Consider the following 114,205-nt stretch of genomic DNA (forward strand, 5'->3'; position numbering starts at 1 on the left):
CTACAGCCTCGACGCGGCCACGAGCCTGCTGCTCGCCCTGATGTCGGCGCCCTCGCGCGCCGGATCCTGGTGCGCCGCCATCGGCATGCCGGAGCTCGCCGCCGAGGCGGCCGAGGGATACGGCGTGGACCTCGAGCGGTTCGCCCTCGTCCCCGACCCCGGTGACCGCTGGCTCGCCGTCACATCGGCCGTCGCCGAGGTCTTCCCCGTGGTCGCGATGCGTCCGCCGCGCGCCGCGCGCGACGGCGACACCGCCCGCATCGGGGCGAAGCTGCGCGACCGCGGCGGCGTGCTGCTCGTGCAGGGCCCCTGGCCGCAGGCGGAGGCGGCGCTCCGGCTGCACGACCCCGAATGGACGGGGCTCGGGCAGGGACACGGCCTCCTCGCCGCGCGCGAGGTCACGATCAGCGCGACGGGCCGTCGCTTCCCCGTGCCGCGCTCGGTGCGCGTGCAGCTGCCCGGCCCGCTCGGGGCGCCGGCGGCCGCGGCGGGCACCGCGCGGCGCCCGTCCTGGCGCACGGTCCACCGGATCGAGGCGGGCCACGGGAGCGACGCCGGGTCCGCCCGCCTCGAGGCGGTGGGGTGATGGGCTCCGCCGGTCCGGCTCCGACCCGCGCGCCCGCGCCGACCCGGGTCATCGTCCTGTGGCTGCCCGACTGGCCGGTCACGGCCCTGCTGCGCAGCGAGGCGCGGGCGGCCGCCCGTGCGGGCGGCGACACGGCGCCCCCGACCGAGGACGAGCCGATCGCGATCATGCACGCCAACCGGGTCGTGGCGTGCTCGGCCGCCGCTCGCCGCCACGGCGTGCGACGGGGTCAGCGCCGTCGCGACGCGCAGGGCGCGTGCCCGCGGCTGCGCCTCGTGCCCGCCGATCCCGCGCGCGACGAGCGGGCGTTCCTGCCCGTCCTGTCGCGCATCGAGGAGCTGACCCCCGGCGTGCAGCCCCTGCGGCCCGGGCTGTGCGCCGTGCGCGCGCGCGGCCCCGCCCGCTTCTACGGCGGCGAGGAGCAGGCGGCGAGCGCGCTGCTCGACGAGCTCGCGGCGTGCGGCATCCCCGACGCCCGCGCGGGCGTCGCCGACGGCCTGTTCACTGCGGAGCAGGCCGCGCGCCTGATGAGCCCGGCCTCCATCCGCGTCGTGCCGCGCGGGGCGTCCGCCGCGTTCCTCTCCCCGCTCACGATCGCCGCCCTCTCCCCCGCGGGCGGCGAGGACGAGCTCGTGGCGCTGCTCGCCCGCCTGGGCGTGCAGACCCTCGGCGACTTCGCCGCACTCGACATCTCGCCCGTGCGCGACCGGCTCGGCGAGCACGGCGCCCGCCTGCACGCCCTGGCCGGCGGGTCCGACTCGCGCCCCGTCGCGCCGCGCGTCCCCCCGCCCGAGCTGGCGCGGGAGGTCGAGTTCGAGCCGCCGCTCGCGCTGGCCGACCAGGTCGCGTTCGCCGTGCGCACCACGGCCGACGCGGTCGTCACCGGGCTCGACGAGGCGAACCTGGTCTGCACCGAGGTGCGCATCACGCTGCTCGACGACCGGGGAGGGCGCAGCGAGCGCGTGTGGCTGCACCCCACGTGCTTCGATGCCCCCGCCCTCGTGGACCGGGTGCGCTGGCAGCTGCAGACGAGCCTCGGCGGCGAGAACGGGGCGCCGACCCTGGGCGGCGAGAACGGCGGCGTCACGCTCGTGCGCATCGAGCCCGAGGCGGTCGACGACGCCTCGCACCACCAGCCGGCGCTGCTCGGCCAGGGTCCCGACGAGCGCCTGCACCATGCGATGTCGCGCGTGCAGGCCCTGCTCGGCCACCGCGGCGTCGTCACGCCGATGCTGGCGGGCGGGCGCTGGCTCAGCGAGCGGGAGCGGCGCGTGCCATGGGGCGACGCCGAGCGCCCCGCGCATCCGCGCGACCTGCCGTGGCCGGGAAGCCTTCCCGCGCCGCTGCCCAGCGAGGTGTACCGCAGCCGGCGCCCGGTCGCGGTCGCCGCGGCCGACGGCGCCCCCGTCGCGGTCGACGAGCGGGGCGCGGTGTCGGCTCCTCCGGCGCTGCTCGACGGGCGCCGCATCGCGGCGTGGGCGGGGCCGTGGCCGGTGATCGAACGGCAGTGGGATGCCGACCGCGCCCGGCGGGCCCACCGCTTCCAGGTGGTCGACGCGGATCAGATCGCATGGCTCCTGGTGCTCGAGGACGGCCGCTGGTGGGCCGAGGGGCGGTACACATGAGCGCCGGGGGCCGCTGATGGGCTGGCAGAACCCGCCGATCTCGTGGTCGGAGCTGGAGCGGGCCCTGAGCGGCCGCCGCCCCGACGCGCGCCCGGCCGGCGCCGACGGCGGCGACAGCCCCGCGTGGAGCCGCAAGCGCGGCGCATACGAGGCGCCGCCCATCCGGCGCCCCGAGGACACCGTGCCGTACGCCGAGCTGCACGCGCACTCCTCCTTCTCGTTCCTCGACGGCGCGTCCTCGCCCGAGGAGATGGTCGAGGAGGCCGAGCGGCTCGGCCTGCACGCCCTCGCCCTCACCGACCACGACGGCTTCTACGGCCTGGTGCGCTTCGCCGAGGCGGCCGAGGAGACCGCGGTGAAGACCGTGTTCGGCGCCGAGCTGTCGCTGGGCCTGCCCACCCCGCAGAACGGCGTCCCCGACCCCGCGGGCGACCACCTGCTCGTGCTGGCCCGCGGCGAGGAGGGCTACCACCGCCTCGCCGGCGCGATCACGCACGGCCAACTGCGCGGCGCCGAGAAGGGCCGCCCCTTCTACGTGCTCGACGAGCTGGCCCAGCAGGCCGACGGGCACTGGGTGATCCTGACCGGGTGCCGCAAGGGGCTCGTGCGCCGCGCCCTGGCCGAGGCCGCAGGGGCGGAGGCGGCGAGCGCGCCCGTGGCCGCCGCCGCGGCCCTCGACCGGCTCGTCGACCTGTTCGGGCCCGGCAGCGTGCAGGTCGAGCTGACCGATCACGGCGATCCGCTCGACACGCGCCGCAACGACGTCCTGGCGGCGCTGGCCGCCGAGCGCGGCCTGCCTGTGGTCGCCACCAACAACGCGCACTACGCGTCGCCCGAGAACGCGCGCCTGGCCGCCGCGGTCGCCGCCGTGCGCGCCAACCGCAGCATGGCCGACCTCGACGGCTGGCTCCCGTCGCACGCCGCCGCCCACCTGCGCTCGGGCGCCGAGATGGCCGCGCGCTTCGCGCGCTACCCGGGCGCCGTCGCCCGCACCGTGACGCTGGCCGACGAACTGGCCTTCCCGCTGCGGCGGATGCGCCCCGCGCTGCCGAAGCAGGAGGTGCCCGAGGGCCACACCCCCATGTCGTACCTGCGGCAGCTGGTGTGGGACGCCGTGCCCCGCCTCTACCCCGACCTGTCTTCCAAGGACCGCGACCGCATCGAGCGCGAGCTCGCGGTCATCGAGCAGAAGGACTTCCCGGGCTACTTCCTGATCGTGCACGACATCGTGGCCGAGGCGCGGCGCCGGGGCATCCTGTGCCAGGGGCGAGGATCCGCGGCCAACAGCGCGGTCTGCTACCTGCTCGGGATCACGGCGGTCGACGCGATCGCCTACGACCTGCCGTTCGAGCGCTTCCTGTCCACCCTGCGCGACGAGGAGCCCGACATCGACGTCGACTTCGACTCCGATCGCCGCGAGGAGATCATCCAGTGGGTCTACGAGCGCTACGGCCGAGAGCGCGCGGCGCAGGTGGCGAACGTCATCCAGTACCGCCCCAAGAACGCCGTGCGCGACATGGCCCGCGCCCTGGGCTTCTCGCCCGGCCAGCAGGACGCCTGGTCGAAGCAGGTCGAGGGCTGGGGCGCGGGGCTCGAGACCGGGCCCGATCACGACATCCCGGATCAGGTGATCGAGTACGCGACCGAGCTGCTGAAGGCGCCGCGCCACCTGGGCATCCACTCGGGCGGCATGGTGCTCACCGAGCGCCCCGTGGGCGAGGTCGTGCCGATCGAGCACGCCCGCATGCCCGGGCGCACCGTGATCCAGTGGGACAAGGACGACGCCGCCTGGATGGGCCTGGTCAAGTTCGACCTGCTGGGCCTGGGCATGCTCGCCGCGCTGCAGCACTGCTTCGACCTGATCCGCGAGTCCACGGGCGAGGAGTGGACGCTCGCGACGCTGCCGAAGGAGGAGGCCGCGGTCTACGACATGCTGTGCCGGGCCGACTCCATCGGGGTGTTCCAGGTCGAGTCGCGCGCGCAGATGGGGCTGCTGCCGCGCCTGCAGCCGCGCCGCTTCTACGACCTGGTGATCCAGATCGCGCTCATCCGCCCCGGCCCCATCCAGGGCGGCGCCGTGCATCCGTTCGTGCGCCGCAAGATGGGCGTCGAGAAGGTGACGTACGACCATCCGAAGCTCGAGCCGGTGCTGAAGCGCACGCTGGGCATCCCGGTGTTCCAGGAGCAGCTCATGCAGATGGCGATGGCCGTCGGCGAGTGCTCGGGCGAGGACGCGGACCTGCTGCGGCGGGCGATGGGATCCAAGCGCGGCAAGGAGAAGATCGAGAAGCTGCGCGACAAGCTGTACGCCGGGATGGCGTCGAACGGGATCACCGGGGAGTTGGCCGACGGCATCTACGCGCGCATCCAGGCGTTCGCGAACTTCGGTTTCGCCGAGTCGCACTCGCTGTCGTTCGCCCTGCTGGTCTACGCGTCGTCGTGGATCAAGCTGCACTACCCGGCCGCGTTCCTCGCCGGTCTGCTGCGCGCGCAGCCCATGGGCTTCTACTCCCCCGCATCGCTCACGGGCGACGCCCGCCGCCACGGCGTCGAGGTGCGCCGCCCCGACCTGAACCGCTCGGGGGCGACCGAGGTGCTCGAGCCGCTGCGCGAGGGATCCGGCGGGACGACCGGCCTCGAGTCGTGCCTGACCCGCGTGCATCCCGCGCCGGGCGCCTTCGACCGGGACGCGCCGGACGAGTCGGCAGCCCATCGCCGGGACGGCGCGTTCGCGGTGCGGCTCGGGCTCGCGGGCGTGACCGGCATGGGGCTCGACACCGCCAAGCGGATCGTCGCGGAGCGCGAGCGCGGCGGCCCGTACCGCGAGCTGCCCGAGCTGGTGCGCCGCACCGGCATCACGCAGACCCACCTCGAGGCCCTCGCCACCGCCGGCGCGTTCGAGTGCCTGGGCCTGTCGCGCCGCGAGGCGATCTGGCTCGCGGGCTCCGCCGCGCAGGATCGCCCCGAGTACCTGCCGCACACCGTGACGGCCGTGCAGCCGCCGCTGTTCGCCGATCCGACCAGCTACGAGCAGCTCGCGGCCGACCTGTGGGCGACCGGCGTCTCGACCACGGATCATCCGCTCGCCCACTACCGCGAGGCATTGGACGCGCGCGGCGTGCTGCCGTCCGCCCGCCTGCGCACCCACGAGACGGGCCGCCGCATCGAGGTCGCGGGGCTCGTCACCCACCGCCAGCGCCCGGCCACCGCGTCGGGCGTGACGTTCCTCAACCTCGAGGACGAGCACGGCCTGGTCAACGTGATCTGCTCGATCGGCGTCTGGAACCGCTACCGCCGCATCGTGCGCGACAGCCCCGCGCTCATCGCGCGCGGCATCCTGGAGCGCTCACCCGAGGGAGTCGCGAACCTGCTCGCCGACGCGTTCGAGGACCTGCGCGTCGGCGTCCGCCACGCCTCGCGCGACTTCCACTGAGCCGCCCGTGCCGCCGTCGTCTGGAACACTGAACCCGTGACCTCGCGCCTGATGCTGCTCGACACCGCCTCGCTCTACTTCCGCGCCTTCTACGGCGTGCCCGACACGGTGCGCTCGCCCGACGGCACGCCGGTCAACGCCGTGCGCGGGCTGCTCGACATGATCGCGAAGCTCGTCACGACCTACCGCCCCACCCACCTCGTCGCGTGCTGGGACGACGACTGGCGCCCGCAGTGGCGGGTCGACCTGATCCCGTCGTACAAGGCTCACCGCGTGGTCGAGGTGGTGGCGTCCGGTCCGGATGTCGAGGAGGTGCCGGATCCGCTCGAGGTGCAGGTCCCGGTGATCCGCGAGGCGCTCGCGACGCTCGGCATCACGGTCGTCGGCGCCGCGCAGCACGAGGCCGACGACGTGATCGGCACGCTCGCCACGCGGTCGGCGGTGCCGGTCGACATCGTGACCGGCGACCGGGACCTGTTCCAGCTGGTCGACGACGCCCGCGACGTGCGCGTGATCTATACGGCGCGCGGCATGAGCAACCTCGAGATCGTGACCGACGCGGTCGTGGTCGCCAAGTACGGCGTGCACGCCGCCCAGTACGCGGACTACGCGACCATGCGCGGCGACGCGTCGGACGGCCTACCCGGCGTCAAGGGCGTCGGCGAGAAGACCGCCGCGACCCTCCTGGCCGCCCACGGCGACCTCGCGGGCATCCGCGCCGCGGCCGCCGCGGGCGAGGGGATGTCGGCCGGCGTGCGCGCCAAGTTCGCCGCCGCGTCCGACTACCTCGACGTCGCGCCGCGCGTGGTCGCGGTCGCGACCGACCTCGACCTCGGCGACGTGCCGGCGATCCTCCCCGTGCCGGATGAGGCCGCGGCGCAGCGGGCGCGCGAGTTCGCGGGCCGCTGGAACCTCGGCTCGTCGATGGACCGGGTGCTCACGGCCCTGGCCTGACCGGTACGGGGCCGTCGACCCTCAGGAGCGCCGCACGCGGGCGACCGCGGTCAGGATGCAGGCCGAGAAGCCGCTCACGAGCGCCAGCGTGAGAAGAAGCGGCAGCGTCCAGCCGCTCGTCAGGTCGTGCACACCGCCGAGGAGGGGTCCGCCCGCCGCGCCTGCCACGTACGCGAGCCCCTGCACGAGCGCCGACATCGCCGCCGCCTCGCGGCTGCTGCGGGCGATGCCGACGAGCACCGTGAACACCACCACGAAGCCGCCCGCGTGCGCGACCCCGCCGAGGGACACCCAGAGCGGGTAGAGCTCAGGGACGACCAGCAGCCCTCCCACCATGGCGACCCAGCACGCCGCGACGAGGGCGGCCGGCACCGCGAGCGGCAGGTAGCGCGCGAGCGTCGGCACGACGAACGCCCCCGCGATCGCGACGCCCTGGAACAGGGACGCGAGCGCCCCCGCGACGGCGGCTCCCGTGCCCGTCATGTCGGAGAGCATCGCCGGCAGCCAGGTCGACAGGCCGTAGTAGGCGGAGGACTGGCAGCCGAGAGCTGCGACCAGCAGCCAGACGACCGGGTTCCGCAGGACGTCGCCGCGCCCGGGCACCGGGACCGGTCCGGTCATCGACACCGCGTCCGCCGGCGTCCCTCCTCCTCCGGAGCGCTCGTCCCACGGCACGCCCGGCATCCGGTCGCGCCACAGGTGCAGGCCCCACAGCACGAGCCCCAGGGCGGTCAGCACGATCCACAGCAGCAGCGCGAGCGGCCATCCGGTGAGCTCCGCGATCGACGCGGTGGTGAGCGTCGTCAGCAGCGACCCCGCGTTCAGCGCGGCCGTGTAGGCGGCGGTCACCGTCGCGACTCGCTCGGGCGGCACCTCGCGGCGGATGATCACCGGGATCACGATGTTGCCCACCGTGATCCCCGCACCGATCACGACCATGCCGACGAGCATCCATCCGAATCCGGGGAGGGTCCGGATGAGCGTGCCCACCGCGACCGCGGCCAGGCAGGCGAGCAGCGCCAGGTCGGCTCCCGCGCGCCGGATGACGACCGCGGCGACCGGGGTCAGCGCGGCGAACATCAGCACCGGGAAGGTGGTCAGCAGCGACGCGGTCGCGGCATCGAGCGCGTAGTCGTGCTCGATGTCCCGCAGCACGGGCGTGACCGACAGGATGGGCCCGCGCAGGCTGAACGCGGCGACGAGCACCCCCGCGATCACGAGCCACGGGAACGCCCGCCGCGCCGCCTGCGCCCCGCCCGCCCGGCTCACGCGCCCCAGGCCCAGGCCCGCAGCCTGCCGAGCGGCCAGGTCGTGATGATGCGCTCCGCCGGCACGCCGAGCCGCTCGGCGCGCTCTGCGCCGTGGTCGAGCAGAGACAGCTGCCCCGGGGCGTGCGCGTCGGAGTCGATCGAGAACAGGCAGCCGATCTCGAGCGCGAGGGAGATCAGGTCGTCCGGCGGGTCCTCCCGCTCGGGCCGCGAGTTGATCTCGACGGCCACGCCGTGCTCGGCGCACGCCTCGAACACCGCTCGCGGATCGAACGTGGACGGCGGGCGCGTTCCGCGCGATCCGGTCACGAGCCGGCCGGTGACGTGGCCGAGGACCGTGACGCGCGGGTTGGACACGGCCGCGACCAGCCGTCGGGTCATGGCCGTGGACTCCATGCGCAGCTCGGAATGCGCCGACGCGACGACGACGTCCAGCTCGTCGAGCAGCTCGGGCTCCTGGTCCAGCGCGCCGTCGCTCAGGATGTCCACCTCGATGCCGCTCAGCAGCGTGAAGTCGTCGTACTGGAACCCGGCGACCACCTCGAGCTGGCGTCGCAGCCGCTCGGGCGACAGTCCGCGCGCGACCTTGAGCCGCGGCGAGTGGTCGGTGAGCGCGAGGTACTCATGCCCCAGCCCGCGCGCGGCGGCGACCATGTCCTCGATCGGCGTCGTGCCGTCCGACCAGTCGCTGTGCGAGTGCAGGTCGCCGCGGAGCAGACCCCGCAGCTCGGACGGCTTCACGTCCCCCAGCCGCTCGCGCAGGTCGGTCAGGTAGTCCGGCACACGTCCGACGAGCGCCTGCTCGATCACCGCGAAGGTCGACGCGCCGATGCCCTTGGTCCGGCGCAGCCGCTCGGGGTCCCGGCGCGCCGCCTCGTCCAGGCCGGCGACCGCCGCGGCGGCGGCGCGGAACGCCTTCGCCTTGAACTTCGACGCGCGCTCGCGCTCCAGGAGGTACGCGATCTCGTTCAGCGCCTCGATCGGATCCATCCGTCGCCTCCCCCGGCCTGCGGCGGGCTCACGCCGGCGCCGACCCGCCCAGCTCCTGCGAGGCCGAGATCCACTGCTCCAGCTTCGCCGTGGCGCGACCGTCGTCGATCGCCGCGGCCGCCTCCTCGAGCGCCTCGACGAGACGCTCGACCATGCCCCGCTGCATCTGGGCGGGGTCCTGGGAGAGCCGGAACGCCACGATGCCCGCCGCCGCGTTGAGCAGCACGATGTCGCGCACCGCGCCCTTCTCGCCCGCCAGCGTGCGCCGCAGCACCTCGGCGTTGTGCTCGGGGGTGCCGCCGAGGAGGTCGTCGATGGTCGCGGTCGCCAGGCCCACGTCGCGCGGGTGGATGTCGAACTCGTGCACGTCGCCGCGCGAGACCTCCCAGATGCGGGAGTACCCCGTGGTCGTCAGCTCGTCGAGGCCGTCCTCGCCCCGGAAGACGAGCGCGGTGGCGCCGCGCGTGCGGAACACGCCGGTGATCAGCGGGACCACGTCGAGGTTGGCCACGCCGACGGCGTTCGCCTCCGCGCGGGCGGGGTTCACGAGCGGGCCGAGGAAGTTGAACACGGTCGGCACGCCGAGCTCCGCGCGCACCTGACCCGCGTGGCGGAAGCCCGGGTGGAACGCCGCCGCCCACGCGAACGTGATGCCGGCGCGGTCGAGGACCCCGGCCACGGCCTCCGGGGGCAGGCGCAGGTCGATGCCGAGCGCGCTGAGCACATCCGAGGAGCCCGACTTCGAGCTCGCAGCCTTGTTCCCGTGCTTGACCACGGGCACGCCCGTCGCAGCGATCACGATCGAGGCCGTCGACGAGATGTTGACGGTGCCGAAGCGGTCGCCGCCCGTGCCGACGATGTCGAGCACGTTGGGGTCGACATCCAGCGGGACGGCGGCCTCGAGGATCGCGTCGCGGAAGCCGATGATCTCCTCGACCGTCTCGCCCTTCGCCCGCAGCGCGAGCAGGAATCCGGCGAGCTGGGCGGGGGTCGCCGCGCCCTGCATCACCTGCCGCATGGCCCAAGTGGCCTCCGACACGCTGAGGTCGGTGCGCGAGAGCACGGTGGTCAGGACGTCGGGCCAGGTGGGTTCCGCCATGCTCCGATCCTAGCCAGGGCGTATAGACAGGGATCTCGCGCCGGACTCCCAGACGGCATTCGGGTCCCACATACTTCGACGCGATGTCGAAGTTGCCCAAACCAGGCCGGAGGATCGGCAATAATGGTTCCGTGACGACCTCAGCGACGTATGCCCCGGCACCGAGAACCGTGAAGCGACCCGATCCCGTCGCCGTCGGCACGATTGTCTGGCTCGGCAGCGAAGTCATGTTCTTCGCCGGCCTCTTTGCGATCTACTTCACCCTCCGCAGCACCTCGCCGGAGCTGTGGGCTGAGCGCACCGAGCTTCTCAACGTGCCGTTCGCGCTCGTGAACACGATCATCCTGGTGCTCTCCAGTGTGACCTGCCAGCTCGGCGTGTTCTCGGCCGAGGGCCTGACGTTCAAGAACCCGCTCCTGCAGCGGCTCGTGGGCTGGGGCGTCGTCCCGTGGTTCTGGGTGTCGTTCGCGCTGGGCGCGGTCTTCGTCTCGGGCCAGGTGTGGGAGTACGCCACGCTCGTGCTCGAGGGCATGCCGATCAGCGCCGACTCGTACGCGTCGGCCTTCTACCTCACGACGGGCTTCCACGCCCTGCACGTGACCGGCGGCCTCGTCGCGTTCCTGCTCACCATCGGCCGCTTCTACGCGGTCAAGCGCCCCCGTCACAAGGAGGCCGTCACCGCGATCGTCGTGTCCTACTACTGGCACTTCGTCGACGTCGTGTGGATCGCGCTCTTCCTGGTCATCTACTTCCTCAAGTAAGAGCGGAGCTACATCAGACTTATGGCACGAGAGAAGAAGCGCCGCTCGAACGGCCGTCGCAGCCCGCTGGCCGCCGCCGCCCTCATCGGCATCGGCCTGCTCATCACGGGAGGCGCCTACGCCGGCGCGTCCGCCGCGGTCGCCGCATCGACCGAGACCACCGCCGCCAGCACGACGCTCACGGTCGAGGACGGCGAGAAGCTGTTCCAGGCCAACTGCGCCACCTGCCACGGCCTCGACCTGCAGGGCACCGACAACGGCCCGTCGCTGTACGGCGTCGGCGCGCTCGCCGTCGAGTTCCAGGTGTCCACCGGCCGCATGCCGATGCAGCGCCAGGACGTCCAGGCCCCGCAGAAGGAGGCCCAGTTCACCGAGGAGCAGATCCTCGCGATGGCCGAGTTCGTGCAGTCGGTCGCCCCGGGCCCCGACTTCCCGGACGAGCGCTACCTCGACGGCGAGGGCGACGTCGCGCGCGGCGCCGAGCTGTTCCGCATCAACTGCGCGATGTGCCACAACGTGGCCGCCGCCGGCGGTGCGCTGACGGAGGGCAAGTACGCCCCGGACATCATGGACACCAGCGCGCAGCACATCTACGCCGCGATGGTGACCGGCCCCCAGAACATGCCCGTGTTCAACGACATGAACCTCACGCCCGAGGACAAGCGCGACATCATCTCCGCGCTCCTCTACCAGCAGGAGCAGCCCGCTCCCGGCGGCTTCACGATCGGCTCGCTCGGCCCCGTGTCCGAGGGTCTGTTCGTGTGGATCTTCGGCATCGGTGGGCTCATCGCGATCACCGTGTGGATCACCGCGAAGTCCAACTGAGCATGGCGAACGAAGAAGACGTGACGAGGAGCACCATGGCGCACGACAGCGAACCGCAGGCGGTGGAGGTCTACCGCCCCTCCCCCGGCCTCGCCGTTTCGATTGCCGACCCCGTGCAGAACCCCGGCCTGCCGCCGCACCGTGCGCGCATGACCGACAAGGATCCGAAGGCGGAGCGCGCGGCTGACCGCACGGTCTACACGCTGTTCTACGTGTCGGTCGCGGCCAGCATCTGGGCGGTCGCCGCCTACATGCTGTTCCCGATCGAGGACGGGTCGATGCTCTCGATCCGCAACAACAACCTCTGGATCGGCCTGGGCATCGCGTTCGCGCTGCTCGCGATCGGCGTGGGCGCCATCCACTGGTCCAAGGCGCTCATGAGCGACAAGGAATACGTCGAGGAGCGCCACTCGACCCGCGGCAGCGAGGCCACCCGCGCCGCGGCCGTCGAGGCGTTCGCGATCGCCAACGAGGAGTCGGGCTTCGGTCGTCGCAAGATGATCCGCAACTCGCTGATCGCCGCCGTCGCCGCCTCGATCCTCCCGGGTCTCGCGCTGTTCCGCGGCCTGGCCCCGCACTCGACGGCCGAGAACCCCACCGCGGGCGACCCGGTCGCGCTGCTCAACCACACCATGTGGAAGGAGGGCGAGCGCCTGGCGCTCGACCCCGAGGGCACCCCGATCAAGGCGTCGTCGGTCACGCTCGGCTCGGCGTTCCACGTCATCCCCGAGTCGCTCGCGAGCCTCAGCCACGACGACGGCTACCTCGAGGAGAAGGCGAAGGCCATCGTCCTGCTCATGCGTCTGCTCCCCGAGCAGCTCAAGGAGAACGAGGACCGCAAGTCCTGGTCGTACGACGGCATCGTGGCCTACTCGAAGGTCTGCACCCACGTCGGCTGCCCCGTGGCGCTGTACGAGCAGCAGACCCACCACCTGCTGTGCCCCTGCCACCAGTCGCAGTTCGACGTCACCGAGCACGCCAAGGTCATCTTCGGCCCGGCCGCGCGCCCGCTGCCGCAGCTGCCCATCGCCGTCGACGATGAGGGCTACCTCATCGCGCAGAGCGACTTCACCGAGCCCGTCGGCCCGAGCTTCTGGGAGCGTCACTGATGAGCACCACCACCGCACCTGAGAAGCCCCAGGCGCCGCTCGGCGGCAGGTTCGTCGCCGCGGCCGCGAACTACATCGACGAGCGCACCAGCATGTCGGGCCTCGTCAAGGCCCTCGGCCGCAAGGTCTTCCCCGACCACTGGTCTTTCATGCTCGGCGAGATCGCGCTGTGGTCGTTCGTCGTCGTGCTGCTGTCGGGCACGTTCCTGACGTTCTTCTTCCAGGCCTCCATGGTCGAGACGCACTACACCGGCGCGTACGAGCCCATGCGCGGCATCGCGATGTCGTCGGCGCTCGAGTCGACCCTGCGGATCTCGTTCGACCTGCGCGGCGGCCTGCTGGTCCGCCAGATCCACCACTGGGCCGCGCTGGTCTTCGTGGCCGGCATCGGCGTGCACATGCTGCGCGTGTTCTTCACGGGCGCGTTCCGCAAGCCGCGCGAGCTGAACTGGGTGATCGGCTTCGTGCTGTTCATCCTGGTGATGGCCGAGGGCTTCACCGGCTACTCGCTCCCCGACGACCTGCTCTCGGGCAACGGTCTCCGCATCATCGACGGCATGATCAAGGGCCTGCCGATCATCGGCACCTGGACGTCGTTCCTGCTGTTCGGCGGCGAGTTCCCCGGCACCGACATCGTCGGCCGCCTCTACACGCTGCACATCCTGATCCTGCCGCTGCTGGTGATCGCGCTCGTCGCGCTCCACCTGCTGCTCATGATCGTGAACAAGCACACGCAGTTCGCGGCCCCGGGTCGCACGAACGGCAACGTCGTCGGCTACCCGATGATGCCGGTCTACATGGCCAAGATGGGCGGGTTCTTCTTCATCGTCTTCGGCACCATCGTGCTGATCGCGTCGCTGGTGCAGATCAACCCCATCTGGAACTACGGCCCGTACGACCCGTCCCCCGTGTCGGCCGGCACGCAGCCCGACTGGTACATCGGCTTCGCGGACGGCGCCCTGCGTCTCGCCCCGTCGAACTGGGACATCGTCATCGGCAACTTCACGCTGTCGCTCGGCATCCTGGTGCCCGTCGCGGTGCTCGGCATCTTCATCGTGCTCGTCGCGATCTACCCCTTCCTCGAGGCGTGGATCACGGGCGACAAGCGCGAGCACCACATCGCTCAGCGTCCGCGCAACGCCGCGACGCGCACCGCGATCGGCGCCGCCGGCGTGGTCTTCTACGCGATCCTCTGGGCCGCCGCGTCGTCGGACATCATCGCGACGCACTTCTGGCTCACCATGGAGGGCGTGATCCGCTTCCTGCAGATCTCGCTGATCCTGGCCCCGATCGTCGTGTACTTCATCACCAAGCGCGTCTGCCTCGCGCTGCAGAAGAAGGACCGCGAGATCGCGCTGCACGGCTACGAGTCGGGCCGCATCGTCCGGATGCCCGGCGGCGAGTACCGCGAGGTGCACCGCCCGGTCGACGAGTACGAGCGCTGGAAGCTCGTGGACGTCGAGACCTACGCTCCCCTCGTGCTGCGCCCGAACGATCAGGGCCGGATCCCGTTCAGCGAGAAGCTGCGCGCCGGTCTGTCGCGCTGGTTCTTCGAGGACCGTCTCGCCCCGCTCACGCAGAGCGAGCTGGATGCCGCGGTCGCGCACCAGAAGCACGCGCTGCACGAGTACGGCCCCAGCCCGCGCGAGCTCGAGGCCGGTCACGACCAGCACTGAGCACCGCTCTCCCGAAGCCCCCGGTCCTCCTGGACCGGGGGCTTCGTCGTGTCGGCGCCGGGCCGCCGGCGGCCGTTGCCGCTCCTCTGCCGTTCCGAAAACCGGATCGATGGGACGTGCGTGACCGGAGTGATCGCATCCGTCACGCGCGCACCATCCGGCCGGTCTTCGGCACGCGCGGCGTAAGCTCGCGCAGGCCGCGCAGCGCATCTTCGACCGTCTCGGGATGGAACAGGATGTCCTCCGCGATCGGTCGGTAGCGCACGTAACCCCGCGCGGCCGCGACCTGGTCCCGGCGGTGGTCGCGGCGCTGCGCCTCCCAGTCCTCATGGAACGCCTTGCTGTCGCACTCCACGATGATCCAGCCGTCGAGCAGCAGATCCACCCGCCCTACCCCGGGGATGAGGACCTGCGACTCGACGCAGAACCCGAGTGCCACTGCCATCAGCCGCACGAGTGTCTCCGGCCCCGCCTCCGCCCTCGCGTCGACCAGGCGCCGTGCACGCTTGAGTCGGGCCGGCAGCACGCGGAACAACTCGTCGACGTCCGTGTGGCTCACGAGGCGCCCCTGCAGCGCCGAATCCAGCGAGGCGACCGCATCGGGCAGGTCCTGGCACAGCATCGCGTGGTGCAGCGCATCGAGGATGCTGACCTCGCTCGCCCGCGGGTGGACCGGCCGAAGCAGCCGCTGGCGATGCACGGCATCCTCCGGATCGACGGCGGGCTGCGTCGCGGTCCGCGCGAGATGGGTGTGCAGTCCGCCCGCACGGGCGACGAAGACGCCCTTCAGCCGCAGCAGCGAGACGCAGGTCAGGCGTCCCCCGCGCGCGACCGCTCGCACGTGCTCATCCGGCGCACCGCGCGCCAGATAAGCACCCTGGCAGGCCTTCTGGATCAGGCCCCCGTCGACCGCGGACCTGATCTCCCGCGTCGACATCCCCGATGCGCGCAGATCCCGCGTCCGCCACACGCGATGATCCCCACCCTCATCGTCCCGGACATGCACGTCTCCCATCCGGCCAGCGTGGGCCCCCGCACCGGGTCTCCGGCGGCCCGATCCACCCAGATGGGGGCGGCCAGCGGCTCCCGTTCGCTGTGGACGAGCCTCCGCGGGCCAGCCGGTTCCGAAAACCGGACCGATGTGGCGAGTGGGATGGATGGGGTCACGCTCGCCTCAGATACACCGTCCGTCCGGTTTTCGGCACCGCCGGCGGCCCCACGCCCCGGCCCAACGCGAAACGGCCCCGGTCGGACCGAAGTCCGCCGGGGCCGCCTCAGAGCTGGATCAGCGGGCGAAGTAGCCGCGGTAGTACTCGTACACCCAGCCGACGATCGCGACCGCGAAGAGGCCGAGGGCCAGCGGCAGCAGGAACTGCGCCACCGCGAGCGAGATGATCGCGATCGCCGCGGAGCCCGCGAGCACGAGCGGCCACCAGGACCACGGGCTGAACTCGCCGAGCTCGGCGTCGCCGTCGTCGATGTCCGCGTCGTCACGGTCCTCGGGGAGCGCCACGCCGTGCTGTCCCTTGTGCACCAGCTGGATGTAGAACGCCACCATCGCCGACATGAAGATGCCGAACGCGAGGGCCGTCGAGCCCGCCCACTCGACCGCCTGGTACCAGGGCAGGTCGGGCTGGGCGATGATGCTCCACGCGGTGTACACGACCGCCATGAGGCCGAAGAAGCCGGCGAGCAGCCACCAGAGGCCGATGTTGGACCGCATTACTTGACCTTTCCGTCCGCCGCGTCGATCACCGGCGCGTCAGGGGCGTCCTTGGCCGGACCGATGCCGACGGGGATGCCGGCCTCGGGGTGGTTCAGGTCGAACGCCGGACGCTCGCTGCGGATGCGCGGGATCGACGTGAAGTTGTGGCGCGGCGGCGGGCACGACGTCGCCCACTCGAGCGAGCCGCCGTAGCCCCACGGGTCGTTGACCGTGATCTTCGGCGCGGTGCGCGCGGTCACCCACACGTTCAGGAAGAAGGGCAGCAGCGAGGCGCCGAGGATGATGGCGCCCACCGTCGAGAGCTGGTTCTCCCACGTCCAGCCGTCCGCCGCCGAGTAGTCGGCGTAGCGGCGCACCATGCCGTCCACGCCCAGCCAGTGCTGGATGAGGAAGGTCATGTGGAAGCCGATGAACAGCATCCAGAAGTGCACGTAGCCGAGGCGCTCGTTGAGCATGCGGCCCGTCCACTTCGGCCACCAGAAGTAGAAGCCGGCGAACATGGCGAACACGACCGTTCCGAACACCACGTAGTGGAAGTGCGCGACGACGAAGTACGAGTCCGACAGGTGGAAGTCGAGCGGGGGCGACGACAGGATGATGCCCGTCAGACCGCCGAACACGAACGACACGAGGAAGCCGAGGGCGAACACCATCGGGGTCTCGTACGTGATCGAGCCGCGCCACATGGTGCCGATCCAGTTGAAGATCTTCACGCCGGTGGGAACCGCGATGAGCATCGTCATCAGGGCGAAGAACGGCAGCAGCACGGCGCCCGTGACGTACATGTGGTGGGCCCACACGGCCACCGACAGGGCGGCGATCGCGATGGTCGCGTACACGAGCGTCTTGTAGCCGAAGATCGGCTTGCGGCTGAAGACCGGGAAGATCTCCGACACGATGCCGAAGAACGGCAGCGCGATGATGTACACCTCGGGGTGGCCGAAGAACCAGAACAGGTGCTGCCACAGCAGGACGCCGCCGTTGGCGGGGTCGTAGATGTGCGCGCCGAGCACGCGGTCGGCACCGGCGGCGAAGATCGCGGCGGCGAGCACCGGGAAGGCGATCAGCACGAGGAGGCTCGTGATGAGCGTGTTCCAGGTGAAGATCGGCATGCGCCACATGGTCAGGCCGGGGGCGCGCATCGTGATGATCGTGGTGATGAAGTTCACCGCGCCGAGGATGGTGCCGAAGCCCGAGAGGCCGAGGCCCAGCATCCAGAGGTTTCCGCCGACGCCCGGCGAGAACGTCGCGTTGGCGAGCGGCTGATACGCGAACCAGCCGAACGACGCCGCACCCGACGGGGTCAGGAAGCCGGCGACCGCGATGGTCGAGCCGAACAAAAACAGCCAGAAGGCGAATGCGTTCAGACGCGGGAAGGCCACATCCGGCGCGCCCAGCTGCAGCGGCAGGATCGCGTTCGCGAAGCCCGCGAACAGCGGCGTCGCGAACATCAGCAGCATGATCGTGCCGTGCATCGTGAACAGCTGGTTGTACTGCTCCTTGGTGGGCAGGATCTGCATTCCGGGAGCGAACAGCTCGGCGCGGATGATCAGCGCCATGACGCCGCCGATCGCGAAGAACATGACCGAGGCGATCAGGTACATGTAGCCGATGGTCTTGTGGTCGGTGGAGGTCATCCACTTGACCACGATGTTGCCCTTCTGCTCCATGCGCGATGCGCTGAGCAGGGCTGCCTGGCGGGGCGGGAGCGTAGTGCGGTGCTCCTGCAGGGTCGTCGCCATGATCAGTGCCCCTCTTCCTCGGTGGCTTCGGCGTTGCCGGTCGTGCCGGGGAAGTTCCCCAGACGGTCGTACGCGTCGTTGATGTCGCCGGTGTTGCCCTGGGCCTCGAGCTCGGCGAGGTAGTCCTCGTACTCGGCCTGGCTCACGACCTCGACGTTGAAGAGCATCATCGAGTGGTACTCGCCGCACAGCTCGGCGCACTTGCCGGCGTACGTGCCCTCACGCGTCGGGATGAACGACCACGAGTTGTCGCGGCCGATGTACATGTCCTTCTTGTAGAGGAAGTCGATGATCCAGAACGAGTGGATCACGTCGCGCGACTCAAGGTGGATGGTCACCTTCTGGTCGACCGGCAGCACCAGCGTCGGCAGCTGCGACTGGTCGATGTTCCCCTCGGCGTCCGGCTGCGCCTGGATGCCCATGGTCCACACGGCGTCCGAGTTGTCCTCGGCCTCGCCGTCGTACTGGAAGTCCCACGCCCACTGCTTGGCGATCGCGGTGATCTCGACGTCGACCTCGTCCTCGGTCCACTGCGTCTCGATCGCCGACTGGTCGCGCGCCGTGAAGGCGAACAGGCCCAGCACCAGGATGAGCGGCACCGTCGTGAAGAAGATCTCGATCGGCATGTTGTAGCGCAGCTGGACCGGAAGGCCGGTCTGGCCCTTGCGGCGGCGGTACACGACCATCGCCCAGAGCATGAGGCCCCACGTGATCACGCCGACGGCCAGCAGCACGATCCACGAGCTGGTCCACAGCGTGGCGACGCGCTCGGCCTGGTTGGTCGTCGCCGTGCCGTCCTCCTGGAAACCGGGGAGGTATCCGTGCAGCTCCGTGGGAGTGCATCCGGCAAGGGCCACGGCTGCGGCAGCTGCGACGGGAATCGCGGCCCAGCGGAGACGGCGTTTCGACGGCACGAATTCACCTTTCGAACGTGGATGGGGCTCCTGTCAGTCTAGGGCAACCTCTCACCCGGTTCAGGACAACCGCCCAGCCTGGGGCGTGTCCATCCGGGCCCGTCCGGACACGCCGAAGAGCCCCGCACCGACGGGGTGCGAGGCTCTTCGGACGAGGCGGATCAGTGGAAGCTGTCGCCGCAGGCGCAGCTGCCCGAGGCGTTGGGGTTGTCGATCGTGAACCCCTGCTCCGAGATGGTGTCCTTGAAGTCGATCGTCGCGCCGTCCAGGTACGGGACGGACATGTTGTCGACGATGACCTCGACGCCGTCGAAGTCGACGGTCTCGTCGCCCTCGAGGTAGCGCTCGTCGAAGTAGAGCTGGTAGATCAGGCCCGAGCAGCCGCCGGGCTGGACGGCCACGCGCAGACGCAGGTCGTCGCGGCCCTCCTGCTCGAGGAGGCTCTTCACCTTGGCGGCGGCGGCGTCCGTGAGGCTCACGCCGTGCGCGCGCGTGTCGGCGGGGGTGCCGGCGAGGGTCGTGTCGGTCATGACGCTCCTTACGGGGTGGGCCGCATGCGCGGCGACTCGTTCGATTCTACCGCCGCGCGCGGCGTGCGGATCCGGGGCTCACAGGGAGCGGGAGTTCATCCGCCCCAGGAGCAGCGTCTCGGCCCGCACGGCGTTGCGGAACGTCTGCAGGTGCAGCGACTCGTTGGGGCTGTGCGCGCGCGAGTGCGGGTCCTCCACGCCGGTGACGAGGATCTGCGCGCCCGGGAACTCGCGCACCAGGTCGGCGATGAACGGGATCGAGCCGCCGACGCCGAGGTCGACGGGGTCCTTGCCGTAGCCGTCGCGCATCGCGTCGCGCGCCTCGGCCACCGCCCATCCGGTCGTGTCGACGAGGAACCCGTCGCCGAGGTCGACGTCGCTGAACGTCAGCTCCGCGCCGAACGGCGCGTGCGCGCGCAGGTGCGCCTCGATCGCCGCGTAGGCCTCGCGGGCGTCCTGGCCCGGCGCCACGCGGGCGCTGACCACGACGGTGACCTCGGGCGAGAGCGTGTTCGACGCGGCGGCGACGCTCGTGAAGTCGATGCCCGTGACGGTGATCGACGGCTTGTTCCAGATGCGCGACAGGATGGTGCCGTCGCCGATCGGCTGCACGCCGTCGGGCAGTCCGGCCTCGTCGCGCAGCGTCTCCTCGCTGTAGTCGGGCGTCTCGGCGTCCCGCGCGCGGAGCCCCTCGACCGCGACCGACCCGCGGTCGTCCCACAGGGTCGACAGCAGCTTGATGGTCGCGAGCATCGCGTCGGGCACCGCTCCCCCGAACATGCCGGAGTGCGAGGCGTGCTCGAGCGTGCGCACGGTGAGGTGGAACTTCGCGTTGCCGCGCAGGGAGACCGTGACGGCGGGCGTCTCGGAATCCCAGTTACCCGAGTCCGCGACCACGATCACATCGCTGCGCATCGCGTCGGCGTTGTCCGACAGGAACCGCGCGAACGAGCGGGAGCCGTACTCCTCCTCGCCCTCGATGAACAGCACGATGCCGAGATCGAGGTCGTCGCCCACCACCTCGCGCAGCGCGCGCAGCGAGGCGATGTGCGCCATCACGCCGGCCTTGTCGTCGGCGGCTCCGCGGCCGTACAGGCGGCCGTCGCGGACCGTCGGCTCGAACGGCGGCGTCTCCCACAGGGCCTCGTCGCCCGGCGGCTGCACGTCGTGGTGCGCGTAGAGCATGACCGTGGGGCGGCCGTTCCGCGCGGCCCGGGTGGCGAGCACCGCGGGCTGACCGTGCTCGGACATGCCGGGGATCTCGGCGGTGAGCACGCGCACCTCGTCGAAGACCCCGGTGTCGCGCGCGAGCTCGGCGATCGTCGCGGCGCTGCGCTGCAGCTGCTCCTGATCGAACGCAGGCCACGCGATGCCCGGGATGCGCACCAGCCGGCCCAGGTCGCCCAGAGCGGCGGAGATCCCTCCCTCTGCGGTCTCGAGCAGCGCTGCGTCGATCGTTCCAGCTTCCACAGAAGGCTCCGAAGTCATGCGGGTAATCTTAGGTCGATCCCCTCTCCACCGATCCGAGGTGCACACCCGTGAGCAAGACCCCCGCCGTGAACGACGGCGCTTCGAACGGCACGACCCTGAACGGCCAGCCGGTCGGCGACGACGCCGCGGCCGGCAAGGGCCGCCCCACCCCCACGCGCGCCGAGCGCGAGGCCGCCCGCAAGCGCCCGCTCGTCGCGAACACCAAGGAGGCCAAGGCCCGCGCCCGCGCCGAGCTGCGCGAGCGCCAGGACCGGGCGCGGATCGGCATGGCGAACGGCGATGAGCGCTACCTCCCGCTGCGCGACAAGGGCCCGCAGAAGCGCTTCGCCCGCGACTACACCGACGCCGGCTGGCACCTGGGTGAGCTGCTGATGCCCGCCATGATCGTCGTGATCATCGCGACGTTCATCCCGCTCGACTTCTTCCAGTACTGGTCGTTCGTGGCGCTGTGGATCTTCATCTTCTTCGTGATCGGCGACATGATCATCCTGTCCGCCACGGTCAAGAAGAAGGCGGCCGCGAAGTTCGGCAAGGAGAAGCTCGAGAAGGGCCTCGGCTGGTACTCGGCCATGCGCTCGGTCCAGATGCGCTTCATGCGTCTGCCGAAGCCGCAGGTCAAGCGCGGCGAGTTCCCCGTCTGATCCCCACGCGACACGACGACGCCCCCGGCCTTCACGGCCGGGGGCGTCGTTCTCGGTCGGTCAGCGTGCCGCGCGGATCGCGGACAGGCCCGCGTTGATCTCGCAGGCCCACAGCGGGCCGCGGTAGAGGAACGCCGTGTAGCCCTGCACGAGGGTCGCGCCGGCGTCCAGGCGCTCCTGGACCTCCTCGGCGGTCTCGACCCCGCCCACGGAGACGACGCAGAAGTCGTCGGGCACGGCGGCACGCACCGTGCGCAGAACCTCGAGCGAACGGGCCTTGAGGGGCGCGCCCGACAGGCCGCCCGCTCCGGCCGCCTCGACCGTCGCGGCGTCGGTGGCGAGGCCCTCGCGGGAGATCGTGGTGTTGGTGGCGATGATGCCGGCGAGGCCCTCGTCGACGGCGAGGCGCGCGATCGCCTGGATCTCGTCGTCCGGCAGATCCGGCGCGATCTTCACCAGCAGCGGCGTGGCGCCCGCCGCCTCGCGCACCGCGCGCAGCAGCGGGGCGAGGGTCTCGACCGCCTGCAGGCCGCGCAGTCCCGGGGTGTTCGGCGACGACACGTTGACCGCGAGGTAGTCGGCGAGCGGGGCGAGCATCCGGGCGCTCTTGACGTAGTCGGCCGTCGCGTCGGCGACGTCGACCACGCGGCTCTTGCCGATGTTCGCCCCCACGACCGCACCGGTGCGGCGCAGCCGCGCGAGCCGCCGGGCGGCGGCCTCGGCGCCGCGGTTGTTGAACCCCATGCGGTTGACGACCGCGCGGTCCTGGATCAGGCGGAACAGGCGCGGCTTGGGGTTGCCGTCCTGCGGGACGGCCGTGACCGTGCCGATCTCGACGTGCCCGAAGCCGAGCGCCTCGAGCCCGCGGACGCCGACCGCGTTCTTGTCGAAGCCGGCCGCGACGCCGAACGGCGACGGGAAGACCTGGCCGAGCGCCTCGACGGCGAGCTCGGGCGCCGGACGCGTGAAGCGGTGGACCAGCGGCCGGACCGGCCAGGTGCCCGCCACGCGGATCACGGCCATGCCGAGGTGGTGCGCGAACTCGGGGTCGAGGCGCGCGAGGACATGGCGGAAGACGAGGGGATACATCCCTGTCAGGCTATCGCGAGCCGGTGCCTCACTCGGACTCGTCGTCGACGTCCGCCGGGGCGTCGGCGCGGGAGGCGCGCGCGTGGTCGGCGCGGAGCTCCGCGATCGACGCCTCGAAGTCCTCGAGCGACTCGAACGCCTGGTAGACGCTCGCGAAGCGCAGGTACGCGACCTCGTCGAGCTCGCGCAGCGGACCCAGGATGGCCAGCCCGATCTCGTTCGCGTCGATCTGGCTGAGGCCGGTCTGGCGCACGGCCTCCTCGACCCGCTGGGCGAGGATCGCGAGGTCCGCGTCCGTCACCGGACGCCCCTGGCACGCCTTGCGCACGCCCGAGATCACCTTGTCGCGGCTGAACGGCTCGACCGCGCCGGAGCGCTTGATGACGTTGAGGCTCGCGGTCTCGATCGTCGAGAAGCGGCCGCCGCACTTGGGGCACTGCCGGCGCCGCCGGATGGACAGCCCGTCGTCGCTCGTGCGGGAGTCGATCACTCGGGAGTCGCCGTGACGGCAGAAGGGGCAGTGCATGACCCGAAAGCCTACGCCGTGACGCCTGGGAGTTCCGGAGCCCGGCTCAGCCGCGCACGTCGCCGAAGCGCGCCGCGACCGCCTCGCCGTGCGCGGGCAGCGCCTCGGCCTCGGCGAGCGCCAGGATCGCGTCGCGGACGTCGGCCAGCGCGTCGCGGTCGTACTCGATCACCTGCTGCGGACGCAGGAACGTGTGCGATCCCAGACCCGCCGCGTAGCGCGCCTGGCCGCCCGTGGGCAGCACGTGGTTCGATCCGGCGAGGTAGTCCCCGAGGCTCACGGGCGTGTACGACCCGACGAACACGGCCCCCGCGCTGGTATAGCGCGGCGCGGCGCCCGCCGCATCCGCGATGTGCAGCTCGAGGTGCTCGGGCGCGTAGGCGTTGCTGAACGCCTCGGCCGCGGCGGCGTCGTCGACGAGCACGATGGCGGACTGCTCCCCCGCCAGTGCCGTCGCCACGCGCTTGCTGTGGCGCGTGGCGGCCGCGACGCTCTCGACCTCGGCGGCGACGGCCTCCGCCAGCGCGGCGGACGGCGTGACGAGCACGGCCGACGCCTGCTCGTCGTGCTCGGCCTGGCTCACGAGGTCGTAGGCGATCAGGCGCGCGTCGGCCGTGTCGTCCGCGACGATCAGGATCTCCGTGGCGCCCGCCTCCGAGTCCGTCCCCACCACGCCGGCGACCGCGCGCTTCGCGGCCGCGACGAAGTTGTTGCCGGGGCCGGTGACGACGTCGACGGGCTCCAGCCCGATGGCGTCCACGCCGTGGGCGAGCGCTCCGATCGCGCCCGCGCCGCCCATCGCGTAGACCTCGTCGACGCCGAGCAGGCCGGCGGCGGCGAGGATCGTGGGGTGCACGCGGCCGTCCTGGTCGCGCTGCGCGGGCGAGGCGAGCGCGACGCTCTGCACGCCGGCGACCTGCGCGGGCACGACGTTCATGACGACGCTCGACGGGTACACGGCCTTGCCGCCCGGCACGTAGACGCCGACGCGCGCGACCGGCTGCCAGCGCTGCGTGACGCGCGCGCCGGCGCCGAGATCGGTCGTGCGCGGTGCGGGGACCTGAGCGGCCGACGCCTCGCGGACACGCCGGATGGCCTCCTCGAGCGCGGCGCGCACCTGCGGGTCGAGGGCGTCGACGGCCTCCGCGATGTGCTGTGCGGGAACGCGCACCGAGTGCCCGGTCACGCCGTCGAACCGCTCGGCCTGCTCGCGCAGCGCGACCTCGCCGCGCACGCGGACGTCCTCGACGATCTCGGCCGCGACATGCAGCGCGGTCGCCCTGGCCTCTGCGGCCCGAGGGACGATCGCGAGCAGTTCCGCGGTGGTCAGCGTGCGGCCGCGGAGATCGATGGTGCGCATCCCCCTATTCTGTCAGCCGCCGAGAGGGGGGGATCCGCCGTCGTCAGCCGCGCGTGATGCCCGAGGTGTCGTGCAGGTAGCCGATCCGGCCGTCGTCGTGGCGCACGACGTACGTGTCGCCGCGGTCCTCGACCACGAGCGCCCATGCGGTGGGCCCGATGCGGAACAGCGGAGCACCGTAGGCGTCCACGACGTCGCGCTCCTCCGGCACGAGCGCCCAGAACGCCTGCTGCACGGGCGCCTGCTGCGCCGCCGCGGGCTCGGGCTCCGGCTCGGGCGCGGGCTCCGGCTCGGGGGCGGGCGCCGGCTCAGGCGCGGACTCCGGCTCGGGGGCGGGCTCGGCGGCCGGGTAGGCCTCGGTCGGGCCGGTGGGCTCGTCCTGGGCAGGAAGCACCGACGTCGCGTCGTCATCCGTCGCGGGCGCGCCCACCGGCTCCGGCTGAGCCTGAGGCGCCTCGGCGGGCTCCGGCGAGGCGGGACGCTGGTGCGTCGCGTCGGCGTCTGCCGCGGCGGCCGGGGCGGGCGCCTGCAGCGGATACTGCTGGCCGTACGCGGGCGCGCCGACCGGGAACCGGCCCGCCGACGGAGCGTAGGCCGGCTGCCCGTACGGCTGGCTGGGCTGACCGTAGGGCTGCTGGCCGTAGGGCTGACCGTACGGAGCCTGGCCGTACGGCTGCGGGGCATACGGGGGCTGACCGGGCTGCGGCGCACCGTAGGCCGGCTGTCCGTAGCCGGGCGCACCGTACGGCTGGCCCTGCTGGGGCGCGCCGTACGGCGGCGCGGGCTGCGCCCACTGCTGCGGGGCGACCGGCTGGGGCTTGGGTCGCACGATCACGCCGCGGGGGTCGCGGGCGGTCGGATGCGCCGGCGTCTCGGCACGGCGCTCGAAGTCCTCCTTGAACGGCGCGACGTGCGGCGCGACGACCGTGAGGAACACGCCGCCGAGCGTCGCTAGCAGCTGCAGCCACACGACCCACGTGGTGATCACTCCGGGGCCGTCCACCGCGAGGCCGTACCCGAGGGTGCTGAGCCACATCACGGCGGCGACGGAGAAGGACACCGACGCGAACTGGTCCACGGACAGGGAGCCGACGCGCGCGATCCGGCCGGGCTGGGTGCGACGCAGCACCAGGAGCACGCCCGCGGCCACCGGGAGGCCCACGGCGAGCACCCAGTCGAGTGAGGCGCCCCAGATGGGCATGTAGCCGAAGTCGTAGATCGAGAAGAAGGAGAGCAGCAGGATGAGGCCCGACAGGCCGACCAGGATCGCCTCACGGCGCGTGAACGGACCGACGCCCGGCAGCGCGTCGGGGTCCTGCGGCGCGGCCGGCTCGGACGCCGCCGGCTCCGGCTGCGGCGCGGCCGGCTCCGGGGCTCCGGACGGCGGCTGCGCCGCCTGCGGTGCCGCGGCGGCCTGGCCGTCGGGCTGCTCGGGGGCGGGAGAACCGGGGTTCTGGTCGGTCACGCTGATCCTCTCCGGTGCCGTCGTCGTCACGGCCCTCGATCCACCCGGTCACCCGGGCGCGGTTGCGGTCGATCCTACCGGCGGGACCTGTGGCGTCTCGCGGGGCACCTCTCCCCCCGCGGCCGTCACGCCGGGCGCGTCATCGCCGGCCGGTCACCCCAGGCACTGGGGCCCGAGCAGCGACTTGAGGTCGCCGAACAGGTCGGCGGTGATCCGGACCGGCATCGGCACCTCGAACACCTTCGCGGTGCGGCCGCGGTGCATCCGGAGGCGCACCTCGGTGTCGCCCGCGTGGCGTCGCAGCACGTCAGCGAGCTCCTGCACCACCTGCTCGGTGGCGCGCTGCTCCGGCAGCACCAGGGTGAGCGGGCCCGCCTCGTCGAACGAGCCGACATCCGGGGTGAACGCCGACTGGGCGTGGAGGTTCATCCCGTCGTCGCGGCGCGAGACGCGGCCGCGCACGACCAGGATGGCGTCCTGCTGCAGGATCGGCTGGAACTCGGTGTAGGTCTTGCCCATGAACATGACCGTGACCTCGCCCTCGAAGTCCTCGACCGTGATCATGCCGTAGGGGTTTCCGCTCGACTTGGCCACGCGGTGCTGGGCGCTCGTCACCAGCCCCGCCACCGTGACCTGGTCGCCGTCCTGCAGATCCTCCGACGCCAGCAGCGCGCTGATCGTGATCGTGCGGTGCTTCGCGAGCGGCACCTCCAGGCCCGCCAGCGGATGATCCGACACGTACAGCCCGAGCATCTCGCGCTCGAAGCCGAGCTTGTCCTTCTTGGTCCACTCGGGGCGGTCCGGCACCTTCTGCACCGACTGGGGCTCGTCCCACAGGCTGTCGAAGTCGAAGCCGATCGCGCCGCCCGCGGCGTTGCGCTTGTCGGTCACGGCGACCTCGACCGCGCTCTCGTGGATCTCCACGAGAGCGCGTCGCGTCGCCCCCATGGAATCGAACGCGCCGGCCTTGATCAGCGACTCGACCGTGCGCTTGTTGGCCACGTGGAGCGGCACACGGGCGAGGAAGTCGTGGAACGACGTGTACGGCCCGCCCTCGCGCGCGGCGATGATGCCGTCGACGACGTTCGAGCCGACGTTGCGGATCGCGCCGAGGCCGAAGCGGATGTCCTCGCCGACGGCAGCGAAGAAGCCGATCGACTCCGAGACGTCCGGCGGGAGCACCCGGATGCCCATCCGGCGGCACTCGTTGAGGTACAGCGCCAGCTTGTCCTTCGCGTCGCCGACGCTGGTCAGCAGCGCGGCCATGTACTCGGCCGGATAGTGCGCCTTCAGGTACGCGGTCCAGTACGACACGAGCCCGTACGCGGCCGAGTGCGCCTTGTTGAACGCGTAGTCCGAGAACGGCAGCAGGATGTCCCACAGCGCCTTGATGGCGCCGTCGCCGAAGCCGCGCTCCTTCATGCCGGCCTCGAAGCCCTCGTACTGCTTGTCGAGCTCGGACTTCTTCTTCTTGCCCATCGCGCGGCGCAGGATGTCGGCCTGGCCGAGACTGAAGCCGGCCACCTTCTGCGCGATCGCCATGACCTGCTCCTGATAGATGATCAGGCCGTAGGTCGTGTCGAGGATGTCGCGCAGCGGCTCCTCGAGCTCCGGATGGATCGGGGTGATGGGCTGCAGCCCGTTCTTGCGCAGCGCGTAGTTGGTGTGCGAGTTCGCGCCCATGGGACCCGGGCGGTACAGCGCGATGACGGCCGAGATGTCCTCGAAGTTGTCGGGCTTCATCAGTCGCAGCAGCGACCGCATGGGCCCGCCGTCGAGCTGGAACACGCCCAGCGTGTCGCCGCGGGACAGCAGGTCGTACGCCGCGCGGTCGTCGAGCTGGAGGTGCTCGAGGTCGAGCTCCTCGCCCCGGTTCATCCGGATGTTGTCCAGCGCGTCCGAGATGATCGTGAGGTTGCGCAGGCCCAGGAAGTCCATCTTGATGAGGCCCAGGGACTCGCACGCCGGATAGTCGAACTGCGTGACGATCTGGCCGTCCTGCTCGCGGCGCATGATCGGGATGATGTCGAGCAGCGGCTCGCTCGACATGATGACGCCGGCCGCGTGCACGCCCCACTGGCGCTTCAGGCCCTCGAGGCCCACCGCGCGGTCGTAGACGGTCTTGGCCTCGGGGTCGGTGTCGATCAGCGAGCGGAACTCGCCGGCCTCCTTGTACCGCGGGTGCTCGGGGTCGAACATGCCGTCGAGCGGCATGTCCTTGCCCATGACCGCGGGCGGCATGGCCTTCGTGAGCTTCTCGCCCATGCTGAACGGGAAGCCCAGCACGCGGCCCGCGTCCTTGAGCGCCTGCTTCGACTTGATGGTGCCGTACGTGACGATCTGCGCGACGCGCTCCGAGCCGTACTTCTGCGTGACGTACTCGATGACCTCGCCACGGCGACGGTCGTCGAAGTCGACGTCGAAGTCGGGCATCGAGACGCGGTCGGGGTTCAGGAAGCGCTCGAAGATGAGGCCGTGCTCGAGCGGGTCGAGGTCGGTGATGCGCATGGCGTACGCGACCATGGAGCCTGCTCCCGAGCCGCGGCCGGGGCCCACGCGGATCCCGTTGTCCTTGGCCCAGTTGATGAAGTCGGCGACGACCAGGAAGTAGCCCGGGAAGCCCATCTGCAGGATGATCCCGGTCTCGTACTCGGCCTGCTTGCGGACCTTGTCGGGGATGCCCTCGGGGTACCGGTAATGGAGGCCCTTCTCGACCTCCTTGATGAGCCAGCTGTCCTCGGTCTCGCCGTCCGGCACCGGGAAGCGGGGCATGTAGTTGGCCGAGGTGTTGAACTCGACCTCGCAGCGCTCGGCGATCAGCAGCGTGTTGTCGCACGCCTCCGGGTGGTCGCGGAACAGGTGGCGCATCTCCTGCGCGGTCTTGACGTAGTACCCGTCGCCGTCGAACTTGAAGCGGTTCGGGTCGTCCAGCGTCGATCCGGACTGCACGCACAGGAGGGCCGCGTGCGCATCGGCCTCGTGCTGGTGCGTGTAGTGCGAGTCGTTGGTGGCGACCAGCGGGATCCCGAGGTCCTTCGAGATCCGGAGCAGGTCGGTCATGACGCGGCGCTCGATCGAGAGGCCGTGGTCCATGATCTCGGCGAAGTAGTTCTCCTTGCCGAAGATGTCCTGGAACTCCGCGGCTGCCGCGCGCGCGGCCTCGTACTGCCCGAGGCGCAGCCTGGTCTGGATCTCGCCCGACGGGCATCCCGTCGTGGCGATGAGGCCCTTGCTGTAGGTCTGCAGCAGCTCGCGGTCCATGCGCGGTTTGAAGTAATACCCCTCCATGCTCGACAGGGAGCTCAGCCGGAAGAGGTTGTGCATGCCCTCCGTGGTCTGGCTCCACATCGTCATGTGGGTGTACGCGCCGCCACCGGACACGTCGTCGCTCTTCTGGTCCGGCGACCCCCACGCGACGCGCGACTTGTCGCTGCGATGCGTGCCGGGCGTGACATAGGCCTCGAGACCGATGATCGGCTTGACGCCGGAGGCCTGCGCGGCCTTGTAGAACTCGAACGCCGCGAACGTGTTGCCGTGGTCCGTGACCGCGATCGCCGGCATGCCGTACTCGGCCGCGGCCTGGGTCATCGCCCCGATCTTGGCCGCCCCGTCCAGCATCGAGTACTCGCTGTGCACATGCAGGTGGACGAAGGAGTCGGAGGCCATGGATCGAGTCTAGGTCGGGCCCCCGACACGTCCGCCCGGCCGCACCGGGTGTCGGGACGCCGGGCGGGGCGGACCCGGCCGACGGCCGCTCAGTCCGCGCCGGCGGCGCGCGTGTCGATGCGGCGGGTGAGGTCGTCGAGGCGGGCGATCACGTCGTCGCACGCGCTCGCGGCCGTCCAGAGATCCGGGTGCGTCCGCCGCAGCGCGCCGGACCCGCCGTGGCGCGACAGCGCGCCGAGGTCGCTGCGGAGGTTCGCCCGCGCGCAGGACAGTGCCGCGCGCAGGGCCGCGGCGGCCGACACGACGTCGGCGAGCAGGGTCGGCTCGACGCGGCGGGCGATGCGCTCCAGGTCGCCGATCGCGTCGCGCGCGAGCGCGGCCAGGGCCGCGGACGAGCGCGCGGCGGCCAGCGCCGCCTCGTCCCGTGCCCGGTCGTCGCCCGCCCGGAGCGCCGTTCCGAACGCCGCCGAGGCCGCCGCGTCGGCGTCCGCGCGGTCCAGCGCGGCCTGCGCGAGCGCGCGGGCCCGCCGCTCCACGCCGGACTCCTCCGCGTACGAGGCCACCATCGCGACGAGCGCGGCGGCCGACGCCAGCATCACGCCCGCGGCGGCGCCTCCCCGGGGTCCCCGCCGCGCTGCGACAGCCGGTCGATCCACTCGCCGATCGTGGTCTCGCGCGCCGGACGCCGGCCGCTCGGGGCGTCCGTCCGATCCGTCGCGGTGCCGAGCTTCGCACGGAGATCCATCGTCATCACGCCATCGTCCTCGCCCGGCCGGATCCTCGCCACGGGCTTGCCGAACGATGCTGAGGCCGCTAAGGAGCACGGATCCTCGGGCCTCAGCCCCGGAGGTCGAGGCGCATCAGCACCCGCGGAAAGCCGCCCGAGACCGAGTCGGTGTCCGCGACCTTCGTGAACCCCTCGCGCTCGAACAGTGAGCGGAAGCCGACGAACGCCATCGTCTGGTCGACCTTCTCGCCCCGGTTGTCCACCGGATATCCCTCGACGGCGGGCGCGCCGCGCTCTCGCGCGAACTCGACCGCGCCGTGGAGCAGCCGCGGCAGGACGCCCCTGCCCCTGTGCCCGGGCCGCACCCGCAGGCACCACACGCTCCACACCGGCAGGTCGTCGACGTGCGGGATCTTGGTGCTGCGCGCGAACTGGGTCTCCGAGCGCGGCGCGACGCCCGCCCATCCGACCGGTTCGCCGTCGTCGTACGCGAGCACGCCCGGCGGCAGGTCGGACTCGCACATCCGGCGCACGTACTCGGCCCGCTCGGGCCCGCGCAGCGACGAGTTGAGCTTCGACGGGATCCGATGGCTCAGGCACCAGCACACGTTCGCATCGGGGTTCTTGGGCCCCACGAGCGCGCGCACGCCCTCGAAGCGGTCGCCGGACGCACCTCGATCGCCATGCGGCCAGCGTGGCACCGGCCTCCGACATCCGCGAGACCTACTCCCCGCGAAGCACCGCCAGCGCGTGCGCCAGGTCGGCGGGATAGTCCGACGTGAACGTCACCCAGTCGCCCGTGGCGGGATGCGCGAACGACAGCTCGTGCGCGTGCAGCCACTGGCGCGTCAGGCCGAGGCGCGCCGACAGCGTCGGGTCGGCGCCGTAGAGCGGATCGCCGACGCACGGGTGGCGGTGGGCGGCCATGTGCACGCGGATCTGGTGCGTGCGCCCGGTCTCGAGGTGGATCTCGAGCAGCGACGCGCCGGGGAACGCCTCGATCGTCTCGTAGTGCGTGATCGAGTCCTTGCCGTCGGGCGTGACGGCGAACTTCCACGAGTGGCTGGGGTGCCTCCCGATGGGCGCGTCGATCGTGCCGACCAGCGGATCCGGATGCCCCTGCACCACCGCGTGGTAGATCTTGTCGACCGTGCGCTCCTTGAACGCGCGCTTCAGCACGGTGTAGGCGTGCTCGGTCTTGGCCACGACCATGAGGCCGCTCGTGCCGACGTCGAGGCGGTGCACCACGCCCTGCCGCTCGGACGCGCCGCTCGTCGCGACGCGCACGCCTGCGGCAGCGAGGGCCCCGAGCACGGTCGGCCCCTCCCACCCGATCGAGGGGTGGGCGGCGACGCCGGCCGGCTTGTCGACCACGACCATGTGGTCGTCCTGGTACGCGATGCCGAGGTCCGGCACCGCCACGGGCACGACGCGGGGCTCCTCCTTGGGGCGCCACTCGACGTCGAGCCAGGCCCCGCCGTGCACGCGGTCGGACTTGCCGACCGCGACGCCGTCGAGCTGCACGCCGCCGGCCTCGGCCACCTCGGCCGCGAACGTGCGCGAGAAGCCGAGCATCTTGGCCAGGGCCGCGTCGACGCGCGAGCCGTCGAGCCCGTCGGGGACGGGAAGGCGACGCGACTCCATCAGTCCTCCCGCGGCGCGTCGGCGGCCGGGGCGCCGGGCGACGGATCGGCGGTCGCGGCGTCGGCCTTGGGCGCGCGGCGACCGTCGAGCCCGACGCCGAACAGGGTGAGCGCCGCCACCGCGATCATGCTGCCCACGATGAACACGTCGGCCACGTTGTAGATGGCGGGCATCATCCACGGCGTCGAGATGAAGTCGACCACGTGCCCCACGGCGAACCCGGGGTCGCGGAACAGGCGATCGGTGAGGTTGCCGAGCACGCCGCCGAGCAGCAGGCCCAGGACGACGGCCCAGACGCGCGAGTGCACGCGCGTGAACGCGAGCCACACGATGCCGCACGCGACGACCGCGAGCGCGATCGTGAAGATCCAGGTGACGCCCTCGCCGATCGAGAAGGCGGCGCCCGGGTTGAGCACGAGGTACCACTGGAGCACCTCGCCCAGGACGGGCACGGGCGTCTGCCACTCGAGCGACGTCAGGGCGAGATGCTTGGCGAACTGGTCGGCGGCCAGCACCAGGACCGCGAGGATCGCGATCGTGATGCTGGCCGCCGCCGTACGCAGGGGTGCGCGGTCCGTCAAGACCGGCTCAGAGGCCGATCGCCGAGACCGGCGTCTCGTCCGAGGCCGAGCCCGAGGCGTCGAGGTCCTTCAGCTTCGCCTCGAAGTAGCTGCGCAGCTGCTGGCGGTAGTCGCGCTCGAACTGACGCAGCTCGCTGATGCGGCCCTCGAAGGTCGTGCGGTCCTTCTCGTACTTCTCGTTGAGCTCGCGCTGGCGGCTCTCGGCCTCGCTGACGAGGCGCTCGGCCTCCGCCTTGGCGTCGGCGATGAGCTGCTCGGCGGTCTGCTTGCCCTCCGCGACGTGCTCGTCGTGGAGGCGCTGCGCGCGCTCGATGATGCTCGCGGCGCTCGACGCCGTGGTCGACACGGGCTCGGCGGAGGGAGCGGCCTCGGCGGCCGGCTCCTCGGCGGCGGGCTCCTCGGCCGGCTGCTCCTCGACGGGAGCGGCGGCGGCGACCGGAGCGGCGGAGGGAGCGAGCTCGCCCGACTCGTACTTGGCGAGCTTGGCCTTCAGCTCGTTGTTCTCCTCGATCGTCTTGCGCCACTCGACGACGATCTCGTCCAGGAAGTCGTCGACCTCGTCCGGGTCGAAGCCCTCCTTGAACCGGACGTGCTGGAACTGCTTGGTGACGACGTCATCCGGCGTCAATGCCATGGGTGGCTCCTCTTCCGTGGGGTGTCTGTGGCCGTGGGCCGAGCCCGGGCACTTCTCCGTGAGCAAGCATAGCCGCCGCACCGGATGCCGCCGAGGGACGATCGTGCGCGGCTCAGAGCATGGTGAGCGACCGCGTGACCGACAGCAGCACGAAGCAGAGCAGCATGGTCAGCGCGAACGCGAAGTCGATCGCGATGCCGCCGATCCGCAGGGGCGGGATGAACCGCCGGAAGAAGCGGATGGGCGGATCCGTGAGGGTGTACACCACCTCGGCGACCACGAGCAGCGCCCCCTTGGGGCGCCACTCGCGATTGAACATCGGGATGTACTCGAAGATCAGCCTCGCGAACAGCACGAGGATGTAGATGAGCAGCAGGAAGTTGACGATCGAGGCGATCAGCCCGATGACGGTCACCATCGCAGACGAGACGACGAGCAGACGCGGCGGGGCCGCGGATCAGGCCTGCGCGAAGGGCGCGGACTCGGGGTCAGCGTGCGCGATGCCGCCGTCGCCCGAGACCGCGATGTTCTCGGGCGAGAGCAGGAAGACCTTGCTGGTGACGCGCTCGATGCGGCCGTACAGGCCGAGCGACAGGCCGCTCGCGAAGTCGATGAGTCGGCGCGCGTCGGCGTCGCTCATCTGCGAGAGGTTGATGATGACCGGGATGCCGTCGCGGAAGTGCTCGGCGATCATCTGCGCGTCGCGGTACTGCTTGGGGTGCACCGTCACGATCTCGTTCACGGCAGCCGCCGCGGGCTGACGGACGACAGCGGGGCGGCGCAGCGGCGTGACAGGGGCCGGCTTGGCCTCGTCGTGCTGCGGCTGCTCGTGCGTGCGCTGGGGCTGCTCGGCAACGTCCTCGTATCCTTCCTCGTCGGCAAGTCCGAGGTAGACCATCGTCTTCTTGAGCGGGTTCGCCATGGCGTCCTCCGTAGTCTGCTCTGCTTTTTCGAGGCTACGCCCGGGCGGGGCGAGGGCCGGTGATTGCGGACCCGATCCGCAGGTGTGTCGCGCCGCAGGCGATCGCCTCGGCGAAGTCGGCGGTCATGCCCGCCGAGATCCAGGTGGCCTCGGGGACCACCGCGCGCACGCGCTCGGCGTATCCCGCGAGGCGCTCGAAGGCGGCCGCGGGGGCTTCGTCCAGCGGAGCCACGGCCATGACGCCCCGCAGTCGCAGCGTCTCGGCGGCGGCGACCCGCTCGGCGAGCGCCTCGAGGTCGTCGGGCGCGACGCCGCCGCGCCCCGGATCGTCCGTGAGGTTGATCTGGACGAGCACGTCGAGCGCACCCTCCCCCGGCTCGGCCGCCGCATCGAGCGCCGTGACGAGGCGCTCGCGATCCACGGAGTGGACGACGCGGGCGGCGCGGCGGATCTGCCGCGCCTTGTTGGTCTGCGCCTGGCCGATGAAGTGCCAGGTCAGCCCGGCGAGGTCCGCCGTCTCCGCGGACTTGGAGCTGAGCTCCTGCTGCCGGTTCTCGCCGACGTCCCGCGCGCCGAGGGCGTGGAGCTCGCGCACCAGCGACGCCGGATGGAACTTCGTCACCACGATCCGGGTCAGCTCGCCCGGGTCGCGGCCCGCCGCGCGCGCGGCCTCGCCGATGCGGAGATCCACATCGGCGAGGCGCGACGCGAGGTCGGTCATGAGTTACTTCAGGAAGTCCGGGATGTCGAGGTCGTCGTCGCCGAACGCCGAGTCGAAGCCCGCGTCGGGCAGCACGGGAGCCGCGGCGGCGACCGAGACGGTCTCGCGAGCGGGCTCCTCCTTCTTCTCGACCGGAGCCGGCGCGGGCGCCGACGAGCCGAACGTGGCGCCCGGCAGGGTCGGCATGGGGGCGCGCCCCGCCATCGACGGCACCTCGATGCGCGCCTGCGGCTCGCCGCCGTCGAAGCCCGCCGCGATCACCGTGACGCGCACCTCGTCGCCGAGCGTGTCGTCGATCACGGTGCCGAAGATGATGTTGGCCTCGGGGTGCGCGGCCTCCTTGACCAGCTGAGCCGCGTCGTTGATCTCGAAGATGCCGAGGTTCGAGCCGCCCTGGATCGACAGGAGCACGCCGTGCGCGCCCTCGATCGAGGCCTCGAGCAGCGGCGATTCGACCGCGAGCTCGGCCGCCTTGATGGCCCGGTCGGCGCCGCGCGCCGAGCCGATGCCCATGAGCGCCGAGCCGGCGCCCTGCATGACGGACTTGACGTCGGCGAAGTCGAGGTTGATGAGACCGGGGGTCGTGATCAGGTCGGTGATGCCCTGCACACCGGCGAGGAGCACCTGGTCGGCGGTCGCGAACGCCTCGACCATCGAGATGCCGCGGTCGCTGATCTCGAGCAGGCGGTCGTTCGGCACGACGATGAGCGTGTCGACCTCTTCCTTCAGGGTCGCGACGCCCGCCTCGGCCTGGCTCTGGCGGCGGCGGCCCTCGAACGAGAACGGCTTGGTCACGACGCCGATGGTCAGGGCGCCGATCGACTTGGCGATGCGCGCGACCACGGGCGCGCCGCCGGTGCCGGTGCCGCCGCCCTCGCCCGCCGTGACGAACACCATGTCGGCGCCCGCGAGCGCCTGCTCGATCTCCTCCGCGTGGTCCTCGGCCGCGCGACGGCCGACCTCGGGGTCGGCTCCGGCGCCCAGGCCGCGCGTGAGCTCGCGGCCCACGTCGAGCTTGACGTCGGCGTCGCTCATCAGCAGCGCCTGCGCGTCGGTGTTGACCGCGATGAACTCGACTCCACGGAGACCGAGCTCGATCATGCGGTTGACGGCGTTGACGCCACCGCCGCCGACGCCGACGACCTTGATCACGGCGAGGTAGTTCTGGTTCTGGCTCATGCCGGCCTCCGATTGCTGTCGAACCCTGGTCTCATCCCGGAACCTTCACCCTCTACATGAGAGTTAAAGTATTGCCCGGTATGCAATTCCTTCCATGAAGGTATGCGCGCCGCGCGCTCGAATCCGGATTGGCCGTGGGCGTGTCGCGAGTCGTGTCGCGAAATGGCGTGACGAGCCGTCTGCGCGGTTCGCGAGAGGTCAGCCGACGCTTATCGAACCGGGCGACGAGACGTCGTAGTAGGAGTAGCCGTCGGGCGCGGCGAGCAGCGCGATGGCCTTCTTGACGGAGTCGTCGGCGCTCCCCCACAGCACCTCGGTGCCGTCGTGAAGCACGAGCGTGACGTCGTCGGGCGTCGTGGCGCGGGCTTCGGCGACGAGCCCGTGCACGTCGTCGGGGAGCGTGCGCAGCACCTGGCCGATCGCCTCGAAGGCGGGCGACGCGAGCCCGCCGCGGGCGTCGATGAGCGGCTGATCCTCGGGCCGCGCGCCGCCCGAGGCGAGCACCACCCCGGCCGCGTCGACGGTCGTGAAGCCGGCGTCCGAGCGCACGACGCCGATCGGCGTGCGCTCCCGGATCCGCACGATCAGATCGTGCGGCGGACGCGCCTCGAGCGTGTAGGTCTCGATCAGGGGGAACGTCACGAGCGCCGCCTTGACCTCGGCGTGGTCCACGAGCGGGAGCGGCCGGCCGACCTGATCGGCCAGCGCCTCCTGCAGAGCGGCCTGGTCGATCGCGACGGCGCCCTCGACCGTGATCCGCTGCACCGCGAACAGTGGGCTGTAGGCGGCGCCGACGCTCCCGATCACGAGCAGCAGCAGCGCCGACAGCGACGCGATCCAGATCATCCGGCGGCGGCGCGAGCGCGCCGTGAAGCGCCGGATCTCGGAGCGCAGCGCACGGCGGCGCGCGCGGGTCGCGCGCCAGACGTCGCGCCATCCGGTCGGCTGCGCCCCGGCCTCCTCGGCCCGCGGCTCGGGGGCGTCCGGCTCGTCCGGCACATCCTGCGGCGGCGGCGCGTCGCCCTCCTCGGCCCGGCGCCGGCGGAACGGCAGCACGGGCGCGCGACGACGCGGCTCGTCGTCGAGGGCGACGAGGCCCTCGGGATCGGCGCGCGGATCCCGCGCGTCCCGCCGCTCGGGCGGGGGCAGCGGGCCGGGGCGCCTCATGCTCCCGCGTTCTCGCTTCCGCGCAGCGACTCCAGCACCTGCGGGATGATCTGGTAGACGTTGCCGCAGCCGAGCGTGATCACGTAGTCGCCCTCGCGCGCGACCGACGCGGTGTAGTCGGCGGCCTCCTGCCAGTCGGCGACGAAGTGCACGCGCTCGGGGTCCCGGAACCTCGAGCTGACGAGCTCGCCGGTGACGCCCGGGATGGGATCCTCGCGCGCGCCGTACACGTCGAGCACGACCGTGTGGTCGGCCAGCTCCTCGAGCACATGCGCGAACTCACCCGCCATGAGCTGGGTGCGCGAGTAGGTGTGCGGCTGGTGCACCGCGATGATGCGCCCGTCGCCGACCACGGTCCGCGCGGCGCTCAGGGCGGCGGCGACCTCGGTCGGATGGTGCGCGTAGTCGTCGTAGACGCGCACGCCGCGCTCGGCGCCGTGCAGCTCGAAGCGGCGCACCGTGCCGGCGAACCCGGCGGTGACCGCCTCGAGGGCGGCGTCGAGCTCGTGGCCGAGCGCGATCAGCACGGCGACGGCTCCGGCGGCGTTGATCGCGTTGTGTGCGCCGGGCACCGCGAGGCGCCCCGTGGCGCTGCGTCCGCCGTGCGTGAGGGTGAACGCGACGGGCCCCTCGGTGACGATGTCGGTGATCCGGACGTCGGCGTCCTGGGCCTGCCCGAACGTGATGACGTTGCGGTGGCTCAGCCCCGAGCGCACGCGCTGGGCGCCCGCGTCGTCCGACGAGATCACGACGGCCTCGCGCGCCGCGTCGGCGAAGCGCACGAACGCCGCGTCGAACGCGTCGTGCGAGCCGTAGTGGTCGAGGTGGTCGGCGTCGACGTTCGTGATCAGCACGATCGACGTGTCGTACAGCAGGAACGAGCCGTCGGACTCGTCGGCCTCGATCACGAACAGCTCATCCGATCCGGAGTCGCTCGAGACGCCGAGCCCCGCGATCACGCCGCCGTTGACGAAGCTCGGATCAGCGCCGAGGCCGCGCAGGCCCGTCACGATCATGCCGGTCGACGTGGTCTTGCCGTGAGCGCCCGCGACGGCGACCAGGCGGCGCCCGCCGATCAGCCAGTGCAGCGCCTGCGAGCGGTGGATGATCGGCAGCCCGCGCTCCTTGGCGAGCAGGTACTCGGGGTTCTCGGGCCAGATCGCGCCCGTGAAGATCACGGTGTCGGCGTCGCCGAGGTTCGCCGCGTCGTGGCCGACGTGCACGGTGGCGCCCAGCGCCTCGAGGTCGCGCAGGTTCTGGCTGTCGGAGCGGTCGGAGCCGGAGACCTTCACGCCGCGCGCGAGGAACATGCGGGCCAGGCCCGACATGCCGGAACCGCCGATCCCGATGAAGTGGGCGGCGCCGACGTGCTCGGGGATCGGGGTGCTGAGGTCGGGTCTGATCATGGCCCCTCGAGTCTAAGTCGGCGCGGCCCTGCCCCGGTCCCGGCGCGCGGCGCTCCGTCTCTCCAAGGGTGCAGCTTGCAGCCTGGGCGCGGGATCGGAGCAACCGATGTGCGAGCGTAGCGAGCGTGCCGCGGATGCGGCCAAACGCAGCGCGAAGCGCTGCCGAACGGAGCGAAGCGACGTTCTCGCTCGCAAGGGTGCCGCTTGCGGCCCCGCAGCGTGCGATCGCTTCTAAAAGGAAAGAACTCTGTCGATCATCGCGATGACGTTCTCGGTGCCGTGACGCGTGCCGGCGGTCTCGGCCGCGGCGGCCATGGCGGCCAGCCGCTCCTCGTCGCCGAGGAGCGGCACGATCTCGGAGCGCACCCGGTCGGCGGTGAACTGGGCGTCCTCGATCAGGATGGCGGCCCCGGCCGCGAGCGACGCGCTCGCGTTGAGCCGCTGCTCGCCGTTGCCGACCGCGTACGGCACGTACACCGCGGGGATGCCGAGCGCGGCGATCTCGCTCACGGTCGACGCGCCGGAGCGCGACACAACGAGGTCCGCCAGGGCGAACGCCAGGTCCATCCGGTCCACGTAGCGGCGCAGCGCGTAGCCCTCGGCCTGCGGGTCGGGCAGGTCCGACCGCTCCCCCGTGATGTGCAGCAGCTGCCATCCGGTGTTGAGGATGTCGCGCCACGACTCGGCGAGGGCCGTGTTGATCCGCAGCGCCCCGAGTGAGCCGCCGAACGCCAGGAGGGTCTTCTTGTCGGGGTCGAGCCCGAAGTGCTCCGCGGCCTCCGCGCGGAGCGCCGCGCGGTCGAGCCCGACGATCTCCGGGCGCAGCGGCATCCCGACGACCTCGGCGCGGCGCAGGGGCGTGCCCGCGAACGCGACGCCCACTCCGGCGGCACGGCGCGCGCCGAGCACGTTGGCCAGCCCGGGCCGCGCGTTCGCCTCATGCAGCACGAAGGGCACGCGCTCGCGGCGCGCGGCGACGTAGGCGGGTGCCGCCGCGTAGCCTCCGAAGCCGACGACCACGTCGACGCCCCGATCCCGGATGTACCCGCGCACCCGACCGACGGCCCGCTGGAAGCGCACCGGGAAGGCCGCCGCGTCCGCGTTCGGGCGGCGCGGGAACGGCACCTTCTCGACGATCAGCAGCTCGTATCCGCGCTCGGGCACCAGGCGCGCCTCGAGCCCCTCGCGCGTGCCGAGCACGAGCACCTCCGCCTCGGGATCGCGGCGGCGCAGACCGTCCGCGACGGCGAGCAGGGGGTTCACGTGGCCGGCGGTGCCGCCGCCGGCGAGCAGGTAGGTCGTCACCTCTTCAGTCTCGCAGGCCGCGCGGAGCGCCCCGTTCCGGCCACCTGCTCGGAGCCCGCTCCCCGGCCCGTGCCCGCGCCCCGCGCCGCGGCCCGCGCGGTGCCGCCCGGCGCGGCGACGTGCGGCGCCGGAAGGGTGCGCGCGAACGCGAGGAGCACGCCGCACGCCGCGAGCACCGCGACGAGCGAGCTGCCGCCCGCCGACATGAACGGCAGCGGGACGCCGAGCACGGGGAACACGCGCAGCACGACGCCGATGTTGATGAGCGCCTGCCCCAGGATCCACACCGTGATGCCGCCCGCCGCGATCTTGACGAACGGGTCGTCGCTGTTGCGGATGATCCGGAAGGCGCCGACCGCGAAGGTCGCGAACAGAGCCAGCACCACCACGCAGCCGATCAGGCCGAGCTCCTCGCCCACGATCGCGAAGATGTAGTCGTCGCCGATCGCCGGCAGCCAGCTGTACTTCTCGACCGAGTTGCCGAGGCCGACGCCGAAGACGCCGCCGCTCGCGAGGCCCCAGATGCCGTGCAGCGGCTGGTAGCAGTCGTCGAGGTAGTCGCAGTTCGGGTCGAGGAAGCTCATGATCCGGGCCATGCGGTTGGGGCTCGTCACGGCGAGCGCCGTCACCGCGACCACGCCGAGCAGCACGGGGAGCGCGAAGATGCGCAGCCGCACGCCGGAGAAGAACAGGCACGCCAGCACGATCAGGACGAGCACCATCGACGTGCCGAGGTCGCGCCCCGCGAGCACCGTCCCGATCGCCAGCAGTGCGACCGGCACGAGCGGGATGAAGACGTGCTGCCACTTCGTGAGCAGCGTCCGCTTGCGGTAGAGGATCATGGCGGCCCACAGCGCCAGCGCGAGCTTGAGGAGCTCGGACGGCTGGACCGAGAACCCCGCGATGTCGAGCCAGTTGCGGTTGCCGTAGACCTCGACGCCGAGCGGCGTGAAGACCAGCAGCTGCACCGCGATCGCCACGCCGAGCGCGATCCACGCGATCCGGCGGAAGAACAGCACGGGCAGCCGGCTGACCACGAACATCGCCGCGATCCCGAGCATCGCGAATGCCCCCTGCTGCAGGCCGTCGTTGTAGGGGCTCTGGCCCGCACTCAGGGACGTTGCCGTCGTGGCCGACGTGACCATCACGACTCCGAAGCCGGTCAGCAGCAGCGCGGTCGACACCACCAGCAGGAACTCCAGCGGCACCGGCGCGAAGACGCGGCCCAGCGTGACGCGCGCGGTCAGCGCGCCCGAGCGGTCGGGGTCAGGCGTCGCCGGGGGTCGCGTCGTCGTCGTGCTGCTCACGCTGCGCTCCCCCTTCGATCCAATCCCTCACCGCGGCCGCGAAACGGGCCCCGCGGTCGTCGTAGCCGGTGAACTGGTCGAACGACGCGGCGGCCGGTGCCAGCAGCACCACGTCGCCCTCGCCCGCCACCCGCGCCGCCAGCTCGACGGCCCGCGCCATGACGTTCTCAGTCTCGGTGTGGTCGACCTCGAACACGGGCACCGCGGGCGCGTGTCGCGCGAACGCCGCGAGCACCTCCGAGCGCTCGACGCCGATCACGATCGCGGCCCGGGCTCCGGCGCCCCGCTGGGCCACGAGCTCGCCGATGTCGACGCCCTTGAGCTGCCCGCCGACGATCCACACGGCGCCGGGATACGCGGCGAGCGACGAGGCGGCCGCGTGCGGGTTGGTGGCCTTGGAGTCGTCGACCCAGGTCACGCCGCCGTCGCGTCCGACCACCTCGATGCGGTGCGGATCCAGGCGGAAGCCCTCGAGCGCCGACCGGATGGCCGCGGGCTCGACGTCGAGCGAGCGCGCGAGCGCCGACGCGGCCAGGATGTTCGCCACGATGTGCGGCGCCGACAGGCCCCGCTCGGCGAGCGCCTCGACCGTGGTGAGCTCGAGGGCCGACGTGCGCCGCTCCTCGAGGAACGCGCGGTCGACCAGGATGCCCTCGATCACGCCGAGCTCGCTCGGGCCGGGCACGCCGAGGTCGAAGCCGATCGCTCGAGCGCCCTCGACGACGTCGGCGTCCTCCACCATCCGCAGCGTGGCGTCGTCGGCCTTGTTGTACACGGCCGCGATCTGCGCGTGCCGGTAGACGACGGCCTTGGCGTCGCGGTAGGCGTCGAACGAGCCGTGCCAGAGCAGGTGGTCGTCGGCCAGGTTCAGGCACACGGCCGCGTGCGGCGACGGCGAACCGGCGTCGTCGTTCAGCCCGAGGTACCAGAGCTGGTGGCTGGAGAGCTCGACGACGAGCACGTCGAAACCGGCCGGGTCGCGCACGGCGTCGAGGATCGGGACGCCGATGTTGCCGCAGGGCGCGGCGCGCAGCCCGCCCTCGACCAGCATCGTGGCGGTCAGACGCGTCGTGGTGGTCTTGCCGTTCGTTCCGGTGATGAACACCCAGTCGGCGGGCGTGCCGTCGGCGCGCACGACCTTGTCGCGCACGCGCCACGCGAGCTCGATGTCGCCCCAGAGCGGCACCCCGGTCTCGCGCGCCCAAGCCACGACCGGGTGCGACGGCGGGAAGCCGGGCGAGGCGACGACGACCTCGGGGGCGAAGTCGACCAGCTCCGCAGGCACCTCGGACAGGTCCCCCTGCCACAGCCGTGCGCCGACGACGGGCACCAGTCGCGCGTACTCATCCGCGGCGGTCTCCGTCACGACGAGCACGTCCGCGCCGAGCTCGGCGAGCGTGTCCGCGACCGAGAAGCCCGTCGACGCGAGGCCCAGCACGGCGACGCGCAGGCCCTTCCAGTCCGCGTTCCAGCTGGTGAGCGACGCGAGGCGATCCGAAGAGGTCATGTGCGAGAGAGCCATTCGACGTAGAACAGGCCGATGCCGCTCACGGCGAGCAGGCCCGCGATGATCCAGAACCGGGCGACGATCGTGACCTCAGGCCAGCCGCGCATCTCGAAGTGGTGGTGGATCGGGCTCATCAGGAACAGGCGCTTGCCGCGCGTGGCCTTGAAGTACAGGCGCTGCAGGATGACGGAGCCCGACGAGATCACGAACAGGCCGGCGATCAGCAGGCCCAGCAGCTCGGTGCGGGTCAGGACCGCCATCGCGGTCACGACGCCGCCGATCGCCATCGAGCCCACGTCGCCCATGAACACCTGCGCCTTGGGCGCGTTCCACCACAGGAAGCCGACCAGGCCGCCCACGAGCGCGGCGGACACGATCGCGAGGTCCAGCGGATCGCGCGTGCTGTAGCAGGCGGGCATCAGGTCCGGCTCGAGGATCAGGCGCGTGCACGCCTGGTTGAACTGCCAGAAGGCGATGAGGCTGTACGCGCCGACCACGAAGACGCCCGCCCCCGCCGCGAGGCCGTCCAGGCCGTCGGTCAGGTTGACGCTGTTGGAGAAGCCCGTGCCGAGCAGCGACAGCCACGCCAGGTACAGCAGCCAGCCCAGGATGGGTCCGAGCGCCATGAACGACAGGACGGGGATGTCGCGGAAGAACGAGATGAACCCGGAGCCGGGCGTCTGGCCGAACGAGTTCGGGAAGTTGAGCGCGGCGATCGCGAACGGGACGATCGCGAGGACCTGGCCCGCGATCTTGCGCCAGCCGCTGAGCCCGTCGTAGTGGTTCTGCTTGACCTTCAGGTAGTCGTCGATGAACCCGACGGCGCCGAACGACACCATGAGCCAGATCACGAGCCAGCCGGAGGGCGTCGGCGGGTTGCCGCCCGCGAAACAACCGATCAGATAGCCGAGCACGGTGCCGACGATGAAGATCGTGCCGCCCATGGTCGGGGTGCCGCGCTTGACCTCGTGGTCGGGGGCGAGCATCTTCGCGCTCGCGACGCGGATCGGCTGGGCCCAGCCCCACTGGCGGAACAGCCGCAGGAAGACCGGGGTGAGGAAGAGCGAGAACGCCAGGGAGATCGCCGCCGCCGTCAGGAGTGATCTCACGAGAACGATTCTCCCAGACGATCGCCGAGGAGCCGGAGCCCCGCGGAGTTGGACGACTTCACGAGCACGCGGTCGCCGTCGCGCAGCTCGCCGCGGAGGTACTCGTACGCGGCGTCCGCGTCCTCGAAGAACACCGCCTCATCGCTCCACGAGCCCTCGGCGACGGCCGCGAGGTAGAGGCTGCGCGCCTCCTGCCCGACCACGACGATGCGCGGGATGCGCAGCCGCACGGCGAGCAGGCCGATCTTGGCGTGCTCCTCGTGGGCGTACTCGCCGAGTTCGCTCATGGCGCCCAGGACGGCGACCATCCGCTCGTCCGGGCCGGTGATCTGCGCGAGCGTGCGCAGGGCGGCCGCCATGGAGTCCGGGCTGGCGTTGTAGGCGTCGTTGATGATGCGCACACGGTCGCCGCCCATGACCTGCATGCGCCAGCGCTCCGCGAGCTCGACCGTGCCGATCCGCTCGACGGCCGCCTCAGGCGCCACGCCCATCGCGACGGCCGCCGTGATGGCCGCCAGCGCGTTCTTGACGTGGTGCGCGCCGAGCACGCGGAGGTGGAGCGGGAACGAGCGGCCGTCGACCGTGATCGTCGCGTGCGTGCCGTCGGCCGTCACCTTCAGGTCGGACGCGCGCACGTCGGCGGTCTCGGCCTCGCCGAACCACCGGATCCCGAGCCCGCGCTCCTCGGCGATGGAGGACATGCCGGCCACGCGGGGGTCGTCGGCGTTCAGGACGGCGGTGCCGCCGTCGCGGACGGCCGAGACGAGCTCGGACTTCGCGCGCACGGTCGCCTCGATGCCGCCGAAGCCGCCGGCATGCGCCATGCCGACCATGAGCACGACGCCCACGTCGGGCGTGACGAGGCCCGCGAGCCGCGCGATCTGGCCCTTGTCGTCCGCGCCGAACTCGCCCACCAGGTACCGGGTGTCCTCGGTGACGCGGAGCATCGTGAGCGGCGCGCCCACCGCGTTGTTGTACGACCCGACCGGCGCGACGGTCTCGCCCTCGGGGCGCAGCACGGTCGCGAGCATGTTCTTGGTGGTCGTCTTGCCGTTGGATCCGGTGATGCCGACGATCCGCAGGTCCCCGCGGGCGCGCACGCGCCCGACGACCTCGCGCGCGAGCGCGGCGATGGCCGCGACGACGTCGGGCACGACGATCTGGGTCACGGGCTCGTCGACGACGCGCTCCACGAGCGCCAGCACGGCGCCCTTCTCGATGGCCGCGCCGACGAACAGGTGGCCGTCGGTCGTCTCGCCGGGCTTGGCGACGAAGACGCCCCCGGGCGCCATGGCGCGCGAGTCGGTGTCGACCGCGCCGGAGACGACCGTCTCGGCGGTGTCGGCGCCGTGCAGGCGCAGCTCTCCGTCGACCGCGGCGGCGATCTCCGACAGGGACAGGGCGATCATGCGGTCACTACCTCCGTGAGGCGCTCATGCCCTGCGGGGAGCGGGGCGCGCATCACTTGAACTTGGGGAGCTTGGTCTCGGGCTCGGAGGCCCCCGGCAGGACGCGCTGGTCCTTCAGGACGTACTCCATGGCCTTCTGCAGGGCGGGCGCCGTGGCCGCAGAAGAGGTTACCCGCTTCGGTTCGTCGAGCGTAATCATGACCACGTACTGGGGGTCTTCGGCGGGCGCGAAGCCCACGATGCTCGTGAAGTAGATGCCCGACTTGTAGCGCCCGTTGCCGTCGGTCTTCTGGGCCGTTCCGGTCTTGGCGGCGATGCTGTAGCCCGGCACCTTGATCTGCTCGGCCACGGGGCCCTGGAAGCCGACGTTCTCGAGCATCAGGCGCACGTCCTCGGCCGTGTCCTCGCTCAGGATGCGCTCCGGCTCGCCGGGGTCCATCGTGGTCACCTCGCCGTCGGGCGAGGTGCACGACTCGATGAGGCTGAGCGGCACGCGGACGCCGCCGTTCGCGATGGTCTGGTACGCGCTGACGACCTGCGGGATGGTCGCCGTGAAGGCCTGTCCGAACGTCGTGGCGTAGTGCGTCTGGTTGTCCCACTCGGACGCCGGGCGGATCCAGCCGTTCTCCTCGCCGGGGAAGCCCACGACGGCGCCCCCGCCGATGCCGAACCGCTTGAGCCACTCGTAGCGCTTCTCGTCGGGAAGCAGCTCGCCGAACTTCGACAGGGCGACGTTCGACGAGTCGATCAGCGCGCCGGCGAGCGTGTAGGTGTAGGTCGGGTGCTGGAACGAGTCCCCGACGCGCGCGCCGTTGGGGAACTGCTCCCAGCCGGCGGCCGTGGTGGTGCTCAGGGGCGTCGCGACGCCCTCCTCGAGCAGCATCGCGGCAGTGATCGGCTTGAAGGTCGATCCCGGCTCGAAGACGGTGCCGAAGATCAGCGAGCCGCGGTACGTGGGGTCGGACGCCAGCACGTCGTTGGGGTCCATGGAGGGGTATTGCGCGGCCGCGCGGATCTGGCCGGTCTGCACGTCGACGACCGTCACGGTGCCCGCGACGGCGCGCTGGTTCTGCGTCTCCTCGGCGATCATCTGCTCCATGTACCACTGCAGATCCGAGTCGAGCGTGAGCTGCACCTGCCCGCCGTCGACCGCGGGCGTCACCTGCTCGGAGCCCGGGATGCGGATGCCGTCGGCCCCGCCCTTCGCGAACGTGACCTCGCCGTCCTTGGCCTCGAGGCACGAGTCCTGCGCGAGCTCGATGCCGGCGAGCGGGTCGCCGTCGTTGGACTCGAAGCCGATGAGGTTCCCCGCCACCGCGCCGTTGGGGTAGGTCCGCGATGGCTTGGGGTCGTACACCAGGTACGGCAGCTCGAGCTCGCGGAGCGCCTGGTACTGCGCGGTCGACAGGTTCTTCGCGAGCTGCGCCCAGCGTGCGTCCGGATCTGCCTCGAGCGTGTCGGCGACGATCCGCTTGATCTCGTCGGCCGACGTGCCGGAGACCTGCGCGATGAGGTCCGCCTGCTCGTCCCACGTCTGCGTGTACTCCGTGCCGTCCTCGCGCGTGCGCTCGATGTCGCCCACGAGGGCGGGGTCGATCGCGAGGTCGTACCGCATGGTGCTGCTGGCCAGCACGACGCCGTCCGCGTCGACGATCGTGCCGCGGGTGCCCCACAGCTTCTCGCTGCCGGTCATGTTGCCGGTGCGCTGCGAGTCCGCGATGTGGTCGTCGGCGTGCACGACCTGGATGTCGATCAGCCGCACGACGAAGCCCGCCAGCACGATCAGGACCAGAGCCGCGGCGACCATCGTGCGACGGCGGGCCGAGCGCTTCGCGATCGGATTCATCGGGCTCCCCTGCTGTGCGGCGCGGTGGGTCTGGGTGGATCGTATGGTCAGCGGGTGGTCGGGCTCGGGAGACCCTCCGTGAGGGGAGGCGGAAGCTCCGCTGCGGCCTTCTCGGCTGCGGCCTTCTCGGTCTCGGCCTTCTGAGCGCCCTGGTCGGCGGCCGCCGCCTTCTTCCCGGCCTCCGCCGAGCCCCCGGCGACGGGCGTCGCGACCGGCTTGCGCTCGAGCAGGGCGTTGCCGACCGCGGCGCGCTTGCCGGCATCCACGGTCGAGACGGTGCCCGCGGCCTCGCCCTCGCCCACGACCGCGCCGTCGCTCAGCCGCAGGTAGCTGGGCGAGGCGTCGATCACCATGCCGAGCGACGCGGCCTTGGACGCGAGGTGCTGCGGCGAGCTCAGGCCCGCGACCTCGTCGCGCAGCTCCTGGGCCTGCAGCGTCGCCGTGCGGCGCTCCTGGTTCAGCGCCGCGAGCTCGTACGTCGACTGGGTCGTGAGCACGGACAGTCCCATCTGGGCGACCGCGATCGCCACGGCGCCGCCGAACGCGACGACCGCGTACCCCAGCTTGGGGCGGCGGCGCGGCGCGGGCGCCGGAACGGCGTGGAGCCGGCGGCCGGGCGTGCGCTCGGGGGCCGGACGGGGCTGCGGTGCCGCCGCGCGCAGCACGGCGGCCGTGTTCGCGGCGCTCATGCCGCCTCCCTCACTCGTTCGATGGCGCGCAGCCGCACGGGCTTGGCGCGCGGGTTGCGGGCCGCCTCCTCGTCGCCGGCGAGCTCGGCGCCCTTGACGATCAGACGGAACTGCGGCGCGTGCTCCGGCAGCTCCATGGGCAGGCCCTTCGGCGCGGTCGACGCGGTCGCCTCCGCGAACAGCCGCTTCACGAAGCGGTCCTCGAGCGACTGGTACGACAGCACCACGAGACGCCCGCCGACCGACAGCGTCCGCAGCGCCGCCGGGATGGCGCGCTCGAGCGCGGCGAGCTCGCCGTTCACCTCGATGCGCAGCGCCTGGAACACGCGCTTGGCCGGGTGCCCGGCGTTCTTCAGAGCCGCCGGAGTGGCGGCCTGCAGGATGTCCACCAGCCGGCCCGAGCGCACGATGGGCGCCTCCTGTCGCGCGGAGATGATCGCGCGCGCGTAGCGCCCGGCGAGCTTCTCCTCGCCGTAGCGCTCGAAGATCCGCCGCAGGTCGCCCTCGCCGTACGTCGCGAGCACATCGGCGGCGGTGATGCCCTGGGTCGGGTCCATCCGCATGTCGAGCGGGGCGTCCTGGGCGTACGCGAAGCCGCGGTCCGCCTCGTCCAGCTGCAGGGAGGACACGCCCAGGTCGTACAGGATGCCGTCGGCGTGGTCGTACCCGGCCGACGCGAGAGCCTCGGCGATGCCGTCGTACACGGTGTGGACGAGCGTGATCCGGTCGGCGAAGGGCGCGAGCCGCTCGCCCGCGATGCGCAGCGCGGCCGGGTCGCGGTCGAGGCCGACCTGCCGGATGTGCGGGAAGCGCTCCAGGAACGCCTCCGAGTGCCCGCCCATGCCGAGCGTGCCGTCGACGTAGACCGCGCCGTCGCGCTGGAGCGCGGGGCCGAGCAGCTCGACGCAGCGCTCGAGCATGACGGGGATGTGGATGTCGCGGAGGTTCATGATGCGTCGGGGCTGGTGTCGATCCGAGGGGCTCCCCCGGCTCTGATCCCCATCCGCTCGACCTGGCGCCGGGGAAGTGCGTCAGGGCTGCGGGTGGGAGTCACAACCGGGGGTGCGTCTCAGAACAGTCCCGGGATCACCTCCTGCTCCATCTCCGAATAGCTCTCTTCGTTGCTCTCGAGGTACGCGTTCCATGCGGCCGCGTCCCAGATCTCCGCGTGCGCGCCGACGCCCGTCACGACGAGCTCCTTCTCGAGCCCGGCGTACGTGCGCAGGTGCTGCGGGATCGTGATCCGGTTCTGGCCGTCGGGGGTCTCGGCGCTCGCTCCGGACAGGAACATGCGCAGGAAGTCGCGCGCCTGCTTGTTGCTCAGGGGGGCCTGACGCACGCGCTCGTGGACCTGCTCGAACTCGGCCGTGCTGAACACGTACAGGCAGCGCTCCTGTCCGCGCGTCACGACGACGCCTCCGGCCAGCTCCTCGCGGAACTTCGCGGGGAGGATGACGCGGCCTTTGTCGTCGAGCTTGGGGGTGTGGGTACCCAACAGCATCGGCCTTCACCCCCCTTCGTCCGGCCGGTCCCGAGGATGCCCCCACTTTACTCCACTTCCCCCCACTGTCTAGAGAGGACGGCGATATTCTTCCCGGCGCGCCGCCGCATCTCCCTTGGAATTCCGCAGTGGAGCGCCGGTGGAGCACGGTGGAGGGAATTCGGCGGGTCCAGTCGCTCGACCAGCGTGGGCGGGCAGCGCCTGGCGCCGACTTCGACTCGCTTCGCTCGCTCAGTCCGTTTCGACTCCGGCGCTGGCGCGCCTCCGCTCAACGACCGGGGGGGAATGCCCGTTTCGACTGCGGCGCTGGCGCGCCTCAACAACGACCGAACCTGAAGTCCGAGATCTACCGTCGTGCGAGCGAAGCGAGCGTGCCGCGGATGCGGCCCCCGCAGCGCGAAGCGCTGCCGAACGGAGCGTCAGCGACGTTCTCGCTCGCGAAGGGCCCCCGAAGGGGCGCCCGCACGCGTGCGACCGCTTCTCAAAAAGAAAGAGCGCCGACCCGGAGGTCGGCGCTCAGGTGGAGCGAGAGGGAGGGTCAGCCGTCGCCGTTGTGACGGCGGTCCCACCGCTCGTTCATGCGGTCCATGAACGATCCGCCGCGGTTGCCGCGCGCGGCGGTGGTGCGGCCGGCGCGCGTGGTCGGGGTGCTGCCGCGGACCGGGGTGACGCCGAAGATCACGCCGCCGAGCATGGCGGCGAATCCCGCGACGCCGAGCACGAGTCCCACGGCGAGGCTCGTGCCCCACAGGGCGATACCGGCGACGATCGCGCCGAGGCCGACGAGCACGAGGATCGCGCCGACGACCAGGTTGCGGTAGCTCAGGACCGGCGCGCCCACGGGCGCGCTGACGACATCTGCATCGTTCTGCATGAGATGGCGCTCCATCTCATCCAGCAGACGCTGCTCCTGCTCGGAGAGTGGCATCGGGTCCCCCTCGGGTGGGTGTGGCTGACCATCATTCTAGTCGCCGGGCGGAGAACTAGGCTAGACCCGTGGCCGCCCCTCTCCCCCTTGTCGAAGCGATCTCCCAGCGGCTCGATAGCTTCGCGTCCGGACGCCGCGACGAGGCCCGCGAACTGGGCCCGGAAGCGGTCGATTTCACCGAGCACGCGATCGCCGCGCTGGGCGGCGGGAAGCGCCTTCGCGGGCGGTTCTGCTGGTGGGGCTGGCGCGGCGTAGCGGCTTCCGACGCGGGGTCCGGCCCCGACGGCGACGCCGTCGTGGGCGTGTGCGCGGCGCTCGAGGTGTTCCAGGCGGCCGCGCTCGTGCACGACGACCTGATCGACAACTCCGACACCCGCCGAGGCCGCCCGTCGGCGCACCGCGCGCTGGAGTCGGGTCATCGCGACGCGGGCTGGAGCGGCGACGCGGCCGCGTACGGTCGCGCGGGTTCGGTGCTGCTGGGGGACCTGCTGGTCGCGTGGAGCGACGACCTGCTCGAGGAGTCTCTCGCGCGGCTGTCGGATCCGGCCGCGGCGGCCGTGGCGCGCGGCGAGTACGCGCGCATGCGGCGGGATGTCACCGTCGGGCAGTTCCTCGACATCGCGGAGGAGTCCGCGTGGAGCACGGCCCCGGATGACGCGCACGCGGAGCGCGCGCTGCGCGTGGCGTCCTACAAGTCGGCGCGCTACAGCGTGCAGCAGCCGCTCGTGATCGGCGCCGCCCTGGCGGGCGCCGATGCCGCGCAGCGCGAGGCGCTCCGCGCGTTCGGCCATCCCCTGGGCATGGCGTTCCAACTGCGGGACGACGTGCTGGGCGTCTTCGGCGAGCCGGCCGAGACCGGCAAGCCCGCCGGCGACGATCTCCGCGAGGGGAAGCGCACGGCGCTCGTCGCCTTCGCACGCGCCGCCGCTTCGGCGGCGGACCGGGCCCGGATCGACGCGCTCCTGGGGGACCCGGCGCTGTCGGACGACGACGTCGCGGCCGTGCGCGGCGCGATCCAGAGCTCGGGCGCGCTGGACCGGGTCGAGCAGCTGATCGCCGACTTCGCCGCCGAGGCCGACGCGGCCCTCGCGGCAGCGCCGCTGGATCCCGAGGCGGCCGGCGAGCTCCGCCGGCTCGCCCGCGCGGCGACGCACCGCCGCGCCTGACGCGCGGCTCTCGCTCAGGCCAGGGTCTGGGCGACGCGGCGCACCTCGGCCTTGCGGCCGGCGCGCAGCGCCTCGATCGGCGCGACGCCGATGGAGTCCTCGGGGGTCAGCAGCCAGTCGATCGACTCGTCGTCGCTGAAGCCGACGTCGTGCAGCACGATCAGCGTGCCACGCAGCGACGAGAGGAGCCCGCCGTCGAGGAAGAACACGGCCGGGACCTTGAGCGGGCCCTCGCGTCGGGAGCCGACGATGGCCTTCTCGTCGAGCAGGCGGCGCACGCGCCCCGGCGTCTCGCCCAGGAGCTCGGCGACGTCGGGCAGCGTCAGCCACTCGGTGGCGACCCGCCCGTCCGGGTCGGGCGTGGGGCCGTTCTGATCGTGGGAGGTGTTGTCCGCGGTCACGGAGCAACTATCTCACCCCTCCGCACCAGCGGGCGCGGGTCGCCGACGAGCCAGTCACATCAGTCACATCCGTCACACGGATCCCGTACATAACACAGACCACGGCAGTTATCACAGGTTGACACGCCATCACTTCCGTGTCACGGTGTTCGGAGTCGATCCGAGGGGGACCCATCGTGCACCGTCGTCTGCCCGCGCGCGCCAGCCACGCTCGCGCCAGCCAGCCCATGCGCTCGCTCTTCACCACCGTCCCGGTGGCCATTGCGGGCTCCATCGCGCTCTCGCTGGGCGGGACGCCCGCATCCGCGGTCGAGATCAAGATGCGCGACGGCGTGCGCGAGGGCCAGTCCCCGACGGGCGCCTTCGGCCAGATCTCCGGCGCGAATGCGATCGCCGCGGCCCCGGCTCCCCGCATCGAGACGTCCGTGCGCACGGCGGCCCGCCCGGCCACCCACGTCGTGCAGCCCGGGGACACGGTCACGCGCATCGCCATCCGCGCCGGCCTCCGCACGATCGACGTGCTCACCTGGAACGGCCTGAGCTGGTCCAGCACGATCTACCCCGGCCAGGTCCTGCGCCTCACGCCGGGCGGCTCCGCCGCTCCGGCCGCCAAGCCCGCCGCGGCGAAGCCCGCCGCCGCCCCCGCCTCGTCCGGCGCGACGTACACGGTGAAGGCCGGCGACACCGTCTGGGGCATCGCGTACAACCACAAGACCACGGTCGCGGCGATCCTGCGGGCGAACGGCCTGAGCGAGTCGGCCGTGATCTACCCGGGCCAGAAGCTGAAGGTCTCGGGTTCCGCGCCCGCCGCGGCGAAGCCCGCCGCCGCCCCCGCCTCCGCCTCGAGCGGGGTGGCGACCTCGAAGCCGGTGGCCGCCTCGGGCGCCACCTACACGGTCAAGGCCGGCGACACGGTGTGGGGCATCGCCCACAACCACGGCACCACGGTCGCCGCCCTCATCAAGCTGAACGGCCTGGGCTCCTCGGCGACGATCTTCCCCGGCCAGAAGCTCAAGGTCTCGGGCTCGTCCGCGGCCCCCGCGGCCGTCCCCGTGGCCGCGACCTCCCCCGCCCCCGCCGCCGCGCCCGCGGGCGCCAAGACGCACGAGGTCAAGGCCGGCGACACGCTCTGGGCGATCGCCGCCAAGCACGGCGTGAGCGTCGCGACGATCCTCAAGGCCAACGGCCTGTCCGAGGGCGCGATCATCTACCCCGGCCAGAAGCTCAAGCTCTCGGCGCCCACGCCGAAGCCCGCCGCGGCGACCGCGGCCGCGCAGGAGGACCCGCGCATCCAGCGCTCGGCCGTCCTCGACGCCGAGCAGGCCGAGAACGCCCGCCTCATCATCGCGGTCGGCCGTCAGCTCGGCGTGCCGGACCGCGGCATCGCGATCGCGCTGGCGACCGCGATGGTCGAGTCGAACATCCGCAACCTCGACTACGGCGACCGCGACTCGCTGGGCCTGTTCCAGCAGCGCCCCAGCGCCGGATGGGGCACGCCCGCGCAGATCCTCGACCGCGAGCGCTCGACGCGCGTCTTCTACGGCGGCCCGAGCAACCCGAACAAGGGGAACACGCGCGGTCTGCTCGACATCCGCGGCTGGCAGAGCATGGAGTTCACGGACGCGGCGCAGGCCGTGCAGATCTCGGCGTTCCCGAACCGCTACGGCCAGTGGGAGACCGCCGCGTACGGCTGGCTCGCCCAGCTCGGCTGATCCGCTCTCGAGAGGCCCGTGGGGTGCGCCGTTCCCGGCTCCCCACGGGCCTCGAACGTAGAATCCAACCGTGAGCACGAGTCAGCAGGTCGATCCCCTCATCGGGCGACTTGTCGACGGCCGGTACCGGGTCCGGGCGCGCATCGCGCGCGGCGGGATGGCCACCGTGTACGTCGCGACCGACCTGCGCCTCGAGCGTCGTGTCGCGCTCAAGGTGATGCACGGGCACCTGAGCGACGACAGCGTTTTCCAGAGCCGCTTCATCCAGGAGGCGCGCTCGGCCGCGAGGCTGTCGGACCCGCACGTCGTGAACGTGTACGACCAGGGCCAGGACGGCGAGCTCGCCTACCTGGTCATGGAGTACCTCCCGGGCATCACGCTGCGCGAGCTGCTCAAGGAGCAGCGCCGGCTCACCGTGACGCAGACCATCACGATCATGGACGCCGTGCTGTCGGGCCTGGCGGCCGCGCACCGCGCGGGTCTGATCCACCGCGACGTGAAGCCCGAGAACGTGCTGCTGGCCGAGGACGGCCGCATCAAGATCGGCGACTTCGGCCTCGCGCGCGCCACGTCCGCCAACACCGCGACGGGCCAGCAGCTGCTCGGCACGATCGCGTACCTGGCCCCGGAGCTCGTCACGCGCGGCACTGCCGACGCCCGCAGCGACATCTACGCGCTGGGCATCCTGCTCTACGAGATGCTCGCGGGCGAGCAGCCGTACAAGGGCGAGCAGCCCATGCAGATCGCCTTCCAGCACGCGACCGACTCCGTGCCCCGCCCGAGCGTGAAGAACCCGGGCGTCCCGGAGCAGCTCGACGAGCTGGTGCTGTGGGCGACCGAGAAGGACCCGGATGAGCGCCCGTCCGACGCGCAGGAGATGCTCGAGCGGCTCCGCGAGATCGAGCGCGAGCTCGGCATCGCCCCGCTGACGACCCGCAGCTCCTCCCCCGCCGCGTTCGAGACGCGTGTGCTCCCCGCCGAGGGCCTGACCTCCGGGGCCACCCGGATTCTGCCCGGCGGCCTGTCCGGCACGGGCGAGGTCACGGGAGAGCTGCCCGGCACGGGCGCGGTCGACGACCACGACAACGCCGCCCGGCTGCGCCACCGCACGGAGCGGCGCCGCCGCCACGGGGGTCTGCTGGTCGCGCTCGTGCTCCTGCTCGCGGCCGCCGCGGGCGGCGCTGGCTGGTGGTTCGGCTCGGGCCCCGGTTCCCAGGTCGCGGTGCCATCGGTCGCCGGTCTCTCGTTCGCCGAGGCGGTCGCCGCCCTCGAGGAGCTCGAGCTGGAGGGCGTCGAGCGGGCCGAGCCCGCACTCGACGTGCCGGTCGGCGAGGCGATGTACACCGAGCCCGGTGCGGGCGAGCGGGTGGACAAGGGCGAGACGATCACGGTCGTGACCTCCTCCGGTCCCGCGCCCGTCGAGCTCGGCTCGTTCGAGGGCATGTCGCTCGCCGACGCGCAGCGGGTGCTGGGCGAGCAGCACATCTCGTACGACGACGCCGAGAACCTCGAGCTCTACTCCGACGCCCCGGACGACCAGGTCATCGACCTGGAGATCATCCCGGCCGGCACGGAGGAGCGCGTGCCGTGCTTCGAGGGCTGCGCGGCGCACCAGGGCGACGCCGCCGACTTCGTCGTGTCGCTCGGGCCGCTGCCCGACGTGACCGGACGCCCGATCGGCGAGGCGCAGAAGACCCTCGAGGACGCCGGGCTCACCGTGACCGTGGCCGAGGAGTACAGCGAGACCGTCGCCGCCGACACCGTCATCCGCGTCGAGCCGCGCGCGGAGGAGGGCAACTGGCGCCCCGGGGATGCGATCACGATCGTGAACTCGCTCGGGCCGCAGCTGTTCCAGATCCCGGACGTGACGGGCATGACGCGGGATGAGGCTGTGAACACGCTCGAGTCCGCCGGCTTCGACGCCGAGTACGGCGCCATCTGGAGCATCGCCCCCATGGCGACCGCGACGGGCACGGACCCGGCGGCGGGCGAATGGGTCCGCTCCGGCACCCGGGTGTACGTCCAGCTCACTCTCACCGGCTGACGACCGGAAAGCGGAACGCCCCGGATCTCGCGAGGAGATCCGGGGCGTTCCGCGTACGCGCTCAGCGCTTCTCGAGCTCCTCCGCCACGAGGAAGGCCAGCTCGAGCGACTGCATGTGGTTCAGGCGCGGGTCGCACAGCGACTCGTAGCGGGTCGCGAGCGTTGCCTCGTCGATCTGCTCGGATCCGCCCAGGCACTCCGTGACGTCGTCGCCCGTGAGCTCGACGTGGATGCCGCCCGGGTACGTCCCGACGGCGCGGTGCGCCTCGAAGAAGCCGCGGACCTCGTCCACGACGTCGTCGAAGCGGCGCGTCTTGTAGCCGGTCGGCGTCGTGATGCCGTTGCCGTGCATGGGGTCGGTGACCCACAGCGGCAGGGCGCCCGAGTCCTTGACGGCCTCGAGCAGCGGCGGCAGCGCGTCGCGGATCTTCCCGGCGCCCATGCGCGTGATGAACGTCAGGCGCCCCGGCTCGCGCTCGGGGTCGAGCTTGTCGATCAGCGCCAGCGCCGTCTCCGGCGTGGTGGTCGGGCCGAGCTTGACGCCGATGGGGTTGCGGATGCGCGAGAAGTAGTCGACGTGCGCGCCGTCGAGGTCGCGCGTGCGCTCGCCGATCCACAGGAAGTGCGCCGACGTGTTGTACGGCGTGCCGGTGCGCGAGTCGATACGCGTCAGCGGGCGCTCGTAGTCCATCAGCAGGCCCTCGTGGCCCGTGTAGAACTCGACGCGGCGCAGCTCGTCGAAGTCCGCCCCGGCGGCCTCCATGAACTTGACGGCGCGGTCGATCTCGCGCGCCAGGCCCTCGTAACGCTGGTTCGCCGGGTTCTCGGCGAAGCCCTTGTTCCACGAGTGCACCTCGCGCAGGTCGGCGAAGCCGCCCTGCGTGAACGCACGGATGAGGTTCAGCGTCGAGGCCGAGGTGTGGTACGCCTTCAGCAGCCGCTGGGGGTCAGGTGTGCGCGAGACGGCCGTGAAGTCGTACCCGTTCGCGATGTCGCCGCGGTAGGCCGGCAGGGTCACGTCGCCGCGCGTCTCGAGGTCGCTCGAGCGCGGCTTGGCGAACTGGCCCGCCATGCGGCCCATCTTGATGACCGGCATGGATGCGCCGTACGTCAGCACCACGGCCATCTGCAGCAGCGTCTTGACGCGGTTGCGGATCTTGTCGGCCGTCGCGCCCGCGAAGGTCTCGGCGCAGTCGCCGCCCTGCAGCAGGAACGACCGGCCCGCCGCGGCCTCGCCGAGGCGGTGCTTCAGGCTGTCGACCTCGCCCGCGAAGACGAGCGGCGGCTGCTGGGCGAGCTCGGCCGAGACGCGCTCGACCTCCGAATAGTCCGGCCACTCCGGCTGCTGCTTGATCGGAAGGGATCGCCAGATGTCCAGAGGGTCGGTGTTTCGCACCCCACGATGCTACCGGCGTCTCGAGGCCTCCGAGCACCGCGTGTCAGTCGGCGGGCGACGCGGCTCCGGCGGTCGGAGCCTCGGCCAGCGCCTCACCCGCGGGCGCGGCCGACCGGGCCTGCGCGGCGAGCTGGTTCTTGACCGACGACGCGTAGACGTCGCGGTACCGCTGCTGCCCCAGCCGCTGGATCGCCACCATGATCTCGTCGGTCACCGAGCGGAGGATGTAGCGGTCGTTCTCCATGCCCTCGTAGCGGCTGAAGTCGAGCGGCTCGCCGATCACGACGCCCACCCGCACGACGCGCGGGATGGTCGTGCCGATCGGCATCATCGTGTCGGTGTCGACCATGACGACCGGGACGACCGGCACCTTCGCCTCGAGGGCCATGCGGGCGATGCCCGTCCGGCCGCGGTACAGGATGCCGTCGGGGCTGCGGGTGCCCTCCGGGTAGATGCCGAGCAGGTCGCCGCGGCCGAGCACCTGCAGCGCCGTGTTGAGCGCGGCCTCCGACGCGGATCCGCCCGAGCGGTCGATCGGGATCTGGCCGGTGCCCTTCATGAACCACTTCGTCGCCCAGCCCTTGAGGCCGCGGCCCGTGAAGTACTCCGCCTTGGCCAGGAACGTCATGGGCCGCTCGATCATGAGCGGCAGGAAGATCGAGTCCGACACCGACAGGTGGTTGCTGGCGAGGATCGCCGCTCCGGTCGGCGGGATGTGCTCGGCGCCGATGATCCACGGCCGGAAGATCGCCTTCACGATCGGCCCGACGACGATGTACTTCATCAGCCAGTAGAACACCGCGAGCACATCCCTTCGAGCCGCCGCGGCCGCCCTCGCGGCGGCGCGCACTGAAGTCTAGCGGGCGGGCGCGCGGCCCCTTCGGATCGCGTCGCGCATGGGCGCGATGCTCACGCGTGAGTAGACTCGAGCCAGCCTGCCCATCCGGTACCGAAGGAGCTGCCGTGAGCGAGTTCTCGACCCCCGCGATCGTCCCCGCCGACCCCGAGGCGAACGTCGCCGACCTGCTCGTCGAGCGGGCCCGCACCACGCCCGACAAGGTGATCTTCGGGATCCCCGAGGGCGACGGCTGGCGCGACGTCACCGCGGCCGAGTTCGAGCGCCAGGTCATCGCTCTCGCGAAGGGCTTCGTCGCGGCCGGCGTGCAGCCGGGAGACAAGATCGGCTTCCTCGCCAAGACCACGTACGACTGGACGCTCGTCGACTTCGCGCTGTTCTACGCGGGCGCCGTCATGGTCCCGGTCTACGAGACCAGCTCGCCCGCGCAGGTGCAGTGGATCCTGTCCGACTCGGGCGCGGTGGGCCTGATCGTCGAGACGGCCGCGCACCACGACACGTTCCAGCAGGTCAAGGCGGAGCTGCCGCTCGTCGGGTCGGTATGGCGCATGGACGAGGGCATGATCGCCGACCTGAGCGCGCGCGGTGCCGACGTGCCCGACGCGGAGATCGAGCGCCGCCGCAGCCTGGCGAAGGGCTCCGACATCGCGACGCTGATCTACACGTCCGGTTCGACCGGCCGCCCGAAGGGGTGCGTGCTCACGCACAGCAACTTCGTCGAGACGGCCCGCAACGCGGCCGAGGCGCTGAGCGAGGTCGTCCACCAGCCGGGCGCCTCCACCGTCCTGTTCATCACGACCGCGCACGTGTTCGCCCGGTTCATGTCGGTCCTCTACATCCACGCCGGCGTCAAGACCGGCCACGAGCCCAACACCAAGAACCTCGTCAAGACGCTCGGATCCTTCCAGCCGACGCTCCTGCTCGCGGTCCCCCGCGTGTTCGAGAAGGTCTACAACTCGGCCGAGCAGAAGTCCGAGGCCGGCGGCAAGGGGAAGATCTTCCGTGCGGCTGCCGCGACCGCCGTGGAGCACTCGCGTCGCCTGCAGGACGGCGAGCGGATCGGCCTGGGCCTGAAGGTCAAGTTCGCGCTGTTCGACAAGCTCGTCTACTCCAAGCTGCGCGCGCTCATGGGCGGCCGGGTCACGTACGCCGTCTCGGGCTCCGCTCCCCTGGGCCCGCGCCTGGGCCACTTCTACCACAGCCTCGGGATCACGATCCTGGAGGGCTACGGCCTCACCGAGACCACGGCTCCCGCGACGGTCAACCTGCCGGGCCTCAGCAAGGTCGGCACGGTCGGCCCCGCGCTTCCCGGCGTGGCGGTGCGCGCGGCCGAGGACGGCGAGATCCAGGTCAAGGGCGTCAACGTGTTCAAGGAGTACTGGAAGAACCCCGAGGCCACCGCCGAGGCGTTCGACGGCGAGTGGTTCCGCACGGGCGACATCGGGTCGTTCGACGCCGACGGGTACCTCACGATCACGGGCCGCAAGAAGGAGATCATCGTCACGGCCGGCGGCAAGAACGTCGCCCCCGCCGCGCTCGAGGACCCCATCCGCGCGAACCCGATCGTCGCCCAGGTGGTCGTGGTCGGCGACCAGAAGCCCTTCATCTCGGCGCTCGTGACGCTCGACCCCGAGATGCTTCCGGCCTGGCTGGCCACGCACGGCGAGAGCTCCGACCTGACGCTGGAGCAGGCCGCGCAGAACCCGACCGTCCGGGCCGAGGTGCAGCGGGCGATCGACGAGGCCAACACGAAGGTGTCGCGCGCCGAGTCGATCCGCAAGTTCGCCATCCTCGGGACCGAGTGGACCGAGGCCACCGGCCACCTGACGCCCAAGATGTCGATCAAGCGCGCCGAGATCATGAAGGACTTCGCCCGCGAGATCGAGGACCTCTACACGACCCCGACGTCGACCAGCAACGTCTCCCTCGGTTGAGATTCTTTATTTCCCGCTTCGCGGGGTAGTGCATGGTGCGTGCGCGATCGCTCGCCCGGCGCTGGCGCGCCGGGACTCTCGATCGCGGGCTGTCGCTGGCGCTCCATCCCGGGCGGGAAGATCGCGTTCTCGAGGTGGTCGGCAGTCGCTTCGCTCCACGCTCGCTTCGCTCGCACAGGGGAACAGGTGATCCCCCTCCCGAACTGAGCGGGGGATCACCGAACAGAGAAAATCAAAACCAGTCGGACTCGCGGACGGCTTTCATGGCCTTGGCGCGCTCCTCCTTGGTGAGGCGCTGCAGGTAGACGACGCCGTCGAGGTGGTCGGTCTCGTGCTGGAGCATCTGGGCCATCAGCCCCTCGCCCTCGAGAACGACGGGGCGGCCGTCGAGGTCGATGCCCTCGGCGCGCGCGTAGGGATGGCGCAGCGCGTCGTGCCACAGGCCGGGCACCGACAGGCACCCCTCCCCCGTGGGCTCCGGCTCGCCGCGGACCTCGACCAGGCGCGGGTTCAGGATGTAGCCGATGTCGCCGTCGATGTTGTAGCTGAAGGCGCGCAGGGCGACGCCGATCTGGGGTGCCGCGACGCCGGCGCGGCCGGGCAGCGCCACCGAGTCCAGCAGGTCCTGGACGAGCGCGCGCACGCCCTCGTCGATCGTCTCGATCTCGGCGCACGGCGTGCGCAGCACGGGGTCGCCGTACAGGCGGATCTCGCGCGCGGTCACGCCGTGCGACCCTCGGCGCGCAGGCCGTCGATCACGCGGGCGGCGAGCTCGCGCGCGGCCTGCCGGGTCTCCGGCTGGAGCTCGCGGTAGACGATCGCGCTACCGGTGGCCAGCGCGGGGTCGTACGGCAGGTGCACGACCGTGCGCACGCGGCTGCCGAAGTGCACCTCGAGCTCGCTCAGGCGCACCATCGGCGCACCGGCGGACTGCTGGTTGAGCACCACGATGCTGTTGCGCGCGAGGTCCTCGTAGCCGTTCGACTCGAGCCAGGTCAGGGTCTCGGATGCCAGGCGCACCTCGTCGAGGCTCAGGCCCGTCACGATCACCAGCTGATCCGCGTGCTTCAGCGTGGCGCCCATGACGGAGTGGATGATACCGGTGCCGGTGTCGGTCAGCACGAGCGAGTAGAAGTGCTCGGCCACGTCGGCGACCGTGCGGTAGTCCTCCTCGCCGAAGGCCTGCGAGATGCGCGGGTCGGTGTCCGACGCCAGCACGTCGAGGCGCGTCTCGTCGCGCGCGACGAAGCGGGACATGTCGCTGAAGCCCCGGATGTCGCCGGCCGTGTGGACCAGGTCGCGCACGGTCTTGTCGACGCGCTTGCCGATGCGGTCGGCGAGGGTGCCGCGGTCGGGGTTGGCGTCGATCGCGATCACGCGGTCCTCGCGCCCGTCGGCCAGCGCCATGCCGAGCAGCGTCGTGACGGTGGTCTTGCCCACGCCGCCCTTGCGGCTGAGCACCGGCACGAACCGCGTCTCCCCGGCCAGCGGGGCCGCGACACGCGCCTCCAGCGCCTTGCGCGCACGCGCCTTGCGGCTGTCGCCGAGGTTCACGCGGCCGCCGGTGAGGCCGTACACGAGCTCGCTCCACACGCCCTCCGGCGCCGCCTTCGGAGCGCGCTGCGGGTTGAGCACGCGGTCGGGCGTGAGCAGATCGCTGGACTCGCGATCCGCGTTCCTGCCGAGATCCTCCAGGCGTCGCGCGGTCATCTCGAGTGCTCCTGTCGTCTGCGTCTTCGTGAGGGGCGCCGGCTCGAGGCTCGTGGACGCGGCGCGCGCTGCGGCCGTCTCCTCCGCCCATAGCCGGGCGAACGTCTGGGGGCGCTGCGCGGGCGTCGCCGCCGGCGCGGGTTCCTCGGCGAGCGGCGCCTCGGGCGTCACGTCGTCTGCGTCCTCCGCGCCGTGCGCGTCCTCCGCGTGGTCCGAGTCCTCCGCCTCGTCCGCGTCCTCGGCGTCGTCGGGCTCGTCCTCGTCGTCGAACAGGTGCGCGAACGCGTCCTCCCCCTCTTCCGGGGATTCGTCGTCGTCGGAGCCCTCGGCCTCGGCGGGATCGGGCACCGCGTGCGCGGCGGCGTGCTCCGCCGCGAGCGCGGCCGCGGCGGCACGCCAGGCGTCGACCTGGGCCGCGACGGCGTCCGGCTCCTCCGGGATCTCGTCGGCGTCTGCGGCCGCCTCGATCCCCTCGGCGTCTTCGGGCTCGCTCTCCTCGAGCTCGTCCTGGGCCCCGTTCTCGGGCTCTTCGGACTCCGGCTCGTCGAAGCCCGAGGCCTCGGCCTCGAGCTCCTCGGCCTCGAACTCCTCGGCGTCGGACTCCTCGGACTCGGACTCCTCCGACTCGGGCTGCTCGGATTCGGACGCGCCGGACTCGGCGTCCTCGGTCCGATCGACGCCGTCCTCGGGCTCATCTGCGGCATCCGCGGCATCCGACACGACGACCACGTCGATCACCTCGTCCTCGGCGTCGCCGGGCTCCTCGATGATCTCGCCCGTGAGGGTCGTCTCGTCCCCCGCGGTCTCCGCGGCCTCGGCAGCGGCCTCGATCTCGTCGACCTCGTCGGCGGGCAGCTCGATCACGATGCCCCCGCTGCGCAGATCGCCGGGCTCGATCTCGTCGTCGACGATCTCGTCGTCGGGCTCCTCGAGCACCTGAGGCAGCACGACGCGCACCTGGGCCGTCTGCGGGCTCAGGATGCCGATCGCGGTGGTGTCGAGGCCGGCGGCGGCGAGGACGCCGTGGTCCTCGCCGTCCGCCTCGAGGTCATCGGGATCGGTCGTGATCTTCTTCACCACTGCGGCTTCACTCCAACGGGGTGCTGTCCCCACACGGGCGAGCCCCTCCCGCCCCGGCGCCCGGGCGAGGCCGGGCGCCCCCCAGATTACTGTCCGGTGGCGATGACGACCAAAAGGTCGCCGCCGTCCACCTGCTGGGTGGGGCCGACCGCGAGCCGCTCGACGATTCCGCCGTGCGTGGTGGTGATCGCCGCCTCCATCTTCATGGCCTCGATCGACGCGACCGCCTGGCCGGCCTCGACGCGGTCGCCGACCGCCACCTTGAGGGTGACCACGCCGGAGAACGGCGCGGCGACCTGGCCGGGCTTGGACGTGTCCGCCTTCTCGGCGGCGTGCGTCTCGACCTCGATGCTTCGGTCGCGCGCGGCGACGGGTCGCAGCTGGCCGTTGAGCGTCGTCATGACCGAGCGGTAGCCCTTGTCGTCCGGCTCGCCGATCGCCTCGAGGCCGACGAACAGCTGCACGCCGCGCTCGATCTCGACGACGTGCTCGCCGCCCTGCTCGAGCCCGTACAGGTAGTCAGCGGTGTCGAGCACCGAGAGGTCGCCGTACGTCTCGCGCGCGGTCTCGAACGCCTTGGTCGGCTGCGGGAACAGCAGACGGTTCAGCGTCGAGCGGCGCTGCGCCGACTCGCCCTCGAGGGCCTCGGCGTCGGCCGGCTCCAGCGGCGTGATGCTCGGCTTGATGTCGCGGCCCGCAAGCACCTTCGAGCGGAAGGGCTCGGGCCATCCGCCGGGCAGGTCGCCCAGCTCGCCCGCCATGAACGCCACGACGGAGTCCGGCACGTCGTACTTGTGCGGGTTCTGCTCGAAGTCGGCGGGGTCGGCCTTGACGGCGGCGAGGTGCAGCGCGAGGTCGCCCACGACCTTCGACGAGGGCGTGACCTTCGGCACGCGCCCGAGGATGTCGTTGGCGGCCGCGTACATGTCCTCGATCAGCTCGAAGTCGTCGGCGAGGCCCAGTGCGATCGCCTGCTGGCGCAGGTTCGAGAGCTGGCCGCCCGGGATCTCGTGCTTGTACACGCGGCCCGTGGGCCCGGCCAGGCCCGACTCGAACGGCTTGTACAGGTGGCGCACGGCCTCCCAGTACGGCTCGAGGTCGGAGACCGCCTGCAGGTCGATGCCCGTGTCGCGCTCGGTGTGCGCGAGCGCGGCGACCAGGGCCGACAGCGACGGCTGGCTCGTGGTGCCGGCCATGGGGGCGGCGGCCGCGTCGACCGCGTCGGCGCCCGCGGCGCTGGCCGCGAGCAGGGTGGCGAGCTGGCCGCCCGGGGTGTCGTGCGTGTGCACGTGGACGGGCAGATCGAAGCGCTCGCGGAACGCCGAGACGAGCTTGGCGGCCGCGGCCGGGCGCAGCAGGCCGGCCATGTCCTTGATGGCCAGGATGTGCGCGCCGGCGTCGACGATCTGCTCCGCGAGGCGCAGGTAGTAGTCGAGCGTGTACAGGGTCTCGCCGGGGTTCAGCAGGTCGCCGGTGTAGCAGACCGCGACCTCCGCGACCGAGGTGCCGGTCGCGCGCACCGCGTCGATCGCCGGGCGCATCTGCGAGACGTCGTTGAGCGCGTCGAAGATGCGGAAGATGTCGATGCCGCTCGCCGCCGCCTCGCGCACGAACGCGTCCGTCACCTCCGTCGGGTACGGCGTGTAGCCGACCGTGTTGCGGCCGCGCAGGAGCATCTGGATCGCGACGTTCGGCAGGGCCTCGCGCAGCTTGTCGAGGCGCTCCCACGGGTCCTCGGCGAGGAAGCGCAGCGCGACGTCGTACGTGGCGCCACCCCAGGCCTCGACCGACAGCAGCTGCGGCGTGAGGCGGGCGACGTGGGGCGCGACCGCCACGAGGTCCCTGGTGCGCACGCGGGTCGCGAGGAGCGACTGGTGCGCGTCGCGGAACGTCGTCTCGGTGACGGCCAGGGCGGTCTGCTCGCGCAGCGCGCGGGCGAAGCCCTCGGGGCCGAGCTCCTGCAGGCGCTGGCGCGATCCGGCGGGCGCCGGGGTCGCCAGGTCGATCGCGGGCAGCTTGACCGCGGGCGCGATGCCGAGCGGGTTCTCACCGTTGGGCTTGTTGACGGTGACGTCGACGAGCCAGTTCAGGACCTTCGATCCGCGGTCCTTCGACACGCGGCCCGCGAGCAGCTCGGGACGCTCGTCGATGAACGACGTCGAGACGTCGCCCTTCACGAACTGCGGGTCGTCGAGGACGGCCTGCAGGAACGGGATGTTGGTCGCGACGCCGCGGATGCGGAACTCGGCCAGGGCGCGACGGGCGCGCGCGACGGCAGCGCCGAAGTCGCGGCCGCGGCACGTGAGCTTGGCGAGCATCGAGTCGAAGTGCGGGCTCACCTGCGCGCCGGCGGCCGTGGTGCCGCCGTCGAGGCGGATGCCCGCGCCGCCCGGCGAGCGGTAGGTCGTGATCTTGCCCGTGTCGGGGCGGAAGCCCTGCGCCGGGTCCTCGGTCGTGATGCGGCACTGCAGGGCCGCGCCGCGCAGGTGGATCGACTCCTGCTCGAGCCCGAGGTCGGCGAGCGTCTCGCCCGCGGCGATCCGCATCTGCGACTGCACGAGGTCGACGTCCGTGACCTCCTCGGTCACGGTGTGCTCGACCTGGATGCGCGGGTTCATCTCGATGAACACGACCTCGCCGGCGCGCTCGCCCGCGGTCTCGAGGAGGAACTCGACGGTGCCGGCGTTCTCGTAGCCGATCGACTTCGCGAAGGCCACGGCGTAGCGGTGCAGGTCGGCGCGGATGGAGTCGTCGAGGTTCGGCGCCGGGGCGATCTCGATGACCTTCTGGTGGCGGCGCTGCAGCGAGCAGTCGCGCTCGAACAGGTGCACCGTGGCGCCCGACTTGTCGGCGAGGATCTGCACCTCGATGTGGCGCGGGCGCACGACGGCCTGCTCCAGGAACATCCGCGGGTCGCCGAACGCGCTGTTCGCCTCGCGCATGGCCTCGGCCAGCGCGGGCGCCAGCTCGGCCTTGGTCTCGACGCGGCGCATGCCGCGGCCGCCGCCGCCGGCGACCGCCTTCGCGAACAGCGGGAAGCCGATCTCGTCCGACTGCGCCACGAGCGTGTCGACGTCGTCCGACGCCTCGGTGGAGCGCAGCACGGGAACGCCGGCCTTGATGGCGTGCTCCTTGGCCGTGACCTTGTTGCCGGCCATCTCGAGCACCGTCGAGGACGGGCCGATGAACGTGATGCCGGCCGCGGCGGCCTTGGCGGCGAGGTCGGGGTTCTCCGAGAGGAAGCCGTATCCGGGGTAGATGGCGTCGGCGCCCGACTCGACGGCGACGCGCACGATCTCGTCGACATCCAGGTAGGCGCGGACCGGGTGGCCCTCCTCGCCGATCCGGTACGCCTCGTCGGCCTTCAGGCGGTGCAGGGAGTTGCGGTCTTCGTACGGGTAGACCGCGACGGTCCGCGCTCCCAGCTCATAGGCGGCCCGGAAAGCCCGGATCGCGATCTCACCACGGTTCGCCACGAGGATCTTGCTGAACATGCGGGCCCTTCTGCTGTCCCGGCGGGTGGGGATGCGCCGGGGCGGACAAGAGTCATCTGACGGGGAGGGCCGTACGCCGTCCCCGCGCGGTCCGCGACCCTGGGTCGCAGACGTGGTTCTCAGCATAGGGCGTTGTAACGTTGGGGATTGTGCACGTACTCAGCGTCAGTTCCCTCAAGGGAGGCGTGGGCAAGACGACCGTGACTCTCGGTCTCGCGTCCGCCGCCTTCGCACGCTCGCTGCGCACGCTGGTGGTCGATCTCGATCCCCAGGCGGACGTCTCGACGGGCCTGGATGTGCAGATCGCGGGACGCCTGAACGTCTCGGACGTGCTCACCAGCCCCAAGGAGAAGATCGTCCGTCAGGCGATCACGTCGAGCGGCTGGACGCGCGTGCACGACGGCACGATCGACGTCATGCTCGGCAGCCCGTCGGCCATCAACTTCGACGGCCCCCACCCCACGGTGGCGGACGTCTGGAAGCTCGAGGAGGCCCTCGCCTCGATCGAGTCGGAGTACGACCTCGTCCTGATCGACTGCCCGCCGTCGCTCAACGCCCTCACGCGCACGGCGTGGGCGGCCAGCGACCGCGTCATGGTCGTCACGGAGCCCGGCCTGTTCTCGGTCGCGGCCGCGGACCGCGCGCTGCGCGCGATCGAGGAGATCCGCCGCGGCCTCTCCCCCCGCCTGCAGCCGCTCGGCATCGTCGTGAACCGGGTCCGCCCGCAGTCGGTCGAGCACCAGTTCCGCATCAAGGAGCTGCGCGACATGTTCGGCCCGCTCGTGCTCGAGCCGCAGCTGCCGGAGCGCACGTCGCTGCAGCAGGCGCAGGGCGCCGCGAAGCCCCTGCACGTGTGGCCCGGCGAGTCCGCCCAAGAGCTGGCCGCCGACTTCGACGCGCTCCTCGACCGCATCATGCGCGCGGGCCGCATCGAGGACCCCCAGGACAGCACTTCTTAAACCAGAGGAAGCTCCCACTCGTCGGGCCCCCGCTTCGCGGATGCCGCTCCTCGAGGGATGGACGTCGCTCCGCTCCACGCTCGCTTCGCTCGCACGATGCTCGCTGATCGCGTGGTCGTCGAGCCGAGGCGAGGAACGAGCCGGAGTCAGAACGTGGCCGGACCAACCCGGCCGGCCGGGTCGCTTCGACCCGTTTCGACTCCTCGCTAGCGCTCGTCGCTCAACGACCACAGGGGTGGCGCCGACCTCGACTCGCTTCGCTCCGCTCAACGACCGACAGCAACCCCGGACATCTAAAGGCGTGCGAGCGAAGCGAGCGTGCCGCGGAGCGGCCAATCGCAGCGCGAAGCGCTGCCGAACGGAGCGTCAGCGACGTTCTCGCTCGCGAGTGTCCGGCGCGGAGCGTCGGCGCGAGCGTGCGGGACGCTCCTGGAAATCAAGCCGTTCGCTTCGCGCGGCGCGCGGCGAGCTCGTCGACCGGGTCGGGGGTCGTGGCCTCGAAGTCGACGAGCGTGGCCTCGACCTCATGCAGCACCTTGCCGACCGCGATGCCGAACACGCCCTGGCCGCGGCTGACGAGGTCGATGACCTCGTCGTTCGAGGTGCACAGGTAGACCGAGGCGCCGTCGCTCATCAGCGTGGTTCCCGCGAGGTCGCGGATGCCGGCGGCGCGGAGCTGCTCGACCGCGGTGCGGATCTGCTGGAGGGAGATGCCCGTGTCGAGCAGGCGCTTGACGAGCTTGAGGACCAGGATGTCGCGGAAGCCGTAGAGGCGCTGCGAGCCCGAGCCGGTGGCGTTGCGCACCGTGGGCTCGACGAGCTCCGTGCGCGCCCAGTAGTCGAGCTGGCGGTAGGTGATGCCGGCGGCGCGGGCGGCGACCGCGCCGCGGTAGCCCTGCTCGGGGTCGAGGTCGGGAAGACCGTCCGTGAAGAGGAGATCGGTCATGCCGCGATCCGGGTGATCGTCAGCGCTCATCAGGTCCTCCTCGTTTCGATGACAGTTCCACGGTATGGGAGGCCCGGGGCACCGGCAATGACATCCGTGCGATGCCGGGGGCGTGTCGCGCGGCCGTTACACAAGGGTGACCTTCAACCTGAGCTTCAACCGCTCGCCGCTAGCCCAGCAGGCGGCCCAGGGCGTCCTTGACCAACAGCGAGCGCACCTCGTCGAGGCGCGCGGCGAGCTCGGGGGCGAGCTCGCTGGCCTTGGCGCGGGATGCCGCGTCGGTGCGCCGCAGGAGGGCCGACAGCGCCGACTCGACCAGCGCGACCTCGCGCTCCGCGCTCTGGCGCATGCCGCGCACGTGCCGCGGCTCGATGCCGTGGCGGTCGAGCGCCACCAGCGCGCGCAGCAGCGCGAGCGCCTGGTCGTCGTAGCTGTCGGCGGCCTTCAGCAGCCCGGTGCTGACCGCGTCGTTGAGCAGCTGCGGCGAGGCGCCCGCTGCCGAGAGCAGCTCCTGGCGGGTGCGCCGGCGGACCGCGGGGTGGATCGACGGCGGCGGCACCTGAGGCGTGGCGGGCGAGCGCCCCGCGTCGACGTCGTCCAGGTACTCGCGGATCACCATCAGCGGCAGGTAGTGGTCGCGCTGCAGGGTGAGCGCGAGCCGCAGCCGGTCGAGGTCCGCGGGCGAGAACTTGCGGTAGCCCGAGGCGGTGCGCTGCGGCGTGACGATGCCCTGCACCTCGAGGAAGCGCAGCTTGCTGGAGGTGAGGGCGGGGAACTCGGGCGTCAGCTTGGCCAGCACCTGGCCGATGCTCAGAAGGCCCGCGGGCGCCTTCCGTGCGGAAGCCGGCTCGCGGGCGGCGGCAGCCGCCATCAGGCGCCCTGCCCCGTTCCGTCCTCGCCGACGAGGTCCAGGGGCGAGGCGAAGAAGTTGAGGCGGAACTTGCCGATGCGCACCTCGGCGCCGTTGCGCAGCTCCGCACGGTCGACGCGCTCGCCGTTGACGTACGTGCCGTTCAGCGAACGCTGGTCGACGATCTCGAACGACGTGCGGTGGCGCGTGATCTCGGCGTGACGGCGCGACACCGTGACGTCGTCGAGGAAGATGTCGGCCTCGGGGTGGCGGCCCGCCGTCGTGACGTCCGTGTCGAGCAGGTAGCGCGCGCCCGCCGTGGGGCCCGAGCGCACCAGCAGCAGGGCCGAGCCCGAGGGCAGCGCCGCGATCGCGTCGCGCTCCGTGGCGTTCAGCTCCCCGTGGAAAGGCACGAAGGACAGGTCGGAGTCGTGCCCGAACGTCTGCGTGGAGTCGCCCGAGCCGTCGTAGCCGTACCGCGAGCTGTCGCTGTCGCGATGGATCGGCGAGCCGGCGTCCTCGTTGAATGACACGTCATCCCCTCCTTTCGGATCAGCCTAACGGATCGACAGGGCCCGTTCGAATGACCAGATCTCCCAAGTCTCCCGGATGTCTCTCGCGAGCCGGCGCTCAGGATGACGCGGGTACCGTGACGGCATGCCCTCCGCATCGCATCACGTCCGTCGTCTCTCCTGCACCGCGACTGCGATCGCGGTCGCTCTTCTCAGCTCCCTCTCCTTCGCGTCCCCCGCGGCCGCGCACGGTGGGCTCATCGCCACGAATCCTGCCGATGGGTCGACGATCGCGGAGCTGCCCGACGTGGTGAGCCTCGAGTTCTCGGAGGCCATGCAGGTGGGCACGGCCCAGATCGATGTCGTCGCTCCTTCCGGCACGATCCTCTCCGAAGGTGACGCGGTGGTCGAGGGGGCGATCATCCGGCAGGAGGTGTCCGAGCCCGCCGAGCCCGGCCTGTACACGGTGAACTGGCGAGCGGCAGGCGTCGACGGACACGTACCGGACGGCACCTTCACGTTCACGGTCGAGAGCGCATCGGCGACCGAGCCGAGCGACCCGGCCGCCGTGCCGCCGGCGGACGGCGAGGGCGAGACGGCCCAGCCCTCCAAGAAGCCCGTCACGACCCCCGCTCCGACCGACCTCGAGCAGGAGGAGACGCCCGTCCCCGCCGACGAGGACCGCGGCTTCGGCGACGTCCTGCCGTGGATCCTGCTCGGCGCGAGCGCGGCCGCGATCGGCGGCGCGCTGATCGCTCTGCTCGTGTCCCGCACGCGGCGCGATCCCGGCGGTCCGGGGGCCGGCGACGGCGGCTCGGGCACCCCCTCCGGGCGATAGGCTGAAGCCATGGCTCATTACGACGTCGTCATCCTCGGCGCGGGTCCCGGCGGTTACGTCGCGGCCGTGCGCAGCGCGCAGCTCGGACTCAATGTCGCGATCATCGAAGAGAAGTACTGGGGCGGCGTCTGCCTCAACGTCGGGTGCATCCCGTCGAAGGCGCTGCTGAAGAACGCGGAGATCGCCCACACCTTCACCCACAAGGCCGACCTGTTCGGCATCTCGGGTGACGTGCACTTCGACTTCGGCGCGGCGTTCGACCGCAGCCGCAAGGTGGCGGAGACGCACGTCAAGGGCATCCACTTCCTGATGAAGAAGAACAAGGTCACCGAGTACGAGGGCCGCGGCACGTTCACGGGCCCGAAGGCCATCTCGGTCGCCAAGTCGGACGGGACGACCGAGGAGATCACGTTCGACAACGTGATCATCGCGACCGGCTCGAAGGTGCGCCTGCTGCCGGGCGTGCAGCTGAGCGACAACGTCGTGACCTACGAGGAGCAGATCCTCACGCGCGAGCTGCCCGAGTCGATCGTCATCGTCGGCGCCGGCGCCATCGGCATGGAGTTCGCCTACGTGCTGTCGAACTACGGCGTCAAGGTCACCATCATCGAGTTCCTCGACCGCGCCCTCCCCAACGAGGACGCCGAGGTCTCGAAGGAGATCCAGAAGCAGTACAAGAAGTACGGCATCGACATCCTCACGTCGACCGCGGTCAAGACCGTCACCGACAACGGCTCGTCGGTGCACGTCGCGTACGAGTCGCGCGACGGCGTCGCGGGCGAGATCACCGCGGGCAAGGTCCTCATGTCGGTCGGCTTCGCGCCGAACATCGAGGGCTTCGGCCTCGAGAACACGGGCGTGAAGCTCACCGACCGCGGCGCGATCGAGATCGACGACTTCATGCGCACCAACGTCGAGGGCATCTACGCGATCGGCGACGTCACCGCCAAGCTGCAGCTCGCCCACGTGGCCGAGGCGCAGGCCGTGGTCGCCGCCGAGACGATCGGCAAGGCCGAGACCATGCCGCTGGGCGACTACCGGATGATGCCGCGCGCGACGTTCTGCTCGCCGCAGGTCGCGAGCTTCGGCCTCACCGAGGAGCAGGCGCGCGCCGAGGGTCGCGAGATCAAGGTCGCCAAGTTCCCGTTCAGCGCCAACGGCAAGGCCAACGGCCTGGGCGAGCCGGTCGGCTTCGTGAAGCTGATCGCCGACGCCGAGCACCTCGAGCTCATCGGCGCCCACCTCATCGGCCCGGATGTGTCGGAGCTGCTGCCCGAGCTCACGCTCGCGCAGAAGTGGGACCTCACGGCGCTGGAGGCGGCCCGCAACGTCCACACGCACCCGACCCTGTCGGAGACGCTGCAGGAGGGCTTCCACGGCCTCCTGGGTCACTTCATCAACATGTGAGTCGACGCGGATCAATGCGCGAAGCGCGTTGTGCGCGGCGACTCAGGTTGAGCGAGCGAAGCGAGCCGAAACCTCACCAGCCCGTTCACGACCGACGGCCCCCGGATCATCCGGGGGCCGTCGTCGTCTGGGGCGATGCGTCAGTGGCCGAGGGCGCGGGCGAGCTTGGACGCCGAGGTGGCCGTGCGCGCCCCCGCGGCGAAGGCGACCTCGGTCACGGCCGCGAAGAACGCCTCGCGCGCGGCCCGCTCGGCGGGCGCGGCGGGGCCGAGCTCGACCTCCCACTCGTGCCAGGCGCGGTTCTCGCCCGTGCGCAGGTCGATCGTGCGCACCGCGTCGTCCACGAACTCCGCCAGCACGCCGCCGTCCGCGTCCAGGAGCTGGTAGGCGGTGCGGTCGTTCACGATGCGCGCGAGCGGATACAGCGGCGAGGGGGTGTACTCGGCCACCTCGGTCGCGACCGCTGCGGGCAGCGTGTCGCCATCGCCGAGGGGCCACTGCAGCTCCGTGCGCCCGCCGTCCACGAGGGGTCCCTTCAGGTGCCACCCCTCGTCGGGGCCGCCCGTCCGGCGACGCAGCGCGACGCCGGCACGCGCGAGGGCGAGGTCGTCGGTGTCGAGGTAGAGGGCGTCGAGGTGGCTCGGCTCGCCCTCGGTCACGGACGCGACGCCGGGCACCGCGGTCCAGTCCGGCACGGGCGTGCCGGCGTCGACGTCGAACTTGCGCTCGACCTCGACCGAGCGCGACGGCCCGGACTCCTCGGAGCGGTCGACGCTCACGCGCCCGGGTGGTGGTCGTCGCCGGGGGTGATCTCCTGCTCCTCCTCGCCGAAGCGGAACGGGATCTCGGTGGGGCCGTCGCCGTCTCCCGTGTGCGCCGGCTCGCCGGCGCGCTTGTAGACCACCTGCCCCTCCGAGTACGGCAGGATCAGCTGGTCGAGCTCGGGCGATTCGAGGGGCAGGACCTGACCGTCGAGGGGTCCGCCGTGCAGTCGTGCGATGGCCATGCCCTCACCCTAGTCCCGGTGCTCCCGCAGACGTCGGAGATCCTGCTCGTGCTCCGTGCGCTCCGCCGCGCGCGCCGCCTCCAGCTCGCCGACCGCGGCCTGCACCGAGCGCTCGGCGCGCCGCACCCGCCGCTGCGCGAACGTGGTCGCGGCGAACCGCTCCCCCACGCGGTCGCGCTGCTCATCGACGCCGACAAGGATGTACGCCGACGCGATCAGCAGCACCTGCGCGGACAGGTTGACCCACAGCAGCAGTGCGATCAGCGACGCGAACGCTCCGAGCAGCGGATTGGACGTCGCGCCGCCGACGAAGAGGCCGGACAGCTGCTGGAGAACAAGCAGGCCCGCACCGCCGATCAGGGCGCCGCTCCACACGGCGCGCGGCGACGCCCGCACGCCCGAGAGCATCCAGAACATCAGCGCGACGAGCACCGTGTCCAGCGCGAGCGTCACCAGCGCCGCGACCGCGCGGGTCATCCCTTCGGCGAGCCCGGACTGCCCGAGGCCCAGCCAGTCGAGCACGAGCGACACGAAAGCGGAGCCGAGGAACGTCGTGAGTGCCGCAGCCACCAGCAGCGCGCCGAACACGACCGCGAACAGCAGGTCCCGCAGCATCAGGATGACGCCGGGAACCTCGCTGCGGCTGGTCCCGGCCAGCATCCGGATCGCCTCGCGCAGCGCGCCGACCGCGCCGATCGACGCGACGAGCAGGCCGATCAGCGAGATCACACCCGTCACGCTGAAGCTGGCCGGCTCCTCCAACAGCGACGGCTTGATCAGGGCGTCCTCCCCGACGAGTCCCGGGATCACGCTGTTCACGGCGGAGATCAGCGCCTGCCACAGGTCGGGGCGACCCGCGAGCCAGATGGCCGCGATCGAGAAGCCCAGCAGGACCCCGGCGAAGATCGAGAACAGCGCGCGGTATGTGACCGCCGACGCGAGCAGCGCGCCCTTCCCCTCGGAATAGAGCAGGAACGCCCGGACCGGCTTGCGGGCGAGCGCCCATGCGATCAGCAGCTTCAGCCGTTCCATGATCCCCGCCATGCCGTCGACCCTACCGACGTCCCGGGCGCCCCGCAGGCGGTTGACACCGCCGCGTCAGGCGACCAGCGGGCCGGTCCATGCCCCGATCAGCATCCACGGCCCGAACGCGATGTGCGTGTCGCGGCTCGCGCGCCCGGTGGCGAGGAGGGCCAGCGCGGCGACCGCGCCGAGCACGAATCCCGCCGCCGCGCCGACCGCGAGCGGAAGCCAGCCGTGCCAGCCGAGGAACACGCCCACGGCCGCGGCGAGCTTGACGTCGCCGCCGCCGAGCCCGCCCGGCGCCGCGGCCCGCAGCGCGACGTACAGCCCGAGCAGCACCAGGCCGCCCGCCGCCGCGCGCCCCGCGGGCGCGAGGTCGCCGTCGAGCGCTGCAGCGAGCGCCAGCAGCGCGGCCAGTCCCGCGGTCGTGGGAAGCACGATGACATCCGGCAGCCGATGCTCGAACACGTCGATCCGGATGAGCATCAGGCTCACGGCCAGGAACGCGACGTGCGCGGAGGCGGTCAGCGCCTGCGACGCATCGGCTGCGGCCATCCGGTCCCTCCTTGAGACGAGGCTAGGGACCGCGCGGGCGCGACGGGCGCGCCCTGTGGATAACCGCTACTCGCCCATGCGGTTGCGGGTGCGCATCGCGCGCTCCGCCTCGCGCTTGTCCTGGCGCTCGCGCAGCGTCTGGCGCTTGTCGTACTCCTTCTTGCCCTTCGCGACGCCGATCTCGACCTTCGCGCGGCCGTTCAGGAAGTAGAGCTTCAAGGGCACAAGCGTGTACCCGCCCGCCGACACGGCGTGGCTGAGCTTGATGATCTCGTCCTTGTTCAGCAGCAGCTTGCGGATGCGCTTGGACGAGTGGTTCGTCCAGCTGCCTTGCGAGTACTCGGGGATGTGCACCGCATCGAGGAAGGCCTCGCCGCCGTTGATGTATGCGTAGCCGTCGCTGAGGTTCGCGCGCCCCTGGCGGAGCGACTTCACCTCGGTGCCGGTGAGCACGAGTCCCGCCTCGTACGTCTTCTCGATCGTGTACTCGTGGCGCGCGCGACGGTTGGTCGCGACGATCTTCTCGCCCTGTTCCTTCGCCATGTGCTCACCTCCCCGGTGCCGCCTGCCCGGCCGATCCGGGCACAGCCTTACATCCTATCCCCCGCCTGGACCGGGGCGTCGTAGGCTCGGGGCGTGACCGGCTTCGAGCACCACGACGCGGATGTCGATGTCCAGCGCTGGCCGCGTTCGCGGCGGTCGAGGGCGGCGGCAACCCGGCGGGCGTCGTGCTGGACGCGGCGGGCCTGGACGACGCCGGGATGCTGCGCATCGCGGCGGAGGTGGCATACTCCGAGACCGCGTTCGTGACGCACGCCGACGCCGCGGGGCGCCGCGCGCGGATCCGGTACTTCTCCCCCGGCGCCGAGGTGCCGTTCTGCGGCCATGCGACGATCGCGACCGCGGTGTCGCTCGCGGGCCGGTGGGGCGAAGGGCCGCTGCTGTTCGACACGCCGGTCGGGCCGGTGGAGATCGCGACGAGCGCGACCGCCGGCGCTGTCGAAGCGGCCTTCACGAGCGTCGAGCCGACGGTCGAGCCGCTCGAGCCGGATGTGCTCGCCGAGCTGCTCGGTCTGCTGGGGCTCGAGACCCGCGACCTCGACCCGGCGCTGCCGCCGCGCGTCGCGTTCGCGGGCAACCGGCATCCGGTCCTCGTGCTCGCCGACCGCGCCCGATTCGACGGGTTCCGGTTCGATCCTGCAGCGGTCCGGAGTCTCATGGACCGCGAGGGCTGGGCCGGGACCGTCACCGTGCTGTGGCGCCAGAGCGCGGAGCGCCTGACCGCGCGGAACCTCTTCCCGGTCGGCGACATCCGGGAGGACCCAGCCACCGGATCCGCGGCGGCCTCGACCGGCACCTACCTGCGCTCGATCGGCGGCGTGGAGCCGCCCGCCACAGTCACGATCGACCAGGGCGCCCACGTCGGACGGCCGAGTGTGCTGACGGTCGACATCCCGACTTCGGGCGGGATCACCGTCCGAGGATCGGCCGCGCCGATCTCCGTCGGCTCCTAGGCGCGCAGCCAGCGGCGGATCGCGAAGCCCGCCGAGAGGGCGGCCAGCACCACGCCGATCAGGATGACCACGGGCACCACCAGCATCGCGTCGCCCATGCCGACCCACGGGATCGTGCCCATGCGCGAGGTCAGGTATCCCTCGACGCCGAACTTCACTCCCGCCAGCACGGCGCCGCTCGCGAGCAGCGAGCCGATCAGCGCGGCGACGACGCCCTCGAGCACGAACGGCGTCTGGATGAACCGGTTGGAGGCGCCGACGAGGCGCATGATGCCCACCTCGCGGCGGCGGGCGTAGGCCGACAGACGGATTGTCGTGGCGATCAGCAGCACGGCCGAGATCAGCATCAGGGCCGCGATGCCGACCGCGATGTAGGTGGCGATGGTGAGGGCGGCGAAGAGCGGCTCGAGGTACTCGAGCTGATCCGAGATCTGCTCGACGCCCTCCACGCCCGTGAACGCCTCGACGATGACATCGGAGCGCGTCGGATCCAGCAGGTTGATGTGGAACACGGCGCTGGTCTGCTCGGGCGTCAGCAGGTTGGCGTAGTCCTCGCCCAGGTTCTCGAGCAGGGACTGGTACGCCTCCTCGGGGTTCTGGTACGTGAACTCCTGGATGAGCGGCGACAGCGTCTGTCCCTCCAGCTCGGCCTGGACGGCCGCGATCTGCTCCTCGCTCGCGACGCCGCCGGTGCAGGTCTCGGTGGTCGAGATCGCCGAGCACATATACACGTCGACCTGCGCCCGATCCTGGAAGTAGTCGCGCATCGTGCCGATCTGCGCCTGCATCAGGATCGCCGCGCCCACGAACGTGAGCGACACGAAGGTCACGAGGACGACCGACACGACCATCGACGCGTTGCGCCGCAGGCCGGTGAGCACCTCGGAGAGGATCAGTCCCAGCCTCATGTCGTCGGTCCCACCTCGTCGTCGTCGCTCGGCCGCAGGCCGAGGCGGTCGGCCATGCCGAGCTCCTCCACGTCGATGTCCGGGATCGGGACGATGCCCGTGCGCGGCGCCGGCGCCTCCGGCTCCGGCTCCTGCGGCGTCTCGGCCGGCTCCTCTGCCGCCTCGGCGGGTGCGGCGACCGGCGGCGCGGCCGGGGCCTCGTCCGCGGGCGGCTCCTCCGTGAGCAGGTCGGCGAACATCTCCTCGCGCGCCTCGGCGACGGCATCGGTCATGGGCGCCTCGGGCTCCGCCGGCGCGACCGGGACGGTGCCCGTCGGGTCGCCCGCGACCTCGCGCTGGAGCTCGAGCACCGCGGTCAGCGCCGCGACCGCGGCCGCGCCGCGCTCGACCTGAGGCTCGAGCTTCTTGATGCCGGACCGGTCGCCGTAGCCGCCGTGACGCTCGTCGCGGACCAGGGCGCCGTCCTTCAGCTCGATCACGCGGCGCTGCATCTGGTCGACGAAGGTGGCCTCGTGCGTGGCGCACAGGATGGTCGTGCCCGACGCATTGATCCGCTCGAGCAGCATCATGATGTCGACCGACGTCCCTGGGTCGAGGTTTCCCGTGGGCTCGTCGGCGAGCAGGACCTGCGGGCGGTTCACCAGGGCGCGCGCGATCGCGACGCGCTGCTGCTCGCCACCCGAGAGCTCGTGCGGGAAGCGCTTCGCCTTGTCGGCGAGGCCGACCAGCTCGAGAGCCTCCGGCACCGCCTGCTTGATGAACGCGCGCGACGATCCGATCACCTGGAGCGTGAACGCCACGTTCTGGAAGACGGTCTTGGACGGCAGCAGCCGGAAGTCCTGGAACACCGAGCCGATGTGGCGCCGGAAGTACGGCGTGCGCCGGTTGGACAGGGTCTTGGTGTCCCGCCCCAGCACCACCACGCGGCCCTCGCTCGGGAGGTCCTCACGCAGGATGAGCCGCAGGCAGGAGGATTTGCCGGATCCCGAGGCGCCCACGAGGAAGACGAACTCCCCGCGCTGGACCTCGAAGTCGACATCGTCGAGGGCCGGCCTGGCGGTCCCCCGGTATCGCTTGGTGACGTGTTCGAACCGGATCATGGCGTACCGAGCCTAAGCGCCGGTCCGCGAGCGGCCCCGAGCGACACCCCCGCCGGGCCGGGTCGGCGGGGGCGGCGCCGGGTCAGCGCATGTCCTCCAGCTCCATGCCCTTGGTCTCGGGCACCTTGGCGCGCACGAAGAAGTACGACGCGGCGGCGCACACCGCGTAGAACCCGTAGGCGAGCGACAGCCCCATCTCGCTGAGCACGGGGAAGGTCGTCGAGATCGCGAAGTTCGCGACCCACTGGGCGGCCGCGGCCACGGCAAGCGCGCTGGCGCGAAGCCGGTTCGGGAACATCTCACCGAGGAGCACCCACACGATCGGGCCCCACGTCGCGCCGAAGCCGACCACGAACGCGTTGGCTGCGATCAGCGCGATGATCGACCACGGCGCGTCGAGCTGCGCCGTCGTGACGCCGTCGACCGTGACCAGGCGCGCGAACGAGAACGCCGCCGCCATCGCCCCGAGCGACACGGCCATCAGCGCGGACCCCGCCAGCAGCAGACGACGGCGCCCCACGCGGTCCACCAGCAGCACCGCGACGATCGTGACCGCGATGTTCGTGACCGAGGTGATCACCGAGGTCGCGAGGGCGCTCGACTCGTCGAACCCGACCGAGCGCCACAGCGTCGTCGAGTAGTAGAAGATCACATTGATGCCCACGAACTGCTGGAAGACCGACAGCAGGACGCCCACCCACACGATCGGCTTGAGCCCGAGCACGGGGCCCACGAGGTCGCGCAGCGACTCGCGCCGCTCCGTGTCCAGCGAAGCGCGGATCTGCTGGATCTTGAGGTTGACGTCCGGCTCGCCCGTGAAGTCCAGCAGGACCTGCGACGCGCGGTCGTTGTCGCCGCGGAGCACGAGATACCGCGGCGACTCCGGCAGGCGCAGCGACATGAGGCCGTAGACCACGGCCGGCACCGCCTCGACCATGAACATCCAGCGCCACGCGGGCAGGCCCATCCAGAGCACCTCGGCCGCGCCGCCCGACACGGCGGCGAGCACGGCGTTGGACAGCAGCGCCACGAAGATGCCGCTCACGATCGCGAGCTGCTGCAGCGATCCGAGCCGGCCCCGGATGTGCGCCGGTGACACCTCGGCGATGTATGCCGGCGCGATCACGGAGGCGGCTCCCACGCCGAGGCCGCCGATCACCCGCCACAGGATGAGGTCGGCCACGCCGATCGCGAGGCCGGACCCGACCGCCGAGACCAGGAACAGGACCGCGGCGGCGAGCATGACGGGCACGCGACCCCAGCGGTTGGCCATCGACCCGGCGGACCACGCGCCGACCGCGCATCCCAGCAGCGCGCTCGACACCGCGAAGCCCTTGAGGGCGGCGTCCAGGGCGAACTCCCCGGCCAGCGCGTCGACCGCGCCGTTGATCACGGCCGTGTCGAAGCCGAAGAGGAATCCGCCGAGCGCCGCCGCGAGGGCGATGCCGGTCACACGGGCGTTCACGCGTCTATATGCCGTCACCGTCATGCATTCGAGCGTACGTGCCGGTCCCGGCCCGCCGGACGGGAGCCTCTCAGGCGCGCAGCGCGAGCGCGAACGGCAGCACCGACTCCGCTCCGGCGCGGCGCAGCTCGCGCGCCGCCAGGGTGAGCGTCCAGCGGCTGTCGACCAGGTCGTCCACCAGCAGGACGGGGCCGTCGGGCAGCGCGAGCCCGGAGGCGTCGAACCGCCCGTGCACATCGGCCACCCGGAAGGCGCTGTTGCCGCCGGGGCGGCCCGCCGGCGCCGCCGGATCGGCGGCCAGGTCGCCGAGGTACGGCAGCCGGCCGATCTGCGCGAGCCCGTGCGCGAGCGACGTCACCAGCCGCGGTCGCGTGCGCGACGGCACGGAGACGACCGCCGCGGGGCGCCGCTCCCAACCCCACTCCGCCAGCGCCCGCACGCACGCCTCGAGGAGCCGGGGCGGTACGTCCTGGTCGGGGGCGCCGGCCGCGAACAGCTCCCGCAGGGCGCCGCCCCAGCCGAGGTCGGTGAGGCGCGCGAGCGCGCGCCCCTCGAGCGCCTGCTCGCCCGGGGCGATCCGCCCGGCCAGCGGCACCCCGAGGCGGTCGAGGCCGGACGGCCACTGCCGGCGCACCTCGATCGGCACCCCGACGCGGTCGAGCGCGGAGGCGGCCTGCGCCGTCACGTCGCGCTCGATGCGGCCGGAGAGCCACGGACCCGCGCAGTTGTCGCATCGTCCGCACGGGACCGCCGTGTCGTCGTCGAGGCGGCGCTGCAGGAACTCCATGCGGCACCCCGTCGTGCTCTCGTACGCGAGCATGTCGTCCTGCTCGGCGCGGCGCGCGGCGGCGATCCGCTGATACCGCTCGGCGTCGTAGTCCCACGGCGCCCCGGTCGAGACCCACCCGCCGCGCTCCCGCCGGACCGCGCCGTCGACATCGAGCACCTTGAGCAGCAGCTCGAGCGGGGTGCGCCGGATGTCCACGATCGCCTCCAGTGCGGGCGTCGACAGCGGAGCGGCCGCCGCGCCGAGCGCGGCGAGCACGCGCTCGGCGCGCTCCTGATCCGGCATGGAGGCGGTTGCGAAGTAGTGCCAGATGTCCCGGTCCTCGGGGCCCGGCAGCAGCACGACGTCGGCCGAGTCCGTCGCGCGGCCCGCGCGGCCGACCTGCTGGTAGTACGCCACGGGCGACGACGGCGCCCCGAGGTGCAGCACGAAGCCGAGGTCGGGCTTGTCGAAGCCCATCCCGAGCGCGCTCGTCGCCACGAGCGCCTTGACCTCGTTGCGCTTGAGCATGGCCTCGGACTCCGCGCGCTCGTCGGCGTCGGTCTGGCCCGTGTAGGCCCGCACCGCGTGCCCGTGCTCGCGCAGCAGCCGCGCGGTGTCGACCGCGGCGGCCACCGTGAGCGTGTAGATGATCCCGGAGCCGGGGAGCTCGTCGAGGCGGCTCAGCAGCCATGCGAGCCGGGCTGTGGCGTCGGGCAGGCGCAGCACGCCCAGGCGCAGCGACGACCGCGCCAGCGGACCGCGGATCGTGGTCACGTCCTGCGATCCGAGCTGCTCGACGACGTCCGCGACGACGCGGCTGTTCGCGGTCGCGGTCGTCGCCAGCACGGGCACGCCCGCGGGCATCTGCGCGATGAGATCGCGGAGCCGGCGGTAGTCGGGCCGGAAGTCGTGACCCCAGTCGCTGATGCAGTGCGCCTCGTCGACCACGAGCATGCCGATGCGGCGCACCAGCGCGGGCAGCTGCTCGTCGCGGAACGACGGGTTGTTCAGGCGCTCGGGCGACACCAGCAGCACATCGACCTCGTCGGCGTCCAGCCGCGCGAGCACCTCGGCCCACTCGTGCGCGTTCGTCGAGTTGATCGCGACCGCGCGCACGCCTGCCCGCGCGGCCGCCTCGATCTGATCCCGCATGAGGGCGATCAGGGGCGACACGAGCACGGTCGGCCCGGCCCCGCGATCCCGCAGCAGCCGCGTGGCCACGAAGTACACGGCGGACTTGCCCCATCCGGTGCGCTGCACCACGAGCGCGCGGCGCCGGCTCCCCACCAGCGCCTCGATCGCCTCGTACTGCCCCTCGTGGAACACGGCCTCGTCGCGCCCCACGAGGCGTCGCAGGGCGGCGAGCGCCTCGTCCCGGAGCGCGGCGGCGGGCACGTCGGCGGGCACGGCGTCCTGGGTCATGCCGTCCAGCCTGTCAGGCCCCGCCGACATCGGACGAGCGCCCATGCACTGTGGAGCAGACTGGATCCGAGGAGGCAGGATGAAGCACCGCGCGGGACGGATCGTCACGGTCGAGTCGCTGGCGGAGCTCGACCGGCGTCTGGCGGAAGGCGCGCGGCACCTCACGGGCTGGCGCCTGATCGGGCTCGATCTGCGGAACCGCTCGCGGGAGCTCGCGGACCGGGACACGTCCCGCACGACGTTCGCGGGCTGCACGTTCGCCCCCGGCGACGAGCTGCTGCACGCCGCACGCGGCGCGCTCATCCTGCCGGACGTGAGCGCCGCGCCGGCCGATCCGCACCGCTCGACGCTCTACTCGGCCGACGAGCTCTACGACACCCCGGACTATCGCGGCAGCCTCGACGGGCGCGCGTACGCGTGGTCGCAGGGGCACGATGCGCCGGACGCCCTGCTCGGGCGCGTGCTCCACGACGACGGAATCGACCGCGCCCTGGCCGGATGGGTCGCCGGACGGCGCCTCGTCGGCGTCATGGGCGGGCACGCCATGCGCCGCGGCGAGCGCGACTACGCGGGCGCGGCGCGCCTCGGTCGCCTGCTCGGCCGGGCCGGCTTCACGGTGGCGACCGGCGGCGGGCCGGGGGCGATGGAGGCGGCCAATCTCGGCGCGCGCCTGAGCGCCGCCGACGAGACGGTCCTCGACGAGGCGCTCGTCACGCTCGCGACCGCACCCTCCTACCACCCGTCGGTCGACGCGTGGCTCGCGGCGGCGCGCGTGGTGCTGACGCAGACGGCGGATGAGCCGGCGACGGACACGCTGGGCGTGCCGACCTGGCACTACGGGCACGAGCCTCCCAACCTGTTCGCGACCGCGATCGCGAAGTACTTCCGCAACGCGCAGCGCGAGGCGATCCTGCTGCAGGTGTGCGCGAGCGGCATCGTGTTCCTGCCGGGCGCGGGCGGCACTGTGCAGGAGATCTTCCAGGACGCGTGCGAGAACTACTACGCGAGCGAGGACGCGATCGCGCCCATGGTGCTCGTGGGCCGGGACCACTGGACCGAGACCCTGCCGGCGTGGCCGCTGCTGCGGGCGCTCGCGAAGGGGCGGCCCATGGAGCCGCACGTGCACCTGGTCGAGACGGTCGACGAGGCCGCCGAGATCGTGACGCGCGGCGCATGAGCACCGCGTACGCGCCCGCGCCGTCCTGGCGCATGTGGCTGATGTGGGGCATCGGCGTGCTCGGGTACGTGCTCGCCATCACCAACCGCACCTCGCTGTCAGGCGTCGGCGTCGATGCCGCGCACCGGTTCGAGGCCGAGGCCTCGACCCTGTCGATGTTCGCGGTGCTCCAGCTCGCCGTCTACGGGTTCATGCAGCTGCCGGTGGGCGTGTGGCTCGACCGGTGGGGCGCGCGCCCGATCATGGCGCTCGGCATGGTGCTCATGGCGGCCGGCCAGGTCGTCATGGCACTGTCCCCGGACGTGGGCGTGGCCATCGCGGCGCGCATGCTGCTCGGCGCCGGCGACGCCGCCATCTTCCCGGGCGTGCTGCGCCTGATCGCCACGTGGTTCCCCGCCCAGCGCGGCTCGCTCATGATGCAGCTCACGGGCATCCTGGGCCAGCTCGGCCAGGTCGTGGCCCTCGTGCCGCTCCCCCTGCTGCTGCACGCGACGAGCTGGCAGGTCGCGTTCGGCGCGCTCGCGGGCTCCGCGCTCGTGTTCGCGGTGCTGATCGCGCTCATCGTCCGGAACCACCCGCCGCAGCTGCCCGCCGACCTCTCGGTCGACACCGACACCGGCGCGATCACGGTCGTGACGTCGTCGATCGACACGCGGCAGGGCATCCGGGCGGCGTGGTCCCACCCCGGCACGCGGCTCGCCTTCTGGACGCACTTCACCACGCCGTTCGCCGGGTCGGCGTTCGTGATGCTGTGGGGCGTGCCCTTCCTCACGGCGGGCGAGGGCCTCAGCACCGCGCAGGCCGCGACCGTGACCAGCATCTACGTCGTCGCGGGCATCGTGCTCGGTCCCGTGGTCGGGGCGCTCTCGGCGCGGCACCCGCACCGGCGCTCCCGGCTCCTGGTGCTCCCGGCCGTGTGGGTGCAGCTGCTGGTGTGGAGCGTCGTCCTGCTGTGGCCCTCGCCCGCGCCCGTGTGGCTCCTCGTCGTGCTCGTGGTCGCGCTCGCGGCGGGCGGACCGGCGTCCATGGTCGCGTTCGACTTCGCCCGCGCACACAATCCGGCGCACCGGCTGAGCACGGCGACCGGCGTCACGAACGTCGGCGGCTTCCTGGCGGGGCTCCTGGCCATCCTGTTCATCGGCATCGCGATGGACGTGCAGGGCGCCGGCTCGCCCGAGCTCTACTCGGCCGACGCGTTCCGCTGGGCGTTCGCGACGCAGATCCCGCTCTGGCTGCTCGGGATCGCCATGATCCTCCGCGAGCGCGCCCGCACCCGCGCCTACCTGCTCGACCGGTGATGCCCGCCCGCGGCCGTGGCACGATGTGGGCACGACGTCGCCTCACGCGCCCGGTCCGCTCCACCACCGGCGCCGCCGCATGGTGGGCCGCGACCCCCGCGAGACGCACCGCTCGGCCACACCGCTCGAGCTGCTGTACGACCTGACGTTCGTCGTGGCGTTCAGCCACGCGGGAACGCAGGCCAGCCATCTCCTGGAGCTCGGGCACATCGCCGCCGCCGCCGTCGGATTCGTCCTGGCGGTGTTCGCGGTGACGTGGGCGTGGATCAACTACACGTGGCTCGCGTCGGCGTTCGACCCGCCGCTGCCCGTCGCGCTCGCCTTGTTCGCGGTGTTCGCGGCGCTGGAGATGCTCGTGCCGGTGCTCGCCGAGCGCGGCCACGGCACGCCCTGGCACCCGCACCACATCGCGGAGCGGTACGGGCTTCGGGCACCGCCATCAGGCCGCGGCGCTCGAGGAGCTCGGCGCGCGCGGCTGATCCGCGGCGCGCCCGCGCGGGCCGTGAGGATGTCCGCGGGTGCTGACAGCATCGGGGTATGACTCCCCCGGCACCCGAGAACCCCCAGGCCCCGGCCGGCGCCCGCCCGCCCGTCGCGCACGGGCCGGTCCATCGCGGCATCGTGCCGCCGTTCCTGCTTCAGCGGATCGCCCGGATGGACGACGGCGAGGGCGTCGAGCTCGAGCACGCCCCCGAGGCCGCCCGTCGCACGCTCGGGATCGACGGCCCGTTCCGGGCCGAGCGCCGCAACGGCGAGCCGGGACTGCCGGGGCTGGTCCGGCCGTCGACGCGGCCGGGGCTGCAGCAGCCGGTCGCCGGCTCGACGCCCCCGGGGCAGCCCGATCGGCTGATCTTCGACGCCAAGGGCACCGAGGACCTGCCGGGCGAGCGGGTGCGCGCCGAGGGCGAACCCGACACGGGCGACCTCGCGGTGGCCCAGGCCTACGACGGGCTCGGCGACACCTACGCGCTGTTCTGGGAGGCCTTCGGCCGCGACTCCATCGACGGGGCCGGGATGCGGCTCGACGCGACCGTGCACTTCGGCGACCGCTACGACAACGCGTTCTGGGACGGCGCCCGCATGGTCTTCGGCGACGGGGACGGGGAGATCTTCCGCGGCTTCACCGGCTCGCTCAGCATCATCGGCCACGAGCTCGCGCACGGGGTCACCGAGCGCACCGCCAACCTCGTGTACCAGGGGCAGTCGGGCGCGCTCAACGAGCACGTGTCCGACGTGTTCGGCGCGCTGGTCGAGCAGCGACTGCAGGGCCACACGGCCGATCAGGCGACCTGGCTGGTGGGCGCCGGGATCTTCACGGAGCAGGTGCGCGGCGTGGCGATCCGCTCGATGCGCGCGCCCGGCACGGCGTACGACGACCCGGTGCTCGGCAAGGACCCGCAGCCGGCGCACATGCGCGACTTCGTCGAGACGACCGACGACAGCGGCGGCGTGCACATCAACTCGGGCATCCCGAACCGAGCCTTCGTGGTGCTCGCCGAGACGCTGGGCGGCCACGCGTGGGAGCGGGCCGGCCGCATCTGGTACGAGGCGCTCACGGGCGATCGGCTCACCGCGACCGCCATGTTCGCGCAGTTCGCCGCCACGACGATCGCGGTCGGCCGCGAGCTCTACGGCGAAGGAGCGGCGGAGGCCGACGCCGTGGCCGCCGCGTGGGACGCGGTCGGCGTCGCGCCCGGACGCCTGCGGCAGGCGATGTCGCGGGACTAGCCTTGCCCGCATGAGGGTGACCGTCTCGAGGACCGGCGGGTTCGCCGGCATCCGCGCGACGTGGGAGGTGCACGTCGAGGCGCAGCCCGACCGCGCCGCGTGGCGCGAGCTCGTGGAGTCGATGCCGTGGGACGACGTGCCGCCCGCCCCGCCCGAGCCCGACCGCTACATCTACCGGATCCGCTGCGAGAAGCACGAGGTCGTGCTCGCGGAGCGCCAGCTGCGCGGCCCCTGGCGCATCCTCGTCGAGCGCGTGCGCGAGCGCGGCCGCCCGGCCGCCCCGCCGCCACCGGCGGCGCCCGACGGCGCGGGCTGACCACCCCTGCTCCTCACAACACGTGTTCTCACCGGGGACACGCGATCCGGGCACCCGGATGACCTGTGATGTCCTGAGACATCACAGGCACCCGGATGACGTGCCGCCGGTGAGAACACGTGTCATCAGACCAGCCGCGCTCGACCAGCACGGCGACCGTGCGCGGCGGGACCGTGACGGTCGCCGTGGCGGCATCCCACGTGGTGCCCTTGACGATCGGGTCGGAGCCGTCCGCGAGGGCGTCCGCGAGGGTGAAGCCACGGCCCTCCAGGCCGTCGACGACCTGGGTCAGCGGCTCGGGCGAGGCGTTGAAGACCACCAGGGCGCCCTCCAGGGCCGCGTCGACGTCGGCGCCGACCGTGTCGTCGACGAGCATGACGATCGAGCCCGCGGCATCCGTCTGCGGGAACGACACCTTCTCGTGGATGAGGTCCGCCGATCCCAGCGTGAGCAGGTCGACCGACGAGCGCACCCGCAGCAGGTCAAGGGCCGCGGCCTCGGCCGTCGCGATGTCGTCCGCGGTCGGCTTGAGCGCGGGGTCGCCCAGGAGCGGCGCCATGATGCCCCACTTGCCGCCGTTGTCGGCCTTGGGCGGCAGGCCCGATCCGAACGTGGACTCCTGCCCCGACCAGTCGATGCGGTTGAACCAGTCGCCCGAGTCGTAGCTGTTGCGGTCGAGCGACTTCGAGCGCAGCAGCTCGGTGCCCGCGTGCCAGAACGACACGGACTGCGACAGCGTCGCGGTCGCGAGCGACAGCGTGTTCATCCGGATGCGGTCGGACATGGCCGTGTCGCGCGGCAGCTTGAGCACCGACAGGTCGTACAGCGTCTCGTTGTCGTGCGCGTCGACGTAGTTGACGACCTCGGCCGGCTCGTCGGCGTAGCCGGCGGGCGACCCGCGGTAGTCGAGCTGGTCGCCGCGCAGCACCTCGCCGTTCGACGCACGCAGCTCGTAGTCGCGCAGGTTGCCCGCGAGACCCAGCTTGACCAGGTCGGTCTCGTGCCCGAGGTCGGCGAGCGCCTGCTCGGTCGAGCCGTTGATCGGGTCGCCGTTCGGGTCGACGCCCAGGCCCGTGCCGAAGCCCTGCCGGAAGGTCGACGAGGAGTCGACGGGGCTGCCGCCGTGGACCGCGTCGCGCAGGCGGTCGTTGAACGTGCCGATGCCCGTGCCGCCGAGGTTGCCCTGCTTGGCCTGCTCGAACAGCCGGTCGCCCGCGACCTCCCCGAAGTCCCAGCCCTCTCCGTACAGGTACACGGTCGAGCCGTCGACGCCGTCGTCCTCGAGGGTCAGGGCGTCGAGCGCCTCGCGCACGGCCGCCATGTTCGCGGTCGAGTGGTGCCCCATCAGGTCGAAGCGGAAGCCGTCGACCTTGTAGTCCCGCGCCCACGTGACGACCGAGTCGACCATGAGCTTCTGGGCGGCCGCGTGCTCCGTGGCGACGTTCTCGCAGCACGTCGACTTCTCGACCGCGCCGGCCGCGTTGAGGCGGTGGTAGTAGCCCGGCACGACCCTGTCGAGCACCGACCGCTCCCCCTGGCCCGACTGCGCCGTGTGGTTGAACACCTGGTCCAGCACGACCTCGAGGCCCATGCCGTGCAGCGCGCCCACCATGGAGCGGAACTCGGCGACGCGCGCGCCACCGTCGGGCTCGACCGCGTACGAGCCCTCGGGCACCGTGAAGTGGTACGGGTCGTAGCCCCAGTTGAAGCCGTCCTGCCCCGCGACCGCGCCGACGCACGCCTGCTGCTGGTCGGAAGCCGGCGCCAGAGCGGCCAGGTCGCAGTCGGGCGTCGCCTGGGCGTCGCGATCCTCCTGGATCGTCGCGATGTCGAACGACGGCAGCAGGTGCACGGTCGTGATGCCGGCGTCCGCGAGCTGGCGCAGCTGATCCGTGCCGTCGCTGTCGCGCGTGAACGCCTTGTACGTTCCACGCAGCTCCTCGGGAACCGTCTCGTCGGTGATCGAGAAGTCGCGGATGTGCAGCTCGTAGATCGCGCGATCCGCATCCTGCTCGACGTCCGGATCCGGCGCGTCGCGCCACGCGCGCGGGCGCCACTCGCCGTCCCGCAGGTCGATCGCGACCGAGCGCTCCGAGTTCTCCGTGAGCGCGACCGAGTAGGGGTCGGTCACCACGTTGGTCTCGATCGCGCCGGTGGTCGGCGCGTAGACGCGCACCTCCCACGCGTACTCGTCGCCCTTGAGGGCGCGCGTGCCGCGCACCTCCCAGACGCCCGAGGCCGCGTCGAACTCCGCTTCGTGGCGCACCGGGTCGCCATCCGCGCCCGCCTCCCACGTGAGCAGGGTCGCGGCCTGCGCCGTGGGGGCCCAGAGCCGGAACGTGGGGGTCTTGCCGCGGAACGTCACGCCGAGGTCCACCTCCTCGAGCGCCTCCGCATGGAGGTCGTCGAGCACGCCCGGGATCTGGACGCCCGTGAACGCCGTGAGCGTGCCGTCGGGCGCGGTCTGCGAGACCGCGAGCTGCCCTCGCACGAGCGCCGCGGCGTCCTGCCCCTCGATCCGCAGCGCAAGGTGGTCGGCGAGCGCCGGGAAGCGCTCGCGCTGCGCCTCGGTGAGGCCGCCGTCGACCACCGCGAGCGCGATGCCCTCGCCGCCCGCGACCTGCCCGTCGACGACCTCGAGGCCCGCCTCGTCGGACGCGTGCAGCGCGTACGACGCGCTCTCGGCCGAGCCGAGGTCGGCCGGCCATGCGATGGTCTCCGCGTCGATCCAGTGCGCGCGCTCCTCGCCCGTGCCGGCCAGCGGCGGGGCCGCGGCCGTGATCTCGAGCCGGTGGTCGGCGATCGTGTAGCGGAAGGCGACCGGGGTGCCGTCGTCCACGCTGAACGCGATGTTCGCGCCGTCGCGCGCGCCGTCAGCGCCGTAGTTCTCGGCCCAGCTGCGACCGTGCACGACCTTGGCCTCGTATGAGCCCGCGGGGATCGCGTCCGTGGTGAGCTCGTACACGCCGTCGCGGTCGCCGTCGAGCAGCAGCGAGGCCAGGCAGTCCGGCGCCCAGTCGCCCGCGCAGCCGATCTCGCTCTGGAAGCTTCCCGGCACGGTGACCATGGGGCCCTCGGCCGTGGACTGCGCGGCGTTCGAGCGCGGGTCGAACACGAAGGTGATCGGGCCGCCGCCGTGCGTGAACGCGTAGTTCGCCCCGTCGCGCACGCCGCCGACGCCGTAGTTCACGGCCCAGCTGCCGTCGATCGCGATCTTGTACTCGTAGTCGCCCGCGGGCAGGTCGAAGGTCGCCTCGTACACGCCGTCGGCGCGCAGCGAGAGCTTCGCCGCCTCGCACGCCGGGTCCCAGTCGCCGGCGCAGCCGAGCTCGGAGTTGTGGCTGCCGGGCACGGTCACCATCTCGATCGGGTTCTCGGGCTCCTCGGTCTCGGCCAGCGTGACCGCGTTGCCGACCGACGCGTACGTCGACGCGGCCGAGCGGTTCCCCGCGGCGTCGGTCACGACGGCGCGGTACTCGACCAGGGTGCCGCGGGCCAGGCCGGCGACGTCGTGGAACACGCGCGGCGTGGTGTCCTCGGCGGTGCCGAGCGGGCGCCACTCGCTTTCCCCCGCGACCCGCCACGCGAAGCTCGTCTCGATCCAGCGGTCGCCCTCGACGTCCGCCGACACCGCGGCCTGGCCCTCGAGGCCGGCACCGGCCGCGGGCACCGCGACGGCGACCGCGGGGGCCGCAGCGTCGGCCGTGACGGCGCGGTCGGCGCGGTACACGACCGCGCTCAGGGCCGGCACCGTGACGGTCGCGGATGCCGCGGCGTCGCTCGCGATGCCCGCCTCCGCGCCGTACACCGGGGCGTATGCGGCGTCGGCCGTGAGCGTCGTCAGCGTGACCTCGCGCGCCTCTTCGGCGTTGTTCACCGCCACCAGGTACTCGACCTTCTCGTCGCGGTCCACGCGCGAGAACGCGTAGACGCCCGCGCCGCTGTCGGCGTGACGCTCGATCTGCGCGCCGGTGGCGAGCGCCGGGTGCTCGTCGCGCAGCGCCGCGAGCGCCGAGATGTGACCGTAGAGCGGTGCGGCGGTGTCGTAGCGGTCGACCGACCCGGCGTTCTCGCCCGTGACGAGGGGCTGGTCCGCGTACTCGGCGACCTGGCTCGCGAACAGCGTCTGGCGGGCGGACTTGTCACCGCCCAGGCCCGCGAAGCCCTGCTCGTCGCCGTAGTAGACGACGGGCTGACCACGCGTGAGGAACATCAGCTCGTGAGCGAGCTCGTCGCGCTCGAGCGCTTCGCCCGTGTTCAGCAGGAAGTGGCCGACGCGGCCCATGTCGTGGTTGCCGAGGAACGTCGGCAGCGCGTGGGCCGACGAGTCCGGCGTCGTGTAGCGGTCATCCCCGGCGAAGAGACCCTGCAGCCCCTTGGCGGAGTTGCCGCCGGCGAATCCGACGGCCGACGACTGGAACGCGAAGTCCAGGACCGAGTTCATGTCGGTGTCGCGCACGTAGGGCGACAGCTTGACCGGGTCGGCGTCGTACACCTCGCCGAACATGAAGAAGTCGCTCTTGCCCTGCGCATGCGCGTAGTCCAGGACCTCGGTGGTCCAGCGCTCCCAGAACTCGAAGTTCACGTGCTTGACGGTGTCGATCCGGAAGCCGTCGATGCCGAGGTCGATCCAGTCCTGGTAGACGTCGACGAAGCCGTTCACGACAGTGGGGTGCTCGGTCATCAGGTCGTCGAGGCCGTCGAAGTCGCCGTAGGTGACGGACTCGCCGCTCCAGGTCGAGTTGCCGCGGTTGTGGTACAGCGTCGGGTCGTTGAGCCACGCCGGGGTCTTGGCCTCGGCGTCCGTCACGACCGGCGTGTACGGGAAGGAGGTGGCCGCGTCCATCGCGGGGAACGTGTCGCCGCCCGCGTAGTCGGCGGGGTCGAACACGTTGCCGTCGGCGTCGGTGTACGGGCTCGTCGCCTGGTCGACGTACGAGTACTGCGCCTCGGCGTAGTCGATCACGTCGGCGGTGTGGTTGGTGATGATGTCGAAGTACACCTTGATGCCGCGCGCGTGGGCCTCGTCGATCAGCGCCGCGAGTTCCTCGTTCGTGCCCAGGTGCGGGTCGATCCGCGTGAAGTCGGTGATCCAGTAGCCGTGGTAGCCGGCGCTCGCGTTCGCGCCGGTCCCCTGCACGGGGCGGTTGGCGAAGCTCGGCGTGAGCCAGATCGCGGTCGTGCCGAGCCCCTCGATGTAGTCGAGCTTCGACCGCAGGCCCGCGATGTCGCCGCCCTGGTAGAAGCCCTTGTCGGTCGGGTCGAAGCCGTGCGCGAAGCGGTCGCCCTCGATCCCGCCCGTGTCGTTCGCGGTGTCGCCGTTCGCGAACCGGTCGGTCATGACGAAGTAGAAGCGCTCGTCTCCGCCCGGCTGGCGCACGGGAGCGGCCGCGAGCGCGTCGTCGGCCTCGGTGTACTCGCCGGGAAGGCCCGTCACCTCGACGCCCACCCGCTTGCGGTTGTCGTCGAACACGAACCGCAGGCTCGCCGGGCCCGCCACGGTGAGCGGGATGTTGTCCCCGCCGCCGTCGAGGCCGTAGGACTCGTCCCACGTGTCGTTCAGGGCGACCTTGTACTCGTACGATCCGGCCGGCACGGCGAACTCGGCGGCGTACACCCCCTCGGTCCCCGTGGGCAGCAGCTCGGTGTCGGCGCAGGCGGGCTGCCAGTCCTCGGTGCAGCCGAGCTCGGACTGCAGGCTGCCCACGAGCGCGACGGATCGCTCGGCGGCCGCGGCCGGGAGCGACGTGACCGCGGCGCCCGACAGCGCGAGGGCCGGGATGGTCAGCAGGGCGAGGGCGCGGCGGGGCGCGCGGGTCGTCTTCGACAAGTCATCTCCATCGATGCACGGGAACGGCGACGCGGGGCGTCCCCGCGACCGTAGCAACGCGCACGCTGGATCTGCAAGCGCTTGCACGCGTTACATCCGGACTGATCGCACGTTACAGCGATGGCCCGCACAGCGGGAGCATCGGTGAGCGACGTAAGTGCAAGCGCTTACATCATCGGTGTCCAGGGCGGCGTCTGCCGTTTCGTCTCCGCTCAGCGACCGCGGAGGGAGGCTTCCCGCACGCGCAGATCGCGAGCGAGGTGGTCGCGCTGCTCGATCACGAGCCGCCGCAGCGCGCCGGGCGCGTCGGCGTTCGCCGCGAGCCACGCGTCGACGGGCTCGAGCGAGTCGGATGCCGGGAACAGCCCCGTGACGAGCCGCCGTGCGATCTCGATCGAGCGCTCGGACCACGTGTCGCGGATCCGGGCGAAGTACTCGTCGTCGAACCGCGCGAGCATCGAGCGGCTCTCCCCCGTCCGCGCCCCGGCGATCGTGGCGTCGAGGTGGTCGTTCGTGAGGGAGCGGTCGTCCCACGCCGCGTGCCACGCGGCCGCGCGCACGTCGGCGTCGCGGCGCGCCGCGAGCACCCGGATGCGGGCGGTGCGTCCGGTGGCGGTGTCGTCGCGCGCGAGCTCGGCGTCCGCGTCGGCCTCGCCCGCGTGACCCGTGGCGGCGAGCGCGGTCAGCCACGACCAGCGCAGGTCGGCGTCGAGCGGCAGCCCATCCGGCACGGGCGCCGCGCCGTCGAGCATGGCGCGCAGCTCGCCCGCGCGGGCGTCGTCGAACGCCGCGGCGCCCGAGAGGGCGCGCGCCCACGCGAGCTGCGCGTCGCCTCCCGGTGCGGCCGCGTGGGTCTGCGCCCACGTCAGGTCGAGCCACGCGCGGCGCTCCTCGGCGCGGGCCTCGATCGGCACGTAGTGGCCGATCGCGAACGCCGCGTTGCCGGTGACGCCGCCGAGCAGGCCCACGTGCGCCTCGGCGGGCGCGTGGCGACGGACGATCTCGAGATAGCGGCGCGCGGGCAGCTCGCCGTCGCGGGTCGCGTTCCACAGCGCCGACCAGGCCAGGCCCCGGGCGAGCGCGTCCTCCAGCGTGGACAGCGCCTCTTCCACAGCGTCCAGGGAGCGCGCGTCGAGCCGCGCCTTGGCGTAGGTCAGGTCCCCGTCGTTGATGAGCACGAGGTCGGCGTCGGGCAGCTCGACGCGCGTCCGCTCGTCGCGGAGGTCGGCCTCCACCAGGGCGGTCCGCTCGAGCCGCCCGTCGCGGAGCGCGTAGCAGCCGATCGCGAGCCGGTGCGGGCGCGGATCCGTCTGGATCAGCTCGCCGGCCTCGCGGTCGTACGTCAGGGTCGACATGCCGGTGGTCTCGAGCCAGGCGGCCGACCAGGCGCGCAGGTCGCGGCCCGACGCCGCCTCCAGGTCGGCGAGCAGGTCGTCGAGCGTGGTGTTGCCGTATGCGTGGGCCCGGAAGTAGCGGCGGGCGCCCTCGAAGAACGCGTCCTCGCCCACGTACGCGACGAGCTGCTTGAGCACCGACGCGCCCTTCGCGTAGGTGATGCCGTCGAAGTTGAGCTTGGCCGCCTCGAGATCGGGGATGTCGGCGACGATCGGGTGGGTGGTGGGCAGCTGGTCCTGCTGATAGGCCCACGCCTTGCGGCGCGCCGCGAACGACACCCACGCGTCCGCGAACCGGGTCGCGGCCGCCGAGGCGTGCGATCCCATGTAGTCGGCGAATGACTCCTTGAGCCACAGGTCATCCCACCAGCGCATGGTCACGAGATCGCCGAACCACATGTGGGCCATCTCGTGCAGGATCGTGTTGGCGCGCGCCTCGTGCTGCGCGTCGGTCGACGCGCCCCGGAAGACATACGCCTCCGTGAAGGTCACGAGGCCCGGATTCTCCATGGCGCCGAGGTTGTACTCGGGCACGAACACCTGGTCGTACGTCGACCACGGGTAGGGGAAGCCGAACGCCTCGTGGAAGAAGTCGAGGCCCTGACGCGTGATCTCGAGGATCTCGTCGGCATCGAAGTGCCGCGCGAGCGACGCGCGGCAGTAGGCGCCCAGCGGGACGGTGAGCCCGTCGCGCTCCCATTCCCCGCTCGCGCCGTGGTACGGCCCTGCCGCGACCGCCGTGATGTAGCTCGACAGCGGCAGGGTCGGCGCGAACTCGACCGTCTGGGCGTCGCCGTGCACCTCGGTGCGGACGGCGGCCTGGTTCGAGAGCACGTGCCAGCCGGCGGGCGCCGACACGACGAACGTGAAGCGCGCCTTCATGTCGGGCTGCTCGAAGCACGGCATGACGCGGCGCGCGTCGGCGGGCTCGTACTGCGTGTACAGGTAGGTCTCGCCGTCCACCGGGTCCCGGAACCGGTGCAGGCCCTCGCCCGAGCGGCTGTAGGCGCCGACGGCCTCGATGCGCACGACGTTCTCACCCTCGAGCCCCGCGAGCAGGATGCGTGCGCCGTCCCACGCGACGTCCCGGTCGACGCCGTTCACGACCACCCGCTCGACCGACTCGCCGATGAAGTCGACCCAGGTCGCCTCCACGGTCGCGTCGAACTCCAGCGTCACGACGGTCGGGAATCCCGTGCGCCCGCCGTCGGGCGCACCCGTCAGGTCGAGCTCGACCCGCACGTCGCGGAGCGAGATCGACGCGGAGCGCGCGGCCGTCTCGTCGCGGGAGAGGTTGGCGGCGGCGTTGGCGGAGGTCATCCGTCCATCGTTCCACGTCGGGGACGAGTGTCCGGTTCACCGGCACGGCCGCGGATCGCCGGCCGTACCGCCGCAGTGGGGCATCGTCAACCCCGTTCGGCAGGATGCGCCGGCGACCTACGGTCGGGAGCACACCGATCCGGAAGGGAGCACGATCATGACCGATTCCGAGCGAGGCAACACCACGCACGGTCCCCGAACGGACGAGCAGCTGGCGCAGGAATCGCGCGGCATGGTGCAGGGACACGGCGCCCCGCACGCCGAGCCGTTCCGCGAGACCGAGCCGCTGCCCGATGACACGGATGCGCCGGACGTCGATCGGGCGTTCCGGCACGAGACCGCGCCCGGCGCGGAGACCGAGGACGGCGCGCTCGAGCAGGCGCCGGTGGGGGACGCACCGGTCGCCGACGACGTCGAGCCGCCGCGGCGCGGCGCCTCGGAGGAGGACGCGCCCGAGGATCTTCTCGACGACCGCGGGGTCGAGGAGGGCGGCGCGGATGAGTGACACCGGCGTGAAGACCGCCGATCTGGCCGACCTGCTCGCCGAGCCCGGGCCGTGGACGACCGTGGTCGTCGACGGCCGCGGCGGGCGTCCCCAGGCACGCGTCAGGCCCGCGCCGCGGGTGAAGGAGCCGCGGGCTCAGGCGGGCGGAGCCGTGCTGTCGCGCACGACGAGCACGGGCGGGATGACCGCCACCATGCCGCCGGTCGACGCGGCCGCGCCGGCGGACCAGTGGTCGAGGAGGGCCCGGAGCGCGGCCTCCCCCAGCTCGGCGAAGGGCTGCCGCACGGTCGTGAGCGCCGGGACGAGGAACCCGCTGCCGTCGATGTCGTCGAAGCCTACGACCGCGACGTCCTGGGGAACGCGCACTCCGCTCTCCCAGAACGCCTTCAGCAGCCCCAGCGAGAGGTAGTCGTTGGCGGCGACGATCGCCGTCGGCCCGTCGGCGCCGCCGATCTCGGCGGCGAGCGCGCGGCCGATCTCGTATCCGCGGTCGGCCGACCATCCCTCGGCCGCCACCGTGCGCGCGGGATGCCCCGCCTCGGCCATCGCCTCGGTGTAGCCGGTGACGCGGCGCGCCGCGTCGTACCAGCCGTCCGGGCCCGCGACGTGCACGATCCTGCTGTGCCCCAGCTCGAGCAGGTGGCGGGTCGCCAGCGAGGAGCCCCGGTGCTGGTCGACGCACACGTAGCGGACGCTGGTCTCGGCCGGGATGTCGGGGCGCGCCGCGACGACGACGACGGGAACGGCCGGGGCCAGGTCGTCGATCAGGCGGGCGACGTCCTCCAGCGGGGCGACCACGACCACGCCGTCGACGCCCTGGTTCATGAGCTGGTCGAGAACCTCGCGCGCCGAGGCGGAGTCGTCTCCGGCGAGCGCCGCCACCGACACGAAGTAGCCCTCCGACCGCGCGGCGGCCTCGATGGCGAGCACGGTGCTGGCCGGGCCGAAGTGCGTGGTGGCCGCGGTCAGGATGCCCACGGTCGCGGTGCGCGCGGTCACGAGGGCGCGCGCCGCCTGGTTCGGCCGGTACCCGAGGTCCTCGATCGCCGCGAGCACTCGGTCGCGCGTCTCGGGGCGGACGTAGGCGTGCCCGTTCAGCACCCGGGAGACCGTCTGGTGCGAGACGCCGGCGCGCGCGGCGACGTCCGCCATGGACGGCGGCCGGGATGCGGGCATGCGTCCCTCCTCACGTATGCGCGACGGTGTGTGGGCACCCAGCGTAGCGGCGGCGCGGGCCGAGCCCGGGACGGGGCTCACTGCGGGTACGGCGTCTCGCCCCTCTCGAGCATGGCGACCAGCTTGGCGATCCGGTCGGCGCGGCTGGTGGCGCTGGGCGCCGTCAGCACCCGGTGCAGGACGGCGTAGCGGTTCTGCCCGTTGAGCCGCGCGAAGGACTCCGCCGCGCCGGCGGACGCCGTCAGCGCCGCCGCGAGATCCTCGGGGACCTGCACCGTCGCGGGTCCCGCGTACGCCCGCTCCCACCGTCCGTCGGCCTTCGCCCGGTCGACCTCCGCCTGCCCGCGCGGGCGCATCCGGCCCTGCGCGATCAGCTCCGACACGATGCCCACGTTGCGCTGCGACCAGATCGACGCGCGGCGCCGGGGCGTGAAGTGCTGCCGGAAGACCGCGCCGTCGACGCTCTGGCGGCGCCCGTCGATCCAGCCGCTGCACAGCGCCTCCTCGAGCGCCTGGGCGTAGGTCAGCGAGGTGGGCGACGTGGTGCCCTTCTTCGCGAGGATCAGCCAGACGCCGTCGGACGTGTCCTCGTGCCGGTCGAGCCATGCACGCCAGGCCGCGGCATCCGCGACGACGAGCTCCGCGCCGCCCGGGCGCTCCTCGGCTGTCATGGCGCCATGGTAGGCGGGGGCGCCGACATCCCCGCTCCCGGAGCGCGGGTGCCGGTGTACCGCACGCTTCGCCGGCCGTCAATCCCGGGTCGCCGAGGCGGCGCGGGCGTCTACCGTCGAAACAGGGTGCGGACGGGGGAACGGGATGAGGCGCGTGTCGCTCGAGTCCAGCGTCATCGCCGCTGCGGGGTACGACCCGGGGACGGCGGTGCTCGAGATCGAGTTCACGACCGGCGAGGTCTACCGGTACTTCGCCGTGCCGCCGTCCGTGTATCGCGGCCTGCGCAACGCCGCGAGCGCGGGGCGGTTCTTCAGCGAGCGCATACGGGACGTGTACCCGTCCCAGCACATCGGCTGGTGAGGCTCAGCCGACCCGCTCCTCGACGAGCGGGTCCGGCTCGGGCGGCGCGACCGGCACCCGCCGGATGCGCAGCGACACCAGCGCCGCCACGATGCACAGCCCCGCCGCGGCGAACCAGGCGATCGTGTAGTGGCCCGTGGCGTCGCGGACGATGCCGGCGAGGATCGTCGCGATGCCGGCGCCGAGCTGGTGGCTGGCGAACACCCAGCCGAACACGAGCGGCCCGCGGTCGCCGAACACCTCGCGGCACAGGGCGATGGTCGGCGGCACGGTGGCGACCCAGTCCAGCCCGTAGAACACGATGAAGAACCACATGGGCGGGTGGACCTCGCTCGAGAGCAGGAACGGCAGGAACAGCAGGCTGATGCCGCGACCGGCGTAGTACACCCCCAGCAGGATGCGCGGGTTCACCCGGTCCGTGAGCCAGCCGGAGAGCACCGTGCCGACGATGTCGAAGATGCCGACGGTCGCGAGCAGTCCCGCCGCGACCGGCTGGGTCATGCCGTGGTCGTGCGCGGCGGGGATGAAGTGCGCGCCGATCAGGCCGTTGGTCGAGGCGCCGCACACCGCGAAGCCGATCGCGAGCGCCCAGAAGGTCCGCTGCCGCGCGGCGTCGCGCAGCGCGCGCAGCGCGAGCACGGCCGGGTTGACCAGGGACCGGTGCGGCAGCGCGGGAGGGTCCGCGGGATCCGCGCCGTACGGCAGCAGCCCGATGCGGTGCGGCGAGTCGTGCAGGAACCACGCGACGAGCGGCACGACGATCAACGCGCCGCCCGCGACCACCAGGCTCGCCTCGCGCCATCCGACCTCTGTCGCCAGCCACGCCGTGGGCGGCAGGAACACGAGCTGGCCCGTCGCGCTTCCCGCGCTCAGCACGCCGGAGACCACTCCGCGATGCCGGATGAACCAGCGCTGCGTCACGGTGGCGGCGAACACCATCGCCATGGATCCCGTGCCGATGCCGATCAGCCCGCCCCACGTCAGCCACAGCACGAACGGCGCCGTCGCGAGCGTGCCGAGCACGGCGCCGGAGGCGACGAGCGCGAGCGCTCCGATCGTGACGCGCTTCAGCCCGAACCGGTCCATGAGCGCGGCTGCGAAGGGAGCCGTCAGGCCGAACAGCACGATGTTGATGCCGATCGCGATCGACAGATCGGTGCGGCTGAATCCGAGCTCGGCCTCGATCGGCACCATGAACACGCTCGGGGCGGCGCGGAAGCCGGCGGCGCCCACCAGGGCCAGGAACGCCACGATCGCGACGATCCAGGCGGGGTGCAGGCGCGGCCGGGTCGGCGCGGGAGACGGCGGGGTCATCCCCTCATTCTCACCGCCCGCGGACGCGCCGGGACGTGGCCGATCGGACACCCGTGGCATGGATCCTGCCGACCTGCGCCAGAAGACCCCGCTCTCCGACGACTGTCGGGTTGCGGGGTCCTCGGCGATGTCGCGTGCGCTGCACGCGATCCCCTCAGGCGCGGCGCAGCTGCGCGGCCGCCGGGCAGTCGAACGGGTCGCGCGCGGCGATGCCGACGCGGTTGAGGTACTCGATCACGATGCCGTACGAGCGCCAGAGCGTGGTCTCGGTGTAGGGCACGTCGAACGAGGCGCAGTAGTCGCGGACGATCTCGCGCGCCTTGGCCAGGTGCGGCCGGGGCATGTTCGGGAACAGGTGGTGCTCCACCTGGTAGTTCAGGCCGCCCATGAGGGTGGTCGCCCACCAGCCGCCCGAGATGTTGCGCGAAGTGCGCACCTGCTTCGAGAAGAAGTCGAGCTTGGCGTCGTGGGCGATGATCGGCATGCCCTTGTGGTTGGGCGCGAACGAGGCGCCCATGTAGACGCCGAACACGGCCAGCTGCACGCCGACGAACGCGAACGCCATGCCGAGAGGCAGCAGCAGGAACACGGGCACCAGCACGACGGCGAGGCGCAGCGCGATCAGGCTCAGCTCGAGCCAGCGGCCCTTGACGGGCTCACGCGAGAACAGGTGCTTGAGGCCGAGGAAGTGCAGGTTGAGCCCCTCGAGCGTGAGCAGGGGGAAGAACAGCCAGCCCTGGCGGCGCGTGATCCAGCGTCGCAGCCCGCGGGCCTCGGCCGCGTCGGCGTCGAGGAACGAGATCGTGTCGACCTCGATGTCGGGGTCCTTGCCCACCCGGTTGGGGTTCGCGTGGTGGCGGGTGTGCTTGGCGTCCCACCAGGAGAGGCTGATGCCGACGACGCCTGCCGCGAGGATGCGCGCCAGCCGGTCGTTCGCCGGACCCGTGGTGAGGATCTGCTTGTGCGCGGCCTCGTGGGCGAGGAAGGCGACCTGCGTGAACAGGATGCCCAGCGCCGCCGCCATGAGCAGCTGGAACCAGCTGTCGCCGAGCAGGATGAACCCGGTGACCACGCCGCCGAATGCCAGGGCGAGCGCGACGCCGACGAGGGCGTAGAACCAGACCGCGCGGCGCAGCAGGCCGGTCTCTCGCACGACCTGCGACACCTGCGTGTAGGCGCGGGCGATGGGCGGATATGTGTCGGTCCCGGCATACGTCTGACGCACGGGCCCGAGACGGCTGGCGACGGCGTCCGCGCGGACGAGGGTGTCGGTGGAGGAGATGGCGTGCCCCTGTCGATCGGTCGGCCGCCGGACGGCCTTCGAAGCCAAAGGCGGATGCCGATCGCTGAGGCTCACGTTACAGGCCGGGGCATGCGGCGTCGCGTATACCAGGCGGTTGCCCGGGCGACACCCAGCGCACCGATAGGGGCCGTCCCACCAGGCGGGCTCAGCCGCGCACTCGGGCGCGCGGCCGGCGCGTGCGGCGGGGCGGGGTGGCGCGCTTCCGGGTCTCGGGAGCAGGCGCGGCGGCCTCCTGCAGCTCGGCTCGCAGCGCCGCGCGCGCCTCGTGCTGAGTGCGGAAGGCGCCCATGGGCTGACCCTGCGGGCCGTGCAGCGCGAAGCGGTCGTCGCCGGTGACGGCGATGAAGCCGGCGAACTCGTCGTGGAGGGTCGCCACGTAGACGTCGTGGTCGGCCTGCTTCCAGCGGAGAGCCGCGGGAGCGACGTGGTCGAGGTGGACAGGGGGAAGTGCGGAGTGCATGGTGATCGTTTCGTGGAGGCGACGGCGCCGTCGTCGGCGCATCGCGGAAGGTGCGGGCGCGCACGCGATTCGGCGTGTGCGTAGGGGGTGGACCGGGTGAGCGGTCGGATGGCGCGATATCCGCAGACCGGGGCGCCCGGTGAGAACGGGCGTCGGAATCGCCGGTCAGGCGGTCGCGCTCCCCCAGTCTAGCCGGGCCGCCTGGGCATCGGCTCCGCGCGACGCGAGGCGGCCCGGGCGCCGCACGCGCCCGGGCCGCCTCGCGTGCCTCGTCAGTCCTCGGCCAGGATCGCGTCGATCTGCCCGAGCGACCCCTTCATGCCCTCCTCCATGCCCATGTCCACCATGGCCTGGAGCTGCTCCGCCGACTCGAACTGCGAGGCGATCGACATGCGCGTGCCGCCGCCGTCGGTCGGCTCGAGGGTCACGGTGAACACGGTGGAGCCCAGGTCGCCGGTGGGATCGCCGTTCTCGTCGGCGAAGCCGTCCTCGACCCGCAGGGTCGTCGGCTCCGCGATCTCGAGCCAGCTCCACCACCCGTGGGCCTTCTCGCCCTCGGGGCCGCTCATGTAGTACGTCGAGCGCCCCGGCACGGCGAAGTCGTGGCGCGTGAAGGTCGTCGGCCACCCCGGAGGGCCCCACCAGCGCTCGAGCTGCCGCGGGTCCTCCCACAGCTTCCAGACCCGTTCGGCGGGGCGGTCGAACTCGGCGACCATGGTCATGGTGAGGGCGTCGGGGTCCTTCACCGCTTCGATGAACGTCATCGCTCTTCTCCTTCCTCGAGGATGCTCTGCATCCGGTCGATGCGCTGCCGCCAGAGGTCCTCGAACCGGTCGAGGAGACGGCGGGCGTCCCGTATCGCCGATGGCTCGGCGTGCACGATCTGCTCCCTCCCGCGGCGCTGCTTGGTCACGAGCGACGCGCGCTCGAGCACCGCGACGTGCTTCTGCACCGCGGCGAAGCTCATGTCGTACAGCTCCGCGAGCGCCGAGACCGACCGCTCGCGCTCGATGACGCGCGTCACGATGTCGCGTCGCGTCGCGTCGGCGAGCGCGTGGAAGATCGCGTCGATCTCCGCGTCGCTGAGCTGGGCTCCCATTCGTACAACCATTTGGTTGTACGTTAGCGTCGACATCCGACGGTGTCAACGGCTTCCGCGACGCGCCTGCTGAGCACGCCGGGCCTGCGTGCCAGGCTGTCCGCATGAGGCTCGACGACGTGCATCCCGACCTGCGCGACATGGCGCGACGGGCGCCGCGCGTCGACGTCGGCAACGCCGCGATGCGCGTGCTGGCGCGGTTCGGGGCACGGCACCTCGTGCCGGCGGCGCGCGCGCCCGGCGTCACCACGCGCGACCTGCGCGCCGGTTCCCTGCGGCTGCGCGTCCACTCCCCCGGCACGCACACCGGCGGCGCCCTGCTGTGGATCCACGGCGGCGGCATGGTGATCGGCGCACCGCGGCAGGACGACCGGCTGTGCGCGCGGATGGCGGCGCAGCTCGGGATCACGGTCGTGGCGCCGCAGTACCGGCTGGCGCCGGAGCATCCGTTCCCCGCGCCGCAGGAGGACTGCCTGGCCGCATGGACCTGGCTGCAGGCGCACACCGCGGAGCTCGGCGTCGACCCCGCGCGCGTCGCGGTCGGCGGGGCCAGCGCGGGCGGCGGCCTGGCGGCCTCGGTGGTCAACGCGGTGCACGACGCCGCCCGCGGTCGCTCCCGAGGGACCGAGCCGGTCGCGCAGCTCCTGATCTACCCGATGCTGGATGACCGCACGGCGACCCGGACCGACCTCGATGCACTCGACCACCCGGTGTGGAACAACGCCGCGAACCGGGTCGGCTGGACCGCACTGCTGCTCGGGACCGCGCGCCCCGGCGAGGACACCGTGCCGGCGGCGGCCGCTCCCGCGCGGCGCGAGGATCTCCGCGGGCTGCCTCCCACGTGGATCGGCGTCGGCGACATCGACCTCTTCCACGACGAGGACGTCGCCTACGCGCGGCGGCTGAAGGCGGCCGGTGTGCCCGTCGTGCTCGACGTCGTGCCCGGGGCGCCGCACGGCTTCGACACCCTCGGGGTGGACGCCGAGGTCGCCGCCCGGTTCACCGAGCGCGCGCTCGCGTGGCTGCGCGACGCCGTGGCGCCGCGCTGACCGTTCTGCGTCACTCGGCGTCGATCAGCTCCAGCAGCTCCTTCGCCGCGGCCGCGATCTCGTCGTGGTCGTACTGCGCGGCCCGGGACTCGAGCGAGATGACGGCGCAGCGGTGCACCTTCTCGTAATCCCCGAAGGGGAACGAGTAGTGCGCCTTGGTCTCCTCGTTCTCATCCGTGTCGATGCCGAGGTGCCACCGGGCGTACTCGTCCCAGCCGTGCTCCTCGCGCCACGCCGTCTCCTTCTTCGCGGGCAGCGCGTGCTCGCTCCAGTCGTCGCGCTCGTCGTGCACCACGCGCCCGTCGCGCACGAGCTTCTTCGCGTGACGCAGCGCGCTCTCGTTCAGCTTGACGGTCACGTCGCTCCTCCCTCGTCCTGTACGTCTGTCCTCGTGCGTTCCGGTCTACCGGCGAGGGACGCTCGAGGCACCCGCCTTGACGAGCGCCGGATGGCGGCGCATCCTGCGCGTCCGCGCCACCGGGATCGGCCCGTGGACGAGCAGGATGATCAGAATCCGCGCGGGGCCTTGATGCCCCTGCGCGATGGGCGTGGAATCTCCATAGCGGCCACAAGCCGCACCCGAGAGAACGGAACCATCGTGTCTGAGATCACCACCCCCTTCGAGCACGAGCACCTGAGCGTGGTCACCGGCCGCCGATCCGGCCTGGTCATCGCGGTCGCGGTGCACAGCACCGTGCTCGGCCCCGCCCTGGGCGGCTGCCGAGTCTGGAACTACCCGTCGTGGCAGGACGCGGTCGACGACGCCCTGCGTCTGTCGCAGGGCATGACCTTCAAGAACGCGCTCGCCGGGCTGGACGCCGGCGGCGGCAAGGCCGTCATCCATCTGCCGATCGGCGAGCGCCTCGAGGACGAGCGCCGGCGCGCCGCCTTCCTCGACCTGGGCGACCTGGTCGAGCAGTTGGGCGGCCGCTACCGGACGGCCGAGGACGTGGGCGTCACGTCGGCCGACATGGCCGTCGTCGCCGAGCAGACCGCCCACGTCGTGGGCCTGCCGCCCGAGACCGGTGGCCACGGCGACCCCGCGCGGCACACCGCGCACGGCGTGTACGCGGCGATCCGCGAGACGCTGCGGCGCATGGACGGCAGCGGCGCCGTCGCCGGACGCCGGATGACGATCGCCGGGCTGGGCCATGTCGGCTCGAGCCTCGCCGAGCAGCTCGCCGCCGAGGGCGCGGTCCTCACCGTGTGCGACGTCAACCCCGAGCGCCGCGACCTCGCCGAGCGCCTGGGCGCCGCGTGGGTCGAGCCGGCCGAGGCCCGCCGCGTCGACGCCGACGTGTTCATCCCCGCCGGCGTCGGCGGCATGCTGTCCCCGACCGTCATCGAGGAACTGGCCGCCCGGGCCGTGGTCGGACCCGCGAACAACCAGCTGCTGCGCCCGGACGGCGCCGAGCAGCTCGCCGCGCGCGGGATCGTCTACGCCCCCGACTTCCTGGTGAACGCGGGCGGCGTGATCTTCCTCGACGCCCCGGTCGATCTGCCGCGGGCCCAGCTCGACGCGCGCCTCGACGGGATCGCCGACACGCTGCGGTCGGTGTTCGACGTCGCCGAGCGCGAGGGCGTCACGACGGTCGAGGCCGCCAGCCGCATCGTCGCCGAGCGGCTCGCACGCGCCCGGACCGACGTGCACGTCTGACGGCGCGACGCCCCCGGGCACGACGAAGGCCCGCCGGATCGGCGGGCCTTCGCGTCTGGGCCGGAGTGCCGGGTCAGCGCCCGAAGCCGACCTTGTCGACCTTGCGGTGGAACCGCATGCCCGCGACGCCGCCGAGAACGGCGCCTCCCAGGCTCACCAGCAGCGCGCCCACGGCGGTGATGACGCCGAGCGTGGTCAGCTCGCCCTCGTTGAAGGGCAGACGCGGGAAGGTGTTGACCTCGGCGAGGATGTTCCACTGCGCGCCCGCGATCGCCGTGATGATCGCGACCACGACGGCGATGATGATCGCCCAGAGCCAGACGGCGACGCCCTGCTTGGCTCCGCTGAAGCGCGACATCCGGCCGGCCACGTAGCCGCCGCAGTAGTACGCGATGAACAGGATGACCAGCACGATGATCGCGCCGACGATCCCGATCGTGCCGGCGTTCTCCTCCGCGGCCTGCTCGGGGTCGACCTGTGCGCCGAGGCCCAGCGCGGCCCCGGTCCCGGCGACGAGCGCCGTGAGCAGGACCGTCATGCCCATGGCGCACAGCCAGCCGAAGAAGGCCGAGCCGAACTTCATGCCGCCGAACTCCTCCTTCTCGCGTGCCACGACCTCCTCGCGCACCTCGCGGCCCGGCACCCCGGCCACGCCGGTCGCGGGAGCCGCGTCATGGTGGACGACGCCGTCGTCCCGCCTGTCGTCGACGCGGCGGTCACGCGAGTCGTCGACGTCGTGCGCGCGGGTCCGGTCGTCGCCCGGGGCCACGTCGTACGAGCGCGTCGGCTCGTCGCTGCCGTAGCCTGCGTCGCCGTCGCCGTCGCCGGGAACGTGACGGCCGTGCTCGGGCGCGCGGCGCGGGTCCTCCGGGGTCGTCCGGTCCGGATCGGTGGGAGTGCTCATGACGATGCTCCTTTCGGGATTCACCCTGCGGTGATCCCAGTGAACGCACCGCTTCGCACGGCGGACAGGGCATTGCGCTCGCGCGGTCCACGCGGTATACGCCGGTGAGCGGGAAGCGTCAGAACGGGGGCGGGTCGGCGCCGAAGTCGGCGCGGGCGATCTCGGCGGATGCCTCGAACCTCACGACCGGGGTGGGTTTGTGCTTGACGATCCGGCCGGTCGGGCTGATGACCTCCATCACCCCGCCGGGTCCGTGTCGGAAGTCCCAATTCGAGTTGTGTTTCAGGACGTGGTGGGCCCGGCACAGGTTGGCGAGGTTGCGGACGTCTGTCGGGCCACCGTGGGAGTACGGGATGGTGTGGTCGTCCTCGCACCGGACCGCCGGCTGCCGGCAGCCGGGGAAGCGGCAGTGCTCGTCCCGGGCGATCAGGAACCTTCGCTGCGCCTTCGTGGGCGTGTAGGTGTCGACGGTCTTCAAGCACCCGGTGTCGGGGTCGGTGAACAGGCGCGTCCACTTGGCGGCCTCCCCGGCCAGGCGGCGCGCGGCCTCCGCGGGGATGGGCCCGTAACCGGCGAGGAACGCCGACTCGTCACCGACGCCGGTCAGTGACTGCCACGGCACGGTGACCTGCACGGTCGCCTTGATCTGCGTCAGGGCGTCGCCACCGTGCTGGTCGATCAGCTCCGCGGTGGGCAACCCGGCGAGGGCGATCTCGGCGAACACGTCCGCCCGGATCTGATCCAACGTCCGGTCGTCGCCCTCGGCCTTCGTCCGGTAGATCGTGCGCGCCATCTGCGTCACCCGGTCGTGCATCGCGTACACCGTCACGGCCGGACCGATGTAGGTCAACTCGCCCATCCCGTCCGGAAGCGGAGCCACGCTCACGGAGCGGTCGGCCATGGCTTCCTCGTGCCGCTCCTCCAGTGGCAGCGGCTCGATGTCATCGGCGAGCTTCCGTGCGACGGACCCGAGCTGCCCGGCGGTGAGCTTCACCGCGCGGGGCAGGATGATCTGCTCGAACTCGGCGCGGGAGTCGTCATCCTCGAGACGGCTGCCGGCGTCCAGGATCGCTCGGACGTGACCCTCCGAGATGCGCCCCTCCTCGAACAGGGCGAACGTGGCCGGGAACCCGTCCACGAGGTCCACCGCCCACTCCATGCGGAGCCGGATGGACCGGTCCGAGATCCGCGCCGCGACGCCCAACTCGGCCGCGATCGATCGCACCGGGTGCTCGAACTCCGAACCCGTGCCGGCGCGGCGCATCTGCGACTCGGCGATCGCGCGGGCTTCGGCGAGGATCCGCGCCTGCCGCGCCTTCGCCTGCGCGATCGCCCGCTCCTGCGCGAGGAAGTCGTCCACCAGCTCGGACGTGCGCGCCAGTTCGCCGAGGGTGGTGGTCCACCCGGTCGAGTGCGGCTCCGTCGTCATGCCCCTGATTCTTCCCGGGGCCACCGACATTCGACGGGTTGGAAAGGGCAGATCAGGGATTCAAACGAGATCTGTGGAGAACTCGTCTTGGGGGCATCCTGTGGACGAGCTGTGGGCCGGTCTGCAGGGACGGTTTGGACACGTTTCGACTCCGGCGCTGGCGCGCCTCCGCTCAACGACCGGAGGGTGGGGGCGGCGCTGGCGCGCCTCCACTCAGCGCGGGGCCATGCGAAGGGCGCCGTCGAGGCGGATGGTCTCGCCGTTGAGGTAGTCGAGCTCCGCGATCGACACGACCAGTCGCGCGAACTCCTCGGGGCGGCCGAGGCGATGCGGGAACGGGACCGTCGCGGCGAGCGAGGCGTTCACCTCCTCGCCCAGCGACGCGAGCATCGGGGTGTCGACGATGCCCGGGGCGATCGTGTTGACGCGGATGCCGTGCTGGGCCAGGTCGCGGGCCGCCGCGATGGTCATGGCGGCGACCCCGCCCTTCGATGCGGAGTAGGCGATCTGGCCGATCTGACCCTCGAATGCGGCGACCGACGCCGTGTTCACGATGAGCCCGCGCTGCCCCTGCTCGTCGGGCTCGTTCTGCGCCATGGCCTCGGCCGCGAGCCGCATGACGTTGAAGGTGCCCACCAGGTTGACCTCGATCGCGCGGCGGAAGGTCTCGAGGTCGTGGACGCCGCGCGAGGAGAGGATCCGCCGCGCCGGCGCGATGCCGGCGCAGTTGACAACGAGGCGGAGCGATCCCGCCGGCGCGGCCTCGAGCGCGGCCCGGACCTGCCCCTCATCCGTCACATCGGCGCCGACGAGCCGCACCCCGGTCTCCCCCTCGGGCGCGGCGCCGGCGCGCTCCACGGCGGCGGGCAGGTCGACCCCGATCACGTCGACGCCGTGGCGTGCGAGCGCCCGTGCGGTCGCCTCCCCGAGGCCCGACGCGGCCCCCGTGACCAGCGCGCTGGCTCCCTCGATGTGCATCTCTCTCCTCCGTGTCTCGTATCCGTACCCGACGTCTCGCGGTCTATCGTCCCGACACCGTGCCGAACAGCCGGGCGACGGGCGCGAGAACGAGCGGACGCGCCGCGACCCACGCCGCGACGATCGCGAGCATCGACGCGCCGAAGATCCAGAAGCCCGTCCAGTCGACGACGTCCTTCGCGGCGTACATGTGGTTCAGGTTCCTCAGCGCTCCCGTGGCGAGGACGAGCGTCACGTGCACGGCGATGAACAGCACGAACACGATCATCACGGGGAAGTGCACCGCGCGCGCCCATTCCACAGGGAGGATCCGGTTCAACGTCTTCGCCCGTGCGGGCCAGAGGTTCGACATGCGGAACCCCGTGATCGCCGCGAGCGGGGCCGCGACGAACACGACGCCGAAATACGCCAGCTGCTGCAGGGCGTTGTAGTGCGCCCATCCGTTCTCGGTGGGCCAGTCGAGCGCGGCGTACTGCAGCAGCGCGCTCAGCGCGTGCGGGAAGACGTCCCACGAGGTCGGGACGATCCTCATCCACTGGCCCGTCGCGAACAGCAGGATGACGTAGATCGCGCCGTTCACGAGCCACAGCAGGTCGAGCGACTGGTGGAACCACAGCGAGAGGCTGATCCGGCCCCTCGGCTTCGCGCGCGGCGCCCAGTACGCCGGCGGGCGCCGCTCGGTGCGCACCTGCCACCCGCTGCGGATGATGAGCACGAGCAGGAACACGTTGAAGAAGTGCTGCCAGCCGAGCCAGGCGGGGATGCCCACCGGGGCGCCCGCCGGGAGCGGATAGGCCCCCGGATACGCGGCGATGAACGCGCGCACTCCGTCGAGCGACACGATCCAGCGGGTCAGGAGCACGACCATCGCGGCGGCGTACAGCAGGGCGCCGGCGGTGAGGAGCGCGGCGCCCACCCACTGCCCCCGCGTGTACGGCCCGATCCGCTCGGGCTCGGGCGCCGCGCTGGGGCGCCGCGTCGGCGCGACCGCGCGCCCCGGGCTCGATGCCGCATCGGGCACCGGCCGCACGGGGACCGTGGACGATCGCGGCGCGGGCGCCTCCCGGCCGCTCGCCCGGTCGGCACCCGCCCCCGCGAGGCGCTCGGCCACGCGCGCGGCGAACGCCGCGGACGGCCACGGCTCGCCGCCCGGCACGCGCGGCAGGCCGCGTCGCACGGGTCCGGACGCCGTGATCGCCGGGCCGGGGTCCTCGCCGGCCCGCCCGACCTCGACGGGTGCCGGTTTCGGCTGAGCCTCGACCCGACCGCGCTCCCCGCGTTCCGGCTCCCCGGCGGTCGGCTCGGGCTCCGCGGCGAGCGCCGCCGCCGCCCCCTCCGGACCGGGCGGCCACGGCTCGCCGCCCGGGACGCGCGGCAGGCCGCGGCGGATCGTCGTGCCGTAGGTCGCCACTCAGGGCCTCCGTGCCTCGAGGGCGGCGATCAGCTGCGGCACGACGGTGAACACGTCGCCCACGACCCCGAAGTCGGCGATCTCGAAGATCGGCGCGGCGGCGTCCTTGTTGATCGCGACGATCGTCTTCGCGGTCTGCATGCCGACGCGGTGCTGGACGGCGCCGCTGATGCCGAGGGCGACATACAGCTGGGGCGAGACCGAGACGCCCGTCTGCCCGACCTGGTGCGCGGCGGGGACGTACCCCGCGTCGACCGCCGCACGGGATGCGCCCACTGCCGCGCCGAGCGCATCGGCGAGCCGGCCGACGAGCGCGAACCCCTCCTCGGATCCCAGCCCCCGCCCGCCCGCCACGACCCTCGCGGCGCCCCGCAGATCCGGGCGCGACGTCGCCCCGGAGGTCGCCTCGAAGGACTCGACCACGGCGGCGGGCGCGCCCGACGACTCGACATCGAGCACGCGCGACGTCACGGGCCGCGGCTGCGCCCGATGCTCGACCGCCCCCTGCCGGAGCGTGATGACCGGGGCGCCGAAGGTGACGGCGGAGTCCACGGTGTACGCGCCGCCGTACACCGAGTGGTGCGCCACGATGCCGAGCTCGTCCCGCGAGACCCCGACTGCGTCGACCGCGATCGCAAGCCCCGCGCGCGCCGTGAAGCGGCCCGCGGCATCGCGCCCCTCCACCGAGTTCGACACCAGCACCGCGTCGGGCTGCACCAGCGCGTACGCCGCAGCGAGCGCGTCGACTGTCGGCACGGTCAGGAGCGCCGGATCTCCCGTGGGCGCCGCGAGCAGCACGGTCTCGGCCCCGAGCGCGGCCACGGCCGCGGCGAGCGCCTCATGCCGCTCCGCCGGTGCGACCACGAGCGCGACGGGCGCTCCCACGGCGTCGGCGGCGCCCAGCAGCCCCGCCGCGGAGGCCGCCGGCTCGCCGTCGGGAGCGAGCTCGACCACGACCAGGATGGCGTCCTCGGCGATCTCCACGTCCTCCACCTCACACCAGCCGGTTCTCGACGAGGAACTCCGCCAGGCGCTCGCCCGCATCCCCCTGGTCCGTGATGATCGTCCCCGCGCCCCGCGCCGGCCGCTCGGCGACCGCGAGCATGATCGACCGCGGGGCGTCGATCCGATCCGCCTCGACGCCGAGGTCCGAGAGGCTCGCGGTCTCGAAGGGCTTCTTCTTGGCGGCCATGATCCCCTTGATGCTCGCGAGCCGCGGGTCGGGCAGCGCCTCCGTGATGGATATCACCGCGGGCAGCGCGGCCGTCACGCGCGCGACGCCCGCCTCCACGGCGCGCGCCCCCGAGACCCGCTCCTCCGCGATCTCCACCGAGGCGAGCGAGGTCGCGTGCGCGACGCCCAGGCGCTCCGCGAGCATCGCGGGCAGCCCCCCGCCCGACCCGTCGGTCGACCGGTCGCCCGCGATCACGAGGTCGAAGCCGACCCGGCGCACGGCGGCGGCGAGCACCTCGGCGGTCAGGGAGAGGTCGGCGCCGCGCAGCGCGTCGTCGGCCACGAGCAGGGCCGACGTGGCGCCCATCGCGAGCCCCTTCCGGAGCGTGGCGGCGGCCGTGGCGGGACCCATCGACACGAGGGCCACCTCGGTCCCCGGATGGGCGTCGGCGTACCGCAGGGCGACCTCGATCGCGCGCTCGGAGATCTCGTCGAGCACCCGCGTCGCGCCCTCGCGCTCCGCGAGCCCCGTCTCCAGCGACAGGCGCCGTTCCCCCGCCGTGTCCGGCACCTCCTTCGCGAGCACCACGATCCTCATCCGCGCCTCCCGTCCGTCGATGCCCGGCGCTCGCGCGGCGCCGCGGAGCACGCCGGCGTCCACCCGATAACGTGACCCTGAGACAGGGAGGTGCGCCGGATGGCTCCACACTCACCGCTGCCGGTGGATCCGATCGCCGAGGCCCGGCGCCAGTGGATCGCGCACGAGTGGGAGGACGCCGCCGACGGCATGGCGGCGGTGACGTCGATCATGCGGGCGCACCAGCTGATGCTCGCGCGGGTGGACGGCGCCCTGCGCCCGTTCGGGCTGACCTTCGCGCGGTACGAGATGCTGCGGCTGCTGGCGTTCGCGCGGGAGGGCCGGCTGCCGATGTCCTCCGCCACGACCCGCCTGCAGGTGCATCCGGCGAGCGTCACGAACACCGTGCGGCGCCTGGAGCAGGACGGGCTGCTGCGGCGCGAGGCCCATCCGCAGGACGGGCGTGCGGCCATCCTGACCCTCACCGACGCGGGACGCGATCTCGCCGAGCGGGCGACGCACGCGCTCAACGCGAAGGTGTTCGAGCAGATCGGGCTCGACGCGGATGAGCTGCGCTCGCTCGCGCACATCATCGCGCGGCTGCGCCGGCGCGCGGGCGACTTCACCGACCCGCGGCCGATGCCCGAGCCGCTCTGATCCGCCGGACGCCGGCCCGTCATCGTCCCGAGGCTCCCGGCTCCGCCTGCGCCCGGATCGTGTTGATGATCGCCGAGAAGTCCTGCTGGGCGCCCGGCCCCTCGGCGAACTCCCGGTAGATCTCCCTCGCGAGCAGCCCGAGGCGCGCATCCACCCCGGTGCGGGCGATCGCCTGCTCCGCGAGGCCGAGGTCCTTCGCCATGAGCGCGCCGGCGAACCCCGGGCGGTAGTCGTGGTTCGCGGGGCTGGTCGGCACGGGTCCCGGCACCGGGCAGTTGGTGGTCAGCGCCCAGCACTGCCCGGACGCGTTGGAGGCGACGTCGAACAGCACCTGGTGGGACAGCCCCAGTCGTTCGCCGAGCACGAAAGCCTCGGCGACGGCGATCTGCGAGATCCCGAGGATGAGGTTGTTGCAGACCTTGGCCGCCTGACCCAGCCCCGCGCGGCCGCAGTGCACGATCCGGTGCCCCATCAGCTCGAGGATGGGCTTCGCCTCGGCGAAGTCGGCCTCGTCGCCGCCCACCATGAACGCGAGCGTCGCGTTCTCCGCACCGACCACGCCGCCCGACACCGGCGCGTCCAGCGCACGATGACCCGCCGCGACGGCCCGCGAGGCGGCCATCAGCGCGTCGTCGACGGCGATGGTGGACGAGTCGATGAACAGCGTGCCCGGTCTCGCTGCCGCGAGGAGTCCGTCGCCCGTGCCGTCTCCGTACGCGGCGAGCACGTGCCGACCCTCGGGCAGCATCGTGATGACGACGTCCGCCTCGGCGGCGGCCGCCTCGCCCGACTCCGCGATCGCGACGCCGGCGTCGCGCGCCGCCGCGCAGAGCTCGGGCACGAGGTCGAAGGCGCGCACGTCGCGCCCCGCGCGGACGAGGTTGGCGGCCATGGGGCCGCCCATGTGGCCGAGGCCGATGAACGCGATGATGCTCATGTCGTCTCCTTCGACGCCTGGGTTCGGCACCCCGTCTGCGAGGTGCGGGTCAGCGCTTCCTCTCGAGCAGGTCGCGCCCGACGATCAGCTTCATGATCTCGTTGGCGCCCTCCAGGATCTGGTGCACGCGGAGGTCCCGGACCACCCGCTCGATCCCGTAGTCGTGGAGGTAGCCGTATCCGCCGTGCAGCTGGAGGGCCGCATTGGCGGCCTCGAACGCGGCGTCGGTCGCGAAGCGCTTCGCGAGCGCGCACGCCACCGCCACATCCGGCGTGTTCTCGTCCATCTTCGCGGCGGCGCGCTCGAGCAGGGCACGGGCCGCCTGCAGCTGGGTCTCCATGTCGGCGAGCGTGAACACGACCGAGTCCAGCGCCGAGAGCGGGGCGCCGAACGCCTGCCGCTGCTGGACGTACGCGACGGTGCGGTCCAGCGCCCACTGGGCGCCGCCGAGCGAGCACGCGCCGATGTTCACGCGGCCGCCGTTCAGCCCCTTCATGGCGATGTGGAAGCCGGTGCCCTCGTCTCCGAGCAGGTGCGACGCGGGCACGCGCACGTCGTCGAGGATCACCTGCCGCGTCGGCTGGGCGTTCCAGCCCATCTTCCGCTCGTTGGGACCGAACGACAGGCCGGGGGCGTCGCCCGGCACGATCAGCGCGCTGATCCCCTTGGGACCCGGGCCTCCGGTGCGGGCCATCACGACGTACACGGCCGAGGCGCCCGCGCCCGAGATGAACTGCTTGGTGCCGTTGAGCACGTACTCGTCGCCCTCGCGGCGCGCGGAGGTCGTGATGGCGGCGGCATCGGATCCCGCCCCGGGCTCGGTGAGGCAGTAGCTCGCGAGATCCTCCATGGCGGCCAGCCGCGGGACCCAGCGCCGACGCTGCTCCTCGTCGCCGAACGTGTCGATCATCCAGACCACCATGTTGTGGATCGAGATGTAGGCGGCGATGGTCGTGTCGCCCTTGGCGAGCTCCTCGAAGATCGCCAGCGCGTCGCGGCGGGTGAGACCGGAGCCGCCGACGTCCTCGCGGGCGTAGATGCCGCCGAGTCCCAGCTCCCCCGCCTGCCGCAGCGTCTCGACCGGGAAGTGCTTCTCGAGATCCCACTCCCCCGCGTAGGGGGCCAGCGCGGTCTCCGCGAACTCCCGCACCATCTCGACGAGGGCCAGGCGCTCCTCGGTGTCGGTCATCGTCATGCTCATGTCACGGTCCCCTCAGTGCATCGTCGGGATGACGAAGCTCGCGCCTTCCTTGATCCCCGACGGCCACCGGCTGGTGACCGTCTTGGTCTTCGTGTAGAACCGGAACGCATCCGGCCCGTGCTGGTTCAGGTCGCCGAACCCCGAGCTCTTCCAGCCGCCGAACGTGTGGTACGCGATCGGGACGGGGATGGGGACGTTGACGCCGACCATGCCGATGTTCACGCGGGCGCTGAAGTCCCGAGCCGCGTCCCCGTCGCGCGTGAAGATCGACACGCCGTTGCCGTAGGGGTTCTCGCTCGCCAGGCGCAGCGCGTCCTCGTAGGTGTCGGCCCGCACGATGATCAGCACCGGGCCGAAGATCTCGTCGCGGTAGACGTCCATGTCGGGCGTGACGTGATCGAAGAGGGTCGGGCCGATGTAGAACCCGTTCTCGTGGCCGGGCACGGCGAGCCCCCGGCCGTCGGCGAGCAGCGTGGCACCCTGCTCGACGCCGAGCTGGATGTAGCGCTCGACGCGGGCCTTCGCCTCGGCCGTGACCAGCGGGCCGTAGTCGAAGCCCTCCTCGAGCGCCGGGCCGACGCGCAGGTGCGCGACCCGCTCGGCGAGCTTGGCGGCGAGCGCGTCCGCGGTCTCGGCGCCGACCGGCACGGCGACCGAGATCGCCATGCAGCGCTCCCCCGCGGACCCGTATCCCGCGCCGACGAGCGCGTCCGCGACCTGGTCGAGGTCGGCATCCGGCATCACGACGAGGTGGTTCTTGGCGCCGCCGAAGCACTGCGCCCGCTTGCCGTTCGCCGCGGCCGTGGCGTAGATGTACTGGGCGATCGGCGTCGAGCCGACGAAGCCCACGGCCTTGACCCGGGTGTCGCGCAGGATCGCGTCGACCGCCTCCTTGTCGCCGTTGACCACGTTGAGCACCCCGGCCGGCAGCCCCGCCTCCAGGAACAGCTCGGCGAGCCGCAGCGGGACCGAGGGGTCGCGCTCGCTGGGCTTGAGGATGAAGGCGTTCCCCGCGGCGAGCGCGGGGCCCGCCTTCCAGAGCGGGATCATGGCGGGGAAGTTGAACGGCGTGATGCCGGCCACGACCCCGAGCGGCTGGCGCATGGAGTACACGTCGATGCCCGCGCCCGCGCCCGTGGTGTACTCGCCCTTCAG

General features: G+C 72.2%; 99 protein-coding genes and 1 pseudogene (2 of these 100 only partly in view). 27 read left to right on the forward strand and 73 right to left on the reverse strand.

The window, feature by feature from the left end:
* The 4 genes in view from ACYVGN_RS04575 to ACYVGN_RS04590 are tightly spaced (at most 36 nt apart) and all read left to right on the forward strand, a layout consistent with a single transcriptional unit that may run on beyond the window.
* Positions 1–586: the 3' portion of a hypothetical protein gene (locus ACYVGN_RS04575; RefSeq protein WP_460789055.1), read on the forward strand. Its footprint begins 221 nt before the window's first position; only the last 586 of its 807 coding nucleotides appear in the window; its start codon lies beyond the left edge, outside the window; the stop codon is at positions 584–586.
* Complete coding sequence (locus ACYVGN_RS04580) at positions 586–2,211, forward strand: DNA polymerase Y family protein (RefSeq protein WP_460789056.1); 1,626 nt, start codon at positions 586–588, stop codon at positions 2,209–2,211. The genes ACYVGN_RS04575 and ACYVGN_RS04580 overlap by 1 nt, the downstream gene beginning before the upstream one ends.
* Positions 2,212–2,227: 16 nt before the next feature.
* A complete protein-coding gene (locus tag ACYVGN_RS04585) occupies positions 2,228–5,644 on the forward strand; it encodes an error-prone DNA polymerase (RefSeq protein WP_460789058.1) in 3,417 nt (1,138 codons plus the stop codon).
* Between the two features lie 36 nt (positions 5,645–5,680).
* Complete coding sequence (locus tag ACYVGN_RS04590; protein ID WP_460789059.1) at positions 5,681–6,598, forward strand: 5'-3' exonuclease; 918 nt, start codon at positions 5,681–5,683, stop codon at positions 6,596–6,598.
* Between the two features lie 21 nt (positions 6,599–6,619).
* On the opposite strand, the gene ACYVGN_RS04595 is transcribed toward ACYVGN_RS04590, so the two are convergent.
* The 3 genes from ACYVGN_RS04595 to trpD are packed head-to-tail and all read right to left on the reverse strand — an operon-like array spanning position 6,620 to position 9,955.
* A complete protein-coding gene (locus ACYVGN_RS04595) occupies positions 6,620–7,867 on the reverse strand; it encodes an MFS transporter (protein ID WP_460789061.1) in 1,248 nt (415 codons plus the stop codon).
* Positions 7,864–8,856 carry a PHP domain-containing protein gene (locus ACYVGN_RS04600; RefSeq protein ID WP_460789063.1) on the reverse strand — a complete coding sequence of 331 codons (993 nt, stop codon included), beginning with the start codon at positions 8,854–8,856 and terminating at the stop codon, positions 7,864–7,866. Before ACYVGN_RS04600 ends, ACYVGN_RS04595 begins: the two co-directional genes overlap by 4 nt.
* Before the next feature lie 28 nt (positions 8,857–8,884).
* The gene (gene trpD, locus ACYVGN_RS04605) at positions 8,885–9,955 is read right to left on the reverse strand and encodes an anthranilate phosphoribosyltransferase (protein WP_134746294.1); all 1,071 of its coding nucleotides are present in this window, start codon (positions 9,953–9,955) and stop codon (positions 8,885–8,887) included.
* 83 nt (positions 9,956–10,038) lie between these two features.
* On the opposite strand from trpD, the gene ctaE reads away from it, so the two are divergent.
* Genes ctaE through qcrB form a run of 4 tightly spaced genes read left to right on the forward strand, consistent with a single transcriptional unit; the run spans position 10,039 to position 14,326 of the window.
* On the forward strand, positions 10,039–10,716 hold the full coding sequence (gene ctaE, locus ACYVGN_RS04610; RefSeq protein WP_082543121.1) for an aa3-type cytochrome oxidase subunit III: 678 nt from the start codon (positions 10,039–10,041) through the stop codon (positions 10,714–10,716).
* Between the two features lie 21 nt (positions 10,717–10,737).
* Positions 10,738–11,541, forward strand: coding sequence for a cytochrome bc1 complex diheme cytochrome c subunit (gene qcrC / locus ACYVGN_RS04615; protein WP_460789065.1), 804 nt, complete (start codon positions 10,738–10,740; stop codon positions 11,539–11,541).
* A 35-nt stretch (positions 11,542–11,576) separates the two neighbouring features.
* Positions 11,577–12,650: a cytochrome bc1 complex Rieske iron-sulfur subunit gene (gene qcrA / locus ACYVGN_RS04620; RefSeq protein WP_460789229.1), complete on the forward strand. Its 1,074-nt coding sequence runs from the start codon at positions 11,577–11,579 to the stop codon at positions 12,648–12,650.
* Positions 12,650–14,326, forward strand: coding sequence for a cytochrome bc1 complex cytochrome b subunit (qcrB, locus tag ACYVGN_RS04625; protein WP_460789067.1), 1,677 nt, complete (start codon positions 12,650–12,652; stop codon positions 14,324–14,326). Before qcrA ends, qcrB begins: the two co-directional genes overlap by 1 nt.
* Before the next feature lie 142 nt (positions 14,327–14,468).
* On the opposite strand, the gene ACYVGN_RS04630 is transcribed toward qcrB, so the two are convergent.
* The 6 genes from ACYVGN_RS04630 to ACYVGN_RS04655 all read right to left on the reverse strand — a co-directional run bounded on the left by ACYVGN_RS04630 (position 14,469) and on the right by ACYVGN_RS04655 (position 20,726).
* Positions 14,469–15,263 carry a hypothetical protein gene (locus tag ACYVGN_RS04630; protein ID WP_134746292.1) on the reverse strand — a complete coding sequence of 265 codons (795 nt, stop codon included), beginning with the start codon at positions 15,261–15,263 and terminating at the stop codon, positions 14,469–14,471.
* A 348-nt stretch (positions 15,264–15,611) separates the two neighbouring features.
* Positions 15,612–16,049 carry an aa3-type cytochrome oxidase subunit IV gene (gene ctaF / locus ACYVGN_RS04635; protein ID WP_460789069.1) on the reverse strand — a complete coding sequence of 146 codons (438 nt, stop codon included), beginning with the start codon at positions 16,047–16,049 and terminating at the stop codon, positions 15,612–15,614.
* Positions 16,049–17,794, reverse strand: coding sequence for an aa3-type cytochrome oxidase subunit I (gene ctaD, locus ACYVGN_RS04640; protein WP_460789071.1), 1,746 nt, complete (start codon positions 17,792–17,794; stop codon positions 16,049–16,051). Before ctaD ends, ctaF begins: the two co-directional genes overlap by 1 nt.
* 2 nt (positions 17,795–17,796) lie before the next feature.
* Positions 17,797–18,708 carry an aa3-type cytochrome oxidase subunit II gene (ctaC, locus tag ACYVGN_RS04645; protein WP_055991792.1) on the reverse strand — a complete coding sequence of 304 codons (912 nt, stop codon included), beginning with the start codon at positions 18,706–18,708 and terminating at the stop codon, positions 17,797–17,799.
* Between the two features lie 161 nt (positions 18,709–18,869).
* Positions 18,870–19,238 (reverse strand): iron-sulfur cluster insertion protein ErpA, encoded by a 369-nt coding sequence (gene erpA, locus ACYVGN_RS04650; RefSeq protein ID WP_055991789.1) that lies wholly within the window; start codon positions 19,236–19,238, stop codon positions 18,870–18,872.
* 78 nt (positions 19,239–19,316) lie between these two features.
* Positions 19,317–20,726: a dipeptidase gene (locus tag ACYVGN_RS04655; RefSeq protein WP_134746290.1), complete on the reverse strand. Its 1,410-nt coding sequence runs from the start codon at positions 20,724–20,726 to the stop codon at positions 19,317–19,319.
* Positions 20,727–20,776: 50 nt separating this feature from the next.
* On the opposite strand from ACYVGN_RS04655, the gene ACYVGN_RS04660 reads away from it, so the two are divergent.
* Positions 20,777–21,370, forward strand: coding sequence for a DUF3043 domain-containing protein (locus ACYVGN_RS04660; protein WP_460789073.1), 594 nt, complete (start codon positions 20,777–20,779; stop codon positions 21,368–21,370).
* Between the two features lie 60 nt (positions 21,371–21,430).
* On the opposite strand, the gene ACYVGN_RS04665 is transcribed toward ACYVGN_RS04660, so the two are convergent.
* The 27 genes and pseudogenes from ACYVGN_RS04665 to ACYVGN_RS04795 all read right to left on the reverse strand — a co-directional run bounded on the left by ACYVGN_RS04665 (position 21,431) and on the right by ACYVGN_RS04795 (position 50,058).
* The gene (locus ACYVGN_RS04665; protein ID WP_134746289.1) at positions 21,431–22,459 is read right to left on the reverse strand and encodes a quinone-dependent dihydroorotate dehydrogenase; all 1,029 of its coding nucleotides are present in this window, start codon (positions 22,457–22,459) and stop codon (positions 21,431–21,433) included.
* 28 nt (positions 22,460–22,487) lie between these two features.
* Positions 22,488–22,985 carry a transcriptional regulator NrdR gene (nrdR, locus tag ACYVGN_RS04670; RefSeq protein ID WP_134746288.1) on the reverse strand — a complete coding sequence of 166 codons (498 nt, stop codon included), beginning with the start codon at positions 22,983–22,985 and terminating at the stop codon, positions 22,488–22,490.
* 46 nt (positions 22,986–23,031) lie between these two features.
* Entirely contained in the window at positions 23,032–24,345 is a 1,314-nt protein-coding gene (gene hisD / locus ACYVGN_RS04675) for a histidinol dehydrogenase (protein WP_460789076.1), read from the reverse strand.
* Between the two features lie 43 nt (positions 24,346–24,388).
* On the reverse strand, positions 24,389–25,810 hold the full coding sequence (locus ACYVGN_RS04680; protein ID WP_460789078.1) for a hypothetical protein: 1,422 nt from the start codon (positions 25,808–25,810) through the stop codon (positions 24,389–24,391).
* 153 nt (positions 25,811–25,963) lie between these two features.
* Positions 25,964–29,476 carry a DNA polymerase III subunit alpha gene (dnaE, locus tag ACYVGN_RS04685; RefSeq protein ID WP_460789080.1) on the reverse strand — a complete coding sequence of 1,171 codons (3,513 nt, stop codon included), beginning with the start codon at positions 29,474–29,476 and terminating at the stop codon, positions 25,964–25,966.
* Positions 29,477–29,565: 89 nt separating this feature from the next.
* The gene (locus ACYVGN_RS04690; protein WP_460789081.1) at positions 29,566–30,075 is read right to left on the reverse strand and encodes a cyclodeaminase/cyclohydrolase family protein; all 510 of its coding nucleotides are present in this window, start codon (positions 30,073–30,075) and stop codon (positions 29,566–29,568) included.
* A complete protein-coding gene (locus ACYVGN_RS04695) occupies positions 30,072–30,227 on the reverse strand; it encodes a hypothetical protein (RefSeq protein ID WP_460789083.1) in 156 nt (51 codons plus the stop codon). Before ACYVGN_RS04695 ends, ACYVGN_RS04690 begins: the two co-directional genes overlap by 4 nt.
* A gap of 86 nt (positions 30,228–30,313) precedes the next feature.
* Positions 30,314–30,888 (reverse strand): annotated as a pseudogene (locus ACYVGN_RS04700) (GNAT family N-acetyltransferase).
* A 38-nt stretch (positions 30,889–30,926) separates the two neighbouring features.
* Positions 30,927–31,847, reverse strand: a complete 921-nt coding sequence (locus ACYVGN_RS04705) for an RluA family pseudouridine synthase (RefSeq protein WP_055991765.1) — start codon at positions 31,845–31,847, stop codon at positions 30,927–30,929.
* Positions 31,847–32,428, reverse strand: a complete 582-nt coding sequence (locus tag ACYVGN_RS04710; protein ID WP_460789085.1) for a signal peptidase II — start codon at positions 32,426–32,428, stop codon at positions 31,847–31,849. Before ACYVGN_RS04710 ends, ACYVGN_RS04705 begins: the two co-directional genes overlap by 1 nt.
* Positions 32,429–32,435: 7 nt before the next feature.
* On the reverse strand, positions 32,436–33,062 hold the full coding sequence (locus ACYVGN_RS04715; protein WP_460789087.1) for a DivIVA domain-containing protein: 627 nt from the start codon (positions 33,060–33,062) through the stop codon (positions 32,436–32,438).
* A 112-nt stretch (positions 33,063–33,174) separates the two neighbouring features.
* Complete coding sequence (locus ACYVGN_RS04720) at positions 33,175–33,477, reverse strand: YggT family protein (RefSeq protein ID WP_055992005.1); 303 nt, start codon at positions 33,475–33,477, stop codon at positions 33,175–33,177.
* Positions 33,478–33,519: 42 nt separating this feature from the next.
* Positions 33,520–33,984 carry a cell division protein SepF gene (locus tag ACYVGN_RS04725; protein ID WP_055991756.1) on the reverse strand — a complete coding sequence of 155 codons (465 nt, stop codon included), beginning with the start codon at positions 33,982–33,984 and terminating at the stop codon, positions 33,520–33,522.
* Between the two features lie 34 nt (positions 33,985–34,018).
* Positions 34,019–34,705 (reverse strand): YggS family pyridoxal phosphate-dependent enzyme, encoded by a 687-nt coding sequence (locus tag ACYVGN_RS04730; RefSeq protein WP_134747180.1) that lies wholly within the window; start codon positions 34,703–34,705, stop codon positions 34,019–34,021.
* Between the two features lie 3 nt (positions 34,706–34,708).
* Positions 34,709–35,884, reverse strand: coding sequence for a cell division protein FtsZ (gene ftsZ / locus ACYVGN_RS04735; protein WP_134747178.1), 1,176 nt, complete (start codon positions 35,882–35,884; stop codon positions 34,709–34,711).
* Positions 35,885–36,082: 198 nt separating this feature from the next.
* A complete protein-coding gene (locus tag ACYVGN_RS04740) occupies positions 36,083–37,051 on the reverse strand; it encodes a cell division protein FtsQ/DivIB (protein WP_460789090.1) in 969 nt (322 codons plus the stop codon).
* Complete coding sequence (gene murC, locus ACYVGN_RS04745; protein ID WP_460789092.1) at positions 37,048–38,457, reverse strand: UDP-N-acetylmuramate--L-alanine ligase; 1,410 nt, start codon at positions 38,455–38,457, stop codon at positions 37,048–37,050. The genes ACYVGN_RS04740 and murC overlap by 4 nt, the downstream gene beginning before the upstream one ends.
* Before the next feature lie 231 nt (positions 38,458–38,688).
* On the reverse strand, positions 38,689–39,762 hold the full coding sequence (locus ACYVGN_RS04750; RefSeq protein WP_460789094.1) for a UDP-N-acetylglucosamine--N-acetylmuramyl-(pentapeptide) pyrophosphoryl-undecaprenol N-acetylglucosamine transferase: 1,074 nt from the start codon (positions 39,760–39,762) through the stop codon (positions 38,689–38,691).
* Entirely contained in the window at positions 39,759–41,069 is a 1,311-nt protein-coding gene (ftsW, locus tag ACYVGN_RS04755; RefSeq protein WP_460789096.1) for a putative lipid II flippase FtsW, read from the reverse strand. Before ftsW ends, ACYVGN_RS04750 begins: the two co-directional genes overlap by 4 nt.
* Positions 41,029–42,576, reverse strand: coding sequence for a UDP-N-acetylmuramoyl-L-alanine--D-glutamate ligase (gene murD / locus ACYVGN_RS04760; RefSeq protein WP_460789098.1), 1,548 nt, complete (start codon positions 42,574–42,576; stop codon positions 41,029–41,031). Before murD ends, ftsW begins: the two co-directional genes overlap by 41 nt.
* On the reverse strand, positions 42,573–43,685 hold the full coding sequence (gene mraY, locus ACYVGN_RS04765; RefSeq protein WP_055991734.1) for a phospho-N-acetylmuramoyl-pentapeptide-transferase: 1,113 nt from the start codon (positions 43,683–43,685) through the stop codon (positions 42,573–42,575). Before mraY ends, murD begins: the two co-directional genes overlap by 4 nt.
* Positions 43,682–45,094, reverse strand: coding sequence for a UDP-N-acetylmuramoyl-tripeptide--D-alanyl-D-alanine ligase (locus ACYVGN_RS04770; protein ID WP_460789099.1), 1,413 nt, complete (start codon positions 45,092–45,094; stop codon positions 43,682–43,684). The genes mraY and ACYVGN_RS04770 overlap by 4 nt, the downstream gene beginning before the upstream one ends.
* Positions 45,095–45,146: 52 nt before the next feature.
* Positions 45,147–46,940: a peptidoglycan D,D-transpeptidase FtsI family protein gene (locus tag ACYVGN_RS04775; RefSeq protein WP_460789101.1), complete on the reverse strand. Its 1,794-nt coding sequence runs from the start codon at positions 46,938–46,940 to the stop codon at positions 45,147–45,149.
* Between the two features lie 47 nt (positions 46,941–46,987).
* A complete protein-coding gene (locus tag ACYVGN_RS04780; protein ID WP_460789102.1) occupies positions 46,988–47,629 on the reverse strand; it encodes a hypothetical protein in 642 nt (213 codons plus the stop codon).
* Positions 47,626–48,579 (reverse strand): 16S rRNA (cytosine(1402)-N(4))-methyltransferase RsmH, encoded by a 954-nt coding sequence (gene rsmH / locus ACYVGN_RS04785; RefSeq protein ID WP_460789103.1) that lies wholly within the window; start codon positions 48,577–48,579, stop codon positions 47,626–47,628. The genes ACYVGN_RS04780 and rsmH overlap by 4 nt, the downstream gene beginning before the upstream one ends.
* A 119-nt stretch (positions 48,580–48,698) precedes the next feature.
* A complete protein-coding gene (gene mraZ, locus ACYVGN_RS04790; RefSeq protein WP_055991719.1) occupies positions 48,699–49,130 on the reverse strand; it encodes a division/cell wall cluster transcriptional repressor MraZ in 432 nt (143 codons plus the stop codon).
* Between the two features lie 538 nt (positions 49,131–49,668).
* A complete protein-coding gene (locus ACYVGN_RS04795) occupies positions 49,669–50,058 on the reverse strand; it encodes a DUF3040 domain-containing protein (protein WP_460789105.1) in 390 nt (129 codons plus the stop codon).
* A gap of 68 nt (positions 50,059–50,126) precedes the next feature.
* On the opposite strand from ACYVGN_RS04795, the gene ACYVGN_RS04800 reads away from it, so the two are divergent.
* The gene (locus tag ACYVGN_RS04800) at positions 50,127–51,224 is read left to right on the forward strand and encodes a polyprenyl synthetase family protein (protein ID WP_460789106.1); all 1,098 of its coding nucleotides are present in this window, start codon (positions 50,127–50,129) and stop codon (positions 51,222–51,224) included.
* 14 nt (positions 51,225–51,238) lie between these two features.
* On the opposite strand, the gene ACYVGN_RS04805 is transcribed toward ACYVGN_RS04800, so the two are convergent.
* On the reverse strand, positions 51,239–51,550 hold the full coding sequence (locus ACYVGN_RS04805; RefSeq protein WP_460789231.1) for an Rv2175c family DNA-binding protein: 312 nt from the start codon (positions 51,548–51,550) through the stop codon (positions 51,239–51,241).
* 251 nt (positions 51,551–51,801) lie between these two features.
* On the opposite strand from ACYVGN_RS04805, the gene ACYVGN_RS04810 reads away from it, so the two are divergent.
* Positions 51,802–53,337, forward strand: a complete 1,536-nt coding sequence (locus ACYVGN_RS04810) for a LysM peptidoglycan-binding domain-containing protein (RefSeq protein WP_460789108.1) — start codon at positions 51,802–51,804, stop codon at positions 53,335–53,337.
* Between the two features lie 70 nt (positions 53,338–53,407).
* A complete protein-coding gene (gene pknB / locus ACYVGN_RS04815) occupies positions 53,408–55,381 on the forward strand; it encodes a Stk1 family PASTA domain-containing Ser/Thr kinase (RefSeq protein WP_460789109.1) in 1,974 nt (657 codons plus the stop codon).
* 61 nt (positions 55,382–55,442) lie between these two features.
* On the opposite strand, the gene ACYVGN_RS04820 is transcribed toward pknB, so the two are convergent.
* Together ACYVGN_RS04820 and ACYVGN_RS04825 are read right to left on the reverse strand one after the other, a co-directional pair.
* Entirely contained in the window at positions 55,443–56,777 is a 1,335-nt protein-coding gene (locus ACYVGN_RS04820) for a class II 3-deoxy-7-phosphoheptulonate synthase (RefSeq protein ID WP_055991703.1), read from the reverse strand.
* Positions 56,778–56,820: 43 nt separating this feature from the next.
* Complete coding sequence (locus ACYVGN_RS04825; RefSeq protein ID WP_460789233.1) at positions 56,821–57,576, reverse strand: lysophospholipid acyltransferase family protein; 756 nt, start codon at positions 57,574–57,576, stop codon at positions 56,821–56,823.
* A 164-nt stretch (positions 57,577–57,740) separates the two neighbouring features.
* Between ACYVGN_RS04825 and ACYVGN_RS04830 the strand changes: the two genes are divergently transcribed.
* Positions 57,741–59,567 carry an AMP-dependent synthetase/ligase gene (locus ACYVGN_RS04830; protein ID WP_460789110.1) on the forward strand — a complete coding sequence of 609 codons (1,827 nt, stop codon included), beginning with the start codon at positions 57,741–57,743 and terminating at the stop codon, positions 59,565–59,567.
* A gap of 232 nt (positions 59,568–59,799) precedes the next feature.
* Here ACYVGN_RS04830 and ACYVGN_RS04835 read toward each other — a convergent pair whose 3' ends face one another.
* From ACYVGN_RS04835 to ACYVGN_RS04845, 3 genes are all read right to left on the reverse strand, one after another.
* Positions 59,800–60,291 (reverse strand): peptide deformylase, encoded by a 492-nt coding sequence (locus ACYVGN_RS04835; protein ID WP_055991697.1) that lies wholly within the window; start codon positions 60,289–60,291, stop codon positions 59,800–59,802.
* On the reverse strand, positions 60,288–62,354 hold the full coding sequence (locus ACYVGN_RS04840; protein WP_460789112.1) for a MinD/ParA family ATP-binding protein: 2,067 nt from the start codon (positions 62,352–62,354) through the stop codon (positions 60,288–60,290). Before ACYVGN_RS04840 ends, ACYVGN_RS04835 begins: the two co-directional genes overlap by 4 nt.
* Positions 62,355–62,443: 89 nt before the next feature.
* Complete coding sequence (locus tag ACYVGN_RS04845) at positions 62,444–65,851, reverse strand: pyruvate carboxylase (protein WP_460789113.1); 3,408 nt, start codon at positions 65,849–65,851, stop codon at positions 62,444–62,446.
* 149 nt (positions 65,852–66,000) lie between these two features.
* On the opposite strand from ACYVGN_RS04845, the gene ACYVGN_RS04850 reads away from it, so the two are divergent.
* Positions 66,001–66,810: a ParA family protein gene (locus ACYVGN_RS04850; protein WP_460789115.1), complete on the forward strand. Its 810-nt coding sequence runs from the start codon at positions 66,001–66,003 to the stop codon at positions 66,808–66,810.
* Positions 66,811–67,246: 436 nt separating this feature from the next.
* Here ACYVGN_RS04850 and ACYVGN_RS04855 read toward each other — a convergent pair whose 3' ends face one another.
* The 3 genes from ACYVGN_RS04855 to ACYVGN_RS04865 form a co-directional block, all read right to left on the reverse strand.
* Complete coding sequence (locus tag ACYVGN_RS04855; protein ID WP_055991689.1) at positions 67,247–67,786, reverse strand: MerR family transcriptional regulator; 540 nt, start codon at positions 67,784–67,786, stop codon at positions 67,247–67,249.
* A 139-nt stretch (positions 67,787–67,925) separates the two neighbouring features.
* Positions 67,926–68,627: a transcriptional regulator FtsR gene (gene ftsR, locus ACYVGN_RS04860; protein WP_460789116.1), complete on the reverse strand. Its 702-nt coding sequence runs from the start codon at positions 68,625–68,627 to the stop codon at positions 67,926–67,928.
* The gene (locus ACYVGN_RS04865) at positions 68,627–69,109 is read right to left on the reverse strand and encodes an FHA domain-containing protein (protein WP_055991994.1); all 483 of its coding nucleotides are present in this window, start codon (positions 69,107–69,109) and stop codon (positions 68,627–68,629) included. The genes ftsR and ACYVGN_RS04865 overlap by 1 nt, the downstream gene beginning before the upstream one ends.
* Positions 69,110–69,263: 154 nt before the next feature.
* On the opposite strand from ACYVGN_RS04865, the gene ACYVGN_RS04870 reads away from it, so the two are divergent.
* Together ACYVGN_RS04870 and lpdA are read left to right on the forward strand one after the other, a co-directional pair.
* Entirely contained in the window at positions 69,264–69,956 is a 693-nt protein-coding gene (locus tag ACYVGN_RS04870; protein WP_460789118.1) for a copper resistance CopC family protein, read from the forward strand.
* A 9-nt stretch (positions 69,957–69,965) separates the two neighbouring features.
* The gene (gene lpdA / locus ACYVGN_RS04875; RefSeq protein WP_460789120.1) at positions 69,966–71,363 is read left to right on the forward strand and encodes a dihydrolipoyl dehydrogenase; all 1,398 of its coding nucleotides are present in this window, start codon (positions 69,966–69,968) and stop codon (positions 71,361–71,363) included.
* Between the two features lie 140 nt (positions 71,364–71,503).
* Here the strand turns inward: lpdA and ACYVGN_RS04880 are convergent, their stop codons facing one another.
* The 5 genes from ACYVGN_RS04880 to smpB form a co-directional block, all read right to left on the reverse strand.
* The gene (locus ACYVGN_RS04880; RefSeq protein WP_460789122.1) at positions 71,504–72,142 is read right to left on the reverse strand and encodes a CYTH domain-containing protein; all 639 of its coding nucleotides are present in this window, start codon (positions 72,140–72,142) and stop codon (positions 71,504–71,506) included.
* The gene (locus ACYVGN_RS04885; protein ID WP_134745659.1) at positions 72,139–72,369 is read right to left on the reverse strand and encodes a response regulator; all 231 of its coding nucleotides are present in this window, start codon (positions 72,367–72,369) and stop codon (positions 72,139–72,141) included. The genes ACYVGN_RS04880 and ACYVGN_RS04885 overlap by 4 nt, the downstream gene beginning before the upstream one ends.
* A gap of 9 nt (positions 72,370–72,378) precedes the next feature.
* A complete protein-coding gene (locus ACYVGN_RS04890; RefSeq protein ID WP_460789124.1) occupies positions 72,379–73,413 on the reverse strand; it encodes a YihY/virulence factor BrkB family protein in 1,035 nt (344 codons plus the stop codon).
* Between the two features lie 54 nt (positions 73,414–73,467).
* Positions 73,468–73,947, reverse strand: a complete 480-nt coding sequence (locus tag ACYVGN_RS04895; protein WP_055991667.1) for a prepilin peptidase — start codon at positions 73,945–73,947, stop codon at positions 73,468–73,470.
* 66 nt (positions 73,948–74,013) lie between these two features.
* On the reverse strand, positions 74,014–74,490 hold the full coding sequence (smpB, locus tag ACYVGN_RS04900) for an SsrA-binding protein SmpB (RefSeq protein WP_055991664.1): 477 nt from the start codon (positions 74,488–74,490) through the stop codon (positions 74,014–74,016).
* 137 nt (positions 74,491–74,627) lie between these two features.
* Here smpB and ACYVGN_RS04905 point away from each other — a divergent pair, with 137 nt between their 5' ends.
* Entirely contained in the window at positions 74,628–75,461 is an 834-nt protein-coding gene (locus tag ACYVGN_RS04905) for a PhzF family phenazine biosynthesis protein (protein ID WP_460789234.1), read from the forward strand.
* On the opposite strand, the gene ftsX is transcribed toward ACYVGN_RS04905, so the two are convergent.
* The 4 genes from ftsX to ACYVGN_RS04925 all read right to left on the reverse strand — a co-directional run bounded on the left by ftsX (position 75,458) and on the right by ACYVGN_RS04925 (position 81,125).
* A complete protein-coding gene (ftsX, locus tag ACYVGN_RS04910; protein WP_055991658.1) occupies positions 75,458–76,369 on the reverse strand; it encodes a permease-like cell division protein FtsX in 912 nt (303 codons plus the stop codon). The genes ACYVGN_RS04905 and ftsX overlap by 4 nt on opposite strands.
* Entirely contained in the window at positions 76,366–77,469 is a 1,104-nt protein-coding gene (ftsE, locus tag ACYVGN_RS04915; RefSeq protein ID WP_460789127.1) for a cell division ATP-binding protein FtsE, read from the reverse strand. Before ftsE ends, ftsX begins: the two co-directional genes overlap by 4 nt.
* 82 nt (positions 77,470–77,551) lie before the next feature.
* On the reverse strand, positions 77,552–78,958 hold the full coding sequence (locus tag ACYVGN_RS04920) for a sugar porter family MFS transporter (RefSeq protein ID WP_460789129.1): 1,407 nt from the start codon (positions 78,956–78,958) through the stop codon (positions 77,552–77,554).
* 46 nt (positions 78,959–79,004) lie between these two features.
* Entirely contained in the window at positions 79,005–81,125 is a 2,121-nt protein-coding gene (locus tag ACYVGN_RS04925) for a RecQ family ATP-dependent DNA helicase (RefSeq protein ID WP_460789131.1), read from the reverse strand.
* Positions 81,126–81,204: 79 nt separating this feature from the next.
* Between ACYVGN_RS04925 and ACYVGN_RS04930 the strand changes: the two genes are divergently transcribed.
* The 5 genes from ACYVGN_RS04930 to ACYVGN_RS04950 all read left to right on the forward strand — a co-directional run bounded on the left by ACYVGN_RS04930 (position 81,205) and on the right by ACYVGN_RS04950 (position 85,644).
* Complete coding sequence (locus tag ACYVGN_RS04930; RefSeq protein ID WP_460789133.1) at positions 81,205–82,302, forward strand: LOG family protein; 1,098 nt, start codon at positions 81,205–81,207, stop codon at positions 82,300–82,302.
* Complete coding sequence (locus tag ACYVGN_RS04935) at positions 82,299–83,600, forward strand: MFS transporter (RefSeq protein ID WP_460789135.1); 1,302 nt, start codon at positions 82,299–82,301, stop codon at positions 83,598–83,600. The genes ACYVGN_RS04930 and ACYVGN_RS04935 overlap by 4 nt, the downstream gene beginning before the upstream one ends.
* 79 nt (positions 83,601–83,679) lie before the next feature.
* Complete coding sequence (locus tag ACYVGN_RS04940) at positions 83,680–84,141, forward strand: low temperature requirement protein A (protein WP_460789137.1); 462 nt, start codon at positions 83,680–83,682, stop codon at positions 84,139–84,141.
* A 113-nt stretch (positions 84,142–84,254) separates the two neighbouring features.
* Positions 84,255–85,328 carry a M4 family metallopeptidase gene (locus tag ACYVGN_RS04945; protein ID WP_460789236.1) on the forward strand — a complete coding sequence of 358 codons (1,074 nt, stop codon included), beginning with the start codon at positions 84,255–84,257 and terminating at the stop codon, positions 85,326–85,328.
* 10 nt (positions 85,329–85,338) lie between these two features.
* Positions 85,339–85,644, forward strand: coding sequence for a protealysin inhibitor emfourin (locus ACYVGN_RS04950; RefSeq protein ID WP_055991640.1), 306 nt, complete (start codon positions 85,339–85,341; stop codon positions 85,642–85,644).
* A 28-nt stretch (positions 85,645–85,672) separates the two neighbouring features.
* Here the strand turns inward: ACYVGN_RS04950 and pulA are convergent, their stop codons facing one another.
* Together pulA and pepN are read right to left on the reverse strand one after the other, a co-directional pair.
* Positions 85,673–91,474 (reverse strand): pullulanase-type alpha-1,6-glucosidase, encoded by a 5,802-nt coding sequence (pulA, locus tag ACYVGN_RS04955; protein ID WP_460789140.1) that lies wholly within the window; start codon positions 91,472–91,474, stop codon positions 85,673–85,675.
* A 212-nt stretch (positions 91,475–91,686) separates the two neighbouring features.
* The gene (gene pepN, locus ACYVGN_RS04960; RefSeq protein ID WP_460789142.1) at positions 91,687–94,188 is read right to left on the reverse strand and encodes an aminopeptidase N; all 2,502 of its coding nucleotides are present in this window, start codon (positions 94,186–94,188) and stop codon (positions 91,687–91,689) included.
* A gap of 157 nt (positions 94,189–94,345) precedes the next feature.
* Between pepN and ACYVGN_RS04965 the strand changes: the two genes are divergently transcribed.
* The gene (locus ACYVGN_RS04965) at positions 94,346–94,693 is read left to right on the forward strand and encodes a hypothetical protein (RefSeq protein ID WP_205829482.1); all 348 of its coding nucleotides are present in this window, start codon (positions 94,346–94,348) and stop codon (positions 94,691–94,693) included.
* A gap of 135 nt (positions 94,694–94,828) precedes the next feature.
* Here ACYVGN_RS04965 and ACYVGN_RS04970 read toward each other — a convergent pair whose 3' ends face one another.
* Positions 94,829–95,869 (reverse strand): LacI family DNA-binding transcriptional regulator, encoded by a 1,041-nt coding sequence (locus ACYVGN_RS04970; protein ID WP_460789144.1) that lies wholly within the window; start codon positions 95,867–95,869, stop codon positions 94,829–94,831.
* 77 nt (positions 95,870–95,946) lie between these two features.
* Positions 95,947–96,540, reverse strand: a complete 594-nt coding sequence (locus ACYVGN_RS04975; RefSeq protein WP_460789146.1) for a YdeI/OmpD-associated family protein — start codon at positions 96,538–96,540, stop codon at positions 95,947–95,949.
* A 145-nt stretch (positions 96,541–96,685) separates the two neighbouring features.
* Here ACYVGN_RS04975 and ACYVGN_RS04980 point away from each other — a divergent pair, with 145 nt between their 5' ends.
* Entirely contained in the window at positions 96,686–96,901 is a 216-nt protein-coding gene (locus ACYVGN_RS04980; protein WP_460789148.1) for a KTSC domain-containing protein, read from the forward strand.
* Positions 96,902–96,904: 3 nt separating this feature from the next.
* Here the strand turns inward: ACYVGN_RS04980 and ACYVGN_RS04985 are convergent, their stop codons facing one another.
* The 5 genes from ACYVGN_RS04985 to ACYVGN_RS05005 all read right to left on the reverse strand — a co-directional run bounded on the left by ACYVGN_RS04985 (position 96,905) and on the right by ACYVGN_RS05005 (position 101,077).
* Positions 96,905–98,215 carry an MFS transporter gene (locus tag ACYVGN_RS04985; protein ID WP_460789149.1) on the reverse strand — a complete coding sequence of 437 codons (1,311 nt, stop codon included), beginning with the start codon at positions 98,213–98,215 and terminating at the stop codon, positions 96,905–96,907.
* A 154-nt stretch (positions 98,216–98,369) separates the two neighbouring features.
* Complete coding sequence (locus tag ACYVGN_RS04990) at positions 98,370–99,497, reverse strand: fatty acid desaturase family protein (protein ID WP_460789238.1); 1,128 nt, start codon at positions 99,495–99,497, stop codon at positions 98,370–98,372.
* A gap of 166 nt (positions 99,498–99,663) precedes the next feature.
* Positions 99,664–99,978, reverse strand: coding sequence for a hypothetical protein (locus tag ACYVGN_RS04995; protein ID WP_460789151.1), 315 nt, complete (start codon positions 99,976–99,978; stop codon positions 99,664–99,666).
* A 272-nt stretch (positions 99,979–100,250) separates the two neighbouring features.
* The gene (locus tag ACYVGN_RS05000) at positions 100,251–100,742 is read right to left on the reverse strand and encodes an SRPBCC family protein (protein ID WP_460789153.1); all 492 of its coding nucleotides are present in this window, start codon (positions 100,740–100,742) and stop codon (positions 100,251–100,253) included.
* Positions 100,739–101,077 carry an ArsR/SmtB family transcription factor gene (locus tag ACYVGN_RS05005; protein WP_460789154.1) on the reverse strand — a complete coding sequence of 113 codons (339 nt, stop codon included), beginning with the start codon at positions 101,075–101,077 and terminating at the stop codon, positions 100,739–100,741. The genes ACYVGN_RS05000 and ACYVGN_RS05005 overlap by 4 nt, the downstream gene beginning before the upstream one ends.
* Before the next feature lie 104 nt (positions 101,078–101,181).
* Between ACYVGN_RS05005 and ACYVGN_RS05010 the strand changes: the two genes are divergently transcribed.
* Positions 101,182–102,126 (forward strand): alpha/beta hydrolase, encoded by a 945-nt coding sequence (locus ACYVGN_RS05010; RefSeq protein WP_460789156.1) that lies wholly within the window; start codon positions 101,182–101,184, stop codon positions 102,124–102,126.
* Between the two features lie 10 nt (positions 102,127–102,136).
* Here the strand turns inward: ACYVGN_RS05010 and ACYVGN_RS05015 are convergent, their stop codons facing one another.
* Positions 102,137–102,484 (reverse strand): hypothetical protein, encoded by a 348-nt coding sequence (locus ACYVGN_RS05015; RefSeq protein WP_134746095.1) that lies wholly within the window; start codon positions 102,482–102,484, stop codon positions 102,137–102,139.
* 240 nt (positions 102,485–102,724) lie between these two features.
* Here ACYVGN_RS05015 and ACYVGN_RS05020 point away from each other — a divergent pair, with 240 nt between their 5' ends.
* A complete protein-coding gene (locus tag ACYVGN_RS05020) occupies positions 102,725–103,783 on the forward strand; it encodes a Glu/Leu/Phe/Val family dehydrogenase (protein WP_460789157.1) in 1,059 nt (352 codons plus the stop codon).
* A gap of 73 nt (positions 103,784–103,856) precedes the next feature.
* Here ACYVGN_RS05020 and ACYVGN_RS05025 read toward each other — a convergent pair whose 3' ends face one another.
* The 6 genes from ACYVGN_RS05025 to ACYVGN_RS05050 form a co-directional block, all read right to left on the reverse strand.
* Entirely contained in the window at positions 103,857–104,687 is an 831-nt protein-coding gene (locus ACYVGN_RS05025) for a hypothetical protein (RefSeq protein ID WP_460789159.1), read from the reverse strand.
* 118 nt (positions 104,688–104,805) lie between these two features.
* Complete coding sequence (locus ACYVGN_RS05030) at positions 104,806–106,116, reverse strand: HNH endonuclease signature motif containing protein (protein WP_460789161.1); 1,311 nt, start codon at positions 106,114–106,116, stop codon at positions 104,806–104,808.
* 213 nt (positions 106,117–106,329) lie between these two features.
* On the reverse strand, positions 106,330–107,094 hold the full coding sequence (locus ACYVGN_RS05035; protein WP_460789162.1) for an SDR family NAD(P)-dependent oxidoreductase: 765 nt from the start codon (positions 107,092–107,094) through the stop codon (positions 106,330–106,332).
* Positions 107,095–107,137: 43 nt separating this feature from the next.
* A complete protein-coding gene (locus ACYVGN_RS05040) occupies positions 107,138–108,505 on the reverse strand; it encodes a cytochrome b/b6 domain-containing protein (RefSeq protein ID WP_460789164.1) in 1,368 nt (455 codons plus the stop codon).
* Positions 108,506–109,489, reverse strand: coding sequence for an electron transfer flavoprotein subunit alpha/FixB family protein (locus ACYVGN_RS05045; protein WP_055991979.1), 984 nt, complete (start codon positions 109,487–109,489; stop codon positions 108,506–108,508).
* A 10-nt stretch (positions 109,490–109,499) separates the two neighbouring features.
* The gene (locus ACYVGN_RS05050; protein WP_460789166.1) at positions 109,500–110,276 is read right to left on the reverse strand and encodes an electron transfer flavoprotein subunit beta/FixA family protein; all 777 of its coding nucleotides are present in this window, start codon (positions 110,274–110,276) and stop codon (positions 109,500–109,502) included.
* A 99-nt stretch (positions 110,277–110,375) separates the two neighbouring features.
* Here ACYVGN_RS05050 and ACYVGN_RS05055 point away from each other — a divergent pair, with 99 nt between their 5' ends.
* Positions 110,376–110,912 carry a MarR family winged helix-turn-helix transcriptional regulator gene (locus tag ACYVGN_RS05055; protein WP_460789167.1) on the forward strand — a complete coding sequence of 179 codons (537 nt, stop codon included), beginning with the start codon at positions 110,376–110,378 and terminating at the stop codon, positions 110,910–110,912.
* A gap of 19 nt (positions 110,913–110,931) precedes the next feature.
* Here ACYVGN_RS05055 and mmsB read toward each other — a convergent pair whose 3' ends face one another.
* The 3 genes in view from mmsB to ACYVGN_RS05070 are tightly spaced (at most 49 nt apart) and all read right to left on the reverse strand, a layout consistent with a single transcriptional unit that may run on beyond the window.
* Positions 110,932–111,849, reverse strand: a complete 918-nt coding sequence (mmsB, locus tag ACYVGN_RS05060) for a 3-hydroxyisobutyrate dehydrogenase (protein ID WP_460789169.1) — start codon at positions 111,847–111,849, stop codon at positions 110,932–110,934.
* A 49-nt stretch (positions 111,850–111,898) separates the two neighbouring features.
* Positions 111,899–113,050: an acyl-CoA dehydrogenase family protein gene (locus ACYVGN_RS05065; protein WP_460789170.1), complete on the reverse strand. Its 1,152-nt coding sequence runs from the start codon at positions 113,048–113,050 to the stop codon at positions 111,899–111,901.
* A 12-nt stretch (positions 113,051–113,062) separates the two neighbouring features.
* Positions 113,063–114,205, reverse strand: partial view of a CoA-acylating methylmalonate-semialdehyde dehydrogenase gene (locus tag ACYVGN_RS05070; protein ID WP_460789171.1) — the 3' portion only. The gene runs 357 nt beyond the window's last position; only the last 1,143 of its 1,500 coding nucleotides appear in the window; the start codon falls outside the window, past its right edge; the stop codon is at positions 113,063–113,065.

This window comes from Microbacterium lacusdiani, from assembly GCF_054779895.1.

Excerpts from the sequence above, each read along its gene's own strand:
- ACYVGN_RS04580 (WP_460789056.1), top strand. The coding sequence starts at position 586 with ATGGGCTCCGCCGGTCCGGCTCCGACCCGCGCGCCCGCGCCGACCCGG.
- ACYVGN_RS04585 (WP_460789058.1), top strand. The coding sequence starts at position 2,228 with ATGGGCTGGCAGAACCCGCCGATCTCGTGGTCGGAGCTGGAGCGGGCC.
- ACYVGN_RS04600 (WP_460789063.1), bottom strand. The coding sequence starts at position 8,856 with ATGGATCCGATCGAGGCGCTGAACGAGATCGCGTACCTCCTGGAGCGC.
- trpD (WP_134746294.1), bottom strand. The coding sequence starts at position 9,955 with ATGGCGGAACCCACCTGGCCCGACGTCCTGACCACCGTGCTCTCGCGC.
- ctaE (WP_082543121.1), top strand. The coding sequence starts at position 10,039 with ATGTCGAAGTTGCCCAAACCAGGCCGGAGGATCGGCAATAATGGTTCC.
- qcrC (WP_460789065.1), top strand. The coding sequence starts at position 10,738 with ATGGCACGAGAGAAGAAGCGCCGCTCGAACGGCCGTCGCAGCCCGCTG.
- qcrA (WP_460789229.1), top strand. The coding sequence starts at position 11,577 with ATGGCGCACGACAGCGAACCGCAGGCGGTGGAGGTCTACCGCCCCTCC.
- qcrB (WP_460789067.1), top strand. The coding sequence starts at position 12,650 with ATGAGCACCACCACCGCACCTGAGAAGCCCCAGGCGCCGCTCGGCGGC.
- ACYVGN_RS04630 (WP_134746292.1), bottom strand. The coding sequence starts at position 15,263 with ATGTCGACGCGGGAGATCAGGTCCGCGGTCGACGGGGGCCTGATCCAG.
- ctaF (WP_460789069.1), bottom strand. The coding sequence starts at position 16,049 with ATGCGGTCCAACATCGGCCTCTGGTGGCTGCTCGCCGGCTTCTTCGGC.
- ctaD (WP_460789071.1), bottom strand. The coding sequence starts at position 17,794 with ATGGCGACGACCCTGCAGGAGCACCGCACTACGCTCCCGCCCCGCCAG.
- erpA (WP_055991789.1), bottom strand. The coding sequence starts at position 19,238 with ATGACCGACACGACCCTCGCCGGCACCCCCGCCGACACGCGCGCGCAC.
- ACYVGN_RS04655 (WP_134746290.1), bottom strand. The coding sequence starts at position 20,726 with ATGACTTCGGAGCCTTCTGTGGAAGCTGGAACGATCGACGCAGCGCTG.
- ACYVGN_RS04665 (WP_134746289.1), bottom strand. The coding sequence starts at position 22,459 with ATGTATCCCCTCGTCTTCCGCCATGTCCTCGCGCGCCTCGACCCCGAG.
- nrdR (WP_134746288.1), bottom strand. The coding sequence starts at position 22,985 with ATGCACTGCCCCTTCTGCCGTCACGGCGACTCCCGAGTGATCGACTCC.
- hisD (WP_460789076.1), bottom strand. The coding sequence starts at position 24,345 with ATGCGCACCATCGATCTCCGCGGCCGCACGCTGACCACCGCGGAACTG.
- dnaE (WP_460789080.1), bottom strand. The coding sequence starts at position 29,476 with ATGGCCTCCGACTCCTTCGTCCACCTGCATGTGCACAGCGAGTACTCG.
- ACYVGN_RS04695 (WP_460789083.1), bottom strand. The coding sequence starts at position 30,227 with ATGACGATGGATCTCCGTGCGAAGCTCGGCACCGCGACGGATCGGACG.
- ACYVGN_RS04705 (WP_055991765.1), bottom strand. The coding sequence starts at position 31,847 with ATGGAGTCGCGTCGCCTTCCCGTCCCCGACGGGCTCGACGGCTCGCGC.
- ACYVGN_RS04715 (WP_460789087.1), bottom strand. The coding sequence starts at position 33,062 with ATGGCATTGACGCCGGATGACGTCGTCACCAAGCAGTTCCAGCACGTC.
- ACYVGN_RS04725 (WP_055991756.1), bottom strand. The coding sequence starts at position 33,984 with ATGGCGAACCCGCTCAAGAAGACGATGGTCTACCTCGGACTTGCCGAC.
- ACYVGN_RS04730 (WP_134747180.1), bottom strand. The coding sequence starts at position 34,705 with ATGACCGACCTCGCGTCGCGCCTCGCCGATGTGGATCTCCGCATCGGC.
- ftsZ (WP_134747178.1), bottom strand. The coding sequence starts at position 35,884 with ATGAGCCAGAACCAGAACTACCTCGCCGTGATCAAGGTCGTCGGCGTC.
- ACYVGN_RS04740 (WP_460789090.1), bottom strand. The coding sequence starts at position 37,051 with ATGAGGCGCCCCGGCCCGCTGCCCCCGCCCGAGCGGCGGGACGCGCGG.
- murC (WP_460789092.1), bottom strand. The coding sequence starts at position 38,457 with ATGATCAGACCCGACCTCAGCACCCCGATCCCCGAGCACGTCGGCGCC.
- murD (WP_460789098.1), bottom strand. The coding sequence starts at position 42,576 with ATGACCTCTTCGGATCGCCTCGCGTCGCTCACCAGCTGGAACGCGGAC.
- ACYVGN_RS04770 (WP_460789099.1), bottom strand. The coding sequence starts at position 45,094 with ATGATCGCCCTGTCCCTGTCGGAGATCGCCGCCGCGGTCGACGGAGAG.
- ACYVGN_RS04775 (WP_460789101.1), bottom strand. The coding sequence starts at position 46,940 with ATGAATCCGATCGCGAAGCGCTCGGCCCGCCGTCGCACGATGGTCGCC.
- ACYVGN_RS04780 (WP_460789102.1), bottom strand. The coding sequence starts at position 47,629 with ATGAGCGCCGCGAACACGGCCGCCGTGCTGCGCGCGGCGGCACCGCAG.
- rsmH (WP_460789103.1), bottom strand. The coding sequence starts at position 48,579 with ATGAACCTCCGCGACATCCACATCCCCGTCATGCTCGAGCGCTGCGTC.
- mraZ (WP_055991719.1), bottom strand. The coding sequence starts at position 49,130 with ATGCTGTTGGGTACCCACACCCCCAAGCTCGACGACAAAGGCCGCGTC.
- ACYVGN_RS04795 (WP_460789105.1), bottom strand. The coding sequence starts at position 50,058 with ATGCCACTCTCCGAGCAGGAGCAGCGTCTGCTGGATGAGATGGAGCGC.
- ACYVGN_RS04845 (WP_460789113.1), bottom strand. The coding sequence starts at position 65,851 with ATGTTCAGCAAGATCCTCGTGGCGAACCGTGGTGAGATCGCGATCCGG.
- ACYVGN_RS04855 (WP_055991689.1), bottom strand. The coding sequence starts at position 67,786 with ATGAGCGCTGACGATCACCCGGATCGCGGCATGACCGATCTCCTCTTC.
- ftsR (WP_460789116.1), bottom strand. The coding sequence starts at position 68,627 with ATGGCGGCTGCCGCCGCCCGCGAGCCGGCTTCCGCACGGAAGGCGCCC.
- ACYVGN_RS04870 (WP_460789118.1), top strand. The coding sequence starts at position 69,264 with ATGCCCTCCGCATCGCATCACGTCCGTCGTCTCTCCTGCACCGCGACT.
- lpdA (WP_460789120.1), top strand. The coding sequence starts at position 69,966 with ATGGCTCATTACGACGTCGTCATCCTCGGCGCGGGTCCCGGCGGTTAC.
- ACYVGN_RS04885 (WP_134745659.1), bottom strand. The coding sequence starts at position 72,369 with ATGGCCATCGCACGACTGCACGGCGGACCCCTCGACGGTCAGGTCCTG.
- ACYVGN_RS04890 (WP_460789124.1), bottom strand. The coding sequence starts at position 73,413 with ATGGCGGGGATCATGGAACGGCTGAAGCTGCTGATCGCATGGGCGCTC.
- ACYVGN_RS04895 (WP_055991667.1), bottom strand. The coding sequence starts at position 73,947 with ATGGCCGCAGCCGATGCGTCGCAGGCGCTGACCGCCTCCGCGCACGTC.
- smpB (WP_055991664.1), bottom strand. The coding sequence starts at position 74,490 with ATGGCGAAGGAACAGGGCGAGAAGATCGTCGCGACCAACCGTCGCGCG.
- ftsX (WP_055991658.1), bottom strand. The coding sequence starts at position 76,369 with ATGAGGCTGGGACTGATCCTCTCCGAGGTGCTCACCGGCCTGCGGCGC.
- ftsE (WP_460789127.1), bottom strand. The coding sequence starts at position 77,469 with ATGATCCGGTTCGAACACGTCACCAAGCGATACCGGGGGACCGCCAGG.
- ACYVGN_RS04920 (WP_460789129.1), bottom strand. The coding sequence starts at position 78,958 with ATGACGGTGACGGCATATAGACGCGTGAACGCCCGTGTGACCGGCATC.
- ACYVGN_RS04925 (WP_460789131.1), bottom strand. The coding sequence starts at position 81,125 with ATGACCCAGGACGCCGTGCCCGCCGACGTGCCCGCCGCCGCGCTCCGG.
- ACYVGN_RS04930 (WP_460789133.1), top strand. The coding sequence starts at position 81,205 with ATGAAGCACCGCGCGGGACGGATCGTCACGGTCGAGTCGCTGGCGGAG.
- ACYVGN_RS04935 (WP_460789135.1), top strand. The coding sequence starts at position 82,299 with ATGAGCACCGCGTACGCGCCCGCGCCGTCCTGGCGCATGTGGCTGATG.
- ACYVGN_RS04940 (WP_460789137.1), top strand. The coding sequence starts at position 83,680 with ATGGTGGGCCGCGACCCCCGCGAGACGCACCGCTCGGCCACACCGCTC.
- ACYVGN_RS04945 (WP_460789236.1), top strand. The coding sequence starts at position 84,255 with ATGGACGACGGCGAGGGCGTCGAGCTCGAGCACGCCCCCGAGGCCGCC.
- ACYVGN_RS04950 (WP_055991640.1), top strand. The coding sequence starts at position 85,339 with ATGAGGGTGACCGTCTCGAGGACCGGCGGGTTCGCCGGCATCCGCGCG.
- pepN (WP_460789142.1), bottom strand. The coding sequence starts at position 94,188 with ATGACCTCCGCCAACGCCGCCGCCAACCTCTCCCGCGACGAGACGGCC.
- ACYVGN_RS04965 (WP_205829482.1), top strand. The coding sequence starts at position 94,346 with ATGACCGATTCCGAGCGAGGCAACACCACGCACGGTCCCCGAACGGAC.
- ACYVGN_RS04970 (WP_460789144.1), bottom strand. The coding sequence starts at position 95,869 with ATGCCCGCATCCCGGCCGCCGTCCATGGCGGACGTCGCCGCGCGCGCC.
- ACYVGN_RS04975 (WP_460789146.1), bottom strand. The coding sequence starts at position 96,540 with ATGACAGCCGAGGAGCGCCCGGGCGGCGCGGAGCTCGTCGTCGCGGAT.
- ACYVGN_RS04980 (WP_460789148.1), top strand. The coding sequence starts at position 96,686 with ATGAGGCGCGTGTCGCTCGAGTCCAGCGTCATCGCCGCTGCGGGGTAC.
- ACYVGN_RS04985 (WP_460789149.1), bottom strand. The coding sequence starts at position 98,215 with ATGACCCCGCCGTCTCCCGCGCCGACCCGGCCGCGCCTGCACCCCGCC.
- ACYVGN_RS04995 (WP_460789151.1), bottom strand. The coding sequence starts at position 99,978 with ATGCACTCCGCACTTCCCCCTGTCCACCTCGACCACGTCGCTCCCGCG.
- ACYVGN_RS05000 (WP_460789153.1), bottom strand. The coding sequence starts at position 100,742 with ATGACGTTCATCGAAGCGGTGAAGGACCCCGACGCCCTCACCATGACC.
- ACYVGN_RS05005 (WP_460789154.1), bottom strand. The coding sequence starts at position 101,077 with ATGGGAGCCCAGCTCAGCGACGCGGAGATCGACGCGATCTTCCACGCG.
- ACYVGN_RS05010 (WP_460789156.1), top strand. The coding sequence starts at position 101,182 with ATGAGGCTCGACGACGTGCATCCCGACCTGCGCGACATGGCGCGACGG.
- ACYVGN_RS05025 (WP_460789159.1), bottom strand. The coding sequence starts at position 104,687 with ATGAGCACTCCCACCGATCCGGACCGGACGACCCCGGAGGACCCGCGC.
- ACYVGN_RS05030 (WP_460789161.1), bottom strand. The coding sequence starts at position 106,116 with ATGACGACGGAGCCGCACTCGACCGGGTGGACCACCACCCTCGGCGAA.
- ACYVGN_RS05035 (WP_460789162.1), bottom strand. The coding sequence starts at position 107,094 with ATGCACATCGAGGGAGCCAGCGCGCTGGTCACGGGGGCCGCGTCGGGC.
- ACYVGN_RS05050 (WP_460789166.1), bottom strand. The coding sequence starts at position 110,276 with ATGAGGATCGTGGTGCTCGCGAAGGAGGTGCCGGACACGGCGGGGGAA.
- ACYVGN_RS05055 (WP_460789167.1), top strand. The coding sequence starts at position 110,376 with ATGGCTCCACACTCACCGCTGCCGGTGGATCCGATCGCCGAGGCCCGG.
- mmsB (WP_460789169.1), bottom strand. The coding sequence starts at position 111,849 with ATGAGCATCATCGCGTTCATCGGCCTCGGCCACATGGGCGGCCCCATG.
- ACYVGN_RS05065 (WP_460789170.1), bottom strand. The coding sequence starts at position 113,050 with ATGAGCATGACGATGACCGACACCGAGGAGCGCCTGGCCCTCGTCGAG.